Origin of the sequence: Pedobacter miscanthi (assembly GCF_032678605.1) — a bacterium.
Classification (GTDB): Bacteria; Bacteroidota; Bacteroidia; order Sphingobacteriales; family Sphingobacteriaceae; genus Pedobacter; species Pedobacter miscanthi_A.
Genome location: NZ_JAVTSU010000011.1, coordinates 173014 through 284933, shown reverse-complemented (window position 1 = coordinate 284933; position 111920 = coordinate 173014). Strand labels below are relative to the sequence as shown.

Below are 111920 nucleotides of genomic sequence, written 5' to 3'. Positions count from 1 at the left end.
TCAAATACATTGGAGGTTTAATGACAGTGCGTAGAATCGTCATTGCCAGCCCGACTGGCAATCGTAATGCCTTAGCAGGGATTGCATTGCATTAAGATTAGCTTCGCTGAGCACTTCGTGGTTCCCACCTGCGCGGGAATGACGACCATTCTTTATAATCTTTCATTTCGAGCGTAGCCGAGAAATCCATAAGCCCAAAAGATAATTAGTTATCTGTGTTTAATTTAACAACTTTTCACCTTTTTTCTAAAAATACTCCTTTATAAATAGGATATTTAAACATGAAAAAAGTCTTCCTAACCACCATTATTTTATTTTCTATCATCTTTCAAAAAGCCATGGCGCAGAATAAAACCGAAAATGTACCTGCTGTTTTAAACCACATTGCTGTTTATGTAGCCGATTTAAACAAGGCCACCACCTTTTACGAAAGTGTTTTTAACCTTAAAATCATCCCCGAACCATTTAAAGATAACCGGCATACCTGGTTTACGCTAGGGCCGGCCGGACAGTTACATTTAATTCAAGGTGCCAAAGGCAATGAAACTTTTGATAAAAACGGGCATTTATGTTTCAGCGTTCCTTCGGTTGATGAATTTGTAAAAAAACTAAATGCCAAAAATATCAGCTTTGAAGATTGGGCCGGTAAAGAAAAAGGCATTACCCTTCGTGTTGATGGTGTAAAACAGGTTTATTTTAAAGATCCAGACGGACACTGGCTGGAAGTAAACGACGCGAAGTAAATTTTTTACTACGTCTGAACTTTATGTTGGATCAAATCCTATATTTAGGTTTGATCCAACATCATGATGAAACCTTATTTTTCAAAACATCTCCTTATCTTCTTTTTAATTGCTGGCCTAAACTGCCATTTGTTTGCCCAGAGTGAAAGAGCTGAAGCTGATTTTAAGGCCGTAATGGAAAAGTATAATGCTGTAGGCGCATCAGTTGCAGTTGTAAAAGAGGGTAAAATTATTTACACCCATTCATTCGGTTTAAAAGATTTAGAGCGCAAGAAACCTTTAAACAATGAGGATATTTTCAGGATTGCATCCATATCAAAATCTTTTTCGGCCACTGCTATCATGCAACTCGTAGAGGCAGGTAAAATTCATTTAGATGATGACTTTGGTGATCTGGTTGGTTTCAAAATCAGGAACCCAAAATTTCCTGATCAGAAAATTACCTTAAAAATGGCTTTGTCGCATACCTCCAGCTTAAACGATTCGCAGGGCTATTTAAACCTCGATTTAATCAATCCCAATAAAAATGCTGATTGGGCCAAATGTTACAACGATTATTTACCAGGAAGCAAATTTGATTATTGCAACCTCAATTTCAACCTCATCGGGGCCATTATTGAAAAAAAATCAGGCGAACGTTTCGATAATTATGTGAAAAACCATGTTTTAAAACCACTCGGACTTTATGCAGGTTATTGTGTGGATTCTTTGGATAGCACGCGTTTTGTGCAGCTGTACGAATATCATGCTGATACTAAAACTTATACCCCTTCGCCGGCAGCGTATGCACCACGCAGAACCGAAATTGCCAATTATGTAATGGGTTACACCACACCAATTTTTTCGCCAACCGGAGGAATGAAAATTTCTGCAAACGATCTGGCCAGGTACATGATGATGCATATGAACTATGGCACAGCCAACGGTGTGCAAATAATCAGTAAAAAGAGCGCTAAACAAATGCAAAAAGCATTAACACCCGATGAAGGTTATGGTTTCGCCATTAGAACGGCTGATAACCTAATTCCTGATGTTAAATTAAAAGGACATACCGGTTCGGCTTATGGTTTATACAGCACCATGTTCTTCAATCCAAAAGAAAAATTTGGGTTTGTAATCATCACCAACGGCATAAATGCCACCTATACTGACGGTTTCCCCGATTTTACCCGCGCAGCCATCAATAGTTTATATCAATCCTTTTTTAAATAATGCTACAGCAGATTTGCTAAGCCATTTTTATTGAAAAAGGCAGTTAAGATTTTAATGCAAGCTTTTGGATGATTAATGCTATTTTCTTTTACCTTGTGATTAAAAACAGTGGTAACTGCTGGTAAATCAATTAAATGTGTGCAATCAGCAATGGGATGCTCAATTACTGTCTGCTTTTTGTTTTCATTAATGTTGTAGTCCATTTCTGCTGTTATTGATTTACAAATCTTTGATAGGCACTTCCAGATTTAATTTTTTCCATCATTAAGTATTCCTTAAGGATGGAAAATTCCATGCTGTGCAATGCTTTAACCACCGATTTAAGCTTTTCGCTGGTTATTCCTAATCTGGCTGCCCAATAATTACGATCTTGTTCGTCTGCGATTTCGATAAATTCTTTTCTCGCATTCATCGAGTTAAGTTGATATTCCATCTTTTATGAATTTTGGTTAGTAATAAGTTAGAAACACCAATAAATCGCTTTTGGTTTTAGAGTTTTGTCAGTAAATTCTCAAATAAATGAGCTAAAATATTAACGCTTGAAATTTAGTCAATGAACATCCCTGTTGGCGGTGAAATTTTTTAAAAAGAAGGCAACGCAAACCGTCTGATTATCCAATTTAACATGTCTGTTTTTAATCCGCTCATTATTTCAAATAAGAGTAACATTTTCTTTACAAAGCATTTGGTTTTGTCATTTCGCCTATTTATTATTGTAATGTAATATAATTTTTACAAATGCTAAATCATTTTCTAACCGGCGCTCCCAGTCTATCCCTGCGTCGAAAATTTTATCAGGATAATCGTTTTGTATTATCCATTTGGGTATTGATTACCCTGATTTTTGTGATCGATTCGTGGATAACACATCGGTACAATAATTACCTTATTTTCGAAAATACGTTTCGAAATCTTCTTCATGAAAAATCGCTCTATGCAGCATACCCGGATTATCATGAAGATGCAAACCATTATGGGCCTGTTTTTAGCATTTTAATTGCGCCATTCGCGCTGTTTCACAATTGGGTAGGTTTGTTATTTTGGAATTTGTTCAATTGTTTCCTGCTTTTTAAGGCGATACAAACATTGCCTTTAACTCAGGATCAAAAAGTAGTTATTGGTTATATTACCATCCCTTGTTTGATAGAATCGATGCTTAACCAACAGTTTAATGCCGGTGCTGCTGCATTAATGATATTGAGTTATACCCTGCTCAATAAAGATAAAGGGATATGGGCAGCATTTTGCATTGTGCTGGGTACATTCATTAAACTTTATGGCATTGTAGGCCTGGTATTTTTCTTTTTCGCAAAGAAAAAGCCCGAATTTATATTGTGGTTGCTAATGTGGTCGCTGGTAATTTTCTTATTGCCCATGCTTTTTGCTTCACCCGATTATGTGGCGCATTGTTATATCGACTGGAAAAACTCATTGGTGGGAAAAAATATGGTCAATGTTTTAGGTGGAGGGATTGATATTTCGATTATGGGTTTTTTCAGACAGCTTTTAGATGAACCCGAAATATCCAATTTTATTTTTCTTGCCCTTGGCGCTTTGGTGTTTATGTTACCTTTTAGCCGCATTGCCAACTTTGAAAAAGGCAAATTTCAGCTCATGATCTTATCCTCAGTTTTATTGTTTCCTGTATTGTTTAGTACAGGAGCAGAGGATTGTACCTTTATAATCTCCATCGTAGGCGTAGGAATTTGGTATGTTAAAGAAAGTAACCAGGCCATGAAAAAGGTATTGCTGCCTGTTTTACTATTTATTACCTGTAATTTTCCTCTATTGCTGTTTCCGGCCTTTGCTAAATCACATCCGCTATTCCTGGCTATTATCAGTTTACCCTATTTTTTAGTGTGGCTGAGAATTATTTATCATACAACAAAAAATAGGTTCGCCTATGCAGAAGAAACAGTACCAGAGATGGTTACTGCGTTAATAGATTAAGTTTAAATTTTTATTTTTTTAAGGTTTTAACCGCCGTTTGTAAAAACGACAGTTAAAACCTTTTTTGTTATCAAGCTGTTTTATAGAAGTCTAATCAAAAATAATTATGGATGATAAACAAAAACAGGGAGGTGCTGATCGCGGTAGGATCAACATTAACGAAAGCTACGAGCTGGATTATTGGTCGAATAAATTTGGCGTGAGCAAGGATAAATTGAAAGCAGCAGTACAAACTGTTGGTACCTCTGCCGATGCGGTGGAAGATTTTTTAAAAAAGTAAAACATCAGTTATGAGTCTGGAAAAATATGTTGCCAAGCGCGATTTCTCAAAAACAGCAGAGCCTGAATCAGGCAAAAGCAGCGATCGGAATAAGTTACATTTTGTAATCCAAAAGCACGATGCATCGCGGCTGCACTATGATTTCAGACTCGAAATGGAAGGTGTTTTAAAAAGTTGGGCCGTGCCTAAAGGTCCGTCTACCGATCCGAAAACCAAACGTTTAGCCATGATGGTAGAGGATCATCCTTACGATTACAAAGATTTTGAAGGTATTATCCCTCAGGGAGAATATGGAGGAGGAACCGTTATTGTTTGGGATGAAGGTACGTACGAGCCTATAGAAACCATTAAGGGCAAAAAAGCACAGGAGAAACACCTTTTAAATCAGCTAAAAGAAGGTTCTTTAAAAATTAAATTAAACGGAGAAAAACTTCATGGCGAATTTGCCCTTGTTAAAACCCATGGTATGGGCGAAAATGGCTGGTTGCTGATTAAACATAAAGATGACTATGCTTCCACCAATGACATCACCAAAGCAGATAAATCCGTGCTCTCAGGAAAAACCATCGAAAAAATGGAAAAAACCTCCGATAAGGTTTGGAAAGAGGGAAAAGAACAAAAAATAAAAGCCGAAAAAAAAAATCCTGAATCAGTAGCCAAAAAAGAAATAAAAACGGTGGGTGATGATCAGGCTGTCGATGTAAAAGCCATTTTAAAAAAAGCTCCAAAATCGGCCATTCCGAAAAACATCAAACCGATGCTGGCTACACTTGTAGACGAGCCTTTTGATGATCCCGATTGGCAATACGAGGTGAAATGGGATGGATACCGTGCATTGGCTTTTATCAATAAAGGAAAAGCAGAACTTTACTCCAGAAATAATAAATCATTTAACGAAAAATTCTATCCAATTTACGATCTGCTTAACGATTGGAAAATTAATGCCGTGCTCGATGGAGAGATTCTGGTGCTGAATGAGAAGGGCATATCCAATTTCGGTTCACTTCAAAACTGGCGGAGCGAAGCCGATGGAGAACTGGTTTTTTATGTTTTCGATATCTTGTGGCATGAAGGTAAAAACCTGATGGAACTGCCGCTTTATGAGCGACAGGCCGTTTTAAACGATATTCTGCCTACTGATGATGACCGTGTACGCCTGGGAAAGGTATTTAAAGCCAGCGGTGTCGATTTTTTCGATGCTGCACAAAGAATGGGCTTGGAAGGCATCATCGCAAAAAAAATAAACAGCACCTATGCATCAGACCGGCGATCGAAAGAATGGCTAAAAATTAAAGTACACAAGAGACAGGAAGTGGTAATTGCTGGTTTTACCAAAAATGCCGATACCTCAAAATCTTTCAGTTCGCTTTTGTTGGGCGTGTATGAGAAAGGAAAATTACAATATGTGGGCAAGGTAGGTACCGGATTTTCAGATAAACTGCAAAAAACAATGATGGAGCAATTTAAGCCACTTATTGTGGATAAAAGTCCGTTCCAAAGTATTCCCGATGTTAATAAACCATCACGGTTTAGGCCCAACCCGCCAAAGGCAAAAGCCACCTGGTTAAAACCGCAATTGGTATGCGAAGTGGCTTTTACCGAAGTAACCGATGATGGGGTTTTTCGCCATCCTTCTTTCCAGGGTATCCGGGAGGATAAAAAAGCTAAAGATGTAATTCGGGAAGAGGAAATGGCTACAGAAAAAATAGTTGAACAGGTTAAGGAAGATGAGCATACCGGGGCGATAAAACCGCCAAAAAGTAAAACACCCAAAACTTTATTAAACCCGAAAGATGAAACTCAGGTTCGGAAAATAAAAGGGCATGAACTGAAATTTACGAACCTCAGCAAAGTGTACTGGCCTGAAGATAAAGTAACCAAAAGGGATATGTTTAACTATTATTATCAGGTTGCCGAATACATTTTGCCTTACCTTAAAGATCGTCCCCAATCGCTTAACCGTTTCCCGGGCGGTATCCACGGACCAAGTTTTTACCAGAAAGATGTAAAAGGCAAAGGACCGGATTGGGCAGAAACTTTTCCTTATGAAAATGGTGAAGGCGAAAAAAAAGAATATTTAGTGGGTACAGATGAAGCATCGTTGTTATGGATGGCCAGTTTAGGCTGTATAGAAATGAACCCCTGGTTTAGCCGTGTGCAACAGCCCGATAACCCTGATTATTGTGTAATTGATTTAGACCCGGATAAACAACCTTTCGATCAGGTAGTTGAAGCCGCCCTCGAAACAAAAAAAGTGCTAGATGCTATAGATGTGCCCGGTTATTGTAAAACATCGGGTTCAACGGGTATGCACATTTACATTCCGTTAAATGCCAGATACAGTTACGATCAAAGCCAGTTATTTGCCAAGCTTGTGGTTAACCTGGTGCACAAACAAATTCCTGATTATACTTCTTTAGAACGGATGATAGCTGCAAGAAAAGGGAAAATGTACCTGGATTTTTTGCAGAACAGGCCAGGGGCGACCATTGCCTGCCCATACTCTTTACGGCCTAAAGTAGGTGCAACTGTTTCCATGCCCTTGCATTGGGATGAAGTGAAACCAGGTTTGAAAATGAAAGATTTTAATATTTTTAACACCATGGACAGGTTAAAAGTAGAAGGGGATTTGTTTAAAGGCGTGCTGGGCAAGGGAATAGATTTGAAAAAAGCCATTAATAAAGCAAAAAGTGTTTTTGGATAAAGCGCAGTAATCTTTTCCTGCTTTCATTATATTTGAAAAAAATAAAAAAATGATAGCACACCACGTTTTATTCTGGCTTAAAGCCGATACCACCGATGAGCAAAAAGTTGCATTTCGCAATAGCTTACTAACATTAGAGAACATAGAAGGCGTAAAAACTTTCCATATTGGCGTACCAGCACCCATTGAACGTGCGGTTGTGGACACTACTTATACTTTTAGCCTGATTTTATTTTTCGAAGATCTGGCGGCACACGATGTTTACCAGGTTCACCCGTTGCATAAAGCATTTTTGGATGAGTTCAGGTCATATTTTGAAAAGGTTGTAATTTATGACGCAGCATAATCCTTAAGCCTCCGATAGCATCGGAGGTTTTTTATTTGTTCTTTTCCTAAATACATTACCAATAATAGAATGTAAAATCTAAATAGTGATGTTTTACCAAATAAGACAATCAAGGGACACGTAAGCTTAAGTGTTCTTATATTTCTTACATGGTTAAAGCCTTGCACCAAACCCATCTAACAGCTTAGAAGCCCTTAGGTAGTGGATTAAATAGTACAGTTTTGTTTTTACAACTAATTCACCTGAGTTTTATGCGCCCTAATCACGAATTTCGCTGGATTTATCAATAGTTGCTATCATATTAATCATAAATCAATTATATTATTTGGAATTATTCTAAATAATATGATATTTGCTAAATCAACCGATGATTTAAATTTATAGCCCATGTGTAAAACAACTGTTCTAGCTCAAAATGCAAACATCACCATTGCCCAGTGTAATAACTGCAAAGTTTTAAATATATGGCGTTCTGGTGTACTGATGAACTTTTCTTTTGAGCAATTTGATGCGTTTTATGTGGCTACCAAGAAACTCGATTTCGACAATTATCTCGAAAACCGTCCTGATGGGAGGCAAGTTGTTATTTTATCTACCCCTTTTCCAGATATCAGTTTGGTTTTTACCCGGGAGGAATGGCATGAGTTTTTTGCAAAAATTGATGAAGCCTTGTATATGAAACGTGTTTATGAAATAATGTATTGCTAATTAAAACTACAAATTTGTATCTTTGATACTTATTAATAAGTAATTTATGATACTACAAAACCAAAATGTTTTTGATTGCGTAGATACAACTAAACCGCAATCTCATGGAAAAAAACGCTACACTAATTAAAAGAGCGTCTATTAATGTGAATCTCTTAGATAGCATTAAAATTGGCGATTTATTAGCTGATGAATATGGTAAATCAGGTAAAGTTTGTGAAATTGAAAAAGTAAACCGCCATGGCGAATATCATTATTACTTTAAACTGCTCAAATCAGGCACCATACTGATTATTCTTTAGTTTTTTATTAGGTTAATAAATTGGTTACATTAGTGTGATGAGAAAATTTCTTATAACACTTGGCTTTGCTTTGATTATTCATCAGGTTGTTTTTGCCCAAAATATTAAAGGGAATTATGCCATTAAAAATGTAGTTACGGGTATGCTTTTACGTATTAAAGATGCAAATGGTAAAAATGGAACACCATTAGTAGCCTACAATCCGCAAAACTGGAAATGCATGACCTGGAATTTCATTCCTGTGGAAGGTAATACCTATCAGTTGAAAAACCTTTTTACCAGTAAAACTTTTCAACCTAAAATAAACGATTTAGCTTTAGAGGAACAACCATTAAACTTGGGTAACAGTAACCAACAGTACGAATTTGAACCAGCGGGAAAAGATATTTACCTCATTAAACTTAAAGGAACTGATCTGTATATCACACCAGAGGATAAAAAAGGATCGACGAATTCTGCCATTATCTTAGCCAAAAAAACAAAGACCAAAGATCAGCAGTGGACAATATATGAACAGGCACCAACCATGTAAAATAAAAATGCCGAATGAACAGATTTGTTATTTTTGCAATACACATGGTTTCCGAATACGTATATTAGAATGTTCTAAGTCAAATTATGCCAAATATCGAAGATCATTTCTATTCCAACCTGCCCATCAATAAAATTCCACTTTATCAGTTATTGATTAAAAACGAGTTGTTTAAAGGGGTTCCTGCAGATTGGCAAGTTATTATTACGGATATAAAAAGTTCTACTGCAGCCGTTAATGCCGGTCAGCACGAAAATGTAAACCTTATTGCTACCGGTAGCATTGTGGCTGTGCTTAATATCGCATTCAAAGCTAATATCGCTGTGCCGTTTTTCTTTGGGGGCGATGGAGCAACCTTTATTGTTCCTCCGGGAATTGTAAATGAGGTAATGAAATCGTTGTTGAAATACAAAGATACTACCCTCGAAAATTTTAACCTAGAGTTAAGGGTGGGTATTATACCAGTCGAAGAAATCTATACCCATAATCATCATCTTCAAATCAGCAGGTTCAGCAGTTCTGAAACATTTTCCATCCCGATTGTTTTAGGTGATGGTTTGGCTTATGCCGAAAAAATGATCAAAGGTGATGATTACCTCTTATCCGGCCACGATACTGCAAGTGAAGAAATTGATTTAAGCGGTATGCAATGCCGTTGGGATAAAATTGAACCACCAGAAAATAGTGAAGAAATTGTAACCTTAATTGTAATTGCCCAAAATTACAGGCAACAGGCCAAAGTTTTCAGTAAGGTTATTCAAAACCTCGATCTGATTTATGGTTCGCCAGAAAAACGCCAGCCGATTTCTGTTTCCAAACTGATTTTCAGAACAAGTTTTAATAGCCTGGGTAAAGAAATGAAACATCGTTTAGGGAAAATCAAAATATTTGAACTGATCAAATCATGGTTCATAAATATTTACGGCTATATTTATTTTCGTACAGAACGTGGAAGAAACTACCTTAAACAGCTGGTAGACATGTCGGATACCCTCGTGATTGATGGGCGAATCAATACGGTGATTACAGGAACAGCACACCAGCGGTTAGCTTTACAGAAAACATTGGATACATTGGAGAACCAAAACGAAATCCTGTACGCCCTATATGTAAGCGGCGAATCAATCATGTCGTGTTATGTAAGGGATCTGGAAGATGATCACATTCATTTTGTTGATGGGGCAGAGGGCGGTTATACCCAGGCAGCCGGGATCCTGAAGCAGAAAATACGCGAACAATTAAAAAAGACGGACAACATTTAGTAAAGCACCCAAACATTTACGACAGCTGCTTGTATGTTATATACCTGAAATATTACAAAAGGTAAATCACGATAAGCATTTTAATCTTCAAATATACATGGACCGTCATTCCAGACTTTTAAGTAGTGATCAACTGATAAACGTACTTGCTTTATCAAAGGATGCAACCGCCATTTATACTTCCGAACATATTGTGATCGAAATGGCCAATGACGCCATGATTAACTTTTGGGGTAAAGACCGTTCCATTATCGGTAAACCTTTAGATGAAGCTGTACCTGAGTTAAAGGAACAACCTTTCATCTCGTTATTAAAAAATGTATGGTTAACAGGAATCACCGAGATAGGAGAGGCAATAGCTGCCGAAACGATAAAAGACGGGAAAAAACATTTTGCTTATTACAATTACGAATATAGGGCTATAAAAGATGAATCAGGCTTGCCTTACTGCATCTTACATACTGCCAGCGATGTTACCGATATGGTACATGCCAAAAAGATTATTCAGGAAACCGAACTAAAACGCGAGGCGCTGGATGAAGAGCAGATGTTGATCAGTATAAAAGAAAATCAACAGAAACACGACTTCATCAGCATGGTTAGCCACGAATTAAAAACACCACTTACTTCCATCAGTGCTTATGTGCAATTGATGCAACAGAAGGCTTTAAACGATACGTTTTTAGTAACAACCTTAAATAAGGTTCAAAAACAGATACACAAAATGACCAGCATGATTGGTTCGTTTCTAAACGTCTCACGTCTCGAATCCGGAAAGATCCAGCTCATCAAATCAGATTTTGACCTGGATAAACTCATTTGCGATGTAGTGGAAGATACACGTTTGATCGATACCTCTTATCATATTAATTTTATTGAAAGCGGGCCTAAAATGGTACATGCAGATAAAGAAAAAATATCCTCGGTTATTTCAAACTTAATCAGTAATGCCATTAAATATTCTGCACAAGGCAGCACGATTTGGGTTGAATCTGAAATGACGGCAAATCAGGTAAATGTTAGCGTAACCGATAGTGGCATTGGGATTCAGCAATATGATATAGAAAAACTTTTTGACCGCTTTTATCGGGTAGAAAACCAGCAAACGCAGCGTATTTCTGGTTTTGGCATTGGTTTATACCTCAGTGCAGAGATTATTAACCACCATAAAGGAAAAATAAGGGTAGAGAGTAAATACGGCGTAGGATCTACCTTTCATTTTAATCTTCCCCTTTCTTCAACTGATTAATGTTCAAATAAAAAACACAATCTTAAATGCTCATTTGTTAAACTTATATGAGCATTTCATCTATAAACCCTGTTAATGGGGTAATCATAAAAACTTATCAGGAAGATTCAGCAGACCAGATCCATCAAAAAATTGATCAGGTACACCAGGCTTGGTTAAGCTATAAAGAAACTGACTTTAAAAGTCGTGCCATGTTGTTGCTGCAGGTTTCGAAGCTTTTAACCGAAAGGAAAGATCAACTGGCCAAACTGATGGCATTAGAAATGGGGAAACCCTTAAAAGCAGGAGTGGCAGAGGTACTTAAATGCGCCTCAGTTTGCGAATATTATGCTGAAAACGGAGCCGAATTTTTAGCTGATCAAAGCATCAAAACAACTGCTGCAAAAAGTTATGTCAGTTTTCAGCCTATTGGTGTGGTATTGGCCATTATGCCATGGAATTTTCCCTTTTGGCAGGTATTCCGTTTTTTAGCACCAGCCCTTATGGCTGGTAATTGTGGGGTTTTAAAGCACTCATCGGGTGTTACCGGCTGTGCAATTGAAATAGAAAAATTAATTATTGATGCAGGTTTTCCTGAAAATGTTTTTAAAACGCTCATTTGTAGCAGTAAGGCCATATCAGGCGTAATCGAAAACCCATATATTAAAGCGGTAACGCTTACGGGAAGTACCGAAGCTGGTAAAAAAGTAGCCGAACAAGCGGGTAAACTCATTAAAAAAACAGTTTTAGAGCTTGGCGGAAGCGATCCTTATATAATTTTGAGTGATGCAGATCTAAAAAAGGCTGCAAAAATCTGTGCAGAGGCAAGGTTAATTAACAACGGACAAAGTTGTATTGCAGCAAAACGTTTTATTGTAGTGAAGGAAGTTGTTGAACAATTCACAGCACTTTTTAAAGCCGGAATGGCAAGTAAAAAAACCGGAGATCCGCTCCTTGATGATACTGATCTTGGTCCTATGGCAAGAGCCGAACTTCGAGATGAACTTCACCAGCAGGTTTTAAAAAGCATCAAACAGGGCGCTAAATGTATTTTGGGTGGCGAAATTCCTGTTACAGAGGGCGAACATGCCTATTACCAGCCCACCATATTAACAGGTGTAAAAAAGGGGATACTGGCTTATGATGAAGAAATATTCGGCCCTGTAGCCGCCATTATTACGGCTGATGATACAAAAGATGCGATTCATATAGCCAACGATACCAATTTTGGCTTAGGGGCGGCCATTTTTACTGAAAATGCTTCTCTTGCTGAAAATATCGCCAGAAATAAACTGGCAGCAGGCTCATGTTTTGTAAATGAAGGCGTTAAATCAGATCCTGCATTACCTTTCGGGGGCATCAATCAATCTGGCTATGGCAGAGAATTAGGCATGTTCGGCATCCATGAATTTGTAAATATTAAAACAGTGTACATCAAATAATAATATATGAAAGCGATTAGAATCCACGAGTTTGGCGGACCGGAAGTTTTATCAATAGACGAAATAGATATCCCTCAGCCAGCACCAGATGAAGTATTGATTAAAGTGCATGCAACCAGCGTAAATCCGGTTGATTGGAAAATCAGGGAAGGACAACGGAAGGAGAAATTTCCGGCTAAATTACCATTAACCTTAGGTTGGGATGTTTCTGGAACAATAGAGACATTAGGCGAAAAAGTAAGTGCTTTTAGAAAAGGAGATGAAGTATACGGCAGACCAGATCCGACAAAAAATGGTGCTTATGCAGAATATATCGTCGTTAAAGCCAGCATTATCAGCATCAAACCAACGAGTATCGGACATACAGAAGCTGCCGCAGTACCTTTGGCGGGTTTAACTGCATGGCAGGCTTTGTTCGATTATGGTTTGTTAAAGGCCGGACAAAAAGTATTAATCCATGCTGCCGCTGGGGGGGTAGGAACTTATGCCGTACAATTTGCCAAATGGAAGGGTGCACATGTAATTGGTACAGCTTCGAACAGTAATGTTGATTTTTTGAAACGTTTAGGTGCGGATGAGGTAATCGATTATAGAATGGAGGATTTCGAAACCACTTTAAATGATATAGACCTGGTTTTGGATACAATTGGTGGAGAAACCCAACTTAAATCATTAAATGTATTAAAAGAAGGCGGAAGGGTAATTACGACCTTAATGCCTGAATATGTTGCAGAGGCAAAGGCAAAAAAAGTTCACCTTATCGGTTTTACCGCACAATCAATTCCGGCTCAACTGGCTGAAATTGCTACATTGATAGATTCGGGTAAAGTTAAACCTGTTATAGAAAAAGTTTTACCTTTTACCAGTGCAAGGCAGGCACAAGCCGAAAGCGAACAGGGCCATACAAGAGGTAAAATTGTTTTACAGGTAATTTAAGAGGAAAGTCGGATGTCAGTGGTCCGAAGATTAATAAAATTAACAATTAACTTTGTTATCGTCCTCATGAAAAAGTTCAGGAGGACGGTAACATTTACGCTTATATATTGAAATCATTATGATCAAAACCGATTAGTGGCGAAAAAAAATTACCTACACCTTTCTTTGCTGGCTTTGAGCTTCTTTCAGCATCCTTAAAAAACTACTCCAGATAAATATCCTTACTAAAATCATTTTCCGCTACATCAGCAGATTGCGGTTGGATGATCACAAATTTAATCACCTTGTATTCTAATTTAATTTTATCCCTCAGCCTGTCGATGGCATTGGTTAAATCGGTCGTATTTAATTCTGCTCTAAAAGTAAGAATGAGCACCAGCAATACTTCCTTTGGCGATTGATATTGAGATAAAATGCTGGTTACAGAGATTACATCCCGGTCATTTTCGGCCAGATCTTTAATTTTTTGTTGTGTTTCTGGCGTTAAGCCTTCGCCCATCAGTAAACTGCGGCTTTCCCTTGCCAATATAAATGATACAAAAATTAAAAGTGTGCCCACCAATACAGAAGCCAATCCATCTAAAAAAGGAAGGTTTAGGTTATGGCTCATTACCATAAAAACAAAAACAATCAGCAAACCTAAAACCGCGGCTCCATCTTCAAATAATACCAAAAAACCAGATGGATCTTTACTTTTGATAATTGCTTTCCACCAGGGCAAACCTTTACGTGTTTTGTTAAATTCTTTCATCGCAATAATCAACGATGCACCTTCGAAGATGAAAGATAAGCCCAATACCACATAATTCCAGGTTGGATCGCCTAAAAGTTCCGGATGACGGATATGCGTAATGCCTTGCGAAATAGATACTACACCACCTAAACCAAAAATCATGATGGATACAATAAACGACCAGAAATAGAGCTCTTTACCATAGCCGAAAGGACGAGATTCGTCAGGTGGTTTTACACTTCTTTTTAAACCATAAAGTAGCAAAAGCTGGTTACTGGTGTCAACCGTGGAGTGGATGCCTTCCGCAATCATTGATGAGCTGTTGGTAAAGGCCCCGGCAATAAATTTGGTTACTGCAATTAATAAATTTGCTGCCAAAGCACTGTAAATAGAATTGTTGGCTCTTGCCATAGTTTAAGAAATGTAAAGGATTTATTTCTTAAACGGTTTTAGGCTGATTTGGTTTTGAAATGAGGCAAGTAGTCGCTTCTTTAAAACCAGGTAATAGTTATTGTTGCCAAACAAGTGCGGTGGTAGGTTAACGATGGTATCGTTAAAAACGATAAACTATTTAACGCTCGTTAGAAACGAGCGTTAGCAGTAATAGAGTTGTTTTCGCCCGCGTCCAAACAAGTGTAGTGGTAGTTTAACAATCGTTAAAAACGATAAACTATTTAACGCTCGTTAGAAACGAGCGTTAGCAGTAATAGAGTTGTTTTCGCCCGCGTCCAAACAAGTGCAGTGGTAGTTTAACAATCGTTTAAAACGATAAACTATTTAACGCTCGTTAGAAATGAGCGTTAGCAGTAATAGAGTTGTTTTCGCCCGCGTCCAAACAAGTGCAGTGGTAGTTTAACAATCGTTAAAAACGATAAACTATTTAACGCTCGTTAGAAACGAGCGTTAGCAGTAATAGAGTTGTTTTCGCCCGCGTCCAAACAAGTGCAGTGGTAGTTTAACAATCGTTAAAAACGATAAACTATTTAACGCTCGTCAGAAACGAGCATTAGCAGTAATAGAGTTGTTTTCGCCCGCGTCCAAACAAGTGCAGTGGTAGTTTAACAATCGTTAAAAACGATAAACTATTTAACGCTCGATAGAAACGAGCGTTAGCAGCAATAGAGTTGTTTGCGCTCGTTTCCAAACGGGTGCGGTGATAGTTTAACAATCGTTAAAAACGATAAACTATTTAAGTAATAATTGTTTGCGCTCGTTTCCAAACGAGTGCAGTAGTAGCTTAACGATTATATCGTTTTTTAATTTAAAATTTCATCAATCAATTTGATCTCCGCTTCGCTAAACGCTATATTATCTAAAGCTTTAATTGAGTCTGTAATTTGTTCTGGTTTACTGGCGCCTATTAAAACAGTGGTAATGCGATTGTCTTTTAAAATCCACGACAAAGCCATATGTGCTAATTTTTGTCCGCGTGATTTGGCTACCTCATTTAATTTGCCAATCACTTCTATTTTCTCTGGTGTAATACTACTTTCATTTAAAAAAACACCACTTGTTGCCACCCTCGAATCGGCAGGGATGCCATGCAAATATTTATCGGTAAGTAATCCTTGTGCTAGGGGAGAAAACGGAATACAGCCTACACCATTATCCTCTAAAACATTTAGCAAACCACCCTCTACCCAACGCTCAAACATCGAATATTTCGGCTGGTGGATTAAACATGGAGTACCATTATCCTTTAAAATTTTGATTGCCTTTGCGGCATCCTCAGCCTGATAGTTTGATATGCCTACATACAAAGCTTTGCCTTGCTGAACCATTAAACTTAACGTATTCATGGTTTCTTCCAACGGGGTTTCCGGATCTGGACGATGGTGATAAAAAATATCAACATAATCCAGTTTCATGCGTTTTAAACTCTGATCCAAACTCGAAACCAGGTATTTCTTTGAGCCCCAATCTCCATACGGGCCATCCCACATGGTATAACCGGCCTTGCTCGAAATAATCATTTCATCACGATAAGCACTGAAATTTTCATGAAGGATTTTTCCAAATACTTCTTCGGCCGAACCCGGAGGCGGGCCATAATTATTGGCTAAATCGAAATGGGTAATGCCGTTATTAAAAGCGGTATAGATTAAATTTTTGCTGTTTTCAAAAACGTTTACATGTCCGAAATTGTGCCATAAGCCTAAAGAAATGGCCGGCAGTTTGATGCCACTTTTGCCACAACGGCGGTATAACATTTTATCGTAACGATCTGCTGATATGTTTTGATTCATATTTTGGAATTGATTGGTCGCAATAATAATCAGTTTTCGCGGGTTTTAATAGATTTTGCCTGAAAATAATCGGGTTTAAGGATTAATTGTTATTCGTATGAGGGTTAATTTATTTCATAAAATCAATATGGGCGACAGAGGAACGCTATGATGGCAATATTCCTAGATAAATCATCAATTGCTGACGACCGTTCTATTGGAGTCCGTAAATGGTAGATGTTAGAATTTTTTAATAAATCGGAGCGTTAATGACAGAGTTACAGGAGGCGTGGTTCCCAAATGATTGGGAACCACGGAGTACTCATGAATGCTTTAAAAAAAAATGAAAATGTATGAATCATCTTAATGCCTTGACAGGATTTGAAGTTGCATTAAGATTAGCTTCGCTGAGCACTTCGTGGTTCCCGCCTGCGCCTATGGTGTGGGCACATCTTTTTTAAATTTTTGTGGCGTTACGCTAGCTTGCTTTGAAATATGATAGCCCTCCAATGAAAATCGGGACAAGTTGTTGAAGAACAAAATTCGGTTTACTTAAATGGGCTACGACAAAAAGACACCCCCGTCGAGCGGACGCCCCTCTGAAAGAGGAGCAATTAAAAGACCGCATAATTAAATGTCGATTATATTGATTTTTATGCCATAAAGAGGATCTTCTTTTGAAAGGTTAATTCATCTCTTTTATAAATTCTACATTTTGTTATCACTGCTTCTACAAATCGTATCATAGATGTTGTTTGCAATGAAATTTTTAAGAATATATCCCTTCATAATCTTCTAAAACGTTTTATTTGTAAAGTTAAGCGATATACTTATATTTAAAAACTTAATCAATCTAAACCAAGTATTCCATTTTATGAAATTAAAATCATTAGCGGGCCTCGGCGTTCTGGCTGCAATAGGGTTTGCATCATGCCAATCTGAAACCAAAAAATCTTCCTCAACAGATAGTTTGAAAAACGATTCTGCAGCGGTAGTAAAATTAGTAGCCGATTCTTTTAAAAAAGAAATTGATGGTAAACAAACGGCGCTGTACACCTTAAAAAATAAAAACAATGCAGAAGCGGTTTTTACCAATTATGGCGGACGTTTGGTTAGTTTATTAGTACCAAGCAAAGATGGAAAGCTGGTTGATGTGGTGGTGGGTTTTAAAAGCGTAACAGATTACGAAAAATCTACTGAACCTTATTTTGGTGCAACCATTGGTCGTTACGGTAACCGCATAGCAAAAGGCAAATTTACCCTTGAAGGTAAAACCTATTCATTATTTACCAATAACGGGCAAAATACATTGCACGGTGGTAAAAAGGGCTATCAATATGTAGTTTGGGATGCCACTCAGCCAAACGCCGGTACGTTAGTATTACATTATTTATCAAAGGACGGTGATGAAAATTTTCCTGGCAATTTAGACGTTAAAGTAACGTATACATTAACAGACGATAATGAATTGAAAATGGATTACGAAGCCAAAACAGATAAAACAACTGTGGTAAACTTAACCAATCATGCATTTTTTAATTTAAATGGTGATGGAAGTGGTACCATTTTGAACCATGAGGTGCAAATTTATGCGGATGGATATACGCCGGTAGATTCGACCCTGATTCCGACAGGGAAAATTGAAAAAGTGGCGGGTACACCTTTCGATTTTAACAAAGCGACAACCATTGGTGCGCGTATAAACGATAAAAACGAACAGTTAACTTTTGGTAAGGGTTACGATCATAACTACGTGCTGAACAAAACAAAAGCAATGGGTATGTTCCATGCGGCTACAGTTAAGGGAGATAAATCGGGTGTGGTGATGGATATTTTTACACAAGAGCCTGGTTTACAATTTTATAGTGGTAACTTTATGCAAAGTAAAAATACCTTTAAGTCTGGCGTTAAGGATGATTTTAGAACAGCTATTGCAATGGAAACCCAGCATTTTCCTGATTCTCCTAATCAGCCTTCATTTCCTTCAACAGTGCTAAAGCCAGGACAGGTATATAAAACAAGTTCGATCTATAAATTTACCAAATAATGATTTGGTAATCCCTACATCTCAACGATGATAACATGATATACGGTCTGTGGAAACACAGGCCGTATCTGTTTTAGAAAAGATCCTGTAAAACTGGATCGGTATAATCTTCAATAAAGGCAATAATATTGTGATAAGCCGAAAATTCATCCTTCGTGTGCATGGTCGTTAGCGCCACACATTTCATTCCAGCATTTTGTGCGGCCTCAATCCCTTTTGGAGCGTCTTCAAAAACAATACATTCACTGGCATCAATCCCTAAAATTTGCGCTCCTTTGGTAAAAGTTTCAGGATCAGGTTTGCTGTTTACCACATCTTCGGCACTTACTATCGTTTTAAAATAAGATCGGATATTTAAATTATCGAGTACAAAATTAATGTTGAAAGGAATTGCAGCTGAGCCAATGGCCATCTGAATACCCGATTGTTTCGCTTTTTCCATAAACTCGCCCAATCCTGCAATCAGCGTTAAATGCTTTTTATAGGCTGCCTGATAACGGTGTTCTTTTTCGATCGAAATCTGGTCAATCTGCTCCTGAGAGAAATGGCCCACACCAAAAACACGCTCCAAAAGATCCTGATTTTTGCCATACATCTGTTTTTTAACCGCCTCAAAACTAATGCTGGCGCCCAAATCCTGAGTAAGGATGTTATGCCAAGCCTGGTTATGAAAAGCCATGTCGTTAATCATGGTGCCATTTAGATCGAAAAGGAAAGCTTTGGGTTTATGGTTCATCATGGCGGCAAAATTATCAGATTTTTTTATGATTAAGTTAAAATAGCGTCATCAACCCGAAATTTAACATTTAAATTATCCCTTTATTAAGCTGAAAAAAAGTGTTAATAAATTATTACTGGTGAATTTGTAATTTTTTAGCTGTTCAATACGTTTGGGTATTTGGAAATCCGGCACACAAGTGATAGCTTACATTGTTTAAAAACCGGGATAAATTTTATGGATGCTGCCAGGCACGAAAGTGAACCGCTTATTAGCTATTTAAGTAACCTGCAGACGCTCCGCGAGGAAATAGTTGAGCAGGCAAAAGCTAAAACATTCAGGATTTCTGTACGCAAAAATAATATTTTACCTTGTTTTAACGAATTACATGGCGATTGTTTGTTTTTTATTATAAAAGGACTGGTACGCGGGTTTATAGTAGATGAAGGAAAAGACATCACCTCCTGGTTAATTGAAGAAAACCACCTGATAGGGAGCATCCGCAACCCGGGTTCCATCAAACCCACTTATCAAGAGCAGTTTCAGGCGTTGGAAGATTCGGAATTGCTTATCCTTCCTTACCATTTTATTGATGATATGTATGTGCAATTTCCTGAAACGAATGTACTGGCCAGAAAACTTTTAGCCATACATTATTATATGTCGCAGGAACGCTCCATTCTGTCGAGAATACCCTCTGCCGAAGCTCGCTACAGGCAATTTAAAAACGGGCATAACACTTTACAGTTAAGGGTTCCCTTAAAATTTTTGGCCAGTTACCTTGGGATACGCATCGAAACTTTAAGCAGGATCAGGAAAAAGGAAAAACCCGAAGGAAAAGTTAAGAATTAACCTGTTTCTTTTTTAAATAGAAGTAACAGAGCGGAAAAAGACAGATTAATCCCAATAAAAATCCCCCAACGGTATCTGTAAACCAATGTGCACCTAAGTAAATTCTTGATGGGGCAATGGTAATAACGAGAAATGCTGATAGGTAAGTAACGATGTTTTTAGTAAGCTTTGGGATGTTCTTCGAGCTATTCATCAGGATAATCAGAAAACCGAAAAATAAAGTGTACGAAAGTACATGCCCGCTAGGGTAACTTTGAAAACGGTTAACTTCAACCAGGCGAACATAAAAGGCAGTAGGCCTTGGTCGGTTAATGATATTTTTGATACCTAAAATAATCAGTCCGGATAACAATACGGTAGAAATAAAAAGACCTTCTCTTTTATATTTTTGCCAGTAAAAAATTGCAGCAACCACCACAACAGAAAGTAGTGAATAGGGGAGTTCGCCAAAAAAGCTAATGGCCAGCATTACTTTATCCAACCAATCGGCATGGTATTGCTGAATAAAAAGCGAAGTTTTAATATCGAAAGCCAATATGGGATGTTTGGCGATGAAAAAACTCAAAGCGGCAAAAGCAATAATCAATACCGCAAGTATAAAAATTAGGGTGTTTCTTTTCAAAAGGTTGGACATAGGCGGGTCAAAATTCAAAACTATGGATTTTATGGCAATCAAAATAAAATTTTCCTGCTTTTAATTAAATGATTGTATCGCTGAAAATTTAAAGTTTGTAAGGAAAAATAAATTTTTAACCTGACAAAGCCACAGTAGTGAGAAAAATTCATCAAGGAAATAAAACGATTCATCAAGGAAATATGCCTATATGTATAATCTGTTATGATATGTTAAAATGATTTTGAATCTTCGAAACAGATAATAAGGATATCTATGCTTACGAGGTTGGCAGGATTAATTTCCTGCCGACTGAAGAGGCAACTCCACTTTACATTTATTCCATAAATAATAATTTAGTGTTAACGCTCCAGCCGAAGCCCACCTCCTTTAAACAGGGAGGAGCTTAGGTTGTTTTTGTATACCGTGAAGGGTTGCGTTAAATGAAATTGCTGAAAAAAAACTGCCTATTGTATAATATCAGGTATTGCTTGATATAAAGGCTGTAAAAACCTCAATAAAAGGAAGAAATGGTGATTGACTATTTTACTACAATCTGTTTTGGATCGGTAACCACAATTTGTCTTTTACCCTTAAACTCGGTTACAATGCCGGTTACACAAATTTTATTTCCCATAAACATACTGGCCGGTTCTGATGGAAATTTGCTTTCGTCCTCTTTATTAATTACCACTGTAATCAGTTCTTTTGGATAGGCACCGCCTAAGTTGATCAAAGTTAATTTCTCCAATCCTTTTGTACTGTAAACCGAATCGCAAATGGTTACGCTTTTACCAACATATTGGGCTGCATCTTTAGCCAATACCAAAGTCTGGCTTTTTGCATAAAATGCAGGTGCCAATAACAACAGCAGGAGAGATAATTTTTTCATATTGATGGGATGAATGGGTGAAAATGCCAATAATGTGCATTGCATTTGTTTAGCACTGCAAAGTTAAGGCGAATTTGACACAAATCAATAGTAAATGCAAAACAAGCATAAATTTTACATGAACAGGATTTTATCTTCACATAGATATTGTTTAAATTGTAGAACCAATATTGCTAGCCAAATATTTTAAGCCTGTATGAAAGTAGATTACATTGCGTTATCTGTGCCTGTGTTTTTTATCCTGATTGGGGTTGAACTGGCCTATAATTTTTATAAAAAGTTAAATTATTACCGGCTTAACGATAGTATTGCCAATTTAAGTCAGGGGATAGGACAGCAACTCACCGGTATTTTCATGAAAACAGCCTTATTTTTTGGTTATAAATACATTTTTGAGCATTGGCGCTTATTTGAACTGCCAAATACCGTCTGGACCTGGATTCTTTTGTTTATCGGGGTTGATTTTTTTTACTATTGGTTCCACCGGATGAGTCATCAGGTAAATGCTTTGTGGGCATCACATATTGTACATCACCAGTCAGAAGAATATAATTTAACCGTGGCTTTACGCCAAAGCTGGTTTCAGGGCTGGTTTAGCTGGGTATTTTACCTGCCGCTGGCTTTTGTTGGTTTTGATCCGATTATGTTTTTAACACTAAGTTCGTTTAATACCCTATATCAATTTTGGATTCATACCAGGGCAATAAAAAATATGGGCTTTTTAGAATATGTTCTTAATACGCCTTCACATCACCGGGTACATCATGGCTCTAATCCCAAATACATAGATAAAAACCATGCAGGTACGTTAATTATCTGGGATCGTATTTTCGGTACTTTTCAAAAAGAAGAAGAAGAGGTGTATTATGGCATAACCAAACCTTTAGCCAGCTGGAACCCGGTTTGGGCGAACCTGCATTATTGGGATGATCTAGTTAAAACCGCGAGGCAATCGCCAAGAATGAGTGATAAAATTAAAGTTTTTATTAAACCACCAGGTTGGTTTCCTGCTCATTTAGGTGGATTTCAATCTGCACCCGAAATTAATCCGGTAACTTATCAAAAATACAATCCCGTATATCAAACCAAGCTAACGGGTTATGTGCTGGTACAATTTTTAATATCGCTCGCTGCAGGTTCCGCTATTTTATTCTCCTATCATAAACTGGAAACCCTGCCATTAATTTCAGGATCTTTTTTTACCATATTAACCTTAATTACCTGTGGCGCATTGTTGGAGCAGAAAAAATGGCAAATTAAGTTCGAATATTTCAGGTTAATATTTGGCGTTTTATTGGTGCTGATTTTTAAATTCCCTTTAGGTTATCAAGTAATTTTTGTGGCTATCCAGTTAATATCCGTAATTTGGTTTTTTAATTTGCAAAAGGCAAATCCTAATCCCAATGAAGACTAAGTTATTTTCATTTATTTTTTTTCTGGTATTTGTAATCCAGCTTTATGCTGAATATGCCAATAACACCGGGTTGCGCAATTTCTCAAAACCATTAATTGTGGTGGTACTTTTGGTTTGGCTTTATGTAGGCACTCAATTAAAAGGCCGTTTCCACAAGCGGATTTTTACAGGATTAATTTTTGCCTGGGCAGGCGATATCTTACTGATGCTGCAAAACGACAGAAGAAGTTTTTTTATTTTCGGACTGGTTGCTTTTCTGATCTGCCATATTTTCTATATCAGGGCTTTTACACTTGATCATAAATCTAACCCGGCACATAAAACACCTTACTTTTTATGGGCGGTGGGGGCATTTGCTATTTTTTGTGCTGGTTTGTTCTTCTATTTGCAGCCACACCTGGGGGCAATGCAATTTCCGGTTTTAATGTATGCGATTATCATCTGTGTGATGGCGCTTATGGCGGTTAACCGTTATGGTAAGGTGAATATTTTTAGTTTTAAACTAATTTTATACGGTGTGTTATTTTTTCTACTTTCTGATAGCGCATTGGCTGTTAATAAATTTGCTCAGCCCATTCCACAAATCGGCGCTTTAATTATGGCTACTTATATGGTAGCACAATATTTGATTGTTTACGGGACTATTGAAAGGAAGCTAGTAGTGACGAGGACAGAAGTATAGAACGAAATTATAGTTTTTGTTTTTTGAAAAGCAGGGTTCTGTGTTAATCGGTAACTGTAGTCCTGCTATCGTTTCAATCTTTTTAATAGATACTTGTATGCTGAGGCACGAAGCATCTGTTCCATAGCCTGTAGATGCTTCGTGCCTCAGCATGACAGCACATTTGGAGGTACTGCAAATAAAAAAGGATTTTCACTTTATCAGGTTTATAATGATTGGTAACCAATAAAATAGTGGCCTTTCCGTGTGTTATGAGTCTCCGTGGTTCGAAAAAAGATTCTATATCTGTGTTTATCCGTGCTAATCTGTGGTTAACAATAAAATTTATTTCTTTTCTTTATCCAAAACCGTAAAAATCTGTACCAACCGTTCTCCATTTTCATCAACCAAAGTTAAAGTGTGTTTCCCAGGAGGTGGACTAATAGCCAGTTGATGAAAGTTAGTAGTGGTGGCTACATATTCGTTATCAATGTGCCAGTATATTTTCGAACTTGAATTTCTATGTGCAGCATTAATTACAATTTTGCCCCTTGTTCCATCTAATTCGAGCGGAATATAGACTATTGCATTATTTTTTGGATAAATTACCTCCATTACACTATTCCCGCCTGCAGGGTTGCAGCCCTCTTTAAAAGCAGGAAGGTTTTTATAATCGCTGTTTTTTATTTTATAGTAATATTCCATTGCAGGTGGTAAAATAAACCAACTTTTATGCTGCATATTGGTTACGCTTTCACATAAATCGGTAACCCTGTAAGCACCTGTTTTATCTAAATGAACCAGTTTGTGATAGGGGCAAACGGTTGTTTTTTCTCCTGCAACAGGAACCAATTCTTCCACTACATCAGTACAGTATTCGCCGGCTTTATAACCACTCTGCTTACATATTTTTAGTTTTTTGAGTTTGGTTTTAGGTGTTTCGAACCATTTTCCATTAGGTAGCAGCCTAAAAATATCAAACAAAACAGGTGCGGCTGCTTCAATACCCACTAAACCGGGCCTTCCTTCTCCATCGGCGTTGCCCACCCAAACGCATACTACGTAATTTGGCGTTAATCCTACAGCCCAGGCATCACGAAAACCAAAACTGGTACCTGTTTTCCAGGCTACCCTTTGCGATGATGAAAATTGTTCCCAAAGCCCCTCGTCGCCTGGCCGCATCACTTCTTCCATGGCGTTAAAAGTTGCCCAAATGGCACCGTGATCTAAAAATGAATTGCGCTGGTAGTCTTTTTCGTCTTTAGTTGTTTGGTTAAAATAAGTTGCCCGTTTATAATCTTCGGGATTGTAAAGGCCTTTATATGTGTTAAAATGATTCAGGGTGCGTACCATACCCATATAGGTATTGGCTAAATCCCACATGGTTACCTCGCTTCCGCCTAAAATCAACGATAAACCATAATGATCGGCTGGTTGGTTTAATGTACCTATTCCAAGTTTCTTTAACTTATCATAAAAACGTTCGTACTTGTATTGTTGCAGCATTTTTACAGCAGGGATGTTTAAGGAGCGGCTCAGTGCCTTATCTGCAGCAATGGCACCATCATAACCCAAATCGTAATTTTGTGGCGAATAGCCCGCAATTTGTGTCGGAATATCGGGAATTAAAGTATGTGGCAATATAAAACCGTCGTTCATCATACTGGCATAAAGCAAAGGCTTTAGGGTACTGCCCGGACTACGTGGGGCTTTAATCATATCCACGTGGCTTTGCAAGTCAGCATTTTCTGGTTGATAAATATTGCCGACATAACTTACCACCTTGCCTGTACGTGCATCGAGTACCAAAGCCGAAATGTTGTTGATGTCGTTGGCACGATAGCGGTTATTGTACCGTTTTAAAATGGAATTTACTTTTAACTGGATATTTTCATCCAAAGTAGAAGTAATTCTTGTTGAATTAATTTCCAGGCTTTTCCTTTCTGCCTTAAACCGGTTTAATAAATGTGGTGCATTTTGAGGCAAAGGCATAGGTTTACCCGGAACAGGTTCTAATTTTGATAAATTGGCTGTCGCCTGATCGATGTATTTAAGCTGGGCGAGTTTATCTAATAAATCGTTTCTTTTTTTGATGAGTCTGGTGGAGTTTTTACCAGGGTGAACCAAAGATGGACTATTGGGAAGCACTGCAAGGGTAGCCATTTCGCCCCAAGAAAGTGTTTTGGCATCACGGCCGTAATAGCGCCAGCTCGCGGCTTCTAAACCGACAACATTACTCCCGAAGGGCGCATTTGCAGCATATAAACCAAGAATTTCTTCTTTTGAATATTTTAATTCCAAGCGTAAGGCTAAAATCACTTCCAGTAGTTTTTGCCAAACGGTCCGGTCTTGTTTTCTAGATAAACGGATGACCTGCATGGTTAATGTACTGCCACCGCTAACCACACTTTTAGCCCGCCAATTTTGACGCATGGCTCTGCTCATAGCCAAAATATCTACGCCAAAATGGTTGTAAAACCGTTTATCTTCAAAGGCAATAATGCAATCCTTAAATTTTACCGGAATGCTATCTGCCACCGGAAAACGCCACTGTCCATCGCTGGCAATTGCAGCGCTCAATAAATTACCATTGCTGGCTTCAATTACGTAGGAGGTAGGCGTTTTGAAAAGTTTTGAAGGCAGTGAAAATAAAAACGCCAAAAGCAGGACAAAGCAAATCAGATCGGAAAGGAGGAATGCTTTTGGGATTTTGTTCATTTGGTTTCAGAATGGGTTTAAATGTATTGAGCTTTAAATTTCGGTTCGTGGAGACACGAACCAAGGCTTTGAAGAATAAGTTTTGTCGCCATGGTTTGTGCCTCCACGAACCATTAGCGCTTTCTTAGCAAAATGGCCAATTTCAATATGACTTTTTCTCTTGTACTTGAATAAATTATTCATTGTTTTAAATTTCGGTTCGTGGAGACACGAACCAAGGCTTTGAAAAATAAGTTTTATCGCCGTGGTTCGTGTCTCCACGAACCATTTTGTTCTCCACTAAAATTCTAATCTTAAGTCTTTCAAAAAGGAGTATTTTAATTCATTCTTTTCGTAAAATAATGCTGACGAATATAAATAATCTTCGGGTTCTGTTGCTAACTGCCAATGCGCAGTACAAGGGGTATTATGTAAATAATCCAGTTTCTGATATGCAACTTCTGGAGTGTATAAATGTATAGCTAGAGGATCTCTCTGCCAAAATTCGTAATTTTTATTAATTGCATTTGTATGGTAATTGATAAGTTCACCTGGACTTAATAATTTTTTGAATTCGTGGGCAGTATATTTTAAAAATGAACCTTAAACAGTTTCTTTGCCGTTCAGCTCATTTGTTCTCCAAATAGTATGAATATGGTTAGGCATAATTACAAAAGCGAAAATATCAAGTTTTTTAAATTTACTTAGATGCTCAAACGAGCTTAAAATGATATGCTTGAACATATTTTCTTCCAGTAACTTTTGCCATTTGTTTATGGTAGCTGTCCAAAAGTAAATTTGCCCAGTCTCCATGTAGTTCTTTCTTCTGTCTGCAAATATTTTATCCATAATTATTTAATTTCAGTTCGTGGAGACACGAACCAAGGCTTTGAAAAATAAGTTTTATCGCCGTGGTTTGTGTCTCCACGAACCACCGATATATGTATTTTTTCTAAATACTCAAACCTCGCAGGTTTTGAAAACCTGCGAGGTTTAAAATACCTATTTCACTACTTGTACCCACTTACCTGCTTCAGTAGCCGAAATATCATTATTATACATTGCTTCGCATTGAACCGCTGATAAATAATATTTACCTAAATAAGAGGCGTTCAGCAGCACTTTATACACCAAAGTTTCACCTTCTCTTACATTAAAATAGGTAAAAACACGGTCATCCCTGATATCCTGGTAGGTAAAAGGAGAGGAGGCCAATATACTTTGATTATCATTAACCCTTGTATTGATAATTTCCCAACCTGAAGGGAAAATTTGGGTTAACGCCATTTGTTCGTAATAACCCATTCGGCCCGGGTTTTTTACCGTTACTTCAGCGTAAAAATCGGTGCCTTGTTTTAAAGTGGTTGGATCTAAAACTTTGCCATTTAAACGTTTGTAAGTCACGTTCATATCCAGTACGTCTGGTCGGTTTGGTAAGAAATTATTCTGACCAGCAACGGGTTGTCCTTCTAAAACCAACCGTACAAATAATACATTATTGCCATTATTGGTAATTGATGCACTGTTGCCTTTAAAGTTTACAGGTGTGCTATTGATGTATTGATTAGAGTTAACAGGAGCCGTTTTTCCATCCAAAACATATTGGTACTGTAATTTATTGGCCGATTGGTTCGTACCACAGAATTTTGCAATGGCCAATAAACTATAAGCCGTTGTTTGGGTACTGTACCAGGTATTTTCGCCCAATTTGGCCGCTAAAGGTTGTAATAAACTAGCTGCTTTCGCTTTCTGACCGAGTAGGGTAAGGGTTTCTAAAATCATGGCTTCATCACGAACATCAGAGCCATAAGTACCGCCCAATTGTTTGTAAGCCTGGATAGAAGTATCCAAACCCCTGATCATATTTTGGGCAACGTCATTTTGTCCGGCCAGTTTGTATGCTGCCGCCAATCGCCATTTCGCTGCAACAGACAGGTACTCAAAGGCTTTTAAACGATTCATTGCGGCCATCTCTGGCCTTTTAGCCAGTGCAAGCATATACAAACGGTAAGCTTGTGATAAATCGCCACCATAAAAATTATTACTATTTGGGGCCCAATTTGTTGCTTTTGATTTTTGAAAACGCAACAGTTCATCTAAAAGTCCAACAGGTAGGGTATAACCCGCATTTTGTGCTTCCACCAGGAAATGACCGGCATAATTACTTCCCCATTCGTCAGAAGTACCTTCTCCAGGCCAGTAAGATAAACCACCATCGGTAGTTTGGAAACCTTTAAGCCTGTTTATTCCAGCCTTAATATTTTTCTCCGTTGTGGCTTTTTGCTGTCCATTTAACGGACTCAAACGATCAAGGAACAGTTGAGGGAAAATGCCCGAAGTAGTTTGTTCTATGCAACCATGTGGATATTGGATTAAGTAGCTTAACCTTTTACCGAGATTGATGGCCGGGATAGAAGAAACTTCCAATGATCCGGAGTTTGTACCAGTCATTCCGATCGGTAAATAATTTACTGCCCATTTGGTATGTGGCTGTACTGTTGAAGAAACCACATTGGTTACATAAGGATTTGGATTTCTGATATCCATTTCTACGTCGTAAACTGTTTTTTCTGCGCCACTTTGTGCAATCACTTTTACTTTTGCAATTCCAACAGTATTTGGTGCTTTAACTTCAAAATAAGTCATTTGTTCGCCTGTTTGCTTGTAGTAAAGCTGTTGTTTATTAGTTCCCTGAACAATTAAATTGCTTGCCTGAAGTTGTACTGATACATTCTTCAGATTACTTTCGGTAGCAAAAACGGTTACAGGAAGGGTGAAACTTTCCCCTGGGCCAATCACCCGTGGCAGGGTAGCCAATACCATCAAAGGTTTTTTAACCTGAACTGATTTTTCTGCAAAACCATAGGCGGCATCCTGTCCGGCAACTACCATGGCCCTAACAGCACCAATGTATTGAGGCAATTTAAACTTGTGTGTTTTACTTTCGCCTTTGCCAATGGTAAATGGTCCCATAAATTTAACTACAGCCTGAAAACGGTTCGCTTTTGCCGGATTGAGGTTTTTGTTGATACTGCCATCACCACCGATGCTTAAAATACGCTCCAGGTTTCCGCCCCATGCACCCAATACATAGTCGAATAAATCCCATGTTTTAACGCCCAAACCTTCGCGGGCATAAAATGCACCATGCGGATCTGGTGTTTTAAAACGGGTTAAATCCAGCAAACCTTCATCTACAAGTGCAATGGTATAAGTCATTGCTTTGCCGTTCTGTTCTCCAACAGTAATGGTGTTTTCCGTTTCAGGTTTGATTTTATCCAACATCTTTATGGTTGGCTTAAGGATCGTTTGTGGATCTTCCACCGAAAGTGGAATGGCTCCATACATCCTGATCGGCAAATCGTTAACCGTTTGTGCATGAGGTTGCAATAAAGTGATGTTCGCGAATACATTCGGTGCCATTTCTTTTTCTGCTTTAAACTTAAATTGGGTTTGACCGGCTTTGGTATCAACCCAGAAAGTTTTTAATACACGACTTCCGTTTTCGATAGAAATTAATGCTCTGCCGTTCTTTCCGGTAGGAATGGTTAAAGTAATGTCTTCTCCAACGGTAAATTTCTCCTTATTTGCCGTGAAAGATAACATCGAAGCTTCTGTAGGATTGCTGCCCTGCTCGCGCTGTGCCCAACCTGGCCAATCTACATAAACCGATTTTCCGGTAACATGCCCGCCGTTTACGTCACGTACCAAAATTAAATAACGTCCCCATTCTGGTTCATCGACACGTAAATTCCAGCTTCCTTTTCCGTTGAATAAGTTTACCTGGTGACTTTCTACCAACTTATTGTACTGGTTTTGGGTGAAATTGGCATAGGTATACTGATCATCCTGTTCCCACCACCAGCGCCATTGGGTTTTATATAATTCTACGGTAACAGTTTTGGTGCCGCTCAATAATTTTCCATCGGTATTTACATTAACAATTTCGATTTTATGCTCTTTTCCGGTAACCAACATACCGCTTAAACGGTCACCCTTTTCAGGACGGATGCCCAAATAATTGCTGTAAACATGGTAGGGGATACTGAAATTGTCGATACTGAAATTACCTCCAGGTTCGAAAACTTTTGTAGTGAAATTTGCCCTTAATACGCCAGGAGCAGTGTTATTCTCATTTAAGTTGGTATTGATCTGTGCCGTACCGTTTTGGTTTAAAGTCCCCTCGAAAATGGTTTTAACCTGCGATTGGAAGTTAACCGTTGGATTATCGAAACTAAAACCTTCAAAGCCTTTAAACTTGGTTTCGGTGGTGTTTAAATTAACGTCAACCTTGGCTTTTAAATTTTGAGCCACTGCACCGAAGAGCCATTTGGCCGATAGGGTAGCGGCAGAAGTGCCTGTGCTTAAGTACGGCCGGTTACCGATGTTAAAATCAATTTTTAAGCGGTTTGGCATTACCGTTTCAATTTTTAACGTTTTGGTAAAGGTTGCGCCACCTGCTTTAACTTTTGCCATCCAGTTACCTGTAGGGGCTGTACTTTCAGTAGCGGTTTTAAAGGTGTAAAACCCGTTTGTAGGTTTACCATTAATCAGTCGTTTATAAAGCTGACCTTTTGGATTGTAAAACTCCATGGTTACGGGATAATTGGCAGGCAGTTTCTTTAATTTATCTTCGAGAACGAAAGAAACAAATAAACTATCACCCGGACGCCAAACGCCACGTTCGCCATAAATAAAGCCTTTCAAGCCACTTTGTACTACATCACCACCAACATCAAAACGGCTTAAAGGAAGTGAACTTCCATCATCTAATTTGAGGTAACCGCGTTCTGAGCCATTTTTGGCGATTAATAAAAAAGGCTGACGTTTGAGGTCGAATCTTGCAAAACCATCACCATCAGTCTTGGTAGTAAAAATAATCTGCTTTTGGTAATCCATTAATTCGAGGTTGATACCACTTAATGGCTTTGCAGTTAATAAATCGGTTGCGATAATCAGCATCGAATTATCATTTCCGCGCTTAGCTACTAAACCAATGTTCGAAGCAATTAAGTTTCTGCTTGCCCAGCGTTGGTTGGTATAAAATGATGGCGTACAAGGGTTATCTTTATCATTCCATCTGTAATTTGAAGGATAATAATTATTGTACCGTTGCCAGAAATCATCATCTTCATCAATCTTTTCGCCGTAACCTTCATCACTTCCATATTCGGCTTCCTCATCACTTCCATCAGCTTTTTCTACCCCCGCTTTACAGTTGTAGGCATTATATTCTTGTCTGAATGCGATGGTAACACGGTACATGGCACCAGGTTCAGTACGGATCATTTTATCCAGATCGAGTGTAAAACGATTCTTTTTGTGCAGGTTTAGCGCTTTATCTTCGTCTAAACGTACGGTTTTCTGCAAAATAGGTTTTGCCACCCTGCGGAGTTCGTTCCCATCTTTATAACTGTTGGTTTGGAAAAACTGAGGAATATTGTTTTCGTAAATTTTAATTACGGTTACATCAACTGCTTTCAAATTGATCGCTTCGAATGGTAAAACAAGTTTTCCTGAGTTTGGTAAAATGGTACCGGCACCCGCAATGGTAACTGATGGCAATTTATCCTCGAAAACGAGGTTAGCTACCTTACCGCTCGTTAATGTTTTAGCATTAATATTCTCCACACCAGCGTTTACACTTAAAGTATAATTGCCCTTTAATTCTTCAGGGGCATAAACTTTAACCTGACTGGCATCAATGGTATACCTCACATCGCTTAAATTCCCTAACGTAATCATCCCGGTTAAATCCTGACCTACGCCAATCGGCTCCGAAAATTGTACCAAAGCATAATCTTCTTCTCCCTGAATGGCTTTCATATCCAGGATTTCGAATTTATTGATGGATGGAACACGAACTTCTACTTCACCTTTCTGGTCAGCATCAATAGCATCACCATCCCATTTTACTTTTAAATTCTGATCATTGCCAGTCTTTTTGATACTATCGATGGTAAATTTTGAAATGTTTTTTGCGGGATCATGCTGCCATTTAATTTTTAATTTCTGATCAAAATCCAATGAAAGTGTTTTCTCTATCTTACCGGTTTCTTCTACATCGGCAGTGGCCACTTCGCCAGTTAACTTCATATAATCAAGGGAAGTATTATTCTGCGAAACCAAACCATTTTGCATCAGCATGATGCCTGGCGTAATCACTTTAAACTCAAAATCGAAATCTTCAAGCCCTTTTTCGGTAGCAGAAACTTCCGATAGCTTAAAAGTAGCATCGTAATTTTTCCCGGGCTTCAGGTTTTCATCAGGTCTGAACTCTACCGTTTGCGGATCGATCCAATAGGTTTTGCCGGAAATAGAAGGGGAGAAGTCGAAAAGTTCACGCGAATCGGCCTTGCCCAAATCCTGCATACCAGTTGCCGCATTGGCGAGGTGTACGCGAATAAAACTTTTTTTGGAAATGGTTCCGGAGGTATAGGCTTCGATGTATTTGGCATAAGCCTGATTTTCTTCGTGATTTTTCTTTTTCCGGTTGAAATATATAAATACAATTGCTGCAATAGAAAGGACAAGCAATCCGATAAAAATAAATTTCTTTTTTGAGGACGACTGGTAGGTAGATGGTTGTTCCATAGGATGAATTCGTTAAGATAAATGAGAATATAATGTTGCGGTTGGAGCAATTGCTATGCCGTAATTGATCTGAATAATCCGAAAAACCCATATTCTTTCTGAAAATTAACTAAAATACACGTTAAAATAAATAATGTTGAAAATTAAAGCGAATGGTTTGTTCATTTGCATGGATTTGGATAAGTTTACACCATCAACCCAATACAACCAGATATGATCAAGAAACTCTTAATTTTTTCGTGTTTATTAATTTCTACACATTTTTGTTTTGCGCAAAAAGCAGAGGTGGAAGAGGCAGTAAATAAACTAACCAAACTGATGGTTACGCCTGATAGTGCTGCATTAGATAAAATGGTGCTGAATCATTTAAGTTATGGCCACTCGAGTGGAAAAATTCAAACCAAACAGGAGTTTTTACACTCTTTACTTTCCGGCGAATCTGATTTTGTAGATATCAATTTAACCGATCAATCTGTTATTATCCAAAATAAAACAGCTTTGGTTCGTCATACCCTGAATGCAAAAACCAATGATAAAAACGTTCCTGGAAACGTAAAATTGTATATCCTTTTAATCTGGAGTAAAGAAAAATCAGACTGGAAATTAATTGGAAGACAAGCGGTTAAGGTGCCTTAGCTGAGTTTGCAGTTTTGGGAGCAGAACCGGCAGAAATTATAAGCGATTTATAGTCTGTTTTTAGTTTGGATTTTGAGAACTAACAGTTTGTAATCAGTATTTTTCTTCACTGCTTAAATCGGTAGAAAAAGACTCCAAACTCCCAGCTTAAAACTCTAAACTACTTTATCATCACCCCCGGTTTGTTTACCAATGGGATTTTAATCAAATTAGAATCGATGATACTTTCGGGAAGGAAAATAAATTTTTTATCGTAAATGGTGCTGCCAATGTAGTAGCTTAACCAGTATTCGTTCGTTAGGCCAAACACCTCCGGATCTATGGCTTCTACGCCGGCAAAAGAATTGGCTTTCATATCACCTACAAAATGCCGCAAAACAGAAGTTTTTACCTGTTTGCCGTCTTTTTCGCCATAACCTTTAGAGCTGATTAAGACGTTAGTAATCGGCTCATCTTTTAGATTAACGAGATAAACCGTCCAGCTGCTTACCTCTGGTGTTTCGCCCATCAATACTACGGCCATCGCAATATCTTCAACTGTATTTTCTGGTAAATCTGATTTCAAACGGGTTAACTGTTTAAACGGTTAATTGTAATGTGTAAATTATTGATTTTTGGATGATATAATTACTTATCCTACCATCCAAAAATCCTTTAATTTTGATCCTATTTCTTTTTGGCTACCGCCTTTTTTGCAGGTGCCGCTTTTTTCTTTGCCGGAGCCTTTTTCTTTGTTTCGAAAGCGTTCGGTACCTGCTCTACAATCATTTTCTTTACCACCTCTAAATCAATATCAACGAGTTCTTCTGGTGTATATTTCTGTTTGGTTGTCTCGTTATACCTCAGCTTAAGCATCAATTTGCCAAAACGGATAAACGGTCCCCAACGGCCATTTTCGATAGAAATTTTCTCTGCATCCCAGGTTTTAATAAAACGGTTGGCTTCTTTTTCTACTTTCTTGCCGATTAAAGTATTGATATCTTCCTGTGATAAATTGTCGAAATCGTAACCTTTTGCCGGGATATTGATAAACAAATCATTCCACTTAATAAACGGACCGAAACGGCCTTTGCCTTTGGTAACGCCCAAACCTTCGTAGTGGGCAATTGGTGCATCATCATCCATTTTCTGTTTGATAATTTCAACAGCTCTTTCATAAGTAACAGATAATGGCTCTTCGTTTTTTGGAAGTGAAATAAAACTTTCGCCCCATTTTACATAAGGTCCGAAACGGCCAACACCAATCATTACTTCTTTGCCTTCAAAATCTGGCAATTGGAAAGGAAGTTTAAATAACTCTAAGGCATCACCTAAAGTAATGGTCGCTACCGATTGATTACGCATTAAACTCGCATAACGCGGCTTTTCTTCTTCATCCAGTTCGCCAATCTGCACCAATGGCCCAAATTTACCTACTTTGGTATATACATTTTTACCTGTTGCAGGGTCTAATCCTAATAAACGCTCACCTGTAGCACGCTCAGCGTTTTCTAAAGTGGTTTCTACTTCGCTATGAAAAGGATTATAAAAAGAATGCAGCATTTTAGTCCACTCTTGTAAACCCTGAGCAATTTCGTCAAATTCCTTTTCTACCTTGGCGGTAAAGTTAAAATCGACAATTCCTTTAAAATGTTCCACTAAGAAATCGTTAACCACCTCCCCGATATCGGTAGGGAAGAGTTTCGATTTCTCTGCACCAGTAATTTCTGATTTAATTTCTTTTTTTACCTGTCCGTCAGCTAAAACGATGGAAGTGAATTTACGTTGTTTTCCGTCTCTATCTTCTTTAACCACATAACCACGGTTTTGTACAGTAGAAATGGTTGGTGCATAAGTAGACGGGCGGCCGATGCCCAGTTCTTCTAATTTCTTAACCAAACTGGCCTCTGTATATCTGGCAGGTGGACGTGAATAACGTTCTGTTGCCTGCATTTCTTTTAAAAATAATTCCTGTCCTTTAGCTAAAGGAGGCAAAATTGCACCACCTTCTTTTTCTTCTCCTTCTTCATCATCAGTTGATTCCAGGTAAACTTTTAAGAAACCATCGAATTTTAATACCTCACCTTCGGCAACTAAATGTTCTTTTCTGGTTGAAGCGGTGATTTGAGCCGTTGTTTTTTCGAACAATGCTTCACTCATCTGCGATGCAATTGCACGTTTCCAGATCAGGTCGTATAAACGTTTCTCCGAAATATCACCATCTACCGTATGTCTGTCGAAATAAGTAGGGCGGATGGCCTCGTGAGCCTCCTGTGCGCCGGCCGATTTGGTTTTATAAACGCGGTGTTGATGATATTTATCGCCGTAAGCTGATTTAATCTCAGCAGCAGCAGCATTTAATGCAGTTTCCGATAAGTTTACAGAGTCTGTTCTCATGTAGGTAACCTTACCGGCTTCATACAACCTTTGTGCCACCTGCATGGTTCTGGCTACCGAAAAACCTAATTTTCTCGAGGCTTCCTGTTGCAGGGTAGAGGTGGTAAAAGGAGCCGCTGGGTTACGTTTTGCCGGACGGGTTTCTAAACTGGTAATGTCGAACTTGGCATTAACACAATCCTGAAGATATTTTTCGGCGTCCGCTTCGCTTTCAAAACGCTGAGGCAATTCTGCCTTAACCATTTCTTTTCCTTTACCGGTAGAAAACTGTGCGGTAATTTTATAGGCAGCAGCGGCGTTAAAGTTTAAAACCTCCCTTTCTCTATCTACAATTAAACGTACGGCAACAGATTGTACACGGCCTGCAGAAAGTGATGGTTTTACCTTTTTCCATAAAACAGGCGAAAGTTCGAAACCTACCAACCTATCTAATACGCGGCGTGCCTGTTGTGCATTTACCAGGTTATAATCGATTCCACGCGGACTATCAATTGCTTTTAAAATTGCAGGTTTGGTAATTTCGTGAAAAACAATACGTTTCGTTTTCTCCACTTTAAGACCTAAAGTTTCGAATAAATGCCACGAAATGGCTTCTCCCTCACGGTCCTCATCGGATGCTAGCCATACCATTTCGGCTTCCTTAGCTAGCTTTTTCAGTTCGGCGACTACGTTTTTCTTATCGGCAGGTACCTCGTAGGTCTGGGCAAAGTTATTTTTAATATCAATCGCCATATCTCCCTTCACTAGGTCACGAATATGACCATAGCTAGATTTTACCAGGAAATCTTTTCCCAGGTATCCTTCTATGGTTTTAGCTTTTGCGGGTGACTCGACGATTAATAAATTTTTTGCCATGAAATACGTTTTTGTGCAAATAAAGCTATAATTAAAGCATAAATCCAAACCTGCGTGGATTTTTATACAATTTTTTTATTAAATGTTGGTAAAATATGTTCGTTTATAGTGTGATTTTAATCAGGTTTTAATCTTGTACCTTAGACCTCGCAGGTTTTCGAAACCTGCGAGGTCTAAAAATTCCATCTTACCTTTTACCTCATCCATCATATTATTTACAGCCACATTACATCAAGGCAACCGATTTGTACCTATATTCGTATATAAAAATAAAAACAACGATGATCAGCACTATTTTAATCTTATTAAACTTATTGGTATCGCCACCAAAAAATGTTTACGATTTCAGCTTTAAAACCATTGATGGTAAAGAAATTAAACTATCTAAATTTAAAGGCAAAAAAATCCTAATTGTTAATACGGCCTCTAAATGCGGTTTTACACCACAATACGAAGATTTAGAAAAACTTCAGAAAGAATATGGCAAAAAAGTAGTCTTAATCGGTTTTCCGGCAGGTAACTTTGGCGGTCAGGAGTTTTCTACCAATGCCGAAATTAAAGAGTTTTGTACCGGAAAGTACAATGTTTCGTTTTTACTTGCAGAAAAAAGTAGTGTTAAAGGGGATGACATTAGTCCATTGTTTAAATACCTTACCTCGCAAACCAACACGGAAGAGCAGGGCGACATTAAATGGAACTTTGAGAAATTCTTAATCAACGAAAAAGGAGAGTTGGTACACCGTTTTCGTTCTAAAACAAAACCTACAGACGAAGTGATTGTAAAGAACCTGTAGAGAGGTGTAAATGTGAGGTGGAGAATGGAATGATTTTCTATCGCATAATTAAAGGGAAAATGTAATTATAGTGGACAAAATCCATTATCCATTACATTTTCCCTTTTGCATTCAACCTAGTTTTTCTCCAATACCGTTTTCCACACTAAAGCGCTCAATGCAGCGCCGATGATTGGTGCAACAATAAAAAGCCAAACCTGGCTTAGCGCTTGTTCGCCTGCTAAAAGCGCTGGGCCTATGCTTCTGGCGGGATTTACAGATACTCCTGTTACCGGAATCCCAACAATATGGATAAGCGTTAAACTTAAGCCAATAGCTAATCCGGCAAAACCTCCATTAATATTTTTGGTAGAAGTTGAACCGAAAATAACCAGCAAAAAGATAAAGGTGAGTACAATTTCGGCAATAAAACCTGCCTGTAAGCTGTAATGTTGGGGCGAAAGCGCTGCATAACCATTCTGTCCTAAACCATTTGTAGCCAAAGTATATTCTGGCTTACCCGAAGCAATTTGTAGCAAAATGAATGCTCCGGCAATACCACCCAGTACCTGTGCAAGAATATAATATGCCGCTTCGCTAATTTTCATACGGCCAGCGATTACCATACCAATTGAAATTGCCGGATTGATGTGACAGCCAGAAATATGACCTATGGCATAAGCCATGGCAGTTATCGACAAACCGAAAGCAAAGGATATACCTAGTAAACCCACACCAGTGGTGCCATTTGCACCTGCAATTACTGCGCTGCCGCAACCCATTAAAACCAATACTAATGTGCCGATGAATTCAGCTCCGAATTTTGAAAGTTTACTTGTCTCCATATATAATTATTATTTAAAGGTTTAAATATTATATCGGGACGATTTCTAAACGAATATAGAAAAATAGAATAAACTATATAAAATAAAATCACAAAAATTTTGGGCAAAAGTAAGGGGCTTAAATCCATAAGCCCCAATAAACCAAACAAACTATTTATGAAGTATATATATAACTCCTGTTTAAATGAAATGTTTTCGGAAAAATTAAATTATTTGAATTTTTTAGCATAAAAAATCTAATTTATTAGTTCAATTGAAGCAAAACAGTTGAAATAGGCCATTTTGTAACAAAATTGCAGTTTGTTTTTGACTTTGGGATGTTAAAACAAGTTTAGCTGTTCTGGCTGGTAAAGATTAGGGTCGAAACTATAGGATTGGGTGGTATTCTGGTTTCCGCCTACGTAATAAAGTTCTGTTTCTTCATATCTTGAAGCTACTTTTACGAAAGTATCACCGGCAACATTTTTAAAAAGGCTTTCTACCAGGTTCGGGTCATTATTATCTTTTGATAAATGGCTTAACAACAGATGACTCATGTAGGCAGGTTTATGATTCATAAAAAGTTCAAGTGCCTGTGTATTGCTTAAGTGACCATGCCCACCCATAATTCTTCTTTTTAAAAAATAAGGATAACGGCCATTCTGTAACATCTCGGTATCGTAATTGGCTTCTAAAAAGGCTGCATGGCAATTTTTAAAATGCGTAATCAATCGATCGCATACAGCGCCGATATCAGTAAAAACGCCAACCCTGATATCATTACATTCAATGGTAAAACTATAAGGATCTGCTGCATCGTGAAATTTTGAAAAAGCCGAAATCTTTAAATTTCCGATTTGAATGTTTTGTAAATGTTTTAAAGTAAAGGTATTGCTGGCATCTAACAGCAGTTTGCTGCTTTTTAAGGTGGCTGAGCTAATATAAACTGGTAATTTATGTTTCCTGGCGAAAACGGCTAAGCCTTTAATATGGTCGCTGTGTTCGTGAGAGATAAAAATTGCCTTAACCTTGTTTAATGATAAACCAAGGCGTTCCATACGCCTTTCCACTTCTTTGCAGGTTAAACCAACATCAACCAAAACGGCTTCGTTATCGTTTCCCACATAGTAACAGTTGCCGTTACTCCCCGAATTTATTGATGTAAAATATAGTGCCATTTTCAGCCTGCAAGATAAGGCTTATTTGGCTAAAGAAAAAGCAGAACTACACCCTTGTGCCATTGTGTTCAACCAAACGCGATAGGAGAGGAAGAAAAGCCTGGATCAGGTTAATTTCTTCAGAAGAGAATATTTTTTCGAGTGTCTGCGCCAGCCATTCTTCTTTGATTTTCCGGCTGGCGATAATGTGTTTTTCACCTAGCTTGGTTAAGCCGATAAATACTTTACGTTTATCTTCTTCACTCGGAAAACGTTCTACACATTTTGCATCGAACAAACGGTTTATAATCTGCGAAATGGCTTGTTTAGATACCCTTTCCATGTCTGCCAGCTCGGTAGATAACAATTTGCCATGTGTTTCGAGTAAAGACATGGTGAGTAATTCGGCATTGCTGAATTCTGAACTTACGTTCTGCCGGCGTAACTGACGGGTTAAGCGGGTAACGGTGCTTCTGAGCTTTGCTGCAATTTCTTGTGTTTGAGTAGGCATATTAATGGTAAATAAACTTTACAAATATAAGCTTTTATTTTTACTAATTATTTGCTGTGTTTTTATAGAATGTCTTATTTATGATTTTAAAGTGATAAAAATGTATGTTTTTGATTTTCCAGTTAGCGTTAAAATTATTAATTTTGTAAAGTTACTTTACTATTTTAAACATGAGTATTTTTCGTTCGCTAAGGCATTATAATTACAGGTTATTTTTTACTGGTCAGGCTATTTCATTAATTGGTACGTGGATGCAACGTGTAGCCATTAGCTGGTTAGTTTACCGTTTAACAGGTTCGGCATTTTTATTGGGATTGATTACTTTTTTAAGTTTAATCCCTTCTTTAGTGCTTGCTCCTTATGCAGGGAGTTATGTAGACAGGCATAATAAGTATAAAATTCTGGTGATTACGCAGGTGATACTGATGTTACAGGCCGGCGCTTTAGCCTTAATGATCTGGTTTAAAGTGTACGATATGTTCTGGATTGCAGCCCTTTCGCTGGTTCAGGGATTGGTAAATGCATTTGATGTAACGGCGCGACAATCGCTGATGGTAAATTTAATTGATGATAAAGAAGATTTACCAAATGCCATTGCACTTAACTCTTCGATGTTTAATGCAGCCAGGTTAATCGGACCGGCGCTGGCAGGGGTAATTTTAAGCACTTTGGGTGAAGATATCTGTTTTCTGATTAATTTTGTGAGCTTTATTGCAGTGCTGGGTTGCATGGTAATGATGAAGCTTAAACTGACAGAACATCAAAAATCAACCGAAAATATATGGATCGACCTGAAAAAAGGCTATGATTACCTTAAATCATCACCAGATTTAGCCTCTATGGTGCTGATGATGGCTGCTTCGAGCTTATTGGTGATTCCTTTTACTACCTTATTACCCGTTTTTGCTAAAGATATATTTAATGGTAATGCCACAACTTTCGGCTGGTTTGAAAGTGCGGCCGGATTTGGAGCGTTTTTCGGCGCAATTTATATGGCTACATTAAAAGCTGGTCAAAACCTACAGAAAATAGTAATGATGTCGGGTATTTTGCTGGCTGTTGCAGTTGTAGCACTGGCAATTTCTCCAACATTAATATTAGCATTAATTTGTACTGGTTTGGCTGCATTGGGTTTAATGGCACAAACTTCATCTATTAATACTTACCTCCAAACACATGCCGATGATGTAATGAGGGGCAGGACATTAAGTTATTATATTATGGCTTATCAGGGTGTATTGCCGATAGGGAGCTTGCTCATGGGGTATCTGGCACATCTTTTCGGTACGCAGGTAGTGGTGGCTTTTGAAGGTGTAGCCGGTTTATTGATTGTTGCGGCATTTGTGTACAACGAAAATCATCGCAATCAATTAAAGAATAAATTTTCACTATTCGGAAGCTAGATCATACATTAAGAAAGTTTGGTTTTTAATATGATTGTTTGTCTTCGAACCCCGGTTTTCGGCCATTTTTACCATTAAGGAGTTAAGAAACATTAAGAAAGTTTGGTTTTTAATATGGCTATTTGCCTTCGGACCCCGGTCTTCTGACTTTCGGACTTTTTTACCATTAAGGAGTTAAGAAACATTAAGAAAGTTTGGTTATTAATATGGCTATTTGCCTTCGGACTTTTTTACCATTAAGGAGTTAAGAAACATTAAGAAAGTTTGGTTTTTAATATGGTTGTTTGTCTTCCGACCCCGGTTTTCTGACTTTCGGACTCATAGAAAGCTAAACGCCATACGCATAACGCCTATCAATTTAACCATGCACAATCAACTTACAATCTACCATTACCTTTTGGTAGTTCTGTATATCGATTTCTTTGTTAATCAGCTGTAGCAATAATTTTATCGCATTTTCGCCAACAGATTCGGGATTTTCTTCAACAGATGCAATAGGTGGCGAATCGAGGTAGCTGATAAATGAAGTATTGCCGAAACCGATACATTCGATTTCATCAAAATTGGGGTGATTAATAGACCTCAGATATTTTATGGCATCGAATAAAATAGGCTCTTTAAAAGCCACAAGAGCGGTAGGCATATTTTCTGGATTGGCAAAAAGATTCCTGATGGCGGTAATGGTATTTTCTTTGTCAAAATCAGTATAAGCCACTAATTCGGCTGAAAAAGGTACCTGATTATCCTTAAGGGCATTGATATAACCGTTGAAACGATCATGTGTAAAATTGATCATCTTTGGTCCGCCGAGGTAGGCGATTTTTTTATGGCCCCTGTCTATTAAAAATTTAGTTGCCTGGTAGCAGCCCTGGAAGGTATTGCCTAATACTTTATGGCAACTTAAATTAAAACTCGGATTCCGGGTGTAATAAACCACGGGGATGCCCATATTTTCAAACTGGTCTAGGTGGGCAAAGTCTTGTGTGTTTTTCGAAATGGCCACAATTAAACCATCAACGCGGCTTCTTAACAGCATATTGGCCGATTGGATTTCTTTTTCGAGATCATCATGAGATTGACTGATGATAACATTATATCCATTTTGGGTGGCAAATTGCTCCACCCCGTATATGCTGCGTGTAAAAAAGTGATCTAAAAGGTTAGGCAAGATGATACCGATAATACGAGATTTTTTTTCCTTTAAATTAATGGCCGATTTATTGGGTGTAAAATGCAAATCGCGAGCCATTTCCTGTACGCGTTTTTTAGTGTACTCATTAATGGTAGGGTAGTTATTAAGGGCTTTTGATACTGTTGATACTGACATCTTTAACTTTTCAGCCAAGAACTTTAGTGTAACAGGGGTATTGTTCGTCATCTTTTCCAATCTCAATGCATAGATAAGAAAAAAAACGCAATTATTTCAAACGTTTGAAATGTAGTTTCAATGGAATTTATCGTGTTTTAAGCTATTTAAAAACACTTTTATCCTGCTAGCTTTTCTAAATTCGTTACCGCTAACACAAACTAACCAAATAAACATGATGAAATCATCCTACACTCACTTCAGTATTAAAAGGGCTTTAACTGAAGTACCAGGTTTAGTTGGAGACAATAACTTTACTTTGCCTTCAAAATATTACGCTTCAAAGACAAAATCGTACAATCCTCAGGATGCGTAAAAACACTTAACCTTCATCTTCTTCTACCGCGCCAATCTGATTCAGAAAAGGCAATATGATACAAACATTTTAAATAGACTGAATGGATTTACGCATGTAAATCTACTGGTCTGAATATTAACTACGCATTAAATTTTAACCGAATAGATTTAATATTTTATAACAATTATGGATAGACTTTACAATTTGAAGAGGACTTTTACCTGCATTGGATTTGAAAAAATCCAGTGGAATAGATTGCGGTATTCCTTAACTTTCCTTTTTCTGATCAGTTCGTCTTTTATGGCTTTTGCTCAAAGTACGATAACTGGTACAGTAAAAGATAGTAAAGGGATTACTTTACCGGGAGTAAGTGTGCGGGTAAAGGGTACTACAATAGGCGCCGTAACAGAAAATGATGGTAAATTTTCCATCAAAGCTGGAGATAATGCCACATTAACCTTTGCTTACATTGGTTATATTACTAAAGAAGTTGCCGTCAACAGTAAAAGCACACTAACCATCGTGCTCGAAGATAACTCGCAGGGTTTAGATGAAGTAGTGGTAGTGGGTTATGGTGCCCAGAAAAAATCTACCTTAACAGGCGCTATAGCACAGATCAATTCTGAGGAGATCATGAAATCGCCTACACCAAACCCAACCAATAGTTTAATTGGCCGTTTGCCGGGTTTACTGGCAGTACAAACCAGCGGTCAGCCGGGTGCTGATGGCGCCCAGTTAAAAGTACGGGGTGTTGCCACTTATGGTGTTAACAATGCGGCAATTGTAGTGGTAGATGGGGTTGAGCGTCCGAGTTTTTCTGACGTGGATGCAAATGAAATAGAAACCATTACGGTATTAAAGGATGCGGCTTCAACAGCCATTTATGGTATCCGTGGTGCCAATGGTATTATAGTGGTAACCACCAAACAAGGTAAAATAGGTGCACCAAAGGTTACGTATACCGGTAATTATGCTTTACAAACCTATACAGGTTTAGCTGTGGGGCTTCCGGCTTTAGAAAGTGCCACTTTATTAAACCAATCGTATGTAAATGATGGTAAAAATCCTTTTTTTACCGATGCAGAAATACAGAAATTCAGGGATAAATCAGATCCGATTGGTTATCCTGACGTTCAATGGTTTGATTATTTGACCAAAAAATATTATTCGCAAACTCAACACAACATCAACATCACCGGTGGAACGCGAATTGCTAAATACTTTGTATCTGCAGGTTATGCTTTTCAGGATGGTATTTTCAAAAAGTTTGATTCACCTTATGGAATTAATACGGTGCCTAATTATAACCGCTATAACTTCCGTTCTAACGTAGATTTAACGCTGAATAAGGATTTTACTGTTGGAATTAAATTAGGGGGGCGTTTTGCCGACCGTTACCAGCCTGCAGGATTAAAATCATCTTCGGCATTCTCCTACGATACCATAGAAGGAATGATTTCGCGTATTTTACAGGTTCCGGCTTATGCCTATCCGGTTACTTTACCTGATGGAAGAATAACGGCCAACCCGAATGTGGGTACAAACATCTGGAATCCATATGCTGTTTTAACACGCTTTGGAACACGTAATGATGATAATAACACCATAGAAAGTACCTTTAATCTGAATTATAAACTTGATTTTGTTACCAAAGGATTAAATTTTAAAACCGTTTTTGGTTACGATTCTTATTATAACAATACCGAAAGAAGAAATGCAAACTGGGCAGCCTATGTGTATAATCCTACAACAGGAGAAGCTACCTTATCAACCGATACCCGTAACCGCGACGAACCTTTAGGTGCCGTGCAGGATGGCGGTGTTACCGAAGGCAGTACAAATATGAATTTACAGGCCGGCTTTGACTATAATCGCAATTTTGGAAAACATAATATTGGTGGTTTATTATTAGGAACCAGGCAATTGATTAAATCAACAGGTACTACGGCATTTACTGCGCCACCAAAAGCATCGCAGGGTATTGCCAGTCGTGTTACCTATAATTACGATGAGCGTTATTTTGCTGAGTTTAATGCTTCTTATAACGGATCGGAAAACTTTGCACAGGGACTACGTTACGGTTTCTTCCCGGCAGTATCGGCAGGGTGGACATTAACCAACGAGGCTTTCTGGAAAAAGAACGATATCTTATCTTATTTAAAAATAAGGGGTAGTTATGGTTTGGTTGGTAATGATAGGATTTCGGATAGCCGCTTCCTGTTTTTAACCAGTTATTCTACTTATACCAATACAACTACAGCAGGTGGCCAGGTAGCTCCGTTCGGAAATCCAAATTCCATTACCAATTATCCAACCATCCTGATCAGAGACCCACAGTTTTTGGGTGCTACCGGAAATGATCTTGGAAACCCAATTGTAACCTGGGAAACCGGCACCAAACGTAATATTGGTTTTGAAGCCCGTTTATTTAAAGATAACGTAAAATTAACAGTTGATTTATTCGACGAAACCAGAAGAGACATCTTAACCCAATCACTAAGCGGTTCTGCACTTTATGGCCATACCTACCCCAATTTTAACAAAGGTATTGTTTACAATAAAGGTTATGAGGTTGAACTCGATTACCAAAAACAGGTGGGCGGTGTTACCCTTGGCATAAATGCCCAGTTAAGTTATGCCAAAAACAAGATCGTAGAAAATGATGAGCCTGATGGTTTACCTCCTTCGTTAATACGAAAAGGAACCAGTGTTGGCCAGTTTTTTGGATATGTAACAGATGGTTTCTTTCAATCAGCTGCCGATATTGCCGCTTCTCCAAAATTACAGGGTTTTATTCCTATTCCTGGTGATTTAAAATTTAAAGATTTAGATGGCGACGGTATCATTACCAGTTTAGATCAAAAGGCTATTGGTCACACCAATACACCCGAATATGTTTATAGTTTCAGTCCACGCGTTTTGTATAAAGGGTTTTCACTTTCTGTATTATTGCAGGGTGTAGGAAATGTGAGTTCGAACGTGATTTTGAACGAACAGAACAACGGACAGCAGATGTATCCTTTTATGCTTGATTCGTGGACCCCTGCAACTGCAGCAACAGCAACCTGGCCGGTTATACATGCCAGGGGAACTGCATCATTAAACTATGCATTAAACGATTTTACTTTACAAAATTCTTCTTATCTGAAAATCAGGAACGTAGAGTTTGCATGGAATTTACCTAAAGAGTGGGCCACAGCATTAAAGTTAAGTAACGTTAGGGTTTTTGTACAGGGGCAGAATCTTTACACCTGGACTAAGTATAAATTTTATACCGATCCTGAAAACGTAAACACCATTAATACTGCTTTTCCATTGCAATCGATTTATCCAACATCAAAGGTTTACAATTTTGGTTTAAACGTTCAATTCTAAGAAAAATGAAAAATTATAAAATATTTACAGCAATTCTTTTATTAACGCTCTTCTCTGTTTCCTGTAAAAAGGATTATTTAGAACGTACACCAGGAGTTGCCATTAGTGAAGATGATATTTTTGCCGATCCGGCATTGGCTGCAAGATTTGCAGATAACGCCTATAATTATGTTATTACCAAGTACGTACGTTTTAACGATCACCGTGGCTGTACCGCTCAGGCTTCTGATGAGGCTGTTTCCGGCAACTCTGAAGGCTCTATAACTTCGTTAAACAGGGGGTTGTACCATGATCATTCCAACGGTCCGTCATTAAATGATATTTACGGTGTTTGGAAACTGATGTATGCCGGTATTGCCGTGCAAAATAAAATGTTGGCCAGGATAGGTGAGGTACCTCCGTCGCCAAATGCATCTGTTCCGATTTTTGATGCGAAACGGGTAGAAGGCGAAATGCGTTTTTTACGCGCATTATCATATTTCGAACTTACCAAAAGATTTGGTGGCGTGCCCATTATAGATAAGGTTTACGCGGTTACCGATGATATGAACGGCATACCAAGAAGTTCTTTTGCCCAGGTAACCGAATTTATCCTGAAAGATATTGAGGTTGCCCTTACTAAACTAGGTACTGATGCAGATTATGGAGCTTCTAATTATGGTCGCCCAACGCTTGGTGCCGCGCTGGCTTTAAAAGCACGCGTATTATTATATGCTGCAAGTCCGTTAAATAATCCAAATAACGATAAAACCAAATGGCAGGCTGCTGCTACTGCTGCTGCCGAAGTAATGAAGGGGGCTGATGGTTTGGCTAAACAAACTTATTCGCTGCAGGCCACTTATGGCGACCTGTTAAATCTTCCCAACTCAACAGAATACATTATGATGAGGATTAAAGGCCCTACGCCTTTAGCTGGCGAGATGATGCAGGATTTTTCAATGTCGCCAGGTTCTGGGGGTGCACAGGGGCAAATGAACCCAACGCAAAACCACGTAGATATGTACGAAATGGCCAATGGTAAAGCCATTACCGATCCTACTTCTGGTTACGATCCGCAGAAACCTTACCTAAACCGTGAGCCTCGTTTTTATAATAACATTATTTATAATGATTTAGCCTGGCAAGGTAGAAAGATAGAAATGTGGACAACTGTTGACCCTTCAGGCAAAATATTATTTAGTAAGGATTACAGCACTACCATTACCTATACTGCTACACGTTACTATTGCAAAAAATACTGGCCAGAGGTTTACCGTACTGTTGGCGGAAGTACAACTTTATTAAACTATCTATATTTCCGTTATGGCGAAATATTGTTAAACTATGCGGAAGCACAGAATGAAGCAGTTGGTCCTGATGCAAGTGTTTATGCACAGCTTGTGGCCCTGCGTAAACGTGCAGGGATTGCCCAGGGTGCCGGTACTAATGGCTACGGACTTAAAGACAACATGACTCAGGACGAAATGAGGGCTGTTATCCGCCACGAACGTGCAATTGAACTGGCTTTCGAAGATCACCGCTGGTATGATATTATGCGTTGGAAAATTGGCGCACAAACCATTGCCGTTCCGATGAAGGGTATGGATGTGGTAAAAAATACTAATGGAAGTTTTACCTATACACCCATTGTACTCAGCTCAACTTTCCAAAAAACCTGGACAGAGGCACAAAATCTTTATCCAATCCCCAGAGCCGAGATTTACAAAAGTAAAGGGGTTTTAACTCAAAATCCAGGCTGGGAATAGTTGATTTAATCACATAACGCTAAAAGATTTTCAAAATGAAATTTATAAAATCAAAATATATAATATGTCTTTTATTCATGATGGCAGGAATGCTGAATGTTTATGGGCAAAAGCCTGATGAAAAGATAACCGTATCCGGTAAGGTTGTAGATCAGTATAAAAAACCACTACCTGGCGTAGCCATTTCTATTCAGGAAGATAAAACCAATAAAGCGGTTTCTACAGGTACAGATGGCACCTTTTTGATAGATGTAACCAGCAGCGATGTATTGGTATTTAAATTTGTTGGTTATGGAACAATACTAAAACCTGCAGCAGAAGTAGGCAAAAGTGATGTGGTTTTAATCAAATCTTTGGTTGATGCCGGCGATGATGATTTGGTATATATCCCTTTTGGGGTAAGAAAAAGAAGAGAAGTTACTGCTACCATCAGTACCATCAGGGCAGAAAACCTGCCTCAGATTCCGTCATCTTCATTAACCAATGTTTTTACAGGTAGATTAGCAGGTTTGGCCGTATATCCGAGTGGTTCACAACAGCCAGGATATGATGCATCCAGCTTTTTAGTGAGGGGGCGATCATCTTACAACAGTAATCAGGAACCACTGGTACTTGTTGATGGTATCGAAAGGGACTTCACCTCAATGGATTTAAGTGAAATTGAAAGTGTAAGTGTTTTAAAAGATGCGGCTACACTGGCCTGGTATGGCATGTATGGTGGTAATGGCGTAATTTATGTAAAAACACGCCGTGGCAGTGCAACTTCTACCAAAGTAAGTTTCGATGCACAGGCTGGCTTACAGGTTCCATTACAGATTACAGCTCCTTTGGATGCCTACTCTTATGCTACACTTTATAATGAGGCATCCATTAATAGTGGTGGCACAGCTGTTTATACTCCAGAAGCTTTGCAGGCTTATCAAACAGGTTCCGATCCTATAAAATACCCGAACAACAACTTTGTAAGGGATTTTACTAAAAAAGTAGCGCCAACTCAGCGTTATGTTGCTTCAGTAACAGGTGGTAACGCCTTTATCAAGTATTACACCGTATTAAGTGCTTACCAGCAAGGTGGCTTTTACAAAGGTGGCCATAGCGAAACCTATGATGCCAATACCGATTTTAGCCGTTATAACCTCCGTACCAATTTAGATCTGCACGTAAACAAAAATTTAGACGTGGCTTTAGATATTGGCGGTAGAATTACCACCTTAAACTTCCCGAATGCAGGTACAGGTGCCTTTTTAAGCGCGATATATTCTACCCCTGCAAATGCTTTCCCTATTTTAAATCCCAATGGATCGTATGGCGGAACATCCGTTTATCAGCAGAGTAACCCATTGGCCATGATGCAATCAAGAGGGGCAAGTACCGATTTAATGCGGAACATGATTGCAACCATCAGTGCCCGCCAAAAAATGGATGGCATTTTGAAAGGTTTATCAGGCGAAGTTTTTTATGCTTACGATATTGCAGGCTTATACCGCTCTGGTTTTGCAGAAACGTATGCAACCGCAGTGCTTAATGCAGATGGCACTTATTCGCCATTTGGTACAGCCAGTAAGGTAAACTATCAGGGTAATGCATTTTCCGGCAATGTTAAAAAAAGTGAGTTTTGGGCAGGTTTAGATTACAACCGTACTTTCGGTAAACATGATATTAAATTCTCAACCCGGGTTTCGAGGGCAAATTTATCTTCTTTCGGAAGTTTAGATGTTCGCAGAGAAGGCTGGTCTAACCGCTTATCATATAATTTTATTCAACGTTATTTTGTTGATGTAACGGCTAATTATTCAGGATCGGAGAATTTTGCCCCAGGCAAAAGATATGGCTTTTTTCCTGCCGCATCTGCCGGATGGATCATCTCTGATGAGAATTTCATGAAAGGGTCAGGCAGTTTCTTAGACCTGTTAAAAATCAGGGGATCTTATGGTTTAGTGGGTAACGATGCCATTGGTTCGGCCAGAAGATTTGCCTTTAACGATTTCTATAGCAGAAGTACAACCGGCTATAATTTCGGGACAGCTTTTACTGGTGTGAGCGGTACCGGACAACTGGCTTTAGCCAATCCCGATTTAACATGGGAAAAAGCTTATAAAACCAGTGTTGGTTTTGATGCCAGGTTATTTAAACAATCATTATCCATCAGTGCTGATTATTTTTACGAAGATAGAAAGGATTTAACTACAGCTTCATTATTGCCAAGTTTGCTTGGCCAAAGTTTAATTTATGTTAACGAAGGCGAAGCTGAATATAAGGGCTTTGAAACGGGCATCAACTATAACAAAAAAATAGGAGAAGTAAACCTAAACGTTTTTGGAAACTTTACTTATAACGTAAGTAAAATCCTCGCCATAAACGAAGGAGCCGGTTTGCCATCTTATCAAAAACAATTGGGTCACCCAATTTCGAGTGTAATTTCGCCTGCAGCAACTGCAACTACTGCAGCAGGTTATATTTCTACCATGTTAATCTCCAATGGTATTTTCCAATCGCAGGCAGAGATTGATGCTTCGCCTAGACAGATGTTATCAGGATCGGTAAAACCAGGTGATATCAAATATGTTGATCAGAATGGTGATGGCTTGATTAACGACCTGGATAGGGTAAGAACCGATTTCAACTTTGTACCAAAAGCGTTCTTTGGTTTTGGTGCTTCAGTATCCGTTAAAAATTTCGATTTGAATTTCTTGTTCCAGGGTACAAGCGGCCGTTCCATCACCATCCAGAATCTGGTTAACTCAGGTAACGCCAATAATGGTTACTTAAGCCAGTTTAGTGTTGACAGGTGGACACCAAGTAATCCAGGTGCTGATTATCCGAGATTATTACTAACTGATAGAGGTAACAACACGGCCAATTCTGATTTCTGGATCCGCTCCGGCGATTACATCAGGTTAAAAAATGTTGAATTGGGTTATTCATTATCTCCGGCATTTATCAAAAGGTTAAAAATCTCACAGCTTCGTTTTTATGTAGGGGGATTAAACCTGTTGACCTTTGATAAACTTGGCGATTTACCAATCGATCCGGAATTGCCCGAATCGGGATACAATGCTTCATATCCTTATATGAAAATTTATTCACTAGGGTTGAACTTGAAATTTTAAAAGATAAAACAATGAAAAAAAATATATTTTATCCAATCCTGGCCTTTGTAATTTTACAGGTAGCAGGGTGTAAAAAATCAGACTTTCTTCAAGATGGATCTTTTAGCGGGACTAACGATATTACCGAGGCACAGTTATGGGCCAATCCTGATTATGCCAGGAATTTTTTAAACAACGTATATTCTGTTGTATCTGACCGATATAACCTTGGCGATGGCGCACTGCTGGCATCCGGAACTGATGAAGCCGTAAACTCCAACCTAAATGCATCAATTTCTACACTAAATAATGGCACCTGGAGTCCGGTTAGAACCTTTGATGATGTTTATGTAGACACTTATGTGGGCATCAGAAAAGCCAATATGTTCCTCGAAAAGATAGATGCCGCGGCAATTGTTCCAATTGATGAAGTTTTGCCTGCCAACATAGCCGAAAACCAGACTTATGCCTCACAAATAGAGCGTTTAAAAGGCCAGGCTTATTTTTTAAGGGCACTTTTCGAATTCGAACTGCTTAAACGTTACGGTAGCTTTGCTATTGTAACTAAAACGTTAACCATTAATGATAACCTGGATGTACCCAGAAATACTTTCGATCAATGTGTAGCACAGATATCGGCAGATTGCGAAGCCGCTATATCCAGATTACCGCTTTCGCCATCTGAGTGGAATACCACCAACCGCGGTAGGGCTACGCAAACTTCGGCCATGGCACTAAAATCGAGAATGTTATTATATGCAGCAAGTCCGCAATTTAACCCAACAAACGATGTTACCAAATGGCAGGCAGCCCTTGATGCAGCTAAAAGGCTAATGGATACCGGTAAACACGGTATTTACACCTCTTATCCAAACCTTTGGTTGTGGAATGCATCTGGAGCAGCGTATAACAACGAAGTTATTTTTGCTACTCAAACACTTAATACAAACTCTATCGAAAGTACCAATGCGCCTGTAAGTTACGATGGTGCAACCGGCCGTACCAACCCAACACAGGAAATGGTTGATGCCTTTGAAATGAAAACAACAGGAAGGGCCATTACCGATGCCGGTTCGGGTTATGTAGCAACAAATCCTTACGCAAACCGCGATCCAAGATTAGGTTTTACTGTAATGTTCAATACCGCTTCAGTACAGCCCATTGTAGCAGCCAACAATTTTAAAAGTAAACCTGTAGAGACTTTTGTAGGTGGTAAAGATGGTTTAGGACTTAATGTTAATGCCACTAAAACAGGTTATTACATGCGTAAATATTTAAGTGAAAGCGCCGTTTGGACAGGTACAGCGACAAATATCCGTCGTCCCTGGATCCTGTTCAGGTATGCAGAAATACTCTTAAATTATGCTGAAGCTATAAACGAAGTGCAGGGTGTAGCCGGACAGACTGAAGTTTTAAGGGTTTTAAATTTAATCAGAGATAGAACGGGTGTTAAAATGCCGCTTTTACAAACCACTAATGCTGCTGGTAATGGTTATGTAGCACCAACGCAAGTAGAGCTACGCAAAAGAATCCATAGCGAGCGTAGAGTAGAATTGTGTTTCGAAGAGCACCGCTTTTACGATGTACGCAGATGGAAAGAAGGAGAGATTACATTTAACAAACCGGTTACAGGTATGCGCATTGTGCAACTAACGCCAACAACTTTTAGTTATACACCATTTACGGTAGAGAACAGGGTATTTGCGGCAAGAAATTATCTATATCCAATTTCACAATCAGAATTAAACAAAGCACCGAGCCTGGGACAAAATCCGGGATATCAATAAAAACTAGATTTTGCTCAAATTTAGGCGGGCGGTGGAAACACCGTCCGTTAATTAATTGTTAGTTTTGGAAACGATCAATTAATTAATATTAAAACTTAAGTTATGTTGAAAACAACCTATAGCGTATTTTTAATCTGCTTTTCGCTCCTTTCTTCAATCAGTTACGGTCAGGTTACCGCTATACAGAACATCCAGGCACGTAAGATCCAGAGTCTTAACGGTAAATGGAATTACATTATCGATCCTTACGAAAACGGTTATTACGATTACCGCCATGAGCCTTTCGATCAATCGAAAACAGGAACTGGTGGTTATTTTGATGATAAGGTTCAGAAAGATAAATCAGAACTGATTGAATACGATTTCGATCATTCACCTCAAATGAACGTTCCAGGCGACTGGAATTCGCAGTCTGAGAAGTTAGAATTATACGAAGGCAATATTTGGTTACGCAGAAAGTTTGATGCAAAACCCGAAAAAGGAAAAAAATATTTCGTGTATTTCGGTGCCGTAAACTACGAAGCACATGTTTACCTGAACGGTAAAAAACTGGGTGTACACAAAGGCGGTTTTACACCTTTCCAGTTTGATGTAACCAACAATTTAAAAGCTGGCGAAAATTCAATTGTACTCAAGGTTGATAATATCCGTAAACAGGATGAAATTCCTACCGTAAACACGGATTGGTGGAACTATGGCGGCATTACCCGTGATGTTTTTCTGGCCGAATTTCCTGAACATTTTATCAACGATTATAAACTTCAGTTGGTTAAAGGAAACAAAAACCTGTTAAACTTTTCGGTAAAACTGGCCGATGCAACCGCTGGTCAGGAAATTACCCTATCCATCCCTGAATTAAAATTAGAAAAGAAATATAAAACAGATGCTGAAGGTAAAATTGCCGATGAATTTACCTGGAATAACCTGGGTTTATGGTCGCCGGAGAGTCCGAAATTATATGCTGTAAACATTAAAACCGATAAAGAAAATATCAACGATAAAATCGGTTTCAGAACCATTCAGGTTGAAGGTGACAGCATTTTATTAAACGGTAAATCTGTTTTCCTGAGGGGGATATCCCTTCACGATGAAAACCCACTTTTAGCTGGCCGTTTACGTTCAGAAGGCGATATGCGCATGATGTTGCAATGGGCTAAAGATATGAACTGTAACTATGTTCGTTTAGCACATTATCCGCATAACGAAGAAATGATCCGTTTGGCCGATGAGATGGGGCTTTTGGTTTGGGCCGAAGTTCCGGTTTACTGGACCATTAGCTGGACAAACCCTGCCACTTATGCCAATGCAAAACAACAACTTACCGATTTAATCGTACGCGATAAAAACAGGGCGAGTGTAATCGTTTGGTCTATCGGAAACGAAACACCATTGAGCGATGCCCGTTTAAGCTTCATGAGCAACCTGGCCGAAACAGCCCGTTCTTTAGATGATACCCGTTTGGTAGCTGCTGCTTTAGAAGTTCACCGCGAAGGAAATAACATTATTTTAAATGATCCATTGGGCGAAAAAATCGACCTGGTAAGCTTTAACGAATATGCAGGCTGGTACTGGGGCGGTAATCCATCCGAAATCACCAAATACAATTTCGATATCAAGTACAAAAAACCAGTGGTGATTACCGAGTTTGGTGGCGATGCCCTGGGTGGTTTCCATGCCGACGAAAATACCCGTTGGAGTGAAGAATACCAGGAAGCTTTATATAAAAACCAAATTACCATGTTAAGCAAGGTAAGCGCTTTACGCGGTATGACACCCTGGATTTTAACCGATTTCAGGTCGCCAAGAAGACAACATCCCATTTATCAGAATTTCTGGAATCGTAAAGGGCTCATCAGCGAAACAGGAAAGAAAAAGAAAGCCTTTTATGTGCTGAAAGATTTTTACGACCAAATGCAGCTCAAATACAAATAAAATATGAACAGATTACAGAAAATTAGTTTCGCTTCGAAAATAATGCTTTCGATGTCGCTGTTAACCCTCTCTTGCGCCAAATACAAGAGCACCAGTATCGATCCGGGTATCTTAATACAGCCATCAAGCATTGAAGACGTTACTTTACAGAAAAATATGCCTTTCCCGATCGGCGCCGCTGTTAATGTAAGTCTTTTAAAAAGCAATACAAATTATCGTAGTCTGGTTATTAAAGAATTTAATAGCGTTACGGCAGAAAATGCCATGAAATTTGCATCCGTACATCCCTCAAAAGATACCTATAGCTGGAGTGATGCCGATTACCTGGTCGATTTTGCCGTAGCCAATGGAAAAAGAATCCACGGACATACGCTAAACTGGTATAAATCATTACCCGATTGGGTAAATAATTTCCAGGGAACTACCGCAGATTGGGAAAACCTTTTAAAAACCCATATTCAAACCGTTGTTGGGCATTTTAAGGGCAAAGTAGCCTCGTGGGATGTGGTAAACGAAGCCATTGATGAAGACGGTACCATTCGCAATAGTATCTGGGTGCAAAAATTAGGCCCGGATTATATCGGCAGGGCATTTCAATATGCTCACGAAGCTGATCCGTCCGCCTTATTATTTTACAATGATTATGGGCACGAATTTGGCCCAACCAAACGCACTGCCATTTTAAATCTCGTTACCGGACTCAAAAACAAAGGTATCCCGATTGATGGCATCGGTATCCAGATGCATACCCGCGTAACCCAAACCGACGCCAATTTAACTGCTGCCATTACTACCGCTGCCGCTACAGGTTTGAAAATTCATATTTCTGAAATTGATATTACCCTGAATCCGGATAATGTACAGTTAATGACTTATACTACTGCATTGGGCGATCAGCAGGCTGCAAAATATAAAACCATTGTTAAGGCTTATAATGCTATTCCTAAAAGTCAGCAATTTGGCATTACCCAATGGAATGTGACCGATGCCGATAGCTGGATTCCAGCAAATTACAACCGCCCTGATTGGCCCTTGCCATTTGATGCCCAATATCGGCGAAAAGCAGCTTATCAAGGAATTTTAGACGGCGTTAAATAGCGAGAATATGAGAAAATACTTACCCCTAGCTTTAATTTTAGGAATATCCCTTTCTGCCTCGGCGCAGGATAAAAAGATCGAAAAGAAAATCGATTCAGTTTTAAAACTGATGACATTGGATGAAAAAATCGGTCAGTTAAACCAATATACTGGCGATCGTGATGCAACCGGGCCGATTACCAATAACCCGAATAAGTTAAAAGATATTCGCGATGGTAAATTAGGATCCATGCTCAACGTACGTGGCGCGAAAGAAACCCGCGAAGTACAGGAAGTAGCCATGCAATCGCGGATGAAAATTCCCTTGATTTTTGGTTTGGATGTTATTCATGGTTACCGTGTTACTTTCCCTATTCCTTTGGCCGAAGCGGCCAGCTGGGATTTGGCCGAAATAGAAAATGGTGCCAGGGTTGCTGCAAGGGAAACCGCTGCATCTGGCGTACATTGGACATTCGCACCCATGGTTGATATTGCCCGCGATCCGCGTTGGGGAAGGGTAATGGAAGGTGCAGGAGAAGATACTTACCTCGGTTCTAAAATTGCCTTTGCCCGTGTGAAAGGTTTTCAGGGTAAAGGTTTGGGCAATCTCGATGCGATTATGGCCTGTGCAAAACATTTTGCTGCTTATGGTGCTGCCATTGCAGGTAGAGATTATAATGCGGTTGATATGAGCGAACACACCTTATGGGAAACTTATCTTCCGCCGTTTAAAGCTGCTGTTGATGCTGGTGCGGCTACCTTTATGAATTCTTTTAATACCTTAAACGGCATTCCTGCAACGGGTAACAGTTATCTGCAACGCGATATTTTAAAAGGACAATGGAAATACCAGGGTTTTGTGGTGAGCGATTGGGGATCGATAGGCGAGATGATTGCCCATGGTTATGCAAAAGATAAAGAACAAGCTGCCGAACTGGCTATAAAAGCTGGTAGCGATATGGATATGGAAAGCAGGAGTTATCTGCCAAGCCTGGCCAAATTGGTTGCCGATAAAAAAGTACCTGTGGCTTTAATTGATGATGCCGTAAGAAGGATTTTACGAAAGAAATTCGAACTGGGATTATTTGATGATCCATACCGTTTCAGTAATGTAGCCCGTCAGGAAAAGGAATTGAACTCGGCTGAAAATAGAAAAGCTGCCTTAACCATGGCCGAAAAAAGTATTGTACTGTTGAAAAACGAAAAAGAGCTTTTACCATTATCAAAAAGCTTGAAAAAAATCGCAGTAATTGGGCCGCTGGGCAAATCGGAAAAAGATATGCAGGGATTTTGGTCAATTGCCTGGGAAAAAGACAACCTGGTTTCCTTATATCAGGGTTTAAAAAATAAAGCTGGTAATCAAACCGAATTATTGTATGCCAAAGGTTGCGAACTCAGTGATTCTTCAAAAGCTGGCTTCGCCGAAGCGGTATCAGTAGCCAAACAGGCCGATGTAGTAGTGATGGCTGTTGGCGAAGCGTTTGACATGAGCGGTGAAGCAAAAAGCAGGGCAAATATTCACATCCCTGGCGTACAGGAAGATTTAATCAAGGCAATCCAGACTACGGGCAAACCGGTTGTGGTTTTGGTAATGGCTGGCCGTCCCTTAATCTTCAACTGGACAGCCGATAACATTCCTGCCATTATGTACACCTGGTGGTTGGGCAGCGAGGCAGGTAATGCCATGGCCAATGTACTTTACGGCGATTATAACCCATCTGGAAAATTACCGATGACATTCCCAAGAGATGAAGGTCAGCTTCCTTTGTATTACAATTATTTAAGCACTGGTCGTCCGGCTAAAAACGATAAAGATACCCGTTACCGTTCCGCTTATTTAGATATGCCGAACAGTCCGAAATTTGCATTTGGTTATGGCTTGAGTTATACCACTTTCGATTATACCGATTTAGCGGTGAGCAAAACACAGATTAAACAAGACGAAAAAATTACCGTAAGTTTTACTTTAAAAAATACCGGTAAATATGCTGGAGAAGAAGTAGTTCAGTTGTATCTACAGGATAAGTTTGCTTCTATTGTACGTCCGGTTAAAGAACTAAAGGATTTTCAGAAAGTAATGCTGAAAGCAGGAGAAAGTAAAACCATCACTTTTAATATTGATAAAGAAAAACTTTCTTTTTATAACCAACAGCTTAAGTGGGGTGCCGAGGCAGGCGATTTTAAATTAATGATCGGAACGGCTTCTAATAATATTAAACTGGAAAAAGATTTTACGTTGTTGAACTAGGGTAACTAACGAACGGTTCATGGAGACACGAACCATGACGTGGGGAACTGGAAAAGGATTTTACGTTGTTGTAGCCACAGAAATTTGAATCATGGATGGTATAACTTTTCTGTGCCCTCCGTGCATCCGTGGCAAAAAATGATTAGCCACGGAGACACAGAAACACGGAGGAGCTTTACGATAAAAAAAACAAACAAATGGTCTGTGGCGACACGAACCATGGCGATGTAAAAATGGCGGATGAAAAGCCACCTAAAAAACTTAGTGTCTTCGTGCCTTTGTGGTCCAAAGAAGCACCTCGTGGCAACACGAACCTAATAACCTGAGAAAAAAACTAAACGAATGTTAAAAGCGAAATCACTTTTATTTATACTAATTGCAGCAACCACAGGCTTAACCAGCTTTGCCCAGGATGCAGGCCGGAAAACCATCAGTCTGAACGATCAGTGGGAATTTAACAAAGAAAACGGACCGGTTGAAAAAGTAACTATCCCGCATACCTGGAATGATAAAGACGTGTTAGACGATGTTTCGGGTTATTACCGCGGCCTGGGTATCTATAAACGTAAATTGAAACTAGACGAAACCGCAAAAGAAAAAGACATTTATTTGGTTTTTAACGGTGTGGCGCAGGAAGCTGAAGTATTGGTTAACGGTAAATCAGCCGCCAAACACATCGGCAGTTACACCCATTTTACCGTGCCCATTTCTTCCTATCTCAACTATAAAGATGATATAATCGAAGTAAGGGCCAATAACCGTTTTAATGAAGATATTCCACCATTAACAGCCGATTTTACCTTTTTTGGTGGTTTGTACAGAAATGTTACCCTATTAATTGCCAATCCTGTTCATTTTTCGCAGAAAGAAAATGGAAGCAGTGGTGTTTTTATTACCACGCCGCAGGTTTCTGCAGCAACAGCAAACGTGCGAGTTAAAAGTTCAATCGATAATGCTTCGGCAACTAACCAAAAAGTACAGGTCATTACCACAATTTTCGATGAAAAAGGAAATACCATTACCAGTCAAAATACTGCTGTAAATATCAATAAAGGAGCTAATATGGTGGTGGTTCAGGATATTAAGTCAATCCAAAAACCTGAGTTATGGTCGACGGAAAATCCTTATCTATACCGGGTGGTGACTAAAATCATTGATGTTAAAACCAAATCTGTAATCGATCAGGTTTCCAATCCATTGGGTTTTCGCTGGTTTAAATTTGATGCCGAGAAGGGCTTTTTCTTAAACGATAAACCGGTAAAAATAATTGGTGCAAGCCGTCACCAGGATTACGAAAACAGGGGCAATGCTACGCCTGATGCTTTACAAAGCAGGGATGTTGAACTGCTTAAAGCTATGGGAGGCAACTTTTTAAGGGTAGCGCATTATCCTCAGGATCCGCAGATTTTAGAAGCCTGCGACCGCCTGGGTATTTTGGCGTCGGTAGAAATTCCGGTGGTAAACACCATTACCGAATCAGTGGCCTTTACAAACAACTGTTTGAACATGCAGACAGAAATGATCCAGCAGAATTTCAACCACCCAAGTATCATCATCTGGGCTTATATGAATGAGATTTTGTTGCGTTTAAAATTTTCGAACGATAAACCCCGTCAACAGATTTATTTTGACCATGTACGCGAACTTGCCCAAAAACTGGATAGTTTAACCCGTAAACAGGATCCTTCAAGATATACCCTTCTGGTTAATCACGGTGCCTGGGATATTTATAACAAAGTGGGTTTAACCAAAATCCCGATGATTGTAGGGTGGAACTTATACTCTGGCTGGTATTCTGGCGTTCCGGAAGATTTTGCTAAATTTTTAGATCGTCACCATAAAGAATTGCCCAATACCCCTTTTATGGTTACCGAATATGGTGCGGATGCCGATCCGAGGATCCGTTCTTTTTCACCCATCCGTTTTGATAAAAGTGTAGAGTACGGCATCAAATTTAACCAGGTTTATTTAAATGCCATGTTGAGCAGGCCTTTTGTAGCCGGTGGCGAAGCCTGGAATTTAGCCGATTTCAACTCCGAAACCCGCGAAGAAACCATGCCGCATATCAACAATAAAGGGTTGTTAACCATTGGTCGCGAGCCAAAAGATACCTATTTCCTTTATCAGGCTTATTTATTGAGTAAACCCTTTATCAAAATTACTTCGGCTCAATGGAATGATAGAACAGGCACTGCAGATTCTGCCGCTTTAACCAGCACGCAACCTGTTCAGGTGGCTACCAATCAAAAATCAGCCGAACTTTTTTTAAACGGTAAAAGTTTGGGCATAAAAGATGCTGTAGATCATATTATTGATTGGCAGGTGCGTTTTATTAACGGTAAAAATCAGTTACGTGTAGTTTCCGGCGATCAGAACGATCAGGCGGATATCAATTTTCAATTGCAGCCATTTAAGTTTAACGATCCCAATATTCCCTTTAAAAACATCAATATCCTTTTGGGAGCCAAACGTTTTTATATAGACGGAAAAGAACACCAATTATGGATGCCCGATCAACCATATAAAACCGGGGCTTGGGGTTGGGTAGGTGGCGATCCTTATAAAGGAACCAATAACCGCATTACCTACGGCAGCGACAAAAATATTTTGGGTACTGATAACGATCCGGTTTTTCAGACCCAGCAGGTAGGCATTAAACAGTTTAAATTTGATGTTCCGGATGGCGAATACGAACTGGCACTTTACTTTGCCGAACTGGTTGGAGGCGAAACTAAAGAAGCTTTGGCTTATAACCTGGATAACAACCATAAAAAAGAAATAGAAGAGCAGCGCATTTTTGATGTTTCGATCAACGGAACAGCGTTTTTGCCAAAACTGAACCTTGCCGCCGATTTTGGTTATACCACAGCCGTAAAAAAAACAACCAGAATTACTGTGCAAAATGGCAAAGGCATTTCAATTGATTTTAGTGCCATTCAGGGTAAACCTGTTTTAAATGCGGTTCAACTTAGAAAAATTTATTAATCCTTAAAATAACATGAACCAATTACCGCTCCGTATTTTATCGATCGACGTTTTAAGGGCCATCACCATGTTTCTGATGATTTTTGTAAACGACGTGGCCAGTGTATCACATATTCCCGAATGGATAGAACATGCGCCTGCCGATGCAGACAGGATGGGCTTCTCGGACCTGATTTTTCCTGCTTTTCTCTTTATTGTCGGACTTTCGCTGCCCTTTGCCATCCAGAGCAGAAAAGATAAAGGAGCGAACCTGCTTTCTATTTCGGGTTATATTGCTTTGAGGGCATTGGCTCTAATTGTAATGGGCTTTTTTCATGTTAATTTAGAAAATTACGACGGGCATTCTGCTTTGTTGCCCTATGCTATTTATACTATTTTGCTAACCATTGCTTTTTTCCTGGTTTGGTTGGATTATCCCTACACACTGTCCAAGGTGAAAAAGAACGGATTTGTTGGCTTGGGTATTGTATTACTGGTGGTATTAGCCCTGCTTTATAAAGGTGGTTCAGCAGAAAAACCTGAAGGTTTAAAACCACATTGGTGGGGTATTTTGGGTATCATCGGCTGGGCTTATCTGGTTTCGGCTTTTGTATATCTTTTTTCAAAAGGAAACATTTTTATCCTCATGCTGGCCTTTGTGGCATTTGCAGCAATTAATGTTACTACGCATATGGGTGTTTTTCACCATCATTTATGGATCATCGGCGATGCTTCTTCCATTACGCTGATGATGGGTGGCGCATTGATCACATTGATGTATAAAACGCTGATCGGCAATAAAAAATACCTCGATTTCTGGATCCTGATAATATTTTATGGTTGTTTATCCTTCGCCTTTGGAATGTTTATCAGGCCTTATGCAGGCGGAATTTCGAAAATTTACGCTACACCTGCATGGATATTTGTATGTATGGGCATTACCATCCTGGTTTTTGCATTGTTAATCTACCTGGTTGATGTAAAACAGAAAAAAGATTGGTTTAAGCTTATTAAACCTGCCGGTACCAGCACCTTAACCTGTTACCTTATCCCTTATTTATTATATTCTTTTTTTTATTTAGTTCATTTTCACTTTCCGCATTTCCTTAGGTCGGGTATTGGAGGAATGATGAAATCTCTTTTAATCACATGTCTGGTTATCGGAATCGTATACTTTTTAGAGAAGAAAAAATTGCGTTTAAAAGTTTAATTTCAAGATACATGTTAAAGTTAGTTCGATACTTTTTTTTATTTATTACATTGTTATTCAGTCAGTTGTTAGTCGCGCAGCAAACTGTTCGTTTAAATAACAATTGGGAGTTTGTAAAACAAGACCTGGGCGGGATCTGGGAAGCTGTTCGCCCGGTTGGTGTGGGCAATCCGGAAGCTGTGCCGCTTTGGCAGAAAGTAAGTTTGCCACATTGTGTAAATGCCGAAGATGCTGTTGATCCTGATGTAAATTATTATCAGGGACCGGCCTGGTACCGTACACAGCTTAAAATCGAAAATCCCTACCAGGGTGGAAGAACCATTTTGCATTTTGAAGGTGCCGGACAAAAAACAGAAGTTTACGTATACACCACCAAAGTAGGTACGCATGTTGGCGGTTACGACGAATGGACAGTTGATATTACCGATGCTGTGGCTGCGTTCAAAAAAACGGATGTTTATCAAAAACAGTTTAAAGGCAAAGTTCCGGTTTCGATAAGGACCGATAATTCCAGAGATCTCGAAATGATTCCTTCAGATTTATCTGATTTTAATATTTACGGCGGGATTTACCGCTACCTCAATCTGGTTTATACACCTTCGCTTTCAGTTGATAAAATGTTTGCCAAAGCCGAGGTAGATGCGCAGGGCAAATCGGGTAAATTAACGGTTAAAACCCGTTTGTATAATCCTTCAGGCATTAACGAAGCCATTGTGCAGTTAAAACTGGTTGATGCTGCTGGCAAAATTGTGGCCAAAACAGAGAAAAAACTCAATAGTTTAACTGGCGATATCGATTTATGGTCGGTAGAAGTGAAAAAACCGCAATTATGGTCAACAGATAAGCCCGTTCAATATACTTTGCAGTATGAAGTTATCGCTTCAACAGGAAATGATAAAGGCGAAGAAAAAATCGGTTTCCGCAATATCGAATTTGTGGAGAAAGGACCATTTAACTTAAACGGAAAACGTTTGCTTTTGCGCGGAACGCACCGTCACGAAGACCATGCCGGTGTGGGAGCAGCCATGACTGAAGGTATGATCCGCCAGGAAATGCAGATGATGAAAGATATGGGCGTTAATTTTATCCGTTTGGGCCATTATCAGCAATCGCGTATCGTTTTAAACCTTTGCGATAGTTTGGGCATTTTGGTGTGGGAAGAAATTCCATGGTGTCGCGGTGGTTTAGGAGGTGATATTTACAAACAACAGGCCAAAAGAATGCTCACCAATATGGTAGAGCAGCATTATAACCACCCCGCCATTATTATCTGGGGAATGGGCAACGAAAACGATTGGCCGGGTGATTTCCCTGAATTTGATAAAGAAAAAATCAGGGCTTTTATGAAAGAACTGAATGATCTTTCGCATCAATTGGATAAATCGCGTTATACCGCCATCCGCCGTTGCGATTTCTGCAGTGATATTGTAGATGTATATTCGCCCTCTATCTGGGCAGGGTGGTACCGTGGAGCCTATACCGATTATAAAAAAGCTTCAGAAGATGAGTTTGCCAAGGTTAAACGCTTTTTGCACGTAGAGTGGGGCGGAGATAGTCACGCATTGCGCCATTCAGAAAACCCCGATAAAGCCTTAAGCAAAATTAAAACCGGAGGTAGCGCCGATGAAAGGGCAGGTGATGCCTCATTATACGGTGGTGCTGCAAGGATTTCAAAAGATGGTGATTGGAGCGAATCGTACATCGCCAATTTAATCGACTGGCATTTAAAAGAACAGGAAACCATGCCCTGGTTAAGTGGAACCGCTTACTGGCCGTTCAAGGATTTTTCTACCGCGATCCGTCCTGATAATCCTGTACCTTATGTAAACCAGAAAGGGGTAGTGGAAAGAGATTTTACCAAAAAAGAATCTTACTATGTTTTCCAGTCTTATTGGACGGAAAAACCGATGGTCCATATTTACGGACATACCTGGCCGGTACGCTGGGGCGATGAAGGCGAAGAAAAAATGGTAAAAGTATATTCGAACGGTAACGAAGCTGAAATTTTCTTAAATGGTAAAAGTTTTGGAAGTAAAAAACGCAACAGTCAGGATTACCCTGCGGCTGGCCTGCGCTGGAACCTTCCTTTTGTAAAGGGCGAAAATACCGTTAAAGTAATTGCTAAAAAAGGAAAAGAAACTGTAACCGACGAAATTAAATTTACCTATCAAACCGACAAATGGAGCAAGCCCGCTAAAATGGAGCTGAAGAAAATCGATCAGCAGGATGATGTGGCCACCGTTGAAGTAAAACTTTTTGATGATAAAGGCGTACTATGTTTAGATGCCATTAACTGGATAACTTTTGGTTTAACCGGAGATGGTAAACTAATTGATGATCAAGGCACTTCGTCAGGATCACGTAAAGTGCAGGTTTATAACGGAAGAGCCATTATTAAAGTAAAGTTAAATAAAGGACAAAGCGCGGTATCCGTGATCTCTGATGGCTTAAAAACTGTTTTTACCATATTATAATAGCTAAACCAAATATATAACCAATGAAAAAAATCATCTCTTTTGCATTATTCGTGCTGCTCTGTTTTACGGGCACTGCCTTTGCGTCCCCGAAACCCGATCCGAAAGGAAAGGATTTAAAAAAGCAGGCAGAAGCATTGTTAAAAAAACAGATTTTAACAGAGGCAGCTTGGGCCATGCAGCAAAAAGCCATTACCGTTACGGCTTCATCTTCGCCACGGAGTGCAGGCGGAAAACATGATTTTTTCTCCGAAGCCGATTATTTCTGGCCTGATCCGCAAAATCCTGATGGTCCTTACATCAACAGGGATGGATTAACCAATCCGGATAATTTTTTGGATCACCGTAAAGCCATGGTGCGTTTCAGTAAAATTATCGGCGCGCTAGCTTCTGCTTACAAAATTACCGGCGATGAAAAGTACGTGAAAGAAGCCGTAAAACATTTTCAGGCCTGGTTTATCAATTCAGAAACCCTGATGAACCCCAACCTGCTTTTTGCACAGGCTGTAAAAGGAAAATTTACAGGCCGTAACTATGGCATTATCGATACCATTCATTTAATGGAAGTGGCGCAGGGGGCATTTGTAATGCAAAAAGCCAAAGCTTTTGATCCTAAAACCGCTAAAGGCGTTAAAAAATGGTTTGCCGATTATACTTTATGGTTAAATACCAGCAAACCCGGTATTCAGGAGAAAACTGTGAAAAACAACCATGCAACCTGTTGGGCCATGCAAGTGGCTTCTTTTGCCAGACTTTGTGGCGACGAAAACATGCTCGATTCATTACGTAACAGTTATAAAACCATTCTTTTACCAAACCAAATGGGTGCTGATGGCAGTTTTCCTTTAGAAATGGCCAGAACCAAACCTTACGGTTATTCGATTTTTAACCTCGATGCCATGACCATGCTCTGCCAGATTTTATCTAGCCCAAAAGATAACCTTTGGAACTTTGAAACCACCGATGGTAAATCAATCAAAAAAGGAATCACTTATTTGTATCCGTTTATTGCCGATAAAAGCAAATGGACCTTACAGCCCGATGTAATGTACTGGGAAAACTGGCCGGTTGCACAGCCGTTTTTATTGTTTGGTGCAGTAGAATATAAACAATCAAACTGGTACCAAACCTGGGTAAAATTAGAACACAAACCACAAGTAGAAGAAGTTATTAGAAATTTACCTATCCGTAACCCAATAATCTGGTTATAACATGAACATAAAACTAACCATAGCAGCAATAAGTATGCTGTCTGTCAGTGTTGTAAAAGCACAACAAGTAAACGTAGCAAAGGCCTTTGCATCAGCCGCCAAACAAACCGATGTACTGATTAAAAATGTAGATTCGGCCAGAAAAGTAAAACCAAACCTGGTTTCGCCGCGTACCGTAGAACATGGCCAGTTTAAAATGGTCATCTCTAAAGATTGGACCAGTGGATTTTTTCCGGCAGAACTTTGGTATTTCTACCAATATACCAAGGATAAAAAATGGCTGGAGCTGGCTAAAAAATATACCGAAGACATTAAAAAAGAACAATTTAATAAAGGAACACACGATCTGGGTTTTATGATTTACTGTCCGTTCGGAAACGGATACCGCTTAACCAACGATCCTGCTTATAAAGCAGTAATCATCCAGGCGGCAAAATCATTATCAACCAGGTTTAATGCCAAAGCAGGTGTAATTAAATCGTGGGACCACAATGGCGATAAATGGAAATATCCGGTAATTATCGACAACATGATGAATCTTGAACTTTTGTTCGAAACCACGAAATTAACGGGCGATTCATCGTTCTATAAAATAGCGGTAAAACATGCCAATACTACTTTGAAAAACCATTTCAGACCTGATTTTAGCTCTTACCATGTGATTGATTACGATACTTTAACCGGTAACGTCCGTCAGAAAGTAACCGCACAGGGATATGCAAACGAATCGGCGTGGGCACGCGGACAGGCCTGGGCCTTATATGGCTACACTGTTTGTTACCGGGAAACCAAAAATAAAACATATCTAACTCAGGCTGATGGCGTTGCAGGTTTTATCTTAAACAGTAAAATAACCCCTGCAGATGGTATTCCGTACTGGGATTATAACGACCCCAAAATCCCTGATGTTTCGCGTGATGCCTCTGCAGCCTCCATTACTGCATCTGCACTTTACGAATTGGCAAAATACAGCCCCGCCCATAGTAAAAAATATAAAGCTGCCGCCGATAAGATTTTGTATTCTTTAAGTACAAAATACACGAGCAAACCGGGTGCAAACTATGGCTTTATTTTAGAGCATAGCACTGGTCACCGTCCGGCTAAATCGGAAATTGATGTACCGATCAATTATGCCGATTATTATTACCTGGAAGCGTTGCTGAGGAGTAAAAAATAAAATGATAAATAAATGATCAATCTATTTTCCTATACAATAAAACGTTACGCGCTGATTTCCTCAAACAGCGGGAAATGGTCTGTTAAATTTTAAATTTATGGTTTAAATGACCTATTTATTCGGAAATTGGGCGCGTAATAACACAATACGCCATTTGTAAGGCGATAGATTAAATAAATAATATAATAATGAAACAAAATCTGAGCATTCTATTGGTTTTGGCAACTGCATTTAGTGCGGCTGCACAGAACAAAAAAGCGGCTAAACCCGTACAGGCTTATACTGTAGCCAATAAAAAAGTAACGGTTTATACTACCGCAGAGAAATCTGAATACCGCATCAGTAAAACTGAAACCTTAAATTTCGTTGAGAATAAACAACCCTTTGAAACAGAGCCTTGTATCTTTGTAGACCCAACAATAAAATACCAAACTTTGGTGGGTATCGGTGGTGCATTAACCGATGCTTCTGCTGAAACATTTGCAAAACTCTCTAAAAAGAATCAACAAGAGCTTTTAACAGCTTATTACAGTCCAGATAAAGGTATTGGTTATACACTGGCACGTACCAATATTGCCAGCTGCGATTTCTCGAGCGGATGTTATACTTACGTTCAGGATAACGATAAAGACCTTAAAACCTTTAGTGTGGCGCATGATGAGGAATTTAAAATCCCTTTGATCAAACAGGCCACTGCTGCTGCTGGAGGCAAATTGCCCTTGTTTGTGAGCCCTTGGTCGCCACCAGCATGGATGAAAGATAATAATAGTTTAATCCAGGGCGGACATTTATTACCTGCCTTCCGCCAGAGCTGGGCCAATCACTACGTAAAATTTATTAAAACTTACGAAGCGATGGGAATTCCGATCTGGGGTTTGAGTGTACAAAACGAACCTATGGCGAAACAAAAATGGGAATCATGTGTGTTCACAGCCGAAGAAGAACGCGATTTTATCAAAAACTTCTTAGGTCCAACCTTACAGAAATCAGGTCTTTCTTCAAAAAAACTAATTGCATGGGACCACAACCGCGATCAGATTTTCCAAAGGGCAAGCACCATTTTAAATGATAAAGATGCCGCAAAATATGTTTGGGGTATTGGTTTTCACTGGTACGAAACATGGACAGGAAGCGGCATGCAGTTTGGTAATGTAAAACAAACGCACGAAGCTTACCCAGATAAAGCCTTGATTTTTACCGAAGGTTGTAAAGAAAAATACGATGTAAATAAATTAGACGACTGGACTTTGGGCGAGCGTTACGGTTATTCAATGATCAACGATTTTAACGCGGGTACGGCAGCCTGGACAGACTGGAACATTCTTTTAGATGAAAAAGGCGGACCAAACCACGTAGGTAATTTCTGTTTTGCCCCGGTACATGCCGATACCAAAAACGATAAACTGATTTATACCAATGCGTATTACTATATGGGCCATTTCTCTAAATTCATCCGTCCGGGTGCTAAAAGAATCGGTGCTGCATCTAGTCGCGATAAACTGCAGTCAACAGCTTTTTTAAATACCGATGGTAAGTTGGTGGTAGTGGTGATGAACCAATCAGATGATAAATTGAAATACAGTTTATGGATTAAAGGCGAAGCTGCAACAACAACCAGTTTGCCACACTCTATAACAACATTGGTAGTAGAATAAACTAAAAAACTAAACAAATGATAAAGGAAGTAGAAGGCCTGTTTTCCCTAAAAAACAAGGTTGTAGTGGTTACGGGCGCTACAGGTGTTTTAGGAGAGGCTTTTGTTAACGGATTGTGCGCTGCAGGTGCATCAATCGTTGTAATTGGAAGAAACGAAGAAGTAGCAAAACAAAGGGCTGCCGATGTAACCAATGCTGGTGGCGAAGCCATTTATATTATTGCCGATGTGCTAAACGAAGAGAACCTGATTGATGCAAATGCAACCATCATCAGCAAATTCGGACGGATTGATGCCCTGGTAAATGCAGCTGGAGGCAATGTGGCCGAAGCGGTAATCCAGCCGGGTAGTGATGTTTTCGAACTCAATGTGTCTGCTTTAAAACAGGCTTTTGATCTTAACCTTTTCGGCACCATTATGCCAACGCAGGTTTTCGGTAAAGAAATCGCGAAAAACGGGGGCAGTATCGTTAATATCTCTTCTGTTTCGGCTACACAGGCCCTAACCAGGGTATTGGGTTATTCGCTGGCCAAATCATCGATTGATAGTTACACCAAATGGATGGCTGTTGAACTGGCCAACCGTTATCAGGACAAGATCAGGATGAATGCCATTGTACCCGGTTTTTTCATCACCAACCAGAACAGGGCCTTATTAACCAACGAGGATGGCTCCTTAACGGCAAGGGGACAGGCAATTATTTCTAAAACACCATTTAAACGTTTCGGAAATCCCGAAGAATTAATCGGAGCATTAGTATATTTGCTCAGCGACGCCTCTAAATTTGTAAACGGCGAAAATATTAAAGTTGATGGTGGATTTACTGCATTTTCCGGAGTTTAATCATGTTATCAGTATAATCCCTCAATCTGTGTAATCATATTATGAAAAAATTAGAACAAACCTGGCGTTGGTATGGTCCGAACGATCCGGTAAGCTTACAAGACGTTAAACAGGCCGGTGCTACAGGTATTGTAACTGCTTTGCACCACATTCCACATGGCGAAGTTTGGCCTTTGGAAGATATTAAAGAAAGAAAATCAATTATTGAAGCCTCAGGCTTAACCTGGTCGGTTGTAGAGAGTGTGCCCGTGCACGAAGCGATTAAAACGCGTAGGGCAGACGTTGATCAATACATCGAGAACTATAAAACCTCTTTACGTAACCTTTCCGCTTGCGGAATTAAAATTGTGTGTTATAATTTCATGCCGGTTTTAGATTGGACACGTACGCAACTGGACCTCGAAATGACCGACGGATCTAAGGCACTTTATTTTAACTGGATCGACCTGGCCATTTTTGATATTTATATTTTAAAAAGGGAAAATGCAGAAGCTGATTATTCTGAATCGATTTTAAAAAGAGCGAAAAATAAACAAGCTACTTTATCGGAGCAGGATCTGGTTGACCTTCGCATTAACGTACTCATGGGAATCCCGAACGAAAAAGAAATCGAATTGGAAACCTTGCGCAACAGTATTAACGAATACAAAGTTATTGGTACACAAGGTTTGAAAGAGAATTTAAAATATTTCCTTTCCTCAATCGCTGAGGTTTGTACCGAAGAAGGTATTAAAATGACCATTCACCCTGATGATCCTCCTTATGCCATTTTAGGCTTGCCTAGGATTGCGAGTACGCTCGAAGATTTCAATTACATCATCAAATCGGTAGATCAGGCTTTTAACGGTGTTTGCTTCTGTACAGGCTCATTGGGTGCCGGAATGGATAATAATGCCTTAGAGATCTTTAATGCAGTTAAAGAGCGTGTTTATTTTGCACACTTACGTAACGTTAAAAAAGATGAAGATGGTAGTTTCTATGAAGCCGACCATTTAGGTGGTGATGTAAACATGTACGAAATTATGAAAGCCATAACCGAAGAGAATGTTTTACGTGATCAATCGATTCCCTTTCGCCCGGATCATGGCCACCAGATGCTGGATGATTTAGCGAAAGAAAGCAATCCGGGTTATTCTGCCATTGGCAGGTTACGCGGCTTAGCCGAATTAAGAGGTTTGGAAATCGGGGTAACCGGAAATTATTAGTATTGTCATCCTGAACGTAGTCGAAGGATCTTTCTAGCGTGAATCAACCACAGATGCGCACAGATAAACACAAATGTTTACTTGTGCGCATTTTTTTGTCACCGTTATTGCGAGTGTAGTGCAACACAGTTTTAAAATCTATCTTCCATTTTAATTCAGCTTATAGATCTCTCCACTCCGCGTTGCTTCGGTTTAGATGACGATCTTACTATTAAATCTGTCATTGATAGAAGTTAGCATTTTTTAAATACATTGGAGGTTTAATGACAGCGCGTAGAATCGTCATTGCCAGCTCGACTGGCAATCGTAATGCCTTGGTAGGGGTTGTAAGCTGCATTAAGGTTCCTGCCTGCGCCTATCGTGTGGACACAAATATTAGATTAGTTTTATTTGCTCCTATGCCGCAAGGCATCAAACTTTTGAGGCATCAAAAGTATGCAAAAATGCTTTGTCAACCCAGCAAGGGGCCTTTTACACAATCCCCATACACATCAAAAAAACAGTGGCAATTGTTTTGTTTGTTAGGGCTGGGTGAAAAGTTTTTGCAAACATGAAACACAAAACCACTGCGTTTTAGGTTCGGTAGTGCCATTTGTATTGCTGTACGCCTGTTTTTTTTGATTTTCCTGGCCCTTGGGATTGACGGGCGTGCTTCGGTAAGGGCTTTGTTATTTCAAAGCAAGCTAGCATAGTGCCTAAAAGATGTGTCCACACGATAGGCGCAGGCGGGAATGACGATCGGTTTTCCAGTATTGTTATCCTGAGCGTAGTCGAAGGCTCTTTTCTTTGTTTACATTCTGCCTCCACATGCTAATTTAAACTGCTTAAGCCATAATTTTAACCTACCTTTGATTTATGGCTTAAAATTTGAGTCCTCTTAAAAATTATGGAAAATAGCAATTATCCCAAAAAGAAGATCTTAACGCCATCTGTTATACACGATGATTTACCAGAAGTTAAAAAACCGGAGCATTTAAGAAAAGCACCCTTAGATCATGACGATGCATTGCCGGAAAATCCCGAAAGAAATTACCATCACGAAGAATTAAAAAGCGTAACAGGCAGTCATGACGAAATAAGCCATGCCGACGATGATATCTGGAACGGAGAAGACGCTTAAGCTAATTTTTAGGTGTTTTTTTCCAGCCAATTGATGGTTAAAAGTGAAAAATAAGACCGAAAACATCCTTTTTTGACGGATTATTTATTTCGAAATCAATTTTAATTGCTTCGTTTATAAATACTTATTTAAAATCGGAAAATCAGCCTTTAAATAGTTTACAATATATTTTTACATATTAAATAGAACTTCTATATTTGCAGCTCATTAAAAAATGAGCCTCGGTAGCTCAGCTGGATAGAGCGTCGGTTTTCTAAACCGAGGGTCAGGGGTTCGAGTCCCTTCCGGGGTACATTAAAAGGCTTTCAGTTAAAAACTGGAAGCCTTTTTATTTTAACCCTCCCTAATTATTTAACCATATTCCAACTTTAACGAAAGTTTGCTGTTAATTTCTTAATAGCACGAAAAAACATACATATTGATGATATAACCGACTAAAAATTGATTATTAATAAGGTATATCTGACTTATTAATTATTTATTTAACATTTATTAATAGGTCAGTTCTATTTTGGATATCACACCAATGTTGGTGTATTAACCAAATATATCCGATCAATGAGAAAAATTAACTTAATGTTACTTTCTGCAGTAATTGTATCAGCAGTAGGTTGTTCAAAAACGCAAGTAGACGATGTGGTTGCTCACGACAGCCTATCACAAGTAAAACCGGTAACAACGCTCGCATCTCCTCCCGGGGATGTGGTGGGGAAGCTGGTGGTAGGCTATCAGGCCTGGTTTGGCTGCCTTGGTGATGGTTCGCCATTTAATTCATGGAAAACCTGGGGACCAAACCCGCCATCTCCCGGACATATCAATGTTGAAATGTGGCCTGATGTAAGGGAATATACCACTACTTACCAAACCGGATTTGCCAACCTGGGCAATGGACAGCCTGCTAAATTATTTACATCCTATTCGCAACAAGTGGTAAATACCCATTTTTTATGGATGCAGCAGAACAGCATTGATTGCGCTGCACTTCAGCGCTTTGGCAGTGCACTGGCAGCCGATTCTCGCGATTTAAACTGGCGCAACGGAAATGTACCCATGGTAAAGGCTGCTGCAGAAGCTTATGGACGTAAATTCTTCATCGAATACGACATCTCTGGCTGGACAAATTTCCAGTCTGAAATTAAAACTGACTGGACTACGCGCATGCAAACCCATACTTCTTCTTCGGCTTATGCCAAACAGAACGGTAAACCTGTGGTAAGTTTGTGGGGTATAGGCGTTTCCGGACGACCGGGTAATAATGCTGTATGGACAGATGTGATCAATTGGTTTAAAACCCAGGGATGTTATGTGATTATCGGGGTTAAAAGGGATTGGAGAAATGATGCAACCAATATAAGTGCCTACAACCAGGCCAATATGATCCAACCCTGGACGGTTGGTTCCATGAACGGGATAACCGGAGCTGATGGGTATGTACCGACACTTAGTGCCGATTTTGCCTATTGCAATTCGCACAATCAGGATTATCAGCCTGTGGCTTTTCCGGGTTTCGCATGGTCTAACTGGCATACCGGTCCACAAAACGAAATACCGCGTTTACACGGAGATTTCCTCTGGAGGCAGTTCTACAACATCAGAAACAACAATATTCCAAGTGTTAAGGTGGCCATGTTTGATGAATATAACGAGGGTACCGCAATTGCAAAAGCAGCTGAAAATGCGTCGATGAAGCCTAGCAATCAGTATTTTCTTACTTTGGATGCCGATGGCGTGGCCTGTTCTTCCGATTTTTACCTCCGGTTAACCCGCGATGGCGCCAAAATGATAAAGGGGCAGATTCCCCTTAGTGCGAGTCATCCAACATCACACCTGTAATAAAGAAAAATTTTCTTCAAACCAGCTTATTTTGACCCCACAGCATTGATATATGTAATTGTGGGGTCAAATAGGCTATCCGTTTGCTGAAGAAACACTCAGAAAGGGGTGTGGCTCTCCGCATAAAGCAATCTCTTTCAGCAAAGGATTGGCCAAATCCGATTATTAACCTAACCATCTCGAAATAATGAAAAAAACAATATTTATTTTTTTAATCCTATTTGGATTAGCTACCATTGGCTGTTCAAAAAATGAATTACCACCTCAAATTCCAGCCTCTGGAACGCTTTTGGCTTCAACACAGCTTGCAAACGAATCAATTATTGCCACACTTGATGTGGGCATAAATGATCCGAATATTAAATATTTTGGCCGCTGGGATTTTAGTAATGCTACCCAATATTTGAGCTACTGGGGTGGGGCGTATATTAAAGTTAACTTTACCGGTACCACAGTTAAAATAAAAGTGGGCAATAACAGTAATTTTTATGCTAAAATTGATGGCGGTCCGTGGACGAGTTTTACCGGTGCAAGTGGTACCATAAACCTTACGCCCACACCACTGTTTGGGGGTATCCATAGCTTAAGCGTAGCGCAGGGCAAAGATTATGATTATGTATTTAATTTTCGTGGCCTGGTGCTTGATACAGGAGCAGCTACCCTGGCACCGTCTGTATCTACAGACATTGTAGAGTACATTGGCGATTCGATAACAGCCGGTTATACCGATGCACAGGCCAATGTATCCGATTATGCATGGATAGTTTCCGAATCGATGAATGCCGAACATACGCAGATCGCTTACCCTGGCATTACTTTAATAAATGGCTATGGCGTAAATGCAACCAAAATAGGGATGGATGTACAGTATTTTAAATCACAATCCTTGGCCTACCCATCATCTCCCAATTGGGATTTTACCAGATATACCCCCAAAATAGTGGTGGTTAATTTAGGCCAGAATGATAATAGCACAGGTGTACCCGATGCAACTTTTCAAAACGGTTATGTAAATTTTCTTTCTGATATCCGTACAAAATTTGCCAATGCAGAGATATTTGCGCTACGCCCTTTCAGTGGGGTAAAAGCTGCATCGGTGCAGGCTGCTGTTAACCTGCGGATTGCAGCGGGTGATAATGCCGTTCATTATATTAATACCATGAGCTGGCTCTTGCCTCATCCATCGGTTGATTTCAATGACGGAGTGCATCCGAGCGTTGCAGGGCATGTTAAGGCCGCCGGTTTAATGAAACCCTATCTGGCACCTTATTTGTCATCAGGATCATCCTTTTTGGTGAATAATGCCGATGCTACCACAGGCTGGACATCTGGAAACACCCTAACGGCGAATACCAGCGACAAAAAAGAAGGCATTGCTTCATTACAAGCCGTAGGTAGTGGTACATTAGAATTTCAACGTTCTTTTACGGCGGTTAATCCCGGTGTAACCGTAACAAACGGATCTGTTGATTTTTGGTATTATGTATCGGATGCGACCAAATTTTCTGCATCAAACCAAATTGAGATTGGTAGCGGGGGCGCAGCAGATGTTAATGAATATAGCTGGGATATTGGCCCGCTAACAAATGGCTGGAACCACATTACCAAAACCTTTGCTTCTGCCGTTACAACCGGTGGAACACCAAATTTGAATGCCATAAACTGGTTTAGGATATACCATGCTAAAACTGCAAGTATAACCACCAGGGTAGATGCGCTGAGGATATTACATTAATAAACATAAACAAAAGCCGCAACTTCTACAGTGGCGGCTTTTGTATAAATCTATCGCTGTTCGGTTATATTAATCTTTATATTCTTTATTGATTTCAGAAACAATGCTGTTCATATTACCGATGCATTTATCGTATTGGCTGATAATGCTTCTCACCTGCGTAAGGTCGTAACTCATATTATATACTTCCTCACTCGAGAAAAGATCAAGGTAATTGTTTCCCTGATCGCTCTTTCTACGGAGGTTTTTGATGAAAAACTCATCCAGTGCTGATTTTTTCTTAGAATAGTAATTGGTATACAATACAAGTGTAGGGATGTTTTCCTGATAAAGATCCATCATCTCGTTTTGAATTTTGAGGTGCTCAATATCACCGATTTTTCCCGACGATTTAAATCCTTCAAACCTTCCGTTATTTGGTAAAAGTCCGGTTTCGTTAAACAGGTAATTATTATATTTTTTAATGGTATCTGCATCCGCTCTTTGTCCCATTTTTAGCCCTCGTATGTAATTAAATGCTTCTTTGCTCTTTAAAAACATCTCTCTGTCTGCTTTCATTTCTTTAAGGTCGTTCTGGAAATCATTTTCCATTCCTAACAAAAAGTTTTTTACATCCTGCGTTTTGTGTGCGTGTTCGCTCTGGCCATGAAGCCATATAGAAAGGCTTACTGCAAATACGATAATGAAGATTTCGAGAACAAATTCTTTTGTCTTATGCCAAAAAGTATGCTCTTTGCTATTCCAGATTTTATATATTTTTTTTGTGTGTTTGATTACTTCCTGATCCGCCATGAGTTAAAAGGTGTAAGAGCCTGTGATGATTTGATTTAAAGGTTTTTGGTTTAAAAAACGACCAGATTATTGGCATAATGCAATCGTTAATGCTGTGAGGAGCGAATTTTATCTTTGCAGTTTGTTTTTTGCCATGAAAGCCAGTTATTGAATCTGTTTTCCGCTTTAAATGAAGCAAGAATAGGAGAAACGTTAATTGGAGCTTCATAATTATGATCGTATTTCAAAGTTAATATAAACTATGGATTTGATTTATTTTTCCTTCAAAATGTTACAGTTTATCGCAGCCATCACCTATGACAGATTCTTCGGTGTGGTGATCTATTTACCTGTTCGCATATCACGTATGGTGTAAAATTATTCAATAAACCTGTTTCCCGTTGTTTGTCCAAAGATCACCAATACATCAAATGATTTTATAAATCCGCGCAGGTCAGGGCTAACTTTTAATTTCCCTTCAGCAATAGCTTCCCGCAATGGTCTGAGGTCAAAAAAAGCCCATTCATTTCCCTTTACCTGGCTGTAAAACGGAGTGAACATATCCAGGTCTTTGTCTGTTGAAACATCGTATGGTTTTATGGCAAGACTATTATCCATAGGTGCCATTTGATTATAAGTTCCTGTTTTTCCAAAAATGAGGATATGCAATGATTGCTTACCGCTTGCCCCGGCCAGGTTATCAGCAAGGTTTCCTACCTCAAAAAAACCTTTCAAATCATTGGTTCTGCTTACATGGTTGGCACCAAATTTAAAGAGCAGTTTAGGAATATCGATGGCATCTTTAGTGATGTAGGGTGCAAGGTAATTGAGCAGATTTTTCTTCATCAGGTCGGTTCTTGCCTCGTAACTGGTGTTGGCAAAAATGGGAAGGCTTGATTTCAGATCACGAAGCATTTTTTTACTCGCATCACTTTCATTGCTAAAAGATCGTAATAATGAATCAACCATTGATGTTTTGAGCTGATAGGCGATAAAGTCGCTATAACGATCAATATTTTTATAGATTGACCTGTCGTGGTTAGCATACGCTATGGCCTTGTTGTGCGCCAGTTGTTTATTGGCAGGTGATTTTGCTTTTCCAGCCAGTGTATTGAAAAATGTGCCCAGTGATAAAAAATTGATTTCGTTCAGTCCCCAGATGTCCGTTTTTGCGAGGACCATCTGTCGTGCCAGTTCCATTTCTGTTTCATAACTGTAAAAAGCAAGGCCATAAGGATGCTGTTTAAAATAATTACTATAAGCAGGTGGATTTTGGCTGACTTTTTTTACCTGTTCTGCCGTATAGGGGTCAATTTCGACTACCAATGCCTTTGGTTTAAATACTTCAGCAAGTTTCATGGTAAATACTGGTATTTCTGCCTCGCCATGCTGTTCGCCGATAAGAATAACCTGTGCCTTTTTGATTTCTGCTTTTAAACTGTCCCAACCTTCTCCCTTAAAGCCTTTTGTTTCGTAGTAGAATAGTCGTTTATGGATTAAGCTATCTAGTTTCGGGTTACTCGTATTTTGGGCTGAAACAGATATTACGCAAACGGAAAAAAAGAAAAATGCGCGTAAAAACTTATAGTCCATTCGTTTTGATATAATGGTGAGCATTGATGATGGTTGAAATTTGGTTATGAAAAAAAATCAATTGTAATGAGGGATGAAATTGTTGGAAGGGTAATTTTTCAAATATCTTTTCAATGCAAAATCAAACAGGTTCAATTGGTGAAATTAATCCTTTTAAAGGGAATAAACAGATTAATTATATTAATATTTTTAGTTTTTTCATCGCATGGGTTATCAACTTATTTTTTTTTCAGAATTTTCGTAATTAGACAGTATGTTGATGAATTTTTATTACATCACGATCGAAATAACACTGCATTTTGCCGAAATGGTAACAAAAGCCTGCTTATTTAAGATCGTTTGTTCTGATTAATCTTTTTTTAAAGTTTTATTAATCTACCCGGGATAAGTTTGGGGCCATAACGCTAACCAAATAGATGCTATTGTATATTTTTTTTTCGAATGAATGCCAGGCATGATACCTCAAAACAATTAACTAAAAATTTTAAACCATTATCTTTATATGAAAAAGTATCTTACCATCATCCTGTTAATAACTGCCGGTATTTCCTTTTGCAAGGCGCAAAACAGACACCAGAAACAAACAGCTTATCCAAGCTATAAACACCTGATTATGGCCGGTTACCAGGGCTGGTTCAGGGCTGAGGGAGATGGTTCATCATCCAAACACTATGCTTATGGAAACGAAGATAAAACGGGGATTGATATGTGGCCTGATGTAACCGAGTATGCCAAAACCTATCCAACACCATTTACATTGGCCAGCGGAGAGAAGGCCCTTTTTTTTAGTTCCTATGATAAAAGCACAGTAGACCTTCATTTTAAATGGATGCAGGATTATGGGGTTGATGGCGTTTTTATGCAACGTTTTTTTAGCAATGCCAAAGAGAAGGTCCGAAAAGGGGATGGTGCACTGATTTTAAAAAATGCTTCGGAAGCCGCTTCTAAATATAAACGGGCCATCGCAGTAATGTACGATCTTTCCGGATTGGCGGCGAAAGATGAAGATTGTTCGGCCATTATTGAAGACTGGAAATACCTGGTTGACGAGTTGAAATTGACGAACCCGAAAGGGCTCAATACTTACTTACAACATCATGGAAAACCGATTGTGGCCATCTGGGGCGTGGGTTTTCCAGACCGGCCGTACAATATCCGCAATATCGGGATAGAGCGCCTGATCGATTTTTTGAAAAACGACCCTGTATACGGAGGTTGTGCGGTAATGCTGGGTGTTCCCAATTCGTGGCGCGAACTGAAAGGCGATTGCATCAGCGATCCTTACCTCCATGAGCTGATTGCCAAATCCGATATTGTTTTGCCATGGTCGGTACAACGTTATACGCCATTGCTCCACAACGATATGGACCGTTTTAGGGATGATTTGATGGATGATATGAAATGGTGCCGTGCTCACCATATTGATTATGTACCATGTGTAACGCCGGGATTTAGCTGGCATAATTTAAGCAGATATGAATTTCCTGATGATGTTAAACCAGTAGGTTCAATCCCAAGGCAGGGTGGACGTTTTTATTGGCAACAGATTTCGACTGCTTTACTTAGCGGTGCAGATATGCTTTATGTGGCAATGTTTGATGAGGTAAATGAAGCAACTGCTATTTTTAAGGCAACAGATAAACCACCGTTGAGCACAAAAACTTCATTTATCGGCATGGATGGTATGCCCTCCGATCATTATTTATGGTTAACAGGTGAGGCTGCAAAAATGTTGCGTGCGGAAAAACCCCTCACGGTTAAAATGCCTCTGCGGAAATAAGGGAAACACAAAATCCTGAAATTTTCCCTGGAAAACACATTATCGCAATAAACAATTAAACCAGCGGATATATAAATTGATGATAAACAAAAGGCCTGTGAAATTGCTTCACAGGCCTTTGTGTTTTTATACGCGCCTTAAAAGATGTTTTTTAAAGAAACAGATGAATCAGTTAAGGACATTTGGTAAAACCAAAGCCTGCATTTTGCGGACATAGATTAGCGGCCGCATTCCAATTGGCAAACTTTGGATGGCTTAACATATCTGCCGGGATATTTCCGGTGAAATTATTGAGCTTTAATTCCAATGAAGTCAGGTTGGGCATTTTGCTGAAAACATTCTCCGGTATAGGCCCTGTAAAGTTTGAAGTATGCATTTGAAGCAGGTTTAACGTAGTCAGATTGGCAAATTCTACAGGAATGGTTCCCGTTAAACCAGATCGGCTCAGGGTTAAACTGGTCAGTTTTCTCAGGTTGCCCATTGATGGCGGGATCGTACCGGTTAGCTGCTGGTTGTTGTTGTTCATATCAATTAAGATCAGTTCGCTTAAATAACCTATAGCAGGTGGTATCGGGCCTTTAAGGTTTCTCGCTGCCAGGTTTATCCTGGTTACCCGATCTACACCATTCACTTTAGCTACCGTTATACCGTTCCAGTTTGTCGTTACTGTGGCTTCCTCTAATGGAGCATTAATGTTCCATTTCGTACCCGACCAGTTGGCGCCGCCCATTTTCTCATATATGGCGATCAGCACTTGTCTGTCGAGTTCTGTTCCAATCGCAATTCCCGTCTGTTTTACCTGGATAACAACATTTATAAGGCCATAGCTAATGGTAATGGTTCCACTGAGGTCAACAAAATTATTTTTAACCGTTAATACCGTTAACTTATTTCCATCCCGCTGAACAGTAAACCAGGTTGTTGTCGGGCTGATGGTGTAGGTCCATTGTTGATTGGTTTCAATGGTAATCACTTCATTACCCCCATCACGGCTAAATTGAAGGTTCTTTTTATCTACATCGAATTCAATCGTTCCTTTTTGGGTAACGGTGATGGATTTATTAAAAACAGGCGATTCTGCATTGATGATTACCACTGCGGTACGCTCACCAGCCTGAGGATTAGCTGTTGCGATTAGCTTTACCTCACCACCTTTTACCTCCCAGCTTAACCAGTCTGCATCAGAGCTAAGCGACCAGTTCATATTACTGTTGATGGTGACAATGCCGTTGTCTGCCGGATTATTAAGTTTTAGTGTAGGCTTGTCTACAATAATGGTTGGGGTGTTTCCATGTTGTTTAACCACAACAATCTTGCTCAGGAGTTTATCTGCACTGGTCACTTTTATTTTGGCTACTCTTTCGTACAAACTCTGGTTTTCTTCCATGGTGAGCTCTACCTGGCCTCCCTTTTTTGCTACGCTGATCCAGCTTTGCGTGGTCAGGGTTTCTATGTCCCATTCGCTGTTATCAGAGATAGAAACAGCGAAATTGCCTGTTTTATTTGTGTTTAAATATTCATACACATCTCTTTCGATGATCAGGGTGGGTTTAACAGGTGCCTGGTTTTTATCTTTTGAACAATTGGTGAGGACAATCATTAGCATTGCCAAACCGGATATCAATGTTCTTTTCATATTTTCTTATCAAACTAATTGAATAGGGTTAATTGGGCCAAAGGCTTATTTTACTTTAAACTCATCGCGTACAATGTCCAGGTATTTTGTACCATAACCTTCGCCGTAATCTGATGCGGTCGGCTCTATCTGCGAATCCCATTGCCAGTTGTTAAACGATTCTACAAGTACCATACGGTTGTTGCCCAGGTTCATTTTTGCCACATTGCAGCGTTCCCTAAATTCTGCTTCTTTTTTTCTCACTGCAGGGTAGTTATAGTCGGGCGTGGCATTGTTTATATTGGCTGTATAGGATGGAGAAACCGATGGAATAAAATCAATGCCGAAATTTTTGGATAAGTATTCTTTATTCAGCTTATAATTTTCGTTAATCAAACGGTTTAGCAGATACATTCTGTCCCAACCTGTTACGCCGCTGCCCACATTACACATATTATCCATGGTAACTGCATCAGCCTTGCCTTGTGTAAAGAAATACTCAAAACGTGCAGATGGGGTCCACTGTGGCTGCCGGGCAATGATATATACATCTTTTCCGGTCTGTTCCTTTATCACCTTACGGATATTGTCGTATACTTTTTTACTGTCCTGCGTGTACAATCTGTCTGCACCCAAAAACACCAGTACCGGCTTCCCCTGAAAATGGTAATAGGTTTCATCTTTAAAATAAAGCGAAATGCGTCTCAGAAAACTATAAAGCCGTTCTTCGCGACTCACTGATATGTTTTGCCCGTTGATGTTGTATACAGTAGCCGGGGCAGTTTCAAGCAATAGGTTATTACTTAAGCCGCTGCTGAAGTTATTGATATCAACCGACATGGCATATTTCATTTCGCCCATGTTTACCGATGGAAGGTTGAAATTATGTTCGGCCAGCATATTGATGGTTAATGAATCCGTACCGTTAAGGTTATTGGGAAACATGGCACCGGCATTTTCTTTCATTGCAGGGCTGATTAAAAAGTCGATTTTGGCTGATTTAGCCCATTCTACGATTTTTGACATATTCAACGCCCCGGCTTCTGTTGGCCTTAGCTCATAACGGCCTAGTTCAGGCCTTACATAAGGACCTATTTTTCCGGCAGCTGCATCATGTTTTTCGGTTATCCTGGTCCATTTGATCTCATCAGTGATCAATATCCCTGAGGGTTCATAAATGTAGGCGCCCACCGGTATGTTACTGGTTACCGGTACCTTTGGGATCTCATAATTTAAAGGATAATCGTCTATTGATGGGCCTGTATCTTTTTTACAGGAAATGGCCAGTGTTGCTAATAACAATCCCATTACCGGGATTTTGATCATTATTTTCTTCATGATTATTGCTATATGGATAATCTTTTTCATTTTATTTAGGGATGTAGGTAATCAGAAGCTGTCTGAATGAATAATCAAAAGCTTTCGTCAGGGCCAGGTTGTCGTTCGGTTCTCCGGTCATGCTTTTTGCAGTTGCTACAACCTCTTCATAGGTTTTGCCGTATTTTTTATTGAAATATTCACAGTTTGGCCTGATGCGTTTAGTACCGCCATAAAGCTGTTCTGCAAAAATGAGGTCGGGGTTCAGTTTTGCAAATCCAAGGGTAGTGTAAACATTGTCTCCCCATCTGTCGCCTCTGTAAAAAGGACTCGCTGCTTTTAGGTTTTCAATGCCTTTATAATAGGCTTCCCGGTTTTTACTCTGTTCTACAATGGGATATACAAAACGTTCTGTCCAGTAATTATAGGCTGAGTTGTACCCTTCTACATCGCTGGCACCGCCATTGGCAAAAAATGGAGGGAAACGTAATACACGCGTTCTGCGTTCCAGGTTCCAGCCTTCAAGCGCATTTAAATAATCGGCGATGTATCTTTGTTTATAAATCTGCTCCAGGTGATTATCTTTACCTCCTTTGCCCCGGATATTAGCACGATAGAGTAACCTTCTATCTGCATAACCCTTTCCATCGGTATTCCATTTTACTCCATTCTGGGCAAGATATTCATCTGCACCACCCAGGTTATATTGCGCAAAAGAGGCCCGCACGCCCGATTCATAATTTTGCATGGCCTTCGCCTCTGAGCCAAAAAGCATTTCAGCTTCGGCTTTAAGAAAATAACTGTCGGCCCAGTTTAGCAGGATCATATTGGCATTCTCTTTTACAAAATCGGTATGTACAAAAGAGAGGTTGTAAGGGCTGTTCCTGCTCGCCAAGGGGTCGTTATAACGAAAGTCCTTCCCCGGTATAAACGCCCATTCCCAGCCAGCTGCCAGGCTGTTCAGTTCAGTAAGTGGTACATAGGGCATAGAATAATCAACCAGCACAGAATCGCTTCTTAAGTTATTCAATCCATCAGCCTGGTGCAGTACAAAATTAGGGCATTCTGTTTTTGTGCAAAAGTTGAGGTGTTTTCTGGTTAGTGTATCGGTATATAGAAAAGGTTTTACTTTTATCGGCGAAAGCTGGTTACCTTTCAGGCTATAGGCGCCCAGCCGGGGATCTTTGTAAGAAAAAAGGTAAATCGCAAAATATTCTCCCAGCGCAGGGTAGGTCATCTCGCTGAAATTGGTTGCATTTTTAATAAACCTGGTATAATAATACGATGCACTCATGGATTCGTCTGATCCCCATTGCAGTTTAACCATGTCATCAAGAGAAGAAATTAGTTTAGCATCATCAGCCATTGCTTCAGCAGCATGTGTTCTGGCTAAATCCATTGATAAGTTCTGTGCATGCAGGGCAATATTCAGGCGAAGGGTATTGGTAAATTTCTGCCATTTTAAAATGTCCGACTTTCCGAAAGCACTTCCGCCAAAAACAGGATCACGCATTAAAAGGTCATTTGGATAAGCAGATGATACTTTATACATCGCACTTGCATCTTTCAGGTCTTTGAGTATCTGTGTGTAAATTTCCAGTTCGGTATCGTAGGTATATTCCCTTTTACTTTGTTCGCTATCGGCCAGTGCCTGGCTCATGGGGATACTTCCATACATCGATGCCATCATATAAAACAGGTACGATTTCCAGGTTTTAACCATGGCCAAACGGTTGGCAAATTCTGGTTTGCCTGCGTATTCTTTTTCCATTTTAAGCACATCACGGATAATACCCACATAAAACTGGTTAAAATAGTTATCGCCAATATCCTGCGAGGGGTTAGTGGCAAAGCCAACCACGGCATACCTGGAAAAATTGATCAGTTTGTTATAATTCAGGTCCTGGATAAGCCTCATCGTACGGGATACTGTCCCAGCGAAAATATCGTTGACATCCACGTTATAAACTTTGTTCTTATTGGTATTAATTTCTTCAAAATCCTTGGTACAACTTTGGAAAGCCGCACAAAGGAAAATGAAAGCGAATAGGTATGTTATTTTTTTCATCGTCGTATTTTTAAAATGATAGTTTGGCATCAAATCCCCAGGTAGACATAGGTAAACTAAATCCACGTTCGAAACCCTGTGCATTACCAGTTGTAGAAGTAGCTTGCGGATCGAGGCCTTTTGGTGTATTTTGGAATAATATGGCGAGGTTTCTTCCTACAAGGGCAACACGGGCACTTTTTATCGGTGTCTTTTTAAACCAGGTGCTTTTTAGGCTGTACCCAACGGTAACTTCACGTAATTTGATATAAGAAGCATCGTAGATGTACCTGGCCGCGCTCGAAGCACTGTTGTGGGTCCAGTGATCCATTGGAGATACCCATGCCATTGAAGGTTTATCTGCCCAGAAAGCGCCAACTGAAGGATCGTACACGGTATTGCCCAGCTGAACGCCTTTCGGACGGGAACCATCGGGGTAGCGTACATAATTCTGCAGGTAATCGGCGCCGGGTTTAACTGTATTTCCCGGCTGAAGAAATCCCCTGCGTTCATCTGTATTTTCGCCTAAAATCAGCTGTGATATCAGGTCGTCATACCGGCCATCTAAAGATTGTACCGTATTTCCGTCAATACCGCCCCTAAATGCAGTGTAAGACCATACTTTTCCTCCCGACTGGAAATCGAACATAAATCCTACATCAACCGGGCCGATTCTGAAGGTGTTTTGCCATCCTCCAAACCAGTTTGGTTGTATGGAACCTAAATACTGATCGGGGAGGAATTTTGGCTTTCCATCCACACCAACATAAATTGCACCATCGGCATTTCTCTTGTAATCGTTACCGTAAAAAACGCCATAGGGTTTTCCCACTTCGGCATAAAGCCTGATGTTGTCTCCGCTGCCCATCTCATACCTGGTGATACCATCAACCAGCGAAACTACTTCTGATCTGTTTTTAGACCAGTTAAATGTGGTGCTCCAGCTAAATTTTGCTGTTTTAACCGGCGTGATGTTCAGGCTTACTTCTATGCCCGAATTTTGAATTTCCCCTGCATTTAAAATCTCCCTGCGGTATCCGCTGGCTGATATTGCATCGGCTTCTACAATCTGGTTTTTGGTGCTTTTGCTATAATAGGTAACATCAGCATTAACCCTTCCATTCCAGAGTTTTATTTCTGAGCCAAATTCCCAGGAGCGTGTTTGCTCGGGTTTAAGCCTGTCGTTTTTTAACACTTCTTCACCTGTAAAGAAAGGGATCCCTAAAAAGGAACCGTTTTCATTCCGGAAGTACCCGCTATACAGCCTGTCGAAGCCAGTATCATTACCTACCTGGGCAAAAGAGCCTCGAAGTTTCAGGTAGGAAAGTATTTTTTTGTTTATTTTAAAAGCATCTGTCACAACAATGCTGCTCCCTAACGAATAATAGAAATAAGAATTGTTGGCTGAAGGTAGCGTACTCGACCATTCGTTACGGGCGGTGGCCTCTAAAAATGCCCAGTTTTTATAACCTAAATTAGCCATACCAAAAAGCGCCTGTTTGTTTTTTGCTTCAGGTTCTTCCACCGCGCCGATAATGCCTTTTGCATTGGCAAGGCTGTTTAAATCGGGTGTGATGAGCATAAAAGCCCTGGATGACATCCTATCGGCCTTTACGGTTTGTAGTGATGCGCCAAAATTGGAGTTCAGGTTAAAATCGTTGTTGATTTTTTTATTAAAAGAGAGTAAGGCGTTAAAATTGTTGTTTGTAGAGATTCTACTCCATTTGTAATATTCGCCATCTATATCAAAAGGAGTGTAAAGATTGGTAAAATCCCAACCCTTTGATTGCTGTAGATCGGTTGCTGCAGTAAGCCTCAGCCTTAACAGTTGGTTAAGCCTGATGTTTGCCGTCAGGTTTGCATTTAAAAAGTTTTTGCTATCCTGGTTGGATGTTTCGTTTAACAGCCAGTACGGATTTGTAAAGCCGTTAAAATTAAACGGTGTACCACCATTTTGTTTCCAGGGCACAAGTTCTTCGTATGAAGCATCTCTTGGCAGGTTTGCAATTACGTACAATGGGTTTCGGTTAGAGCTGTTGCGAAATCCCCTGTTATCCATATTCTCATAAGTGTACCTGATGTTCGCATCAAGGTCCAGATAGTCTGTAATCTTGGCTGTACTCCTGATGTTAAAGTTGTGCCTGTCGAATAAATTGAATTTTTCAAGGATATCATCAGCACTCTGCCCGGTGTAGGAAAGCCTGAAACTCATGGCATCTGTCAGTTTATCAATAGAAAAACTGTTGGTAATCGCATTAGAGGTTTTATACATGCTCTCGATGGTTCCGGGCTGGGGGATGTATTGTTTTACTTTTCCGTTTCTACCCACAACATCGAATCCCAGCATGGGCATACCCCATGAGCGCTGATCCTGGTTACCCATGTTTGGGTTCCAGATCCCATAAGGGAGATTGGGATCGAAACTCACCCCGTTACCCGAGTTTCCAAAATAATTAATACCTTCTCTTTTAAACTGACCCGTTTGGCCGGCCCCATAGATGTTTTGCAGGGTAGGGAAATTATATAAATTTCCAAGCATCATGTTAAAACCATAGCTGATTCCCAGTCCCTGCTTTCTGCCGGCTTTTTTGGTCGTAATCAAAACCACTCCGTTTGCCGCATCCGATCCGTAAAGCGCGGCGGCATTGGCACCTTTTAGGATCTCTACATTTTCAATCTCATCAGGGCTAATGCTGTTAACAGGACTGCCAAAATCAAGGTCACCATTCTCTCCGGAATTATTCAATACCGGAATACCATCGATTACAAATAAAGGCTGATTGTTTCCCGTAAGGGAATTGTTACCCCTGATGACAACCCTGGTTGAAGCGCCAGGACCACCGCCTGAGACGATTTGCATACCGGCGGCCTTTCCTGATAACATATCAAGCAGACTGCTTCCCCTTGCATCTGTCATAGAGGATACATCGATACTCTGACGGGCGTAAGCAAGTGATTTGGCATCTTGTTTAATGCCCATTGCGGTAATTACCACCTCACTGAGGCTTTTGGTATCATCGAGTAAAATAATCCTTAACTCTGTTTCTGATCTGACAGTGATCTGCTGAGTAACAAAGCCCATATAGCTTACCCTCAGGGTAGTATTAGGAGCGGTAGTAATTTTAAAATTACCATTCTGGTCTGTTAAGGTACTCTTTGCGTTAACTGCACCCACTATACTTATAGAAACGCCCACAATAGGCTGGTTGGTTTTATCCAATACGGCGCCCTTAATGTTAAGCTGCTTGTTTTGGCTATTTGCTGTCATAAAAAAAACAGTAAGCACCAGCAGCAGGTAATATTTATAAAGTTTTATCTTCATTTCATTGGGTTTTAAAAATACTCGGGTTAAAGGGAGCTGTGCTGATGTTGGATATTGTACCCATCAAATCTGTAAAGCATTGATATGGGGTAATCAGGCGGGTTGTTTGCTGCGGTAATCCTGAAGACGCAGGCATAGGTGTAAAGCAGCCATGCCGCTTTAAGATAAATCGTTTAATAATGCTCATGAATTTAGTTTATTTGGTTAAAAGCAGAACTGCCTGTCCGGTTATTTCCAGGATGTTCGGTTGTTGTTAATGTGGTAATTAACGGGCTATCCGCATCAAAATAGTTTGTATAGGTGTTGCCCGGATTGAAAGTATTATTTCATCATACAGTGTTAGGGTTAACAGGTTAAATATTTGGTTAGCTTATCAGGATCAGTGCATCGTTATGCTTTAATCTTTTATAAATTACGTTGCCAACCATTAATGAAATGATAATAAAGCATTAATATATCAGGCCTTGGAGGGTGAAAAAACAGGATTTATGTATTATTTCTGTTTTTGATGCGATTATAAACGCTAAAATCGACCTGCAATTTGATAGTAAACGCGTTGATGGAATGATTTGACCTATAAATATTGTTTTGCTGCCTATGGGAATGGGTAAAAGCAAACTGAATACCAAAAAAGTATAATAATACAATTACTAAATTCAGCTCTCTACAGGCGTTTCTGCAACCAAAAACATGTGTATTCCTGTTTTATCGCTTATTGTGGCCATGTACACTAGGTTAAGGGTTTTTAACCACGGATGTACAAAGATAACCATGGATTTTTTATCTGTGTTTAAATTATACTTCTTATACCGATGACTGAACTGTGAGAAAGAAATGAGCAGGTAGAAATGATATTAATCTATTATTAGGTTTTTATTAATCAGAAGAACAGAATTTAGTAAAGCAGTGCCTATAATAGGCAGGCTGCACTAAACCAAACCAAATATAAACGTTATGAAAAAAATTGTTAGCACAATGTTACTGCTGGCCGCATGTTCTTATGCAAATGCCCAGAAAGTACAGGTTTTAGATCTTTGTGAATCCTTAGGCAAGCAGCCCAACCAATGGTTCAGCAATGGAAGTGTACCAAAATTAAGTGAAGACCGCAAGGAAGGAACTTATGCTGTTAGTGCAAATGGTTATAAAGCAGAAAGGTTGAGAAGAATTTATAGCGAGGCATTTGATACCGGTGTAACCAGGGATAACGGTTACATTGCATTTTCGCTTTTTGTAGAAAAACCTGAATTGTTAAACGGAAACGGACAGATTGCCATTTCAAGCGGCGGCTTGGCAGATAAAGATTCGTATGGTTATGTATTTGGCGGACTAAAAATCGGTTCGATAAAATTGGTTACCGGGTGGAATAATATAATTGTTCCTTTGAGTTTATTTAAAGATGTTCGTGAAACCCCTAATTTATCTGCAATCAATTATTTCAGGATTTTACTTTATAACCAAAATGAAAATACGACCCCTCAGGAAATGAAAATCGATAATATCCGTTTTACCAGCGACAAATCTTTGTTAGAGGCTGTTGTTAAATAACTAAAACCTTATTGCTATTACTTTTGAAAAATACAAACAGCTGAGGATTTTAAATATCCATTAATATTGGGCGCAGCATTCCTATGTTTTCATTCGCAGTGCATGGCCAGTTGGGGGGTAGGGGTTTCAGGACTTTTCCGTTAAATGGACTGAAGTATCTTTATTTCGATCCCGAAGGTTTGGGAAGAAATCTTTTAACTTAGTTTAATGATTTCTTCCCGACTTAACATCGCGACTACACCCCATCCGATGGCTATCGGATAGAAATGACGACTAATTTCACCCTCTGTGATAGATAACTTCTTCTGAAAAGGCAAAAGACAGTATTTTATAGTGTATCCAAAAAATCCAGATATAATGGTACACTTTTTTCAATCCATTCATCAGAAGAATTGTATTCAATATCGTAATAAGCAAAATGTGGCTTGTAATGTGCTTTTACATATTCGAATGATAGTTCGAAAGGGCGAATAAGTTCTGTTAATGGATATTTATATATTCCGTTGGTATTAAGTTCCTGTTCGTTTACACCCAGCGAAATGGCCAGGGCAATTTTCTTCCCCTCCAGTTTATAACCGCTTTTACTGCCATAAGCCCATCCATGGGTTAATACCTCATCCAGCCATTTCTTAAGCATTGCAGGTGCGTTAAACCAATAGTAAGGGAATTGAAACACAATTTTATCATATTGCTCCATTAACTTTTGCTCTGCAATTACATCGATTTTTTCATCAGGGTAAGCCTGATATAATTGATGAATATGAAACTGATCAGGGAATTTACGGAGTTCCTCCACCCATCTCTTGTTAACAATAGAATTTTTCATATCCGGATGGGTAACTATTACGAGTGTTTTCATGATAATGCTTTTAAAATTACGATGCAAAATTAAAACAGGTTACCTAAAAAATGTACATTAGCAACCAATTGTAGGGTACTATAAAAAATGTAAGTAATGTCTAAAATCAAAGAAACCTCCACAAATTTCGCTAATAAGCAAGCATTGGCAGATGAATGTCCGGAAGTGTATGCAGCCCATATTATCGGCGGACAATGGGCCATTGTAATCTGCTCCTGGTTAATTAACGGAAAACTCAGGTTCGGTGAACTTAAAAAGCTCCTTCCTAACATTACCGAAAGGATGCTGACCCTGCAATTGCGTAAGCTTGCAGAGAATAAAATTATTACCCGCACCGTTTATGCAGAAGTACCACCAAAAGTAGAATACGAATTAACGCCAATAGGTTATGAACTTAAACCTATTCTAAAACTACTTGAAAGCTGGGGCGAAAAACACAAAACACTGAATTGAAATAACTATCTATTTAATTTCGGCTTGATTTTTTTCGGCCGGATATTATCTTTGTAAATTATTTACAGTTTAATACGGGATGTAGCGTAGCCAGGTATCGCGCCAGCATGGGGTGCTGGAGGTCGGAAGTTCGAATCTTCTCATCCCGACTAAAATTCCGCCAAAATCCTCTAATAAGTTAATATATACCAATCAAAAATTATCCATCTCACGGCATTCAGGTGCAGGATATCGTCCGATTTCTGTTCAAAAACGGGAAAAATCTCATTTTAACTGCTAAAGGCTTTTCAAAACCAAATAGCTAAATTTCCAGAATAACTTCAGGTTTATATCTTTTTTACGATACCCAAAACTTTTTGCATCAAATACTGCTTTTCTAAGTAAAAACAACATCGAAAAACAGTTTCAGACGATAAAGTGATGCAAATAGATACCAGCCGACGCACAATAGGTTTAAATTTTTTAGAAGATAACAGCGCAACAATACGGCTCTGGGCACCTTATGCTTCAAAAGTATGGCTGGTAAGCGATAGATTAACATCTTCTTTGCTGATGGCCGAACAGGAATCAGGTTATTGGTTTATCCGAACCGATGAGATAAAAGCCGGTGATCACTATGGCTTTGAAATGTGGAATGAGAAAAAGAAAGAAAAATATACCTCAAATCCATCAAAAATCTTTGGGGCCGATCCTGCTGCATTATTCTTTGAAAATGGAATCGGGGAGAATTCAACTGCTTTTAATGTTAACAGTTTTAGCTGGACAGATCAGAGTTGGAAAGGACCCGCTCAACAAGACTATATTATTTACGAACTCCACACCGGAACATTTACGCCTGAAGGTATTTTCCAGTCAATTGAGGCTAAACTTGATTATTTGCTCCAGTTAGGTATTACCGCTATCGAAATCATGCCTGTTGCTCAGTTTCCTGGCGAAAGGAACTGGGGCTACGATGGTGTTTTTCCTTTTGCCGTCCAAAATAGCTATGGCGGTCCCGAGGCTTTACAACATTTGGTAAATGCCTGCCATAACAGAGGCCTTGCAGTGATACTGGATGTGGTTTATAATCACATGGGACCAGAAGGTAATTATTTTAACGATTTCGGCCCATATTTTACCAATCAGCACCATACACCATGGGGGCAGGCCATTAATTTTGATGATGCAGATTCAGATCCTGTCCGTCATTATTTTATTGAAAATGTTTTGATGTGGTTCAGGGATTTTCATATAGATGCCCTCAGGCTCGATGCTGTACATGCCATCAAAGATTTTGGAGCTGTGCATATCCTCGCCGAAATTAAAAAATACACCGATCGGCTTTCTGTCTCAACTGACAGAGTTCACCACCTTTTTGTAGAACTTGATCTGAATGATAACCGTTACATCAATCATTTAAATAAAGGGGGCTATGGTATGGATGGACAATGGATTGATGAATTTCATCATGCCTTACGTGTAACAGCCGGACAAGAAAAGAATGGTTATTATGCGGATTTTAATGGAATAGAACACCTGGCTAAATCATACGAAACCGCTTATGTATATGATGGGCAATACTCACCACACCGGCGAAAAACATTTGGAACGGCAGCTAAAGGCAATAACGGCGAACAGTTTATTGTTTTCTCTCAAAACCACGATCAGGTAGGTAACCGGATGCTTGGCGAAAGAACCAGCAGCTTAATGAGTTTCGAAATGTTGAAACTTCTTGCTGGCGCAGTTTTCTGCAGTCCATATTTGCCGCTTATTTTTATGGGCGAAGAGTACGGGGAAGAAAATCCCTTCCAGTTTTTTATCAGTCATACCGATAAACAATTGGTAGAAGCAGTTAGAAAAGGCAGGAAAGCCGAATTTAAGGCCTTCCATCATGCCGCAGATACACCCGACCCGCAAAGTGAGGCAACTTTTAATCGCTCCAAACTGAATTGGGATAGTTTAAATGAGCCCAAACAAAAAACATTATTAACTTATTATAAAACCTTAATTGCGCTAAGAAAAAACAATCATACATTAAACAATTTAAACCGTCACCAGGTAAAAGCAGAAGCCATAAAGGAACAAAATTGTTTAATCCTGAACCGATGGCACGATAAGCAAAAAATTACCAGTTTAATGAACTTTTCCGCTCAGGAACAGCAGCTTTCTTTACCAAATTTATCCAACTGGCAAGTTTTGCTCCATTCAGCAGATGTACAATGGGGAGGAGCAAATAAAGAAATGCCATCATTTTCTGATCAGGGGCTGATTACCATTAAGCCCGAATCTATTTTAATTTTTACAAGCGACCATGTATAAACCCCAATCTACCTACCGTATCCAGTTTAATCACGAATTCAACTTTAAGTCGCTTGATCTGATCATTCCCTACCTTAAAAAATTAGGGATAGAAACCCTGTATGCTTCACCTATTTTCGAAGCATCACCCGGAAGTACCCACGGCTATGATGTTGTTAATCCTTTAAAAATCAATCCCGAAATTGGAACAGAAAAAGAGCTGTTTGCGATTCATAAAAAGCTGAAAGCTGCAGGAATAAGCTGGTTGCAGGATATTGTGCCCAACCACATGGCTTTCCATCACAACAATACCTGGCTGATGGATGTGCTGAGAAATGGCAAAAAGTCTAAATATGCTGCCTTTTTTGATATCGATTTTACCGGGAAATTAATGGTTCCTTTTTTGGGTGCGGATTTAGAAACTGTCATTTCCAATTCAGCCATAATAGTGCTTAAAACAACCCGGGATTATGCCTTAAGTTATGGCGAAAGCAATTGGCCAATCAATCTTGAAGGTTTAAAATTCATTCAAAAACATCAGCCGGATGAGATCAATAAAAACCCCGATCTTTTAACAAACCTGATCGGTTTACAGCATTATCGCCTTTGTAACTGGCAGGAAACCGATTCAAAGATCAATTACAGACGGTTTTTTACAGTTAACAGCCTGATTTGTTTAAATATTCAGCATCCCGAAGTTTTCGAAACCTACCATCAATACATTTTTAAACTAGTAGAAAAGGGAATATTTCAGGGTTTAAGGATCGATCATATTGACGGGCTTTACGATCCTGAAGCTTACCTCAATCGGTTAAGAAAACAGGTAGGTAATAATGTGTATGTAGTGGTAGAGAAGATTTTGGCCGAAAAAGAACAAATGCCAGCCGAATGGGAAGCACAGGGAAATACCGGTTACGATTTTCTGGCCATGAGCAATAACCTGTTTACCAATAAAGAAGCTAAAAAACCATTTAATCAACTTTATCAGGAGGTAACGGGTAAAAAGCTTGATGCAGAAAAATTGGTGCACGAAAAGAAAACGGCTATACTTTATGGGCACATGCATGGAGAACTGGATAACCTTTTTAACCTGTTGATCAATTCAGATTTAATAGCTAAAAAACAGATACTTGCTATTGGCGGTGAAAAAATAAAGCAGGCACTCGGCGAAATGCTGATCCGGATGCCTGTTTACCGTTACTACCATTATCATTTCCCCTTAGCTCCGGAAGATTCATCAAAACTTCAGGCGTTATTGCTTCCGATCATTGCCAATACCAGATTAAGCGGGGCAGGTAAACTGCTGGAAGAGGTTTTGCTGGTTAATCCACACAAAAAAGATAAAATTTATTGTCAAAAACTGCAGGCTTTTTACCAGCGTTGCATGCAGTTTACCGGGCCATTAATGGCTAAGGGAGTAGAAGATACGCTGATGTTTACCTATAACCGTTTTGTTGGGCACAGCGAGGTTGGTGATGCTGCAGATGCCTTTGGCTTAAGCGTTGAAGAATTTCATCAAAACATGCTTCAAAGACAGGTAAACTGGCCGTTATCGATAAATGCAAGTTCCACACACGATACCAAAAAAGGAGAAGATGTGCGCGCCAGGTTAAATGTGCTCAGCGATATCCCAGACCGCTGGATTAAGGTTGTTCGTGAACTGTTAAAGTTAACCGCTTCCCTGCAGGAAAAAACTCCATCATTTAAATGGTTGCATCAGAATGATATTTACCTGATCATGCAAACCATTTTGGGCGCACTAACCATGCCAGGTGAAGAAGAGGATGATATTGATGACCGATTGGGACAATACATAGAAAAGGCACTGCGAGAGGCTAAAAAACGTTCAGACTGGGCTGAGCCTGATGAGGATTATGAAAATAAATTGAAGGAATTTGCCCGGCTATTGATTAATCCCGAAGGTAAAGGCTATCAAATATTAACTTCCTTTTTAGCAGAGATAGCTGATTTTGCCATTGTAAACAGTTTATCCCAGTTGCTGCTAAAATTTACCTGTCCCGGTATTCCTGATATTTACCAGGGCACAGCGCTTTGGGATTTAAGCCTGGTTGATCCTGATAACCGCAGGCCGGTAGATTACCAGAAAAGAGCAGGTTTTATAAACGAGTTGCAAAACTCAACACTTAAAAGCCTTTGGCAGGAGCGTTATTCAGGTAAAATAAAACTATGGCTCACCAAAACATTGCTAAACGTTAGGAAAGAATACCACCAGGTTTTTGAAAATGGAGATTATATACCTTTAACCCTTAAAGGTAAATACCATAAAAATGTTTTTGCTTTCGCCCGCAAACTGGATCATCAATGGCTTATAGTGGCTGTTCCATTGGGTTTGGCATCACTCACTGATTCTATTGCCGATAAAACATTTGATTGGCTGGATACAGGAATTTTACTACCTAAGAATGCCCCGGGTAGCTGGCGCAATTTGTTATCAGATCAGACAGCGGCAAAAGACTTTTTAGATGAAGGTATTCAGATCAGTCAATTGTTTACCGAAATTCCTTTGGCCGTAATTGCACTCCAATCTAAAAAGCCTGAGCGATCAGCAGGTATTTTAATGCACATTACCGCTCTACCATCCGCGTTTGGAATTGGCGACCTTGGACCTGCTGCCAAACAATTTGTCGATTTTCTTTCTGATACCCGGCAACGTTACTGGCAAATTTTACCACTTAATCCAACAAAGGCAGAAAATGGACATTCGCCTTACTCCAGCAATTCGGCCATGGCAGGCAATATATTATTGATCAGTCCCGAATACTTAGCCGAAGATAAACTCCTTACTGAAAATGAATTGGAGTACAGAATGCTTCCTTTTAATGATCAGGTGGATTTTAAAGTGGTTGAGCAATCTAAAGCTGAATTATTATATCAGGCCTATCAACGTTTTTTAAAAACTAGTGATACAGCTTTGCAAAAGCAGTATCAGGATTTCTGTAAAAGAGAAAAAGACTGGCTTAATGATTTTGCGGTTTATGTAGCCATCAAGCACCATCACCAGCATTTAGAATGGTACCATTGGCCTGATGCTTACAAGAAAAACGACAATAAAACCATTGCTGGCTTTATCAAAGCCAATGCAAAAGAGATCGATGAAATTAAATGGCAACAATTTGTTTTTTACAGGCAATGGATACAGTTAAAACAATATGCCAACAACAAAGGGGTGGAGATTATTGGCGATCTTCCTTTTTATGTAGACCGAGATTCTGTTGAAGTTTGGGCAAATCCAGAACTTTTTAAACTTGATGCAGATCTAAATCCTGAAAAAGTTGCGGGTGTTCCGCCCGATTATTTTAACGAAAAGGGGCAGCTTTGGGGTATGCCGGTTTTTAACTGGGAAAATATGAAAGCTGCGGGATATACCTGGTGGATCAAACGCCTGAAGAAAAATACAGAACTTTTTGATCTGCTCCGCCTGGATCATTTCAGGGCTTTTGCTTCCTATTGGGAAATTCCGGCAGGAGACGAGGACGCTACAGGTGGTAAATGGGTGAATGGACCAGGAAAACATTTTTTTAAAACCATTAAAAACGAATTAGGTACCATGCCCTTTATTGCCGAAGACCTGGGGGAGATTTCTGAAGACGTTGAAGGTTTACGTAATATACTTGGGTTTCCCGGGATGAAAGTGCTTCAGTTCTCATTTGGAGATGATCTCCTGGTTTCACCCCACATTCCACATAATTTCGATACGGTTAATACCATTGTATATAGTGGTACGCATGATAATAACACCATTATAGGTTGGTTTCAAAATGAAATGAACGCTAAGGCTAAAGAAAGGTTAAACCTTTACTCAGGCATTAACGTAAACGAAAAGAATGTAAATGGAGTAATTCTGAGAATGGCTTATGCTTCTATTGCTAAAACGGCTATTCTACCTGTTCAGGATATTTTAAGCCTGGGCGAAGATGCCAGGATGAATACGCCAGGCAGCATAAACCATAACTGGTTGTGGCGTTTAAAACCCGGAATATTAAATCTGTTGATAAAAAAGTGGCTTAAAAAACAGACAGAGATGTATGGTAGAGGTATTTAAATGATAGCATGAAAAGGGTAGAGCAGGCTCAGTTTTAGGATAAGAACAAAAAAAATCAGTAAAAAAGGGTAAAAACGCCTTTCTTTTGCATCCAGATATTGTTTTTTAATAGAATTGTTTAGTTTTGCGGCCCGTGATTTGCATACGGAAAGAAAATAAAATGATAACCAGGATCGTAAAAGATCCCAATTAAAAACAATTATGGACAAATTCAAACAAGTACAGGAAGTTATCGCTTCAGTTGAAGCTGATGTAGCTAAATTTTATGATGGTGGTAACGCTGCAGCAGGTACACGTGTACGTAAAGCAATGCAAGATTTAAAAGTATTGGCTCAAGAGATCAGAGCTGAGGTTACTGATAAGAAAAATACTGCAAAATAATTGAACCGCATTTTAGCATATAAAGCTCCTGGTATATACCGGGAGCTTTTTTGTTTAAAGTACGCAGTGGTTCGTATCCTAGCTCACCACTAGTCGCAGCCACAGTTCCCGTGGTTTGTGTCCTCACGCACCACTAGTAGATACAAACAAGGGAAAACCATATCACAATTATCCTTCGCTATTTGTTCCTGTAGATTACACAGGTTAAAACGCAGAATTAATCCCGTGGTTCGTGTCCTCACGCACCACTAGTAATACAAACAAGAGAAAACCATATCACAGTTATACTAAGCTTATATATCTCTCATATGTCTTACATGGTTAAATTATAACTTCGTATTTAAACTTATAATGTCCGCTATCTGTTTCCGCAGATTACACAGATTGAAACGCAGATTTTGATCCCTTAACATGTATCCTGCTCGCCTGTTTTGACTACTGCGGTATCCCAATTGCCAACTTCAAAACCGAAAACTGCATTATGCGATACTTAAAACTGGTAATTCAAAAATACCAACCGAAAATTTTATACCCTTATTGGGAATATTTTTTTGACTAATGTCAATTACAATCACCACTTAAGATAAACGACTATTAAAGGATAGTATTAATTTTGTTGCACATGAATTTGATTGTCTGTCCGTTTATGTAAGTAGGATTTGTTTAACTTGTGATGACTTTAAGCAAAGGAAAGGGCGAACATGAAAATGTTTGCCTTTTTTTGTGCCTTATTGATGCATCTGCGCTTATAATTTATTTACTTTTGCTTCCTTAATTTATTACGGGGTATAAAAATGGCAGAAGCAACAAACGAGCAAATAGCAATAAAGGCAACTTACTTCAGTATCATTGGCAATACCTCTTTAGCGCTGATTAAAGGCGCTGCCGGGATTTTTGGTAATTCGTATGCCCTCATTGCAGATGCCATTGAATCAACAGCAGATATTTTTTCTTCCGCCCTGGTTCTTTTTGGCATTAAATACTCCAGCCGTCCTGCTGATGAAAATCATCCTTATGGCCATGGCAGGGCAGAACCCTTAATCACCTTTTTAGTGGTTGGCTTTTTAATTACTTCAGCCACTATTATTGCTTACGAAAGCATTGAGAATATCCAAACGCCCCATGGCTTGCCTAAGCCCTTTACCCTGTTTATCCTTGGTGCAATTATCATCTGGAAAGAAATTTCCTTCCGCTTGGTGATGAAAAGAAGTAAAGAAACCAATAGTTCTTCCTTAAAGGCAGATGCCTGGCACCATAGGAGCGATGCCATCACCTCAGTTGCGGCCTTTATCGGAATCTCTGTGGCTTTATTTATGGGAAAAGGTTATGAAGCTGCTGATGATTGGTCGGCCCTATTTGCTGCGGGTTTTATCCTTTACAACTGTTACCACATTTTCAGACCAGCCCTGGGCGAAATTATGGACGAAAACCTTTACGAAGATATCATTGAAGAAATCAGAAAGGTTTCAATTACTGTTCAGGGAATTTCAGGTACCGAAAAATGTTTTATCCGTAAATCGGGCATGAAATACCATGTCGACCTGCATGCCCTGGTTGATGGTAATCTTTCCGTTAGGGCAGGGCACGAGCTCGCACATAAACTACAGGATACTTTGCACCATCATATCCCCGAACTTGGCAATATTTTAATCCATATCGAGCCTTCAGGGCATCATGATTAAGATTTATTAATGGTCAATACCTAATTCCTGCCGATTTATCCTATGTGTTAACACAATTAATTATAAAATTTTCTTGCGTGCTATGTCGTTGTGTTTTGGAGCGCCAAAGTACCAAAGCGCTTTGTCATCCGATAGCTACCGGAGCCAGTTGTGTCTGCCAAAAAAGGATTCGTTAGCGTTGCCTGTATTTGCTGGAGATTCCATTTATATTGGCTAATAAGACACATTTTTCGGTCGAGCAATGATTAATTACCCAACTTAATCTTAAATTAACCAATATGATAAATTGATTATAGTAATCCCACTTAGTCACCTGTTAATAGCTACCTTCTTTATTTAAATTAGTTTTATATTCTCGTTATCATTTGATAACTTAATTCCATGCTTCAAAACAGGGTAAACCCATCCGGAGAAATCATCAGAACGCCTTACCGTGGTACTTGGTTGGGAAATCGTGGTGTATTGCATAACGGGAAACAGGAAATCGTTCGCTTTTATAAAATTAAAGCATGGATTACCTGTGCCCTGGTGTTTAGGGGGAGGCACAGAAAGGTAATGCAGCCTAACCGTTGGACAGAGCTATTCTTTTTTGATGAAGCCACCGCATTTTCAGCTGGTCATCGGCCTTGTTTTCAGTGCCGTTATGAAGATCACCAGCGGTTTAAAACTTATTGGTTAAAAGGAAATCCGGAATATGGATTTGATTTAAAAACCCCGGTTGCTGAAATAGATAATATTCTCCACCAGGAAAGAATGAACACCCATAAAACCAAAGTTACTTACCAAGAAAAATTTACTGATCTTCCTGACGGTACTTTTGTCATTATTCAGGATCAGCCTTATTTGCTAAAAAATAGCCAGTTGCATTTGTGGACGCCTGCCGGTTACAACAAAGGCATTCTACTACCCGATTTGCATCAGGTTAAAGTATTAACTCCAAAATCAATCGTAAATATGTTCAGGGCCGGTTATGTGCCGCAAATGGGCATATCAATAACGACCACGATAAAATAAAGCTATCGCTGTAAAAGCACTTCTTCCGTTTCTACAATGGTTTTGCCCTTTTTAGTCTTTGTTTCAGTTTTAAGCAGCGTAATTTTGTTTTGCTGAACAGTTACTAGATAAGGCGTTTTGTGTTTATTCGATTTGCCTATAAACAGTTTGTTGCCATCGCTTACAGCGGGTAACTCTTCCCGGTGTTTACCAAATCCCTGTGTAATAATAATGGTATTCTTTTTGGTAAACTCATATGTTTTTTCTCCTGCTTTATACAGTTCTTTATCGTTTTCAGTAACAACTCCATTGGTTTTATCAATTTCAATCTTAGATATCGCCTTCCATTTTCCAATCAATCGTTGATCTAAAGCTGGTTTGTTTTGGGCATAAGTATGAATGCCGATAGATACAAATAACAAAATAAATAAAGTTTTCATGTGGGGATATTTTAGGTAGTGATTGATAAGATGATTGAGTTCAAAATAGTGATTTTTTTTCATTTGCTAAAATATTTTTCACTCACGTAGGGGTAAAGCCGGATGTCGCTGTCATACTATCAAAACACAAAAACAATATTAATTATTCAAAACAAAAATTATGAAAACAATCAGGTTTTATTTATTAGTTGCAGTAATGTTGATTACCACTTTTGCGGTGAAAGCGCAGGAAGCTGACCTTACATTTGGCTTAAAGGCAGGTTTAAACTATGCCACATTACCCACAAGTTTAAAAAGCATTACCGATAAAAAAGGAAAAGTTGGTTATAACTTCGGGGCATTTGCCAGGGTAGGTAAGGCTGTGTATTTTCAGCCAGAATTAAATTATGTTAGTTTTAAAAGTTCGTACGTATATGCTACAAATACCTATACCCCTAAATTTCATCAGGTAAATTTACCATTGATGGTAGGGTATAAAATTATCAATACCGAAGCGTTAAACTTTAGGGTTTCTGCTGGTCCGGATGTGAATTATACCCTTAACGATGCGAAAGGACCAGTTGGTTTCGATTACAAAAAGTTTAATGTGGGTGGTGTAATCAATGCTGGTGTTGATATTGGTAATATGACCATTGACGCCAGATACAGCAGGGGTTTAACCAAAATTAACAAAGCACTTAACGAAAAAACCGGTTTATTTAACTTATCAGTTGGATTTAAAATATTCTAAACCATATTTTTTAGTTAAAATTCAATTATAAAAATCTTTTAGGCTTAACTGGTGGCCTAAAAGATTTTTTCATGTTTAAAGTAGTTGCATAGTTATTCATCTTATTCTTTTTGCACGTACAAACTTAGTTTATATAGTCATCAGATCGATTTATAAATGAAATGCAGGTATTATCCATCATTTTGATATTATCATCTATGGGATTTTTTGATTTTTTGTTAATCTTTAATAAAAAAATCACATTCTAACCAAAAACTATGAAAACAAAAATCCTATTAATGGCAATGGTAGCGCTAGCTATGTCGTTGAGCCAGTGTAAGAAAGCAGAAAAAGTTGAACCTGTAGGTACTGGCAGGCCAACTACAACAAGTATGGTAGAAGCAAACCGTACCGGTGCACAGTTTATGTGTGCAGATTGCCAGGAAAGCAGTTCTAAAATTACCGGAAACACGGCTTTTAACCTCGCCTGGACATTCTCCCCAATTTTAAAGTTCGATCGTGCAGCACCCGATTACCCCACTACCGTGGAAGACATTTGGGCCAGCACCGACCCTAACAGCATCGTTTGTAATGGAACGCTGGTAATGGTTAACCGTACGGCACCAAGAAGCAAAACTTTTCCAAGTTATTACGAAGTTCAGCAACATCCCAACGATCCGAACAAGGTATTTATCGATTTCTGGTGGACTTATAAAACCCAGACAACCTGTTTTGCCAACCTCGGTGGGCACGATTACGATTGGGAACATGTTGTAGTACAGGTAAATACGCAAACCAACCGCATTGTTACTGTAACTTATTTTCAGCACAGTGGCTGGTATACTAAAGATTATAGAAACATTGCCGCAGGAACCCGTCCGCCGGTTTTTGTAGGTAAAAAGGCTCATGGCTCGTACCATTTCGGAAACAGCATCTCTTTCCCGGGTTACGATTGCAGCTATTATGGCGATTACAGAAATCCTAATGGAAGTGCCGATGAAGTCATCACCTGGAACAATAGCCTGATTGAAATCAACTGTAACATAGCGCAATTCAGTTTCAATGGTAACTTTGGTGGCATTGGCAAAGGGCCATTATACCGTTACAGGGCTTATTGGAGTTTCTCTTCGTGTAGCGGCAATGCCGGTATTACGGGGAGTGATGGCTGTAGCCAGAGCGACTTCCCTGAAGGCACCCAGATTGGGAGTATAAATTAAAAAATTACAGGTATAGAGGTGTCATCAGCAGCTCTGAAATAGAGAGGTCTTTGAATAACAGGTGATAATTCAAAGATCTCCCTATTCTAATTATTAAACAAAATATGTGACTATCTGTGTGATAAATAATACATATAAATGATTAATGTAAACTGATTCTTATTTCATAATTTGCGTTTTCATAATTATTTCTAAATGAAAAACGCGGTTTCTCTCTCACTTTGGATTACCCTGTTCGTGGCATGTTGCACGGGCTGTAATTCAAATAAAAATTTAATCACCCAAAACTCCAGCTTAAATACACTGAATCAGTTTAAAGTTGGTGAAAAAATTAATGGCAGCCAGCTGATTGAAGCAATGCTGGCTCAAAGGTTTCAATTTAATAAAATACTGATCAAAAATGGTTTCAATCCAAAAATGCCATACCCCAAAGTCGTATCGGTAATGAATAGCGCATCAGTGGTTACAATATCTTTTAACGGACTCGATTACAGTGTTATAGAGAACAAAATTGCTGGCATTAAAGGCATTACACTATCGCCGTTAGCTTTAAGTTCCCTCTCTGATAAAATGACGAAACTCGATCTGATTCAACAATATTACGGTGAGCAGTCGAACTTAGCCTATGGGTTAAAAAAACGTGATCTGCAAATGATTAAAGAATTAGACAGGCGATATTTTGCCGCATTAAAAAGTATCAGGCAAATTACCCTCCACATTTCAGAACTTGCCCGTAAACCTCATCCAGCCATCTCTATAGAAATATCCATAGCTAAAATAAAACTACCCGATAGCAAAATTGAATTTAAGAAAAATTATGTTGCTGAGGCGGAGTAAAAAGCCGGCAGTGAATACCGTTACGCCGTGATTTATTTAACACTGGTTACCATATAAATGCTCTGTCCAACAGCGCCTTCGTAGCCAAATACCACTTTATATTCGTAAAAACTGTCAACTTCGTTTTTAAAAGAATCAAACGAAGGGGTTTCTTTAGAAGTATATTTTGGGTCCCATTGGAATTTGCTGCCAATTTTTAAAGTTGCTTTGTTACCGTTGTTAGCGTGATTGATGATTAATTGGCTAGGGGTGATGATGTTTTCCATATCTCGAGTTTAATGATTTTTTAGATATAGTTTTAACGTATATTAAGCTGAATTGTTTCCAGCAGATCATAAAAAAAGAAATAACCGCTGCGTAAATCTTCTTAAATCAGCATGAAAATAAAATGCAACAGTTTTTAATCATCTGCAATCCCCTCATTTCGAGCAGCGTGCCGTTCGGTTTCATATAAGTGATCAGCGAAGCTAAATCTATTAAAATAGATCGCTCCGCTCTAGATAAAGCGTGTTTTTGAGATCTGCCCGCGGGTTTGCGGTCTGATATTTAAATAAAATGATATAAAAATACTACGTCGCCTACATAAGCTGGTTTTGGCTGATCTTTAATCACTAAAGTAGCCTGAATGGTAACCTTGGTGATTCCTCTCAAATTGCTGATGGACTTTAACTTAGCTTTTAACTGCACTTCATTGTTCACCAAAACAGCCTGCCCGAATCTAAAACTTTCAATCCCGTAATTAATTTCCATTTTGATGTTGCGTACATCTGCAATCTGTTTCCACAAATATGGAATTAATGATAATGTGAGGTAGCCATGTGCGATGGTAGCCTTAAACGGCCCTTCATTTTGAGCTCTTTCCGGATCGGTATGGATCCACTGATGATCTAATGTTGCATCAGCAAATTTATTGATCTGTTCCTGATCTATGGTATGCCATTGCGAAACGCCTAGCTCTTTACCAAGATGTGATTGATATTCTTCAAAATTGTTGATCACCAACATATAATTCTTTTATCGGTTTAGCACTGTTTTAACAAATCCTTTAGGTACAGCACTTCCTTCGGGTAAATAGTTGGAATGGACTCTTCTGTTCCCAATTATAGTCATAATAACTACTATACGTATAAAAATGTTCAAAAGATTTTTACGCACAGATAGGTTTCAAGCATAAGGTATTAATATACAGTTGTTTTCTGTTGCAGGATTTCCATCAATTGATTTAATTAAAAGGTATATTATTTTGTCCGTTTATGTACAATGATGTTCGTTTACGGACAATTTTATTGGTGTAAATCCTTAAAAATCCACTTAAATCTGCATTAAAAAGAGTTTTTTATATTTGGCATAGGAATGGCCTCATAAATGAAAATTTCCAGCTATGTTCAGACTAAACCTAAAGATTGCTTTTAGAAACCTGATGAGGAACAAATCTTATGCCCTGATCAACATTCTTGGCCTCTCTATCGGAATGACGAGTTGCATCTTAATTTTTATTTTTATCCAGTTCCAGCTGAGTTATGATAAACATTATAAGGATGCAGATCGTATATTCAGGTTTGTAACCGACTGGAAATATAATAATTTCGATGATTACTCTGCTGGTGTACCCTTGCCTTTTGCACCTGCTGCCAAAGAAGAGCTTATTGGTATAGAAAAAATCGCCAGGATCTCGCGTAACAGTGGGGTAGTATTGGTGCGTAATGGCGATGGAAATGAGCAATTTAAAGCTGTAAAAGATGTATATTTTACTGAGGCTGATTTATTTGATATACTTCAGGTAAAATGGCTTTTTGGCAAACCAACCCAGTCGCTTTCTGAACCCAATACTGTTGTTATTTCAGAAAAAACAGCTAAAATTTTCTTTGGTTCTGCCCGGCAGGCAATCGGTAAAAGTTTTACCTTTTGGAATTCCATACAGCTAAGGGTAATAGGGGTAATTGCCGATATGCCCGGCAGCAGCAGTATCCCATTAGAAATTATGATCAGTTATCCTACTTCATATCGCTACAAAAATCAGGATTGGGATTCGGTAAGCACTTACGACCAATGTTTTGTGTTGCTAAAACCCGGAGCATCCATGTTGCTGTTTGAGGAGTCGCTGCAAAGGATGAATGATAAATATTTAAAACAGAAAAAGCTTGCCGGTAATCAGCGTAGCCATCTGCAAGCTTTATCCGATATTCATTTTAGCGAACGTTACAACAACTTTGCCGAAACAAGCATTACCATAAAAGAGGTGTATGGTTTGGCAATTATTGGCTTGTTTTTAATGGTTACAGCTTGTATTAATTTTATCAATCTGGCAACAGCCCAGTCGGTTAACCGTTCAAAAGAAGTTGGGGTTCGTAAAGTGATGGGGGCCATGCGCAAACAGCTTGTATTTCAGTTTTTGGCCGAAACAACAACAATTGCAGTAATTTCGGTGCTTTTGGCCTGTATATTTTCCGAATTGATGTTGCCCTTTTTATCGCATCTTTTTAAAGGGCAGGTTTCATTGTCGCTGTTTGCCAATCCCGCCGTTTTTATTTTTCTGTTCTTTCTGGCGGTCGTAGTCAGTTTTCTGGCAGGATTTTATCCCGCAATGATTATTTCAGGTTTTAGTCCGGCCTTAGCCATTAAAAATAAGGTGAGGATCCAATCAGGGAATTTGAGTTTAAGGATGATCCTGATTGTAGTGCAGTTTAGCATTACCATTGTTCTCATTATTGCCACCGTCGTTGTAATCAGGCAAATGCAATATGTGAGGGAAAAACCACTTGGCTTTAAAAAAGACGCCGTGGCACTGCTTAATTTTCCGGGTGATAGTTTAAGTATGAGCCGTCAACAACTGTTCAGGGAAAAATTACTTCACGTGCCTGGTGTAGAAAAGCAAAGTTATTTTACGCGCCCGCCACTTTCGGGGATGATGAATACCACCAATTTTTATGTGGATGGCAGGGAGAATAAAGATTTCGAGGTGCGTTTAAGTCCGGGCGATGAACATTATTTTGATCTTTTTGGCTTACAGTTTTTAGCAGGTAAGGTTTACGGAAAAAGTGATACGGCCAATGCTTATATCGCAAATGAAACTTTTGTAAAGAAAATTGGTATTGCTAATCCCGCTTTGGCACTTGGTAAAGTGATCTCGCAAAATGGAAGAACAGGCCCTATAGTGGGTGTGGTGAAAGATTTTAACGATCAATCACTGAGAGAAAAAATATCGCCAATGATTTTTTATCAGGAAAAAAGGCAATACTACAATATGGGACTGAAACTGGATACCAAAGAGATTGTACCGGCCATGAAAGAGATTGAAAACCTTTGGAAAAGTAGTTTTCCAAATGAAGTGTACAATGCAAAATTTATGGATGATGACATTAACAATTATTATGAATCAGACCGGGTTACAGGTCTTTTGTTCAGGATATTTGCTGGCGTTATTATGTTTATTTCGTTTATTGGTCTTTTTGGTCTCATCACTTTTGTGGCAGCCCAGCGCACACGCGAAATGGCCATCAGAAAAGTGCTTGGTGCAACCACCATGGAGTTGATAAAAATGTTGAATAGCTCGTTTATCAGAATGGTTTTTATCGCAAATCTCATCGCCTGGCCATTGGCTTATATTCTGGCCAATAAATGGTTGTCGGGTTTTGCTTATCGCGTATCAATGGGCTTTTGGCCGTTTATATTGGCTATGGTTACCTCAATGGTATTAACTTTGATAACCGTAAGTTTCAGGTCGTACCGCGCAGCAAAAGCAAATGCTGTTGATGCGCTTAAATATGAGTAAACTTTTTCTCTTTAAGCTTCCTTCCTTATTTCATAAAGCATCTATCGCCATCTAATCAAAATTATCTCTGCGTTGATCTGCAAAATCAGCGGAAAATGACCCTATGCCATGTTTTTTTGCTGATTTAATAAGATTTGCACACACATACTGTAAATAATCGGTATGCATATCCAATTTTTCGCACGTTCAATACCATCCGCCCTCCGCTAAACCGGTCTATGCTCTTCGCCATTTGCCCCTCGTCAAAAACTTATCTAAATATTTTATTTGGTTTATTTAAAATTAAATTTAGATTTGTCTAAAATTAAATTTAGATAAATCAATTTGTTCATGAAACTCCTGATATTGTATAGCTGCTGTTTTTTTATATCGTTAAATCTTTTAGCACAAAAAGTTATTATTAAAGGTTTGGTCACCTCTCAAAATGAGCCGGTAGAAAATATTACCGTTAAAATTCTGGGTTCTGCCGGATCTACCAAATCCGGTATTTCTGGTTATTATCAATTCAACAATATACCGTCTGGAAATTATGACCTTATTTTTTCCGGAATCGGTTACCAATCGAAAAGAATTAAGGTTGTGATTAAAGGAGATACTGCAAGGGTTAATGCCGATCTGTTAAGTCTGTCGGCTAACCTGAGCGATGTGGTCATTACCGGGGTTAACCGCGCCACACAGTTACGTAAAAGCCCGGTTCCGATTGCGGTAATCTCTCGCAAAACGATGGACCAGAATGTAAATACGAACTTAATAGAAGCCATTGTGAAGGGCGTTCCCGGGGTTACGGCAGTTACCACCGGTCCTAATGTATCGAAACCCTTTATCCGTGGTTTAGGTTATAACCGGGTGTTAACGCTGTACGATGGTTTAAGGCAGGAAGGACAGCAATGGGGCGATGAGCACGGAATCGAGGTAGACGAATATGGCATTGCAAGGGTAGAGGTAGTAAAAGGCCCTGCCAGTTTAACTTATGGTTCTGATGCGCTTGCTGGTGTAATCAACATGATCCCTTACACGCCTAATTTTGAAAATGGAAAAGTAAAGGGCGATTTTACCGCAAATTATCAGAGCAATAATGGCATGATTGGTTCGTCAATTGGATTGGCCTACATCAAAAATGACTGGACATATACCCTTAGGGCAACAGGCAAAACGGCCCATAATTATGAAAATAAAATAGATGGACTGGTTTACGGAACCGCTTTCAGGGAATATAATTTATCAGCCAGCGCAAGGGTAGATAAAACCTGGGGATTTTCGAAAACTGCCATTACCTATTATGATAATTTAATGGAAATACCTGATGGAAGCCGGGACTCGCTCTCCAGAAAGTTTACGAGACAGGTTTTAGACGCGGGAGACGACATCAAAAACAGACCAATTGTGCCTGAAAGCGAGTTGACTACTTACTCCATTAATCCTTTGCACCAGCATATCCAGCATTTTCGCCTTTATAATACCAGTCAGTTTAAATTTGGCGCCAGCGATTTAAATGTATTGCTTGGCGGTCAGCAGAGTGTGAGGCGCGAATATAACCACCCAACAGCAGCCAGTCAGGCCGGACTTTACGTAGTACTCAATACCTTTAATTACGATTTTAAATACAATCTTCCCGATTATGCCGGTATTGAAAGTACCATAGGCGTAAATGGGATGTACCAGGGCAACAGGAGCAAGGCTGCTACCGATTTTCCCATTCCTGATTATGATCTTTTTGATATTGGTGCATTTTATTTTGCAAAGAAATCGATGGGGAAGGTTGACATTTCGGGAGGGGTAAGGTTAGACCGAAGAAATATTAACTGGAGCAATTTTTATGTCGGCACCGATGCCCAAACAGGCTTTGGCAAGCAGGTAAGCGCTACAGATGCTAGCGGGAAGCTTCAGTTTCCTTCATTTAACAAAAATTATTATGGCTTATCAGGAAGTTTGGGTTTTACCTATAATATCTCCGAAAAACTATTAATTAAAGCCAATATTGCAAGGGGATACCGCGCACCTAACATTACCGAAATTGGGTCCAATGGCTTAGATCCCGGCGCACATATTGTGTATTTGGGTAACCGTACATTTAAACCAGAATTTAACCTTCAGGAAGATATCGGCATTATTGCCTATTTAAAAGATGCTGATATCAGCATGGAACTGTTCAATAACAACATCCAGAACTATATTTATCAATCGCGTTTAACAGATACAGACGGAAATCCGGTGGTGATTGTACCCGGAAACCTGACATACCAATACCAACAATCCAAAGCGAGGTTGTATGGTGCAGAAGTTTCGGTAAACCTGCACCCATCTGCAATGAAATGGTTAAGTTTCAATAATAGCTTAGCTTATATCGTTGGTTTGAACCAAAACCAGGAACTATTGAACAAACACGGAAGGGAAGCCAGGTATTTGCCTTTTATTCCACCTTTGCAGGTAAGAACAGCGCTAAAAGCCACCGCTCAACAGCCTATCGGTATTTTTGCTCAGCCTTATGTTAAAATTGATGCTGCATTTTTTTGCGAGCAGGACAAGTTTTACGCTTTAGATAATACCGAAACTTTTACCGCAGGTTATACTTTAATTAACGGAGGGATTGGTTCTACACTAAAATCTAAAAAGGGAAAAACTTTCTGTGATATTTTTCTTCAGGCAGATAATATTTTTAACGTGGCTTATCAATCTAACCTGAACAGGCTAAAGTATTTCGAATATTACAATCAATCGCCCAATAGCCGATCAGGAATTTATAATATGGGCCGGAATTTTAGTTTTAAAGTAATAATACCGATTTAGAATGGATAATGTAAGTAAGAGGGTAGGTGGAAAATGTATGATGGGCAAACTGCAAATTGCCAACTGAAAACTGTCACCTGAGATCCCATCTTACATCATGTTTAGTGTTTATTGTTCCGTTTTAGGAAATGGGAGGTATTTATATCTTCCATTTTCTTTTTTAGTTTATCCGCCAGTAACTATTAAACTATGATCCATCAGACTAATCATTTTTACACACACCGGTTAAACCTTTCTTCTGCGATCCATTCCGTTCTACGGACTACGGACTACGGACTACGGACTACGGACTACGGACTACGGACTACGGACTATTTTCCTTATTTTTACATCACTATGGAGTTATCTTTAAGCGAACAGCGTCTGGATTTTTTAAGGCAATCAATTGGCAAAGTGATCACCGATTCGCCATCTAATTTTATGAGCTGGTTAGCTCCCGTGCTGGTTAAAGCAGAGAATGGTATTTTGGTTTGTCAATACACTATACGCAAAGAAATGACCAATCCTTACCAGATTTTGCATGGAGGTGTTACTGCTGGTATTATTGATGATTTGATCGGCGCTACGGTTTTCACCATGGGATTAAACGAACGTTATACCACAGTTAGCAATTACATTGATTATTTTGCGCCGGCAAGCGAAGGAGACGAAATAGTTGCCGAAACTTCAATTGTGAAAAGGGGACGAACGATATTAAATCTTCAATGCGAAATATATTTACCTTCAAAAAAGCGTTTAATAGCAAAGGGTTACTCAAATATGTTAAACATAGGTTAAGCCCTGCAGTATAGTTTAAGAATTAATTATTAATTCCTTTAAATTAACGAAACATTCTCATTTATAATTTGTTGTAAATTAACCAAAAATATAATGAGCCATGTTAGAAAATTATTCCACCCTGCAATTCATCGTGAGAGGCAAAATTTTTAACGGATTTTGCATGCGTATCCAAGATGATTTTCATGAAACCTACGCGGTTGTTTTAGACGGCTACCATTCTTTTTGTATCTGGTTGGATAACAAAAACGAAAAATGGTGTGCTTCAAAAAATGCAGCCATTGATCCTGATGCCATTGATGAAATAATCAGCAGGATTTCGTTCCCGGTTTCATAATTAAGGAAACATTCACCTATTTACCATAAAATAATCCCTATTCGACATTTCGGATAGGGATTATTGACCTTATTATTTTAATCCTGGCCAAAACAGGTAAGCCATCGTGATTGCGGTAATAACGCCCACCAAATCCGCAAGTAACATCGAACCTATCGCATAACGCGTGTTCCTGATGCCTACAGCTCCGAAATAAACAGCTACTACGTAAAATGTCGTATCGGATGCGCCCTGAAATACGCCAGATAACCTGCTGGCGAATGAATCTGGTCCGTTGGCAATCATGGTACTCACCATCATACCTCTTGCGGCACCACCGCTTAAAGGTCTGATTAAGGCAGTAGGAAGTGCATCAACAAAGCGTGTATCTGCACCAA

General features: G+C 39.2%; 81 protein-coding genes and 2 tRNA genes (1 of these 83 running past the window's edge). 56 read left to right on the top strand and 27 right to left on the bottom strand.

The window, feature by feature from the left end:
* Window positions 1-281 precede the first annotated feature (281 nt).
* Together R2R28_RS17945 and R2R28_RS17940 are read left to right on the top strand one after the other, a co-directional pair.
* Window positions 282-743 (top strand): VOC family protein, encoded by a 462-nt coding sequence (locus R2R28_RS17945; protein ID WP_316827063.1) that lies wholly within the window; start codon window positions 282-284, stop codon window positions 741-743.
* Window positions 744-806: 63 nt separating this feature from the next.
* Complete coding sequence (locus R2R28_RS17940) at window positions 807-1955, top strand: serine hydrolase domain-containing protein (protein WP_316827062.1); 1149 nt, start codon at window positions 807-809, stop codon at window positions 1953-1955.
* A gap of 2 nt (window positions 1956-1957) precedes the next feature.
* Here R2R28_RS17940 and R2R28_RS17935 read toward each other — a convergent pair whose 3' ends face one another.
* On the bottom strand, window positions 1958-2158 hold the full coding sequence (locus R2R28_RS17935) for a hypothetical protein (RefSeq protein WP_316827061.1): 201 nt from the start codon (window positions 2156-2158) through the stop codon (window positions 1958-1960).
* Between the two features lie 8 nt (window positions 2159-2166).
* On the bottom strand, window positions 2167-2388 hold the full coding sequence (locus tag R2R28_RS17930; RefSeq protein ID WP_316827060.1) for a DUF3606 domain-containing protein: 222 nt from the start codon (window positions 2386-2388) through the stop codon (window positions 2167-2169).
* Window positions 2389-2693: 305 nt separating this feature from the next.
* Here R2R28_RS17930 and R2R28_RS17925 point away from each other — a divergent pair, with 305 nt between their 5' ends.
* The 11 genes from R2R28_RS17925 to R2R28_RS17875 all read left to right on the top strand — a co-directional run bounded on the left by R2R28_RS17925 (window position 2694) and on the right by R2R28_RS17875 (window position 13645).
* Window positions 2694-3905 carry a glycosyltransferase family 87 protein gene (locus tag R2R28_RS17925; RefSeq protein ID WP_316827059.1) on the top strand — a complete coding sequence of 404 codons (1212 nt, stop codon included), beginning with the start codon at window positions 2694-2696 and terminating at the stop codon, window positions 3903-3905.
* Window positions 3906-4011: 106 nt separating this feature from the next.
* Window positions 4012-4185: a DUF3606 domain-containing protein gene (locus R2R28_RS17920; protein ID WP_316827058.1), complete on the top strand. Its 174-nt coding sequence runs from the start codon at window positions 4012-4014 to the stop codon at window positions 4183-4185.
* A gap of 10 nt (window positions 4186-4195) precedes the next feature.
* A complete protein-coding gene (ligD, locus tag R2R28_RS17915; RefSeq protein ID WP_316827057.1) occupies window positions 4196-6889 on the top strand; it encodes a DNA ligase D in 2694 nt (897 codons plus the stop codon).
* A gap of 49 nt (window positions 6890-6938) precedes the next feature.
* Window positions 6939-7235 (top strand): Dabb family protein, encoded by a 297-nt coding sequence (locus R2R28_RS17910; protein WP_316827056.1) that lies wholly within the window; start codon window positions 6939-6941, stop codon window positions 7233-7235.
* A 387-nt stretch (window positions 7236-7622) separates the two neighbouring features.
* Window positions 7623-7943 (top strand): hypothetical protein, encoded by a 321-nt coding sequence (locus R2R28_RS17905; RefSeq protein WP_316827055.1) that lies wholly within the window; start codon window positions 7623-7625, stop codon window positions 7941-7943.
* Window positions 7944-8047: 104 nt separating this feature from the next.
* Window positions 8048-8245, top strand: a complete 198-nt coding sequence (locus tag R2R28_RS17900) for a hypothetical protein (RefSeq protein WP_316827054.1) — start codon at window positions 8048-8050, stop codon at window positions 8243-8245.
* Between the two features lie 37 nt (window positions 8246-8282).
* Window positions 8283-8777 (top strand): RICIN domain-containing protein, encoded by a 495-nt coding sequence (locus R2R28_RS17895; RefSeq protein ID WP_316827053.1) that lies wholly within the window; start codon window positions 8283-8285, stop codon window positions 8775-8777.
* Window positions 8778-8863: 86 nt separating this feature from the next.
* Complete coding sequence (locus R2R28_RS17890) at window positions 8864-10039, top strand: DUF3095 family protein (protein ID WP_316827052.1); 1176 nt, start codon at window positions 8864-8866, stop codon at window positions 10037-10039.
* Between the two features lie 97 nt (window positions 10040-10136).
* Window positions 10137-11288, top strand: a complete 1152-nt coding sequence (locus tag R2R28_RS17885; RefSeq protein WP_316827051.1) for a HAMP domain-containing sensor histidine kinase — start codon at window positions 10137-10139, stop codon at window positions 11286-11288.
* Window positions 11289-11335: 47 nt separating this feature from the next.
* Window positions 11336-12709, top strand: a complete 1374-nt coding sequence (locus tag R2R28_RS17880) for an NAD-dependent succinate-semialdehyde dehydrogenase (protein ID WP_316827050.1) — start codon at window positions 11336-11338, stop codon at window positions 12707-12709.
* A gap of 6 nt (window positions 12710-12715) precedes the next feature.
* The gene (locus R2R28_RS17875; protein WP_316827049.1) at window positions 12716-13645 is read left to right on the top strand and encodes an NADP-dependent oxidoreductase; all 930 of its coding nucleotides are present in this window, start codon (window positions 12716-12718) and stop codon (window positions 13643-13645) included.
* A 202-nt stretch (window positions 13646-13847) separates the two neighbouring features.
* Here R2R28_RS17875 and R2R28_RS17870 read toward each other — a convergent pair whose 3' ends face one another.
* Both R2R28_RS17870 and mgrA read right to left on the bottom strand, forming a co-directional pair.
* Window positions 13848-14789, bottom strand: coding sequence for a cation diffusion facilitator family transporter (locus R2R28_RS17870; RefSeq protein ID WP_316827048.1), 942 nt, complete (start codon window positions 14787-14789; stop codon window positions 13848-13850).
* A gap of 845 nt (window positions 14790-15634) precedes the next feature.
* Entirely contained in the window at window positions 15635-16624 is a 990-nt protein-coding gene (gene mgrA / locus R2R28_RS17865; protein ID WP_316827047.1) for an L-glyceraldehyde 3-phosphate reductase, read from the bottom strand.
* An 853-nt stretch (window positions 16625-17477) separates the two neighbouring features.
* On the opposite strand from mgrA, the gene R2R28_RS17860 reads away from it, so the two are divergent.
* On the top strand, window positions 17478-18650 hold the full coding sequence (locus R2R28_RS17860) for an aldose epimerase family protein (protein WP_316827046.1): 1173 nt from the start codon (window positions 17478-17480) through the stop codon (window positions 18648-18650).
* Between the two features lie 73 nt (window positions 18651-18723).
* Here the strand turns inward: R2R28_RS17860 and R2R28_RS17855 are convergent, their stop codons facing one another.
* Complete coding sequence (locus R2R28_RS17855) at window positions 18724-19386, bottom strand: HAD family phosphatase (RefSeq protein ID WP_316827064.1); 663 nt, start codon at window positions 19384-19386, stop codon at window positions 18724-18726.
* 219 nt (window positions 19387-19605) lie between these two features.
* On the opposite strand from R2R28_RS17855, the gene R2R28_RS17850 reads away from it, so the two are divergent.
* Window positions 19606-20220 (top strand): Crp/Fnr family transcriptional regulator, encoded by a 615-nt coding sequence (locus tag R2R28_RS17850; RefSeq protein ID WP_316827045.1) that lies wholly within the window; start codon window positions 19606-19608, stop codon window positions 20218-20220.
* On the opposite strand, the gene R2R28_RS17845 is transcribed toward R2R28_RS17850, so the two are convergent.
* Together R2R28_RS17845 and R2R28_RS17840 are read right to left on the bottom strand one after the other, a co-directional pair.
* Window positions 20210-20842 carry a phosphatase PAP2 family protein gene (locus tag R2R28_RS17845; protein ID WP_316827044.1) on the bottom strand — a complete coding sequence of 211 codons (633 nt, stop codon included), beginning with the start codon at window positions 20840-20842 and terminating at the stop codon, window positions 20210-20212. The two genes, R2R28_RS17850 and R2R28_RS17845, sit on opposite strands and share 11 nt — an antisense overlap.
* 532 nt (window positions 20843-21374) lie before the next feature.
* Complete coding sequence (locus tag R2R28_RS17840) at window positions 21375-21725, bottom strand: hypothetical protein (RefSeq protein WP_316827043.1); 351 nt, start codon at window positions 21723-21725, stop codon at window positions 21375-21377.
* A 196-nt stretch (window positions 21726-21921) separates the two neighbouring features.
* Here R2R28_RS17840 and R2R28_RS17835 point away from each other — a divergent pair, with 196 nt between their 5' ends.
* Together R2R28_RS17835 and R2R28_RS17830 are read left to right on the top strand one after the other, a co-directional pair.
* Entirely contained in the window at window positions 21922-23139 is a 1218-nt protein-coding gene (locus tag R2R28_RS17835; RefSeq protein WP_316827042.1) for a sterol desaturase family protein, read from the top strand.
* Window positions 23129-23821, top strand: a complete 693-nt coding sequence (locus tag R2R28_RS17830) for a lysoplasmalogenase (protein WP_316827041.1) — start codon at window positions 23129-23131, stop codon at window positions 23819-23821. Before R2R28_RS17835 ends, R2R28_RS17830 begins: the two co-directional genes overlap by 11 nt.
* Window positions 23822-24145: 324 nt before the next feature.
* Here R2R28_RS17830 and pbpC read toward each other — a convergent pair whose 3' ends face one another.
* The 3 genes from pbpC to R2R28_RS17815 all read right to left on the bottom strand — a co-directional run bounded on the left by pbpC (window position 24146) and on the right by R2R28_RS17815 (window position 33091).
* The gene (gene pbpC / locus R2R28_RS17825) at window positions 24146-26518 is read right to left on the bottom strand and encodes a penicillin-binding protein 1C (RefSeq protein WP_316827040.1); all 2373 of its coding nucleotides are present in this window, start codon (window positions 26516-26518) and stop codon (window positions 24146-24148) included.
* Window positions 26519-27100: 582 nt separating this feature from the next.
* Window positions 27101-27346 carry a hypothetical protein gene (locus R2R28_RS17820; protein ID WP_316827039.1) on the bottom strand — a complete coding sequence of 82 codons (246 nt, stop codon included), beginning with the start codon at window positions 27344-27346 and terminating at the stop codon, window positions 27101-27103.
* Window positions 27347-27499: 153 nt separating this feature from the next.
* Window positions 27500-33091 (bottom strand): alpha-2-macroglobulin family protein, encoded by a 5592-nt coding sequence (locus R2R28_RS17815; protein WP_316827038.1) that lies wholly within the window; start codon window positions 33089-33091, stop codon window positions 27500-27502.
* Window positions 33092-33304: 213 nt separating this feature from the next.
* Between R2R28_RS17815 and R2R28_RS17810 the strand changes: the two genes are divergently transcribed.
* Window positions 33305-33727 (top strand): nuclear transport factor 2 family protein, encoded by a 423-nt coding sequence (locus R2R28_RS17810; RefSeq protein WP_316827037.1) that lies wholly within the window; start codon window positions 33305-33307, stop codon window positions 33725-33727.
* Window positions 33728-33887: 160 nt separating this feature from the next.
* Here the strand turns inward: R2R28_RS17810 and R2R28_RS17805 are convergent, their stop codons facing one another.
* Complete coding sequence (locus tag R2R28_RS17805) at window positions 33888-34292, bottom strand: hypothetical protein (protein WP_316827036.1); 405 nt, start codon at window positions 34290-34292, stop codon at window positions 33888-33890.
* 101 nt (window positions 34293-34393) lie between these two features.
* On the bottom strand, window positions 34394-36958 hold the full coding sequence (topA, locus tag R2R28_RS17800) for a type I DNA topoisomerase (protein WP_316827035.1): 2565 nt from the start codon (window positions 36956-36958) through the stop codon (window positions 34394-34396).
* Between the two features lie 281 nt (window positions 36959-37239).
* Between topA and R2R28_RS17795 the strand changes: the two genes are divergently transcribed.
* Window positions 37240-37752 carry a glutathione peroxidase gene (locus R2R28_RS17795; protein WP_316827034.1) on the top strand — a complete coding sequence of 171 codons (513 nt, stop codon included), beginning with the start codon at window positions 37240-37242 and terminating at the stop codon, window positions 37750-37752.
* A 116-nt stretch (window positions 37753-37868) separates the two neighbouring features.
* Here R2R28_RS17795 and aqpZ read toward each other — a convergent pair whose 3' ends face one another.
* The 3 genes from aqpZ to R2R28_RS17780 form a co-directional block, all read right to left on the bottom strand.
* Window positions 37869-38576, bottom strand: coding sequence for an aquaporin Z (gene aqpZ, locus R2R28_RS17790; RefSeq protein WP_316827033.1), 708 nt, complete (start codon window positions 38574-38576; stop codon window positions 37869-37871).
* Window positions 38577-38896: 320 nt separating this feature from the next.
* Window positions 38897-39733, bottom strand: coding sequence for an MBL fold metallo-hydrolase (locus tag R2R28_RS17785; RefSeq protein ID WP_316827032.1), 837 nt, complete (start codon window positions 39731-39733; stop codon window positions 38897-38899).
* A gap of 46 nt (window positions 39734-39779) precedes the next feature.
* Window positions 39780-40223: a MarR family winged helix-turn-helix transcriptional regulator gene (locus R2R28_RS17780; protein ID WP_316827031.1), complete on the bottom strand. Its 444-nt coding sequence runs from the start codon at window positions 40221-40223 to the stop codon at window positions 39780-39782.
* A gap of 170 nt (window positions 40224-40393) precedes the next feature.
* Between R2R28_RS17780 and R2R28_RS17775 the strand changes: the two genes are divergently transcribed.
* Window positions 40394-41626 carry an MFS transporter gene (locus R2R28_RS17775; RefSeq protein WP_316827030.1) on the top strand — a complete coding sequence of 411 codons (1233 nt, stop codon included), beginning with the start codon at window positions 40394-40396 and terminating at the stop codon, window positions 41624-41626.
* 358 nt (window positions 41627-41984) lie between these two features.
* Here R2R28_RS17775 and R2R28_RS17770 read toward each other — a convergent pair whose 3' ends face one another.
* Window positions 41985-43004 carry a LacI family DNA-binding transcriptional regulator gene (locus tag R2R28_RS17770; RefSeq protein WP_316827029.1) on the bottom strand — a complete coding sequence of 340 codons (1020 nt, stop codon included), beginning with the start codon at window positions 43002-43004 and terminating at the stop codon, window positions 41985-41987.
* A gap of 163 nt (window positions 43005-43167) precedes the next feature.
* On the opposite strand from R2R28_RS17770, the gene R2R28_RS17765 reads away from it, so the two are divergent.
* The 20 genes from R2R28_RS17765 (at window position 43168) to R2R28_RS17670 (ending at window position 75969) form a co-directional block, all read left to right on the top strand.
* On the top strand, window positions 43168-43308 hold the full coding sequence (locus R2R28_RS17765) for a hypothetical protein (RefSeq protein WP_316827028.1): 141 nt from the start codon (window positions 43168-43170) through the stop codon (window positions 43306-43308).
* A gap of 168 nt (window positions 43309-43476) precedes the next feature.
* Window positions 43477-46665, top strand: a complete 3189-nt coding sequence (locus R2R28_RS17760; protein ID WP_316827027.1) for a TonB-dependent receptor — start codon at window positions 43477-43479, stop codon at window positions 46663-46665.
* A gap of 5 nt (window positions 46666-46670) precedes the next feature.
* Complete coding sequence (locus R2R28_RS17755) at window positions 46671-48410, top strand: RagB/SusD family nutrient uptake outer membrane protein (protein WP_316827026.1); 1740 nt, start codon at window positions 46671-46673, stop codon at window positions 48408-48410.
* Between the two features lie 35 nt (window positions 48411-48445).
* Window positions 48446-51520: a TonB-dependent receptor gene (locus R2R28_RS17750; protein ID WP_316827025.1), complete on the top strand. Its 3075-nt coding sequence runs from the start codon at window positions 48446-48448 to the stop codon at window positions 51518-51520.
* Between the two features lie 11 nt (window positions 51521-51531).
* A complete protein-coding gene (locus R2R28_RS17745) occupies window positions 51532-53286 on the top strand; it encodes a RagB/SusD family nutrient uptake outer membrane protein (RefSeq protein WP_316827024.1) in 1755 nt (584 codons plus the stop codon).
* A 102-nt stretch (window positions 53287-53388) separates the two neighbouring features.
* Entirely contained in the window at window positions 53389-55218 is a 1830-nt protein-coding gene (locus tag R2R28_RS17740; protein WP_316827023.1) for a glycoside hydrolase family 2 protein, read from the top strand.
* A 3-nt stretch (window positions 55219-55221) separates the two neighbouring features.
* Window positions 55222-56316 carry an endo-1,4-beta-xylanase gene (locus tag R2R28_RS17735; RefSeq protein WP_316827022.1) on the top strand — a complete coding sequence of 365 codons (1095 nt, stop codon included), beginning with the start codon at window positions 55222-55224 and terminating at the stop codon, window positions 56314-56316.
* A gap of 7 nt (window positions 56317-56323) precedes the next feature.
* Entirely contained in the window at window positions 56324-58543 is a 2220-nt protein-coding gene (gene bglX / locus R2R28_RS17730; RefSeq protein WP_316827021.1) for a beta-glucosidase BglX, read from the top strand.
* Window positions 58544-58885: 342 nt separating this feature from the next.
* On the top strand, window positions 58886-61528 hold the full coding sequence (locus R2R28_RS17725) for a glycoside hydrolase family 2 TIM barrel-domain containing protein (RefSeq protein ID WP_316827020.1): 2643 nt from the start codon (window positions 58886-58888) through the stop codon (window positions 61526-61528).
* A 13-nt stretch (window positions 61529-61541) separates the two neighbouring features.
* Entirely contained in the window at window positions 61542-62717 is a 1176-nt protein-coding gene (locus R2R28_RS17720; protein WP_316827019.1) for an acyltransferase family protein, read from the top strand.
* 11 nt (window positions 62718-62728) lie between these two features.
* Complete coding sequence (locus R2R28_RS17715) at window positions 62729-65191, top strand: glycoside hydrolase family 2 TIM barrel-domain containing protein (RefSeq protein WP_316827018.1); 2463 nt, start codon at window positions 62729-62731, stop codon at window positions 65189-65191.
* 23 nt (window positions 65192-65214) lie between these two features.
* A complete protein-coding gene (locus tag R2R28_RS17710) occupies window positions 65215-66402 on the top strand; it encodes an alginate lyase family protein (RefSeq protein ID WP_316827017.1) in 1188 nt (395 codons plus the stop codon).
* 1 nt (window position 66403) lies between these two features.
* Entirely contained in the window at window positions 66404-67579 is a 1176-nt protein-coding gene (locus R2R28_RS17705) for a glycoside hydrolase family 88 protein (RefSeq protein WP_316827016.1), read from the top strand.
* A gap of 188 nt (window positions 67580-67767) precedes the next feature.
* Window positions 67768-69234 carry a glycoside hydrolase family 30 protein gene (locus R2R28_RS17700; RefSeq protein ID WP_316827015.1) on the top strand — a complete coding sequence of 489 codons (1467 nt, stop codon included), beginning with the start codon at window positions 67768-67770 and terminating at the stop codon, window positions 69232-69234.
* A 17-nt stretch (window positions 69235-69251) separates the two neighbouring features.
* Window positions 69252-70076 (top strand): SDR family oxidoreductase, encoded by an 825-nt coding sequence (locus tag R2R28_RS17695; RefSeq protein ID WP_316827014.1) that lies wholly within the window; start codon window positions 69252-69254, stop codon window positions 70074-70076.
* Window positions 70077-70117: 41 nt separating this feature from the next.
* Window positions 70118-71281 (top strand): mannonate dehydratase, encoded by a 1164-nt coding sequence (gene uxuA / locus R2R28_RS17690; protein WP_316827013.1) that lies wholly within the window; start codon window positions 70118-70120, stop codon window positions 71279-71281.
* A gap of 886 nt (window positions 71282-72167) precedes the next feature.
* The gene (locus R2R28_RS17685; protein WP_316827012.1) at window positions 72168-72401 is read left to right on the top strand and encodes a hypothetical protein; all 234 of its coding nucleotides are present in this window, start codon (window positions 72168-72170) and stop codon (window positions 72399-72401) included.
* A 218-nt stretch (window positions 72402-72619) separates the two neighbouring features.
* Window positions 72620-72693: transfer RNA gene (locus tag R2R28_RS17680), tRNA-Arg, on the top strand.
* A 266-nt stretch (window positions 72694-72959) separates the two neighbouring features.
* Window positions 72960-74234 carry a glycoside hydrolase family 71/99-like protein gene (locus R2R28_RS17675; protein WP_316827011.1) on the top strand — a complete coding sequence of 425 codons (1275 nt, stop codon included), beginning with the start codon at window positions 72960-72962 and terminating at the stop codon, window positions 74232-74234.
* 187 nt (window positions 74235-74421) lie between these two features.
* The gene (locus R2R28_RS17670; protein WP_316827010.1) at window positions 74422-75969 is read left to right on the top strand and encodes an SGNH/GDSL hydrolase family protein; all 1548 of its coding nucleotides are present in this window, start codon (window positions 74422-74424) and stop codon (window positions 75967-75969) included.
* A gap of 69 nt (window positions 75970-76038) precedes the next feature.
* On the opposite strand, the gene R2R28_RS17665 is transcribed toward R2R28_RS17670, so the two are convergent.
* On the bottom strand, window positions 76039-76761 hold the full coding sequence (locus R2R28_RS17665) for a hypothetical protein (RefSeq protein WP_316827009.1): 723 nt from the start codon (window positions 76759-76761) through the stop codon (window positions 76039-76041).
* Window positions 76762-77118: 357 nt separating this feature from the next.
* A complete protein-coding gene (locus tag R2R28_RS17660) occupies window positions 77119-78357 on the bottom strand; it encodes a hypothetical protein (protein WP_316827008.1) in 1239 nt (412 codons plus the stop codon).
* Window positions 78358-78835: 478 nt separating this feature from the next.
* On the opposite strand from R2R28_RS17660, the gene R2R28_RS17655 reads away from it, so the two are divergent.
* Window positions 78836-80113, top strand: coding sequence for a glycoside hydrolase family 71/99-like protein (locus R2R28_RS17655; RefSeq protein ID WP_316827007.1), 1278 nt, complete (start codon window positions 78836-78838; stop codon window positions 80111-80113).
* A 172-nt stretch (window positions 80114-80285) separates the two neighbouring features.
* Here the strand turns inward: R2R28_RS17655 and R2R28_RS17650 are convergent, their stop codons facing one another.
* Genes R2R28_RS17650 through R2R28_RS17635 form a run of 4 tightly spaced genes read right to left on the bottom strand, consistent with a single transcriptional unit; the run spans window position 80286 to window position 88414 of the window.
* Window positions 80286-81749 carry a BACON domain-containing protein gene (locus R2R28_RS17650; protein WP_316827006.1) on the bottom strand — a complete coding sequence of 488 codons (1464 nt, stop codon included), beginning with the start codon at window positions 81747-81749 and terminating at the stop codon, window positions 80286-80288.
* Between the two features lie 45 nt (window positions 81750-81794).
* On the bottom strand, window positions 81795-83096 hold the full coding sequence (locus R2R28_RS17645) for a glycoside hydrolase family 99-like domain-containing protein (RefSeq protein WP_316827005.1): 1302 nt from the start codon (window positions 83094-83096) through the stop codon (window positions 81795-81797).
* A gap of 1 nt (window position 83097) precedes the next feature.
* Window positions 83098-85113 (bottom strand): SusD/RagB family nutrient-binding outer membrane lipoprotein, encoded by a 2016-nt coding sequence (locus tag R2R28_RS17640; protein ID WP_316827004.1) that lies wholly within the window; start codon window positions 85111-85113, stop codon window positions 83098-83100.
* Window positions 85114-85123: 10 nt separating this feature from the next.
* Window positions 85124-88414, bottom strand: a complete 3291-nt coding sequence (locus tag R2R28_RS17635; protein WP_316827003.1) for a SusC/RagA family TonB-linked outer membrane protein — start codon at window positions 88412-88414, stop codon at window positions 85124-85126.
* 954 nt (window positions 88415-89368) lie between these two features.
* On the opposite strand from R2R28_RS17635, the gene R2R28_RS17630 reads away from it, so the two are divergent.
* A complete protein-coding gene (locus tag R2R28_RS17630) occupies window positions 89369-89959 on the top strand; it encodes a hypothetical protein (protein WP_316827002.1) in 591 nt (196 codons plus the stop codon).
* Between the two features lie 328 nt (window positions 89960-90287).
* Here the strand turns inward: R2R28_RS17630 and R2R28_RS17625 are convergent, their stop codons facing one another.
* Entirely contained in the window at window positions 90288-90818 is a 531-nt protein-coding gene (locus R2R28_RS17625) for an NAD(P)H-dependent oxidoreductase (protein WP_316827001.1), read from the bottom strand.
* A gap of 96 nt (window positions 90819-90914) precedes the next feature.
* On the opposite strand from R2R28_RS17625, the gene R2R28_RS17620 reads away from it, so the two are divergent.
* The 7 genes from R2R28_RS17620 to R2R28_RS17590 all read left to right on the top strand — a co-directional run bounded on the left by R2R28_RS17620 (window position 90915) and on the right by R2R28_RS17590 (window position 100688).
* Window positions 90915-91271: a helix-turn-helix domain-containing protein gene (locus R2R28_RS17620; protein ID WP_316827000.1), complete on the top strand. Its 357-nt coding sequence runs from the start codon at window positions 90915-90917 to the stop codon at window positions 91269-91271.
* Window positions 91272-91346: 75 nt separating this feature from the next.
* Window positions 91347-91420 (top strand) — tRNA-Pro (locus R2R28_RS17615).
* Window positions 91421-91691: 271 nt separating this feature from the next.
* The gene (gene treZ / locus R2R28_RS17610) at window positions 91692-93569 is read left to right on the top strand and encodes a malto-oligosyltrehalose trehalohydrolase (RefSeq protein WP_316826999.1); all 1878 of its coding nucleotides are present in this window, start codon (window positions 91692-91694) and stop codon (window positions 93567-93569) included.
* Window positions 93562-97611: a malto-oligosyltrehalose synthase gene (gene treY / locus R2R28_RS17605; RefSeq protein WP_316826998.1), complete on the top strand. Its 4050-nt coding sequence runs from the start codon at window positions 93562-93564 to the stop codon at window positions 97609-97611. The genes treZ and treY overlap by 8 nt, the downstream gene beginning before the upstream one ends.
* Window positions 97612-97812: 201 nt before the next feature.
* Entirely contained in the window at window positions 97813-97992 is a 180-nt protein-coding gene (locus R2R28_RS17600; RefSeq protein ID WP_025145012.1) for a hypothetical protein, read from the top strand.
* Window positions 97993-98786: 794 nt separating this feature from the next.
* Entirely contained in the window at window positions 98787-99674 is an 888-nt protein-coding gene (locus R2R28_RS17595; RefSeq protein WP_316826997.1) for a cation diffusion facilitator family transporter, read from the top strand.
* Between the two features lie 381 nt (window positions 99675-100055).
* Complete coding sequence (locus R2R28_RS17590) at window positions 100056-100688, top strand: hypothetical protein (RefSeq protein WP_316826996.1); 633 nt, start codon at window positions 100056-100058, stop codon at window positions 100686-100688.
* Window positions 100689-100690: 2 nt separating this feature from the next.
* Here R2R28_RS17590 and R2R28_RS17585 read toward each other — a convergent pair whose 3' ends face one another.
* Complete coding sequence (locus R2R28_RS17585; protein ID WP_316826995.1) at window positions 100691-101107, bottom strand: hypothetical protein; 417 nt, start codon at window positions 101105-101107, stop codon at window positions 100691-100693.
* A 160-nt stretch (window positions 101108-101267) separates the two neighbouring features.
* On the opposite strand from R2R28_RS17585, the gene R2R28_RS17580 reads away from it, so the two are divergent.
* The 3 genes from R2R28_RS17580 (at window position 101268) to R2R28_RS17570 (ending at window position 103870) form a co-directional block, all read left to right on the top strand.
* Window positions 101268-101837, top strand: a complete 570-nt coding sequence (locus R2R28_RS17580) for a porin family protein (RefSeq protein WP_316826994.1) — start codon at window positions 101268-101270, stop codon at window positions 101835-101837.
* A gap of 257 nt (window positions 101838-102094) precedes the next feature.
* Window positions 102095-103033 carry an NPP1 family protein gene (locus R2R28_RS17575; RefSeq protein WP_316826993.1) on the top strand — a complete coding sequence of 313 codons (939 nt, stop codon included), beginning with the start codon at window positions 102095-102097 and terminating at the stop codon, window positions 103031-103033.
* Between the two features lie 195 nt (window positions 103034-103228).
* Complete coding sequence (locus R2R28_RS17570; protein WP_316826992.1) at window positions 103229-103870, top strand: hypothetical protein; 642 nt, start codon at window positions 103229-103231, stop codon at window positions 103868-103870.
* A 32-nt stretch (window positions 103871-103902) separates the two neighbouring features.
* Here R2R28_RS17570 and R2R28_RS17565 read toward each other — a convergent pair whose 3' ends face one another.
* Window positions 103903-104136, bottom strand: a complete 234-nt coding sequence (locus R2R28_RS17565) for a hypothetical protein (RefSeq protein WP_316826991.1) — start codon at window positions 104134-104136, stop codon at window positions 103903-103905.
* Between the two features lie 280 nt (window positions 104137-104416).
* Window positions 104417-104875, bottom strand: coding sequence for a MaoC family dehydratase (locus tag R2R28_RS17560; RefSeq protein ID WP_316826990.1), 459 nt, complete (start codon window positions 104873-104875; stop codon window positions 104417-104419).
* A gap of 376 nt (window positions 104876-105251) precedes the next feature.
* On the opposite strand from R2R28_RS17560, the gene R2R28_RS17555 reads away from it, so the two are divergent.
* From R2R28_RS17555 to R2R28_RS17540, 4 genes are all read left to right on the top strand, one after another.
* Complete coding sequence (locus R2R28_RS17555; RefSeq protein WP_316826989.1) at window positions 105252-107642, top strand: ABC transporter permease; 2391 nt, start codon at window positions 105252-105254, stop codon at window positions 107640-107642.
* Window positions 107643-107972: 330 nt separating this feature from the next.
* Window positions 107973-110429, top strand: coding sequence for a TonB-dependent receptor (locus R2R28_RS17550; protein ID WP_316826988.1), 2457 nt, complete (start codon window positions 107973-107975; stop codon window positions 110427-110429).
* A gap of 189 nt (window positions 110430-110618) precedes the next feature.
* Entirely contained in the window at window positions 110619-111206 is a 588-nt protein-coding gene (locus R2R28_RS17545) for a PaaI family thioesterase (protein WP_316826987.1), read from the top strand.
* Between the two features lie 163 nt (window positions 111207-111369).
* Window positions 111370-111543 (top strand): hypothetical protein, encoded by a 174-nt coding sequence (locus tag R2R28_RS17540; protein WP_316826986.1) that lies wholly within the window; start codon window positions 111370-111372, stop codon window positions 111541-111543.
* 72 nt (window positions 111544-111615) lie between these two features.
* Here the strand turns inward: R2R28_RS17540 and R2R28_RS17535 are convergent, their stop codons facing one another.
* On the bottom strand, window positions 111616-111920 hold the end of the coding sequence (locus R2R28_RS17535; RefSeq protein WP_316826985.1) for a nucleoside recognition domain-containing protein. 976 nt of this gene lie beyond the right edge of the window; only the last 305 of its 1281 coding nucleotides appear in the window; its start codon lies beyond the right edge, outside the window; the stop codon is at window positions 111616-111618.

What these genes read in the sequence shown, in the direction of transcription:
- R2R28_RS17945 (WP_316827063.1), top strand. Translation starts at nt 282, where the DNA reads ATGAAAAAAGTCTTCCTAACCACCATTATTTTATTTTCTATCATCTTT.
- R2R28_RS17940 (WP_316827062.1), top strand. Translation starts at nt 807, where the DNA reads ATGATGAAACCTTATTTTTCAAAACATCTCCTTATCTTCTTTTTAATT.
- R2R28_RS17935 (WP_316827061.1), bottom strand. Translation starts at nt 2,158, where the DNA reads ATGGACTACAACATTAATGAAAACAAAAAGCAGACAGTAATTGAGCAT.
- R2R28_RS17930 (WP_316827060.1), bottom strand. Translation starts at nt 2,388, where the DNA reads ATGGAATATCAACTTAACTCGATGAATGCGAGAAAAGAATTTATCGAA.
- R2R28_RS17925 (WP_316827059.1), top strand. Translation starts at nt 2,694, where the DNA reads ATGCTAAATCATTTTCTAACCGGCGCTCCCAGTCTATCCCTGCGTCGA.
- R2R28_RS17920 (WP_316827058.1), top strand. Translation starts at nt 4,012, where the DNA reads ATGGATGATAAACAAAAACAGGGAGGTGCTGATCGCGGTAGGATCAAC.
- ligD (WP_316827057.1), top strand. Translation starts at nt 4,196, where the DNA reads ATGAGTCTGGAAAAATATGTTGCCAAGCGCGATTTCTCAAAAACAGCA.
- R2R28_RS17910 (WP_316827056.1), top strand. Translation starts at nt 6,939, where the DNA reads ATGATAGCACACCACGTTTTATTCTGGCTTAAAGCCGATACCACCGAT.
- R2R28_RS17905 (WP_316827055.1), top strand. Translation starts at nt 7,623, where the DNA reads ATGTGTAAAACAACTGTTCTAGCTCAAAATGCAAACATCACCATTGCC.
- R2R28_RS17900 (WP_316827054.1), top strand. Translation starts at nt 8,048, where the DNA reads ATGGAAAAAAACGCTACACTAATTAAAAGAGCGTCTATTAATGTGAAT.
- R2R28_RS17895 (WP_316827053.1), top strand. Translation starts at nt 8,283, where the DNA reads ATGAGAAAATTTCTTATAACACTTGGCTTTGCTTTGATTATTCATCAG.
- R2R28_RS17890 (WP_316827052.1), top strand. Translation starts at nt 8,864, where the DNA reads ATGCCAAATATCGAAGATCATTTCTATTCCAACCTGCCCATCAATAAA.
- R2R28_RS17885 (WP_316827051.1), top strand. Translation starts at nt 10,137, where the DNA reads ATGGACCGTCATTCCAGACTTTTAAGTAGTGATCAACTGATAAACGTA.
- R2R28_RS17880 (WP_316827050.1), top strand. Translation starts at nt 11,336, where the DNA reads ATGAGCATTTCATCTATAAACCCTGTTAATGGGGTAATCATAAAAACT.
- R2R28_RS17875 (WP_316827049.1), top strand. Translation starts at nt 12,716, where the DNA reads ATGAAAGCGATTAGAATCCACGAGTTTGGCGGACCGGAAGTTTTATCA.
- R2R28_RS17870 (WP_316827048.1), bottom strand. Translation starts at nt 14,789, where the DNA reads ATGGCAAGAGCCAACAATTCTATTTACAGTGCTTTGGCAGCAAATTTA.
- mgrA (WP_316827047.1), bottom strand. Translation starts at nt 16,624, where the DNA reads ATGAATCAAAACATATCAGCAGATCGTTACGATAAAATGTTATACCGC.
- R2R28_RS17860 (WP_316827046.1), top strand. Translation starts at nt 17,478, where the DNA reads ATGAAATTAAAATCATTAGCGGGCCTCGGCGTTCTGGCTGCAATAGGG.
- R2R28_RS17855 (WP_316827064.1), bottom strand. Translation starts at nt 19,386, where the DNA reads ATGAACCATAAACCCAAAGCTTTCCTTTTCGATCTAAATGGCACCATG.
- R2R28_RS17850 (WP_316827045.1), top strand. Translation starts at nt 19,606, where the DNA reads ATGGATGCTGCCAGGCACGAAAGTGAACCGCTTATTAGCTATTTAAGT.
- R2R28_RS17840 (WP_316827043.1), bottom strand. Translation starts at nt 21,725, where the DNA reads ATGAAAAAATTATCTCTCCTGCTGTTGTTATTGGCACCTGCATTTTAT.
- R2R28_RS17835 (WP_316827042.1), top strand. Translation starts at nt 21,922, where the DNA reads ATGAAAGTAGATTACATTGCGTTATCTGTGCCTGTGTTTTTTATCCTG.
- R2R28_RS17830 (WP_316827041.1), top strand. Translation starts at nt 23,129, where the DNA reads ATGAAGACTAAGTTATTTTCATTTATTTTTTTTCTGGTATTTGTAATC.
- pbpC (WP_316827040.1), bottom strand. Translation starts at nt 26,518, where the DNA reads ATGAACAAAATCCCAAAAGCATTCCTCCTTTCCGATCTGATTTGCTTT.
- R2R28_RS17820 (WP_316827039.1), bottom strand. Translation starts at nt 27,346, where the DNA reads ATGGATAAAATATTTGCAGACAGAAGAAAGAACTACATGGAGACTGGG.
- R2R28_RS17815 (WP_316827038.1), bottom strand. Translation starts at nt 33,091, where the DNA reads ATGGAACAACCATCTACCTACCAGTCGTCCTCAAAAAAGAAATTTATT.
- R2R28_RS17810 (WP_316827037.1), top strand. Translation starts at nt 33,305, where the DNA reads ATGATCAAGAAACTCTTAATTTTTTCGTGTTTATTAATTTCTACACAT.
- topA (WP_316827035.1), bottom strand. Translation starts at nt 36,958, where the DNA reads ATGGCAAAAAATTTATTAATCGTCGAGTCACCCGCAAAAGCTAAAACC.
- R2R28_RS17795 (WP_316827034.1), top strand. Translation starts at nt 37,240, where the DNA reads ATGATCAGCACTATTTTAATCTTATTAAACTTATTGGTATCGCCACCA.
- aqpZ (WP_316827033.1), bottom strand. Translation starts at nt 38,576, where the DNA reads ATGGAGACAAGTAAACTTTCAAAATTCGGAGCTGAATTCATCGGCACA.
- R2R28_RS17785 (WP_316827032.1), bottom strand. Translation starts at nt 39,733, where the DNA reads ATGGCACTATATTTTACATCAATAAATTCGGGGAGTAACGGCAACTGT.
- R2R28_RS17780 (WP_316827031.1), bottom strand. Translation starts at nt 40,223, where the DNA reads ATGCCTACTCAAACACAAGAAATTGCAGCAAAGCTCAGAAGCACCGTT.
- R2R28_RS17775 (WP_316827030.1), top strand. Translation starts at nt 40,394, where the DNA reads ATGAGTATTTTTCGTTCGCTAAGGCATTATAATTACAGGTTATTTTTT.
- R2R28_RS17770 (WP_316827029.1), bottom strand. Translation starts at nt 43,004, where the DNA reads ATGACGAACAATACCCCTGTTACACTAAAGTTCTTGGCTGAAAAGTTA.
- R2R28_RS17765 (WP_316827028.1), top strand. Translation starts at nt 43,168, where the DNA reads ATGATGAAATCATCCTACACTCACTTCAGTATTAAAAGGGCTTTAACT.
- R2R28_RS17760 (WP_316827027.1), top strand. Translation starts at nt 43,477, where the DNA reads ATGGATAGACTTTACAATTTGAAGAGGACTTTTACCTGCATTGGATTT.
- R2R28_RS17755 (WP_316827026.1), top strand. Translation starts at nt 46,671, where the DNA reads ATGAAAAATTATAAAATATTTACAGCAATTCTTTTATTAACGCTCTTC.
- R2R28_RS17750 (WP_316827025.1), top strand. Translation starts at nt 48,446, where the DNA reads ATGAAATTTATAAAATCAAAATATATAATATGTCTTTTATTCATGATG.
- R2R28_RS17745 (WP_316827024.1), top strand. Translation starts at nt 51,532, where the DNA reads ATGAAAAAAAATATATTTTATCCAATCCTGGCCTTTGTAATTTTACAG.
- R2R28_RS17740 (WP_316827023.1), top strand. Translation starts at nt 53,389, where the DNA reads ATGTTGAAAACAACCTATAGCGTATTTTTAATCTGCTTTTCGCTCCTT.
- R2R28_RS17735 (WP_316827022.1), top strand. Translation starts at nt 55,222, where the DNA reads ATGAACAGATTACAGAAAATTAGTTTCGCTTCGAAAATAATGCTTTCG.
- bglX (WP_316827021.1), top strand. Translation starts at nt 56,324, where the DNA reads ATGAGAAAATACTTACCCCTAGCTTTAATTTTAGGAATATCCCTTTCT.
- R2R28_RS17725 (WP_316827020.1), top strand. Translation starts at nt 58,886, where the DNA reads ATGTTAAAAGCGAAATCACTTTTATTTATACTAATTGCAGCAACCACA.
- R2R28_RS17720 (WP_316827019.1), top strand. Translation starts at nt 61,542, where the DNA reads ATGAACCAATTACCGCTCCGTATTTTATCGATCGACGTTTTAAGGGCC.
- R2R28_RS17715 (WP_316827018.1), top strand. Translation starts at nt 62,729, where the DNA reads ATGTTAAAGTTAGTTCGATACTTTTTTTTATTTATTACATTGTTATTC.
- R2R28_RS17710 (WP_316827017.1), top strand. Translation starts at nt 65,215, where the DNA reads ATGAAAAAAATCATCTCTTTTGCATTATTCGTGCTGCTCTGTTTTACG.
- R2R28_RS17705 (WP_316827016.1), top strand. Translation starts at nt 66,404, where the DNA reads ATGAACATAAAACTAACCATAGCAGCAATAAGTATGCTGTCTGTCAGT.
- R2R28_RS17700 (WP_316827015.1), top strand. Translation starts at nt 67,768, where the DNA reads ATGAAACAAAATCTGAGCATTCTATTGGTTTTGGCAACTGCATTTAGT.
- R2R28_RS17695 (WP_316827014.1), top strand. Translation starts at nt 69,252, where the DNA reads ATGATAAAGGAAGTAGAAGGCCTGTTTTCCCTAAAAAACAAGGTTGTA.
- uxuA (WP_316827013.1), top strand. Translation starts at nt 70,118, where the DNA reads ATGAAAAAATTAGAACAAACCTGGCGTTGGTATGGTCCGAACGATCCG.
- R2R28_RS17685 (WP_316827012.1), top strand. Translation starts at nt 72,168, where the DNA reads ATGGAAAATAGCAATTATCCCAAAAAGAAGATCTTAACGCCATCTGTT.
- R2R28_RS17675 (WP_316827011.1), top strand. Translation starts at nt 72,960, where the DNA reads ATGAGAAAAATTAACTTAATGTTACTTTCTGCAGTAATTGTATCAGCA.
- R2R28_RS17670 (WP_316827010.1), top strand. Translation starts at nt 74,422, where the DNA reads ATGAAAAAAACAATATTTATTTTTTTAATCCTATTTGGATTAGCTACC.
- R2R28_RS17665 (WP_316827009.1), bottom strand. Translation starts at nt 76,761, where the DNA reads ATGGCGGATCAGGAAGTAATCAAACACACAAAAAAAATATATAAAATC.
- R2R28_RS17660 (WP_316827008.1), bottom strand. Translation starts at nt 78,357, where the DNA reads ATGCTCACCATTATATCAAAACGAATGGACTATAAGTTTTTACGCGCA.
- R2R28_RS17655 (WP_316827007.1), top strand. Translation starts at nt 78,836, where the DNA reads ATGAAAAAGTATCTTACCATCATCCTGTTAATAACTGCCGGTATTTCC.
- R2R28_RS17650 (WP_316827006.1), bottom strand. Translation starts at nt 81,749, where the DNA reads ATGAAAAGAACATTGATATCCGGTTTGGCAATGCTAATGATTGTCCTC.
- R2R28_RS17645 (WP_316827005.1), bottom strand. Translation starts at nt 83,096, where the DNA reads ATGAAAAAGATTATCCATATAGCAATAATCATGAAGAAAATAATGATC.
- R2R28_RS17640 (WP_316827004.1), bottom strand. Translation starts at nt 85,113, where the DNA reads ATGAAAAAAATAACATACCTATTCGCTTTCATTTTCCTTTGTGCGGCT.
- R2R28_RS17635 (WP_316827003.1), bottom strand. Translation starts at nt 88,414, where the DNA reads ATGAAGATAAAACTTTATAAATATTACCTGCTGCTGGTGCTTACTGTT.
- R2R28_RS17630 (WP_316827002.1), top strand. Translation starts at nt 89,369, where the DNA reads ATGAAAAAAATTGTTAGCACAATGTTACTGCTGGCCGCATGTTCTTAT.
- R2R28_RS17625 (WP_316827001.1), bottom strand. Translation starts at nt 90,818, where the DNA reads ATGAAAACACTCGTAATAGTTACCCATCCGGATATGAAAAATTCTATT.
- R2R28_RS17620 (WP_316827000.1), top strand. Translation starts at nt 90,915, where the DNA reads ATGTCTAAAATCAAAGAAACCTCCACAAATTTCGCTAATAAGCAAGCA.
- treZ (WP_316826999.1), top strand. Translation starts at nt 91,692, where the DNA reads ATGCAAATAGATACCAGCCGACGCACAATAGGTTTAAATTTTTTAGAA.
- treY (WP_316826998.1), top strand. Translation starts at nt 93,562, where the DNA reads ATGTATAAACCCCAATCTACCTACCGTATCCAGTTTAATCACGAATTC.
- R2R28_RS17600 (WP_025145012.1), top strand. Translation starts at nt 97,813, where the DNA reads ATGGACAAATTCAAACAAGTACAGGAAGTTATCGCTTCAGTTGAAGCT.
- R2R28_RS17595 (WP_316826997.1), top strand. Translation starts at nt 98,787, where the DNA reads ATGGCAGAAGCAACAAACGAGCAAATAGCAATAAAGGCAACTTACTTC.
- R2R28_RS17590 (WP_316826996.1), top strand. Translation starts at nt 100,056, where the DNA reads ATGCTTCAAAACAGGGTAAACCCATCCGGAGAAATCATCAGAACGCCT.
- R2R28_RS17585 (WP_316826995.1), bottom strand. Translation starts at nt 101,107, where the DNA reads ATGAAAACTTTATTTATTTTGTTATTTGTATCTATCGGCATTCATACT.
- R2R28_RS17580 (WP_316826994.1), top strand. Translation starts at nt 101,268, where the DNA reads ATGAAAACAATCAGGTTTTATTTATTAGTTGCAGTAATGTTGATTACC.
- R2R28_RS17575 (WP_316826993.1), top strand. Translation starts at nt 102,095, where the DNA reads ATGAAAACAAAAATCCTATTAATGGCAATGGTAGCGCTAGCTATGTCG.
- R2R28_RS17570 (WP_316826992.1), top strand. Translation starts at nt 103,229, where the DNA reads ATGAAAAACGCGGTTTCTCTCTCACTTTGGATTACCCTGTTCGTGGCA.
- R2R28_RS17565 (WP_316826991.1), bottom strand. Translation starts at nt 104,136, where the DNA reads ATGGAAAACATCATCACCCCTAGCCAATTAATCATCAATCACGCTAAC.
- R2R28_RS17560 (WP_316826990.1), bottom strand. Translation starts at nt 104,875, where the DNA reads ATGTTGGTGATCAACAATTTTGAAGAATATCAATCACATCTTGGTAAA.
- R2R28_RS17555 (WP_316826989.1), top strand. Translation starts at nt 105,252, where the DNA reads ATGTTCAGACTAAACCTAAAGATTGCTTTTAGAAACCTGATGAGGAAC.
- R2R28_RS17550 (WP_316826988.1), top strand. Translation starts at nt 107,973, where the DNA reads ATGAAACTCCTGATATTGTATAGCTGCTGTTTTTTTATATCGTTAAAT.
- R2R28_RS17545 (WP_316826987.1), top strand. Translation starts at nt 110,619, where the DNA reads ATGATCCATCAGACTAATCATTTTTACACACACCGGTTAAACCTTTCT.
- R2R28_RS17540 (WP_316826986.1), top strand. Translation starts at nt 111,370, where the DNA reads ATGCGTATCCAAGATGATTTTCATGAAACCTACGCGGTTGTTTTAGAC.